Here is a 110,719-nt window from a genome sequence, read left to right as displayed (position 1 = left end):
CGTCACCCGTTCGTGGCGAAATCTCCAAAAATGCGGGCAGTCCGTGAATGATGCTCACCGGGGCTCGGGTCGCCAGTAGCCGACCGCGAGCGCGGCGACGAGCAGCACCGCGCCGCCCCACGCGAACGCGCTCAGCCGTTCGTGCAGGAAAACGACCGAAAGCACGGACGCGGTAAGCGGTTCGAGCAGCGCGGACAGCGCGCCCAGCACCGGGTGGGCACCGCCGAGGCCGCGGAAGTACGCGGCATACGCGACGGCTGTCGGGACCGCGCCGAAATACACGGCCAGCAGGAGCACGTCGGCGCTGGCGGGCAGGCCCATGCCGAGCCACAGCGCGGCGGGCGTCAGCAGCAAACCGCCGGTCAGGCAGCCGAAGGCCGTGGTAGCCAACGGATCGAGGCCGTCGACAGGCTTCGCCGTGACGAGCGTGAGCACGGCGAACCCGGTCGCCGCGAGCAATGCGAAGCCGAGGCCGCCGACCAATCGGACGGGTGACGTCGCGCTTTCCGGCGACCAGCGCAACAGCACCAGCCCCGCGACCGCGCCGCCGACGGACACCAGCGTCCACAACCGGGGTGCGCGGCGGTGCCGAACGGCGGAAAACACAGTGAGCACAACGGGTGCAGCACCGATCGTGGTCATCGTCGCCGTGCTGACCGAACTGAGTGCGACAGCGGCGAAGTAGCTGGCTTGAAAGAGGGCGAAGAGTGCGCCGATGAGGACGAGACGGCGCCAGTTTTGCTTGGTGGGAAGGCGAAGTCCGCCGGTGAGACCGACATAGACCGCGCTCGCGGCACCGCCGATGAGCAGGCGGTAGGTGGCGACGGCCAGCGGGTGCAGGCCGGCTTTCTGGGCGAGCAGCGAGCCGGACAGGCCGCCGGTTCCCCAGAGCACACCGGCTACGACGAGGGCGGCCGACGAGCGGGCGCGCGAAGGTACGAGAACAGACATTCGGAAGTGGGCTCCTGCGTCGAAGGAATCGGAAATCGACGACGCGGGGCAGCGTGCGTAGGCCGGTTCAGGACGTCATCCGGTGGCCGCGGGCCCGGTTTCGGGCGCACGCGGCGAAAACTGCCCCGCTCAGGAGGCTGGTGGTGGGATGACGACGAGAAGCCACTGCACGGACGGGAGCTTAACCAGAGGCAGCGGAGACGATCAACGGGTTTGCGGCGTGCGGCGCCAGCGGATTTCGCCGTCCTGCCACTCGTCAGTGGCGGTGAGCCCGATCGCGGCGGCCACGGCGGCGGAGGCCCGGTTTTCCGGGTGGATGTGCGCGACGATCGCGTCCACCGGCTGCTGGACCAGCCAGCCGACCAGAGCTCGCGCGGCTTCGGTGGCGATGCCCCGGCCCTGCCACGGAGTTCCCACCACCCAGGCGATTTCGGCGACAGAACCGTCGATCGTCGCCTGGACAGTGCCCGCCAGGCCGGAATCGCGCAGCTGAATCACCCAGTTCAGCCAGGACACCGCCGGATCGGGCGAGCCCGCGGTCATCCGCCGGTAGCGCGAGCGGAGAGCTGCCAACGAGTCTGGAGCGCCGCCGATGTACGTGTGCAGGACCGGGTCGGACAGCACCGACGCCATCTCTTCGGCATGCGAGACGGACAGCGGCAGCAGGTCCAACCGGGCGGTTTTGATGAACTGAGCGGTAACCATGTGTGATAGACACCCGGGCCGGCGCGCGAAGCACCGGCCCGGGAAAGCAGTCTCAGTCCAGCTGCGCCAGCTGCTCGCGCAACGTGTCCAGCCCCATGCCGCCCATCTGCAGGGCCTTGGTGTGGAACTGCTTGATGTCGAACGCCGAACCCTGCCGCGCGCGGGCGTCGTCGCGGGCCGCGAGCCACAGGCGTTCGCCGAGCTTGTACGCGGGGGCCTGGCCCGGCCAGCCGAGGTAGCGGTCGATCTCGTCGTGGATGTGCGCGTGGTCGGTGATCGTGCGGGTCAGCATGAACTCCAGGCCCAGGTCGGGCGTCCAGCGCTCGCCCTCGTGGAATCCGGTGCCCGCCGGGATTTCCAGCTCCAGGTGCATGCCGAGGTCGACCACGACGCGGGCGGCGCGGAACATCTGCTCGGACAGCATGCCCAGCAGGTTGCCGTCGTCCGAGAGGTAGCCCAGCTCTTCCATCAGGCGTTCCGCGTACAGCGCCCAGCCTTCGCCGTGCGCCGAGATGAACGTCATGAGCCGCTGGTACTTCGTGAGCGTCTCGGCCTGGTTGACCGCGGTCGCGATCTGCAGGTGGTGGCCGGGGACGCCCTCGTGGTAGACCGTCGAAACCTCGCGCCACGTCGTGAATTCGTTGCGGTCCGCGGGAAGCGACCACCACATCCGGCCGGGGCGGCTGAAGTCCTCGCTGGGTCCGGTGTAGTACGCGCCGACGCCGCCGCCGGGCGGGGCGATCTTGCACTCCAGCGCCATCAGCCGGTCCGGGATGTCGAAGTGCTTGCCGCGCAACGACTTCAGCGCGTCGTCGGACAGCTGCTGCATCCACGCCTCGAACTGCGGGCGGCCCTGGACGCGGTAGCGCGGGTCGGCGTCGAGCACCGCGGCGGCCTCCGCGGGCGTCGCGCCGGGCTTGATGCGGTTCGCGACCGCGCGCATTTCCGTTTCCAGCCGCGAGAATTCGTGCCAGCCCCACTCGTACGCCTCGCGCAGGTCCAGCTCCGCGCCGATGAAGTAGCGCGACCACAGCCGGTAGGTGTCCTCGCCGACGGCGTCCTTGACCGGGGCCTTCGGGGCGAGCTCGGCGCGCAGGAATCCGGCGAACTCCGCGAACGCCTCGTCCGCGGCCCGCGCGCCCGCGGCCAGTTCGGACTTGAGCGAATCGACCCCCGCGCCGGCGACCATGCTGGCGAAGAACCCGGGTCCGTCCTTGAGCCCGGCCCACGTCTCGCACTGCTCGGCGACCTTCGAGACCTGCCGCAGCGCCGAAACCCGCCCCTTGTCGGCGGAGGCCAGCAGCGACGCGCGGACGCCGGCGAGCGCCTCGGGCACCTTCGGCAGCCGGGCCGCGACGTTCGCCCAGTCGTCCGGGGTGTCGGTCGGCATCAGGTCGAAGACCATCCGCAGGCCCTGCACCGGGCTCTCGATCACGTTGAGCGAAGCGGCGTCGAGACCCGCGTCGTGGATCTCCAGCTCGAGGCCGATCCGCTCGCTGAAGACGGCCTTCGCGACCCGCTCCCCCGCGTCCGCCGGTTCCGCGGCGGTCACCGCGGCCAGCGCGCGCCGCGCCAGGTCCGCGCGGGCGTCGTGGCCCGCGGGCGAATAGTCGGTCAGCTGGTCGTCGTAGCCCGCGACGCCGAGCATAGTGGCCGCGACCGGGTCCACGGCCACGTAATCGTCGACGTACCGGTCGCAGATCTCCGGAACGCTCTGTTCGGTGGAAGCCATGTCCGGCACGCTACCGGCCTGGCGCGTCCCGAGCCCACGGAGTTACGCGCGGGCGGGCACCAGTCCGAGCCGGGTGACCACCTCGCGCGTCGCCTTGGACCGGTTGAAGGTGTAGAAGTGCAGGTCGGGCACGCCTTCGGCGATCAGTTTCTCGCACAGTTCGGTGACCCAGTCGAGGCCGGCCGCGCGGAACGCCTTGGGGTCGCCGGAGAACGGTTCGAGCCGGTCGAGCAGCCGCTGCGACGCCGGGGCCCCGGAGAGTTTGATCGTGGTGTGCAGCGTCCGCAGCGTGGTCAGCGGCATGATGCCGGGCAGCACGAGCGCGTCGCAGCCCGCGGCGGCGACCCGGTCGCGCAGCCGCAGGAAGTCCTCGGCCTCGAAAAACAGCTGCGCGATCGCGAAATCGGCTCCCGCGCGGAACTTGCGGACCAGGTGCTTCGTGTCCGTTTCCAGGTCCGCCGAACGCGGGTGGCCGTACGGGAACGCCGAGACGCCGACGCAGAAATCGCCGAGCGAGCGGACCAGCTCGACCAGTTCCTCGGCGTAGGCAAGGCCCTCGGGGTGCGGCACCCAGTCGCCGTAGACGTCGCCGGGCGGGTCGCCGCGCAGCGCGAGGATGTTGCGCACGCCGACCGCCGCGTACCAGCCGATCACGTTCCGCAGTTCGGACACCGAATGGTCGACCGCCGTCAGGTGGGCCATCGGGCAGAGCGTGGTTTCGGTGGCGACGCGGGCGATGCTGCGGATGGTGCCGTCGCGGCTCGAACCGCCCGCGCCGTAGGTGATCGACATGTACGCCGGGTCCAGCGGTTCCAGCTCGCGGATCGCCTTCCACAGGACGGCCTCGTCGGCCTCGTCGCGGGGCGGGAAGAACTCGACGGAGAACGCGGGCCCGTCCCCCCGCAGCCTTTCGATCACCGACGTCATGGGGTGAAATGGTAGTGGCTCGCCTCGACCCGCGGCAGAGCTGACGGGTGGGCTTGGCCACGCGGCGTACCGTCAGGGGCGAACCCTCCGGGGAGGCGAGCCCATGAGCAGTGAAGACGATCTGGCCTGGGACGAAGACGTGCGCGTGGCCGTCTACCGCGCGTTCGCTTCCCGCGGCCGCCCGCCCACCGCGCCCGAACTGGCCGACGCCGCGCACGGGTCGCTCGCGGTGGCGAAACAGGCGCTGCACCGGATGGCCGACCCGAGATGGCTGTGGCTCGACGAATGCGAGCACGTGGCGCTGGCCGCGCCGTTCGCGGCGGTCCCGCTCGGGTTCGCGGTGATGGGCGAGCACACCATGTGGTCGGGCGGGTGCGCCTGGGATTCGTTCGCGATCCCGCACCTCGTCTCCGGCGAGCCCGAGGTGCTGGTGGCGACGCGCTGTCCGGGCTGCGGCGAGCCGTCCGCGCTGGTCGTGCGGCGGGACCGGCCGCCTGAGGGCGCGCAGGTCGCGTACTTCCCGGCCTCGCCCGACCAGCTGGCGGGCGATCGGGGGAAGCAGCGGCTGTACTGCGCCGAGTCCTGTGTGGACAGTCCGGGCGAGGTGCTCGGGCTCGACGCGCTGTGGCATCTCGCGAAGGACTGGTACGCGGGCTGCCTCGAACCCGGCTACCGGCCGCGCGGACCGATAGAGGCGGCGGAGTACTTCGCGGCGAGCGGGCGTCCTGACGCGTTCCGGAGCGGCTGAGCGCGTCTGGTGCGCCACATCCGAGGGCACCCGGCGTGACCGCGGCCGCCCTCGTCGCGGAGGATGAAGGCATGGACGCGCCCGGATTCGACGCCGATCTCCCCCTGCACGTGGAGCGTGCGCTGGCCGATTTCCTCGGCCGGGCGGGGACCGAGATCCTGCGCACCGAGCCGAGCGTCGCGGCCGGGATCGAGGCGCTGTCCGGTTTCGTGCTGGGCGGCGGCAAGCGGATCCGCCCGACGTTCGCCTGGTGGGGCTGGCGCGGCGCGGGCGGCGCGGCCTCCGGTCCGCTCGCCGAGGGCGCGCTGCAGGCGGTGGCCAGCCTGGAGCTGATCCAGGCGTGCGCGCTGATCCACGACGACCTCATCGACTCCTCCGACTCGCGCCGCGGCAGGCCGACCGTGCACGTGGCCGCCGAGAAACTGCACGCCGACCGCGGCTGGCTCGGTTCGCCTTCGGTGTTCGGGCTGGCCAGCGCGGTGCTGGTGGGCGACCTGGCGCTGGCCTGGGCCGACGACATGTTCGCCGAGGCCCCGCTGCCCGCGGCCACGATCGCGGCGGCTCGGCCGGCCTGGCGCGCGATGCGCACCGAGGTCCTCGCCGGGCAGTACCTCGACGTCCGCACGCAGGCGGTGGGCGACGCTTCGCCCGAGGCCGCGCTGCGGATCGACCGGCTCAAGACCGCCGCGTACACCGTCCAGCGGCCCCTGCACCTCGGCGCGTCGCTCGCCGGGGCGGACGACCGGCTGATCGCCACGCTGCTGGAGTTCGGCGGCGACGTGGGCGTGGCCTTCCAGCTGCGCGACGACCTGCTCGGCGTGTTCGGCGACCCGTCGGTGACCGGCAAGCCCGCCGGCGACGACCTGCGCGAGGGCAAGCGCACCCTGCTCGTAGCGCTGGGCCTGCAGCTGGCCGCGGAGCGGGGCGACCACGCCGCGGCCAAGGTGATCGCCGACGCGATCGGGGCCGCGGATCTGACCAACGGCACCGTGGACCAGGTCCGCGAGGCGCTGACCTCAGTCGGCGCGGTCGCCGCGGTGGAACGCCAGATCGACGAGCTGACTGCCTCCGCGAACGCCGCGCTGGAACGCGCGCACCTGGCCGAGCCCGCCCCGTCGGCGCTCGCCGGGCTGATCCGGCTGGCTACCCAGCGGAACTTCTGATGCGGACGGTGAACGGGCACGCCGACCACGTGGTGGTCGTCGGCGCGGGGCTGGCCGGGCTGTCGGCGACGCTGCACCTGCTCGGGGCGGGACGCCGGGTGACGCTGCTGGAGCAGCAGAAGACGCCCGGCGGACGGGCCGGGCAGCAGGACTTCGGCGCGAACGCGGTCGACACCGGGGCCAGCGTGCTGACCATGCCGGAGCTGGTGGACGAAGCCCTGCACGCGGTCGGCGAATCGCTGGCCGACACTGTGCCGCTGACCAGGCTCGATCCGGCGTACCGGGCTCGCTTCGCCGACGGCAGCTCGCTCGCGGTGCACACCGACGGCGACGCGATGGAAGCCGAGATCCGGTCATTCGCCGGTCCGGCCGAGGCGGACGGCTACCGGCGGCTGCGGCGGTGGCTCACCGAGCTGTACGCGGCACAGAAGGACCACTTCATCGGCGCGAACTTCGATTCGCCGCTGGACCTTGTCCGTCCGGAACTGGTGAAGCTCGCCGCGCTGGGCGGCTTCGGCCGGTTAGGGCCGCGCGTCGCCAGCTTCTTACGCGACGAGCGCGTACGGCGGCTCTTCTCCTTTCAGGCGCTGTACGCAGGTCTCGACCCGACGCGCGCGCTCGGCGCGTACGGCGTGATCGCGTACATGGACACTGTCGGCGGCGTCTACTACCCGCGCGGTGGCATGGGCGCGATCGCCCGCGCGATGTCCGACGCCGCGACGCGCGCTGGAGCCGAGCTGCGGTTTGGTACGGAAGCTGCGTGGCTTGAGCGGGTGTCGTCGCGCGTACGCGCTGTACGCACCCGTTCGGGCGAGCGTATTGAGTGTGACGCCGTGGTGCTCGCGACAGAGCTTTCGGCGGCGTACCGGCTGATCGGCGCGCGTCCGCGGCGTGTGCTGCCGTTGAAGTACTCGCCGTCGGCCTTCGTGCTGCACGGGCACGCGGACCGTTCGTGGCCGGAACTGGACCACCACACGATCTTCTTCGGCCAGGCGTGGGAACGGACCTTCGCCGAGATTGTCCGCGAGGGCAAGCTGATGAGCGATCCGTCGCTGCTGGTCACGCGCCCGACCGCGACGGAGCCGTCGCTCGCTGGGGACGGCGGCGAGATCGTCTCCGTGCTCGCTCCGGCCCCGAACCTGAAGACCGGCCCGATCGACTGGTCGCGCGTCGGCCCGGCTTATCGCGAAGAACTGCTGCGTACGCTGGAATCGCGCGGGCTCACCGGGTTCCGCGAAGAGTTCATTGTGGACGAACAGCTCACTCCGGCCGATTGGGCGGCGCGCGGGTTGGCTGCCGGGACGCCGTTCTCGCTCGCGCACACCTTCAGCCAGACCGGCCCGTTCCGGCCCGCGAACCTGGTGCGGGCGGCGGAAAACGTGGTGCTCGCCGGATGCGGAACGACGCCCGGCGTCGGCATTCCGCCGGTGCTGATCTCCGGACGGCTCGCCGCGAAAAGGATCACCGGCCGGTGAGCGAACTCGACGCGGCCGGCATCGCCGAACCCGCGCTGCGTGCTGCTTATGCGGAATGCCGGCGCATCAACGCCTACCACGGCCGCACGTTTTTCCTTGCCACGCGGCTGCTTCCGGCGCGGGCTCGGCCGGCCGCGCACGCGCTGTACGGCTTCGCGCGGATGGCCGACGAACTGGTCGACAACCCCGAGCCCGGCACCGATCCGGCGGTCGCGCTGGACAAGGTCGCCGGGCTCGTCGACGAGGTTTACGACGGGAGCGTCCCGGCCGATCCGGTGCTGGCGGCGCTCGCGGACACGGTGTCCCGCTACGACATCCGGCGTGCTTTGGTGGATGCGTTTCTGCATTCCATGCGGATGGATTTGACGGTTTCCGAGTACGCGACTTACGCTGATCTTGGCGAGTACATCTACGGTTCGGCTTGTGTGATCGGGCTGCAGATGCTGCCGGTGTTCGGGACTGTCGTGCCGCTGGAGGAGGCTTCGCCTAGCGCGGCGGCGTTGGGGGAAGCGTTTCAGCTGACCAATTTCCTGCGCGATGTCGGCGAGGATCTCGACCGTGGGCGGTTGTATTTGCCGACGGAGGAGCTAGCTGCGTTCGGGGTGGATCGGGCGAGGTTGCTGGACGCTCGGCGGAGCGGGCGGCTGGACCCTCGGGTGCGGGCAGCGCTTGCAGTGGCGGTTTCGCGGACTCGGGCGGTGTATCGGCGGGCTGAGGCGGGGATTCCGTTGCTGCGGCCGGAATCTCGGCCTTGTGTGCGGACGGCTATCACGTTGTACGAGGGCATTCTGGACGAGATCGAGGCGATGGACTACGCCGTGCTGAACCGGCGCGCGGTCGTCGGCAAGGGGCGGCGAGTTGCGGTCGCGGCGGCTGCGTTGGTGCGGCGGACAGCTACTTCCAGGTCTCGATAACGCGGGCTGGTTCGGCGCTGGCGTCGTAGGAACGCAGCCACTCCGGAGTCAGCCGGATGAGGGCGAAGGCCTCGTCAAGCGCGCGGGAGCCAGGAAACTGGTCCAGGTAGATCTGGCCGGCCTCGCGACGGGCAACGCCGGATTCGATGACCGCCAGGCCCTCCGCCTGGACCGAAATCGACCCGGTACAGCCGATTACCGCGGCGGCGCGCGGGTTGGCGCGGAGGTTGGCGACCTTGCGGGTGCTGAGGTTGGCGTTGAACAGCAGCGACCCGTCCTCGGTGACGGCGAAGCTGACCAGCGCTGCTTCAGGATGGCCGTTTGCGGCGGTGGTGGCGACGACGCCTAGCGGGTTGGCGCGGACGAAGCTGGTGAATGCCGCCACGGAAAGGGTTTCCATGGTGGTCAGGTTAGCCGGGCGCGATGGGCGGCGACGCGTTCCCTTGTGGCGCAACGAGAAGAACAATAGCGGCGCGGGCTTCCCCCGCCTAGGTGCGCGAAGGGTTTTCCGCACGACGGCGACGCGCACAGGCCGCCGGGGACGCTTTGGCGGTCGGCCAGCAGAGTGGCCAGGGCCAGCGCCGAGGACGTGATCAGCCAGGCTCCCCACGGGCCGTCGTCGGACGAGTCGACGTGCAGGTGCCAGCCGAAGTCGTCGTCGTGCGCGGTCAGGCGCGGAGGTCCGGCGTAGGCGGCGAACAGGGCGTTCAGCACCTCGGCGGCCGAAGCGGCGTCCGGGGCGGCGAAGACCTCCCGCAGTTCCAGTGCGGCGGCGCGTAACTCAGCGACCTCGCGCGCGGACAACTGAGGCCGCGGTTCGCCGTGCTCGACCAGTACTGCGGCTACCGAATCCGGCGACGGGTCCGCCGTCAGCAGCACATCGAGCAGCGCTACGGCACGGCGGACAGCGTCCCGGGCGGAGCGGCCCGCGAAATCCTGCTGCGTTCCAGGCATGCGCCACTGTAACATCTCGTCGGTGACAAGCCGTTACAGATTCGCGGCATATCTCATCGGGGCGACGGCTGCGCGCACTGGTGACGAGTTGTCCGGTCCGGCAGTGCTGCTGCTCGGCGTGGGCGCTTCGGGGGCGGTCGCGGGGTCGACGCTGCTGGCCGGGCTCACTGTCGCGGCGGCGGTGGGCGGGCCGGTGCTGGGTGCGCTCCTGGACCGGTCACGCGCGCCGGGCCGGATCCTCGCGGTGGGGCTGATCGGGTACGCGGCGGGGTTGGCCGCGATCACCGCACTGTTCGGGGTGGTGCCGTTTGCGCTGGTGGTGGCGGTTGCCGTGGTGACCGGGTTGCTGGCACCGGCGATCGGGGGCGGGTGGACGGCACAGGTCCCCGCGTTGGTACCCGCGCCGAAGCTCGGAAGGGCGAGCACGCTCGACGCGATGACGTTCACGGCGGCGGCACTCGTCGGGCCGGGGCTCGCGGGAGTGCTCGCTACAGCCGCGGGGGCTCCGGTTGCGATGGCCGTGGCCGGAGTGCTGACGTTGATCGCGGTGCCGTTCGCGTGGCGGCTCCCCCGCAACTGTGAAGAGCAGCGGCCGAAATTCTTTGAAGCGGCAACGGTTCTGGTCCGCAATCCTGCGTTGCGACAGTCGACTGCGACCTCGACGTTGTCATGTATCGGGATCGGGATGGCGTTCGTCTGTTATCCATTGATCGGCGAGCAGCGGCTTGGCAGCGCGGGATACGGGACGTTATTGCTCGTCGGCTTGTCAGTCGCGTCGTTGCTGGCGAACGCGGTTCTCTCGCGACGGTCGTATTCGCCGGATCGTGCGGTGCAACTGAGCACTGTCGCCATTGGACTTGGGTTAGCGGGGGCGGCGGTGGCACCGAACGCACCTCTATTGGTGCTTGCGGTGGCGCTCACGGGAATCGGCGAAGGGCCGCAACTGGCGTCGTTGTTCGCGGTTCGGCATCGGGAAGCGCCGCCGGAACTGCGGGCTCAGGTGTTCACCACCGCGGCCAGCATCAAGATCGCCGGGATAGCGCTGGGAAACGCCGTCGCCGGGCCGTTAGCCGCCTGCTCCCCCACCGTCGGGCTGGTTGCGGCGGCGGGGACGCAGGTGGTCGCGGCGGTCGCGCATCCGTTGTGGACGGTCAGAAAGCAGCTAGTCCGTTAGGGGTTCCATTACCGGTCGGGCCGTCGTATCCCGGGACGCCGGTGCAGAGATAGTCGCCGCATTCCTCGAATACGACATTGTCTCCGCCGACGACGTCGTTGAGTTTCCCCGCGTACAGCCGCGAAGCATCCGGATACTGATCATGGTGTCCGGCCAAAGCGATGACTCCGGCGATGAACGGGGCAGAAGCGCTGGTGCCGCCGACTACCGTCCAGCCGTGGAGGACTGTGGTCTCGTACACGGCGGGTCCGGTGGCGGGATCGGCTACCGCGGCGACATCGGCGACGGTTCGGCCGGGGCAGTTCGGGTCCTTCTGCCAGGCCGGTTTCGGGACCCAGGCCGAACATCCGCTCGACGCGCCCTTCCACACCGATTCGGTCCAGCCGCGCGCATTGTCTGCTTTGGACAGTGACGTGCCGCCGACTGCGACGACGCTTGAGTACACCGCGGGCGCGCTCGGTGCCGCGAATCCGCCGTCCCCGCTCGACGCGACGATCGCCACGCCGGGATGCTGGTAGTGGGCGGCGAAATCGCCGGACCAATGGCTTTCCGGTGCGCCGTAGCTGTTCGACACAATCGTCGCGCCGAGCTTCACGGCCGTGTCCACCGCGGTGCCGAGCGCGTCGAAGGACGCGTCGTCGCCTTCTACCAGCAGAATTTTGCACTGGGCGCAGGCGGCGGAGGCCATGTCCAGGTCCAGCGCGGCCTCCACTGGCCAGTCGCCCTGCCGCGGCGGGAGCGGAGCAGCCTCGCCGTGCTGGTTGACTTTGCGGAAGCAGCCGTTCGCGGTGGTGCACGCCGGGAGGCCGTAGGTTTGTCGATATACCGCCAGGTCTGCTTCGGCGGTCGGGGCGTCGCCAGCGTCGACGATGGCGATCGTTTCTCCCGCGCCGCCGGTGTCGGGCAGGCGGTAGGCCGAACGCAGGTCGGCGGGGCTGTATCCGGTGGCGCGCAAGGCAACACGACTGTCCATTTTGGCGTAACAGCGAGCGAATCCGGGAGCGGCGGGACCGCAGACGTCTCGCGGGGCGGCGGACGTGACGGACGGGATGAGCGCGCCGAGGAGAAGCAGCACAGCCAGGATGCGTTTCATCGCTCGGCCTTCCCGACGGTGTAGGCATTGCTGATCGTCTGCGTGATCGCGTTGCCCGCCAGATCCCGCGCAGTCACCTTCAGTGACGGCGACGTCCCGGCTGGCGGATTCCGCCACATCGCGACGTATTCGCCGAACAGTCCGAAAACCTGCGCGGGCTGCCAGGTGGCACCGTTGTCGGCAGATATCGAAACTGTTGCCGAGGCGATCGGCGAATGCGAACCGGCACCGCTGTACGCGGCGTGGCCGACGTGCAGTTCGAGCACCTGCAGCGGCGAGGACGACGTCGTGGAAAGGTCGGAATCGAGCCGGTAATCGACAGTCAGCGCACCGAGGATTCGGCACGGCTGCGTCGGATCGCTTGCCTGGCAACGATGCGGCGGAGGGAGTGCGGCATCAGCCGCGGCCGGGTCGTATTGCAAGGTCAGTTCGGTGCGCAGTTTTCCGGCCTGGCCGACGCCGGGTATCGCGGTCCGGTCGACGTCCAGCACGCCACGGAAGGTCGCCGGCGTCTTCGGCACATCGACCGACGCGCCGTAGGCACCGTCCTGGTCGAAGACCTGCTGATCGTTGCGGTACAAGGAGAAATGCAGCCGCGGCGCGTAGAACAACGGGATCGCGGTGTGGTCCGGTTCGCTGTCGCGCAATTCCGGGATGGCGACCGAAACTGTGCCGCCGGAATAACACGCCTCGCACAGCCGGTCTCGCCGCCACTGCCCGAGACCGGCGGTCAACGGCCCGCGCGACCAGTCGACGGTCGTGGTGCTGCCCGGCCGATAAGTGCGAGGATCGGCGGTCATCAGCGTGTACGACGAGCCTTTTTGCTCGTACTGCACCCATTGCCTGGTGTGCGTGGTGCCGAGGTAGTCAGTCAGCACGCCCGGGGCGTGGATGAAGAAACCGCTCGCGCCGAGGCCGTGCCGCAGGATCACCGGGTCCACCGGACCGCTGTCGATCGCGACCGGCATGGTGTCGGCGGGATCGGCGTACATCCGGTCCCGGACTGTCGCGAGCTCACTGTCCTTTGTGGAAAACGACTGGTCCTCGCCGATGCCCTCGGTGGAGAACGAAAGATCGACGCGGTACCGGTCCTCGGGCTTGGGCGCTTTGCCCGCCCACTGCACGACGTAATGCAGCACGCCCTGAGCCGGCTTCGGCACCGGCCGCACGTACTGCTTGGTCGTGCTGCCCGAGATGCCGATGGCGAATCCCCGGCCGGTCGCGTCCTCGCGGAAGAAGTTGGTGGTGAGCAGTTCCTGGGTCGTCGACTTCGACGGGGCCACCTTGACCTCGGCGGTCGCGTGCTTCTCCTCCACGGTGAGGGTCTGTGCGTCCGGCGAATCGCCGACGGCGAACCCCTCGACCCACGAGGTCCGCGTGGCGATCACGCTCCCGGTGCTGTCGAAATCGGAGAAGGTCGCGGAGGCGGCGTAATGCCCCTCGGGAACCGCGATCCGGGTGACGCCGTCGACCTCGACGTGCCGCAACAGCTTGGCCGCGGAATCGGTGTTGATCAGCGAAACGATGCCGTTGACCGAGCGGCCCTGCAGATCGAGGAGGCGGAGTTCGACGATCTTCATCGGGTACCGCGGCTGCTGTTCGCGGGGCGCTCCGGCCAGCCGGATCGTCGCGGGCAGCGCACTGCTGCCCGCCGGGCGTCCGGCGGCCGCGTCCTCCGCGAGGCGTCGGCGCAGGTCAGCGGTGAATTCGGCGGGCGAAGCGAGATAGCCGGTCGCAGTGTTCCCGGCGGACGGGGCGAGCGTGATCCCCGGCAACGCCGCCGGGGTCGCGCCGGCCGGGAAAGTGATCTCCAGGGGTGTCGCCCCCGCCGGCATCCGAGCCAGCGCGGTGACGTCGAACAGCGATTTGTCCAGCCGTCCGAGAAACGGAACGGCCTCGCCCGGAATGACGTAACGGTCGCCGCCGTCGGTTTGATACGACTGAAAAGTGGTGCTCGGCGGCGACGAAAAAGCGTAATTCGTACCGCCGTTCGGCCCCGGGAAAACCGTCAGCCGGTCCCCCGTCGGCAAAGCCACTTCCCGCGCTTGCGGCGCCGCCGCCGCGAAGGGCGCGGCCGCCGCGGCTGGTGCCGCCACCGCGAAACTGCCCAGCACCAGCGCGATCGACGCGATCGCGCGGCGTCTTCCGGAAACCCGTCCTCCCATGCCCGATGCTCCTCTCCAGCATGCGGCAGAGCAGGATTTTCAGGACGGTTTCCGAGGATGGACTGGACCAATTGACCGCGTCAACGAAAAACGCGGTTTCTGTCCGGGAGGGCGATTGTTGTCAGCCCTGCCGGAGCAACACGGGAAGGGCCTAGAACGCCATCGCCTGCGCGCGCCGCTTGACCTCGGTCCCGTGGCTGGTGCGCAGCGCGTTGATCGGCGTGCTGCCCGGGAGCGTGTCGTCGGCGGTGAAGAGCCAGCGGAGCATCTCGGTGCGGCTGAACCCGGAGTCGGCGAGCACGGTGATCGTGCCGCCCAGCCCCTTGACGATGCCGTCCTTCACGAAGAAGGCGGCGGGCACGCAGAGTTCGCCCTTGCGCCGGACAGCGATCAGCTCGCCGTCCCGCAGCATCTGGCGGACCTTGTTGGCCGACACCCCCAACGCGGCCGCCACCTCCGGCAACGGCTTGACCGCGACCTCGGTGTCGAGGATGTCGTCGGCGACAGGAATCCCACTCACAGGTGACACTGTGCCACATTCCCCCGTCCGGCCCACTGCTACGCACGGGTGACCCGCCCCGCCGCGCGCGCCCTTCCGTACGATTGCCCACCGTGACGCGCACCCAGCCCAGCCTCGTCGGCACCCTGCTCGAACGCCGGTACCGCGTTGACCAGCTGCTGGCCAGGGGCGGGATGTCGGCCGTCTACCGGGGCCTCGACACCCGCCTCGACCGGGCGGTGGCGATCAAGATCATGGATCCGCGCTTCGCCGACGACCGGTCGTTCGTCGACCGGTTCGTGCGCGAAGCGCGTTCGGCCGCCCAGCTGCACCACCCGAACGTGGTCGCCGTGCACGACCAGGGCTTCGACACCCCGGCCGGCCAGGACACCGGCCTCGCCTTCCTGGTGATGGAGCTGGTCAACGGCGGCACCCTGCGCGACCTGCTGGACGAGCAGGGCCAGCTGGACGTCTCGCTCGCGCTGAGCGTCGCGGAGCCGGTGCTGGCCGCGCTGGCCGCCGCGCACGCCGCCGGGCTGGTCCACCGCGACGTCAAGCCCGAGAACGTGCTCATCGGCCGCAGCGGGCAGCTCGCGGGCGGCGTGGTGAAGGTCGGCGACTTCGGCCTGGTCCGCGCGGTCGCCAGCGCGGGCACCACGAGCTCGAGCGTCATCCTCGGCACCGTGGGCTACCTGGCCCCCGAACAGGTCGCCACCGGCGACACCACGGCCCGCAGCGACGTCTATTCGGCGGGCATCCTGCTGTACGAGATGCTCACCGGCCGGCTGCCCTACACCGGCGACACCGCGATCTCGGTCGCCTACCGGCACGTGAACGACGACGTGCCCCGCCCGAGCGAACTGCGCCCGGACCTGCCGCCGGTGCTCGACGACCTGATCCTGCGCGCCACCCGCCGCGACCCGGAGCAGCGCCCGGCGGACGCCGGCGAGTTCCTGGCGCAGCTGCAGGCCGCGCGCGCCGAGCTGGGGCTGCAGCCGGTCGCGGTGCCGGTGCCCCCGCCGCCGGACGGCGACCGGGTGTCGGACGTCGAACGCACGCTCCCGAACATCCCGGCGGTCCAGCAGAACGTTCCGCTGGGCCAGCAGACCATGCCGGTCTCCGGGCCTCGCGGCACGCGCGCCATGACCCGCGCCGTGCCCGCCGCGCCTCCCCCGGCCGGTCCGCCGCACGCCGGGCCGCCCGCCCCCGCGCCGGACGAACCGCGGAAACCGCGCGACAAGCGCAAGCTGATCGCGCTGGCGATCGCCGGGGTGCTGGTGCTCGGCGGGCTGATCGGCGCGTTCGCGTTCATCCTCAGCGATTCCAAGGTCACGACCACGACCGTGCCGAAGCTCGCCGGGCTGACCCAGGCCGAGGCGGGCGACCAGCTGCGCGCGGCGAAGCTGAACCCGCGCTACAGCCAGGAGTTCGACAACACCGTCGACGCCAACAAGGTGATCAAGGTGGACCCGGCTCCGGGCACCACGCTCAACCAGGACGCGACGGTGTCCGTGGTGGTGTCGAAGGGCAAGCCGAAGGTGCCGAACATCCAGGTCGGCACCGCGCTCGACACCGCGACGAAGGCGATCCAGGAGCAGAAGCTCACCGTCGTCCAGGGCACGCCGGAGTACAACGACACCGCGCCGCAGGGCACCGTCGTGAGCGTGAGCCCGGCGGCGGGCACCCCGGTGGACATCGGCGGCCAGGTGACGCTGGTGCTGTCCAAGGGCCCGGAGCCGCTTCCGCCGGTCCCGGACGTCACCGGGCGGTCCAAGGCCGAGGCGTTCCAGATCCTCCAGCAGGCCGGATTCCAGCCGCAGGACGGCGGCGACGAGTTCTCGCAGAGCGTGCCCGCGGGCGCGGTCACCCGCACCGACCCCGGCGCGGGCTCGGCGGGGACCAAGAAGGTCAAGGTCTACGTCTCCAACGCGGTGCAGGTCCCGGACGTCCGGTACCGCACCTTCGACCAGGCCGCGGACCTGCTCAAGCAGGCCGGGCTCGACGTCGACCGCAAGGGCGGCGACGGCAACGGCCACGGGCACGGCGGCGGCTTCAACTTCGTCCTCGAACAGGACCCGGCCCCCGGCTCGTTCGTGCCCAAGGGCACCAAGGTCAAGATCCGGGGGATCGGCGGATGATCGGCAGCCGCGGCCGGGTCACCGGCACCGTCGGGCCCGGGCTGATCGGCGAGGTGCTGCTCAGCGTCCGCGGCGGCACCGAGGCCTTCTACGCCTATCCGGCCGAGCCGGACACCACCTTCGCCGTCGGAACACCCGTTCTGGTGGTCGATTTCGAGCCTCCGCGCACGGTCTACGTGGAAAGGTGGCAACCGTTGCGCGCTTGACCGCGTCGCAGTGCTGACGGCGCCTGAGCGCCGTGCCAGCTGAATACGGAAAGTGCGGCGAGGGCTATGGAAATCTGGGTCATCGTGGTGATCGCGGTCGTGGCCGTGATCCTGCTGTTCGGGCTCCTGCGGATCCTGTACAAGGTGGCGGAGCCGAACGAGGCGCTCATCATCTCCGGCTGGGGCGTCCGGGTCGAGCGCACCGAAACGGCCGACAGCCTCGGGTTCAAGATCATCACCGGCCGCGGCGTGAACGTGCTGCCGGGCTTCCAGACCGCGCGCAGGCTGTCGCTGGACACCCGAGGGGTGAACCTGCAGGTCTCGTGCGTGACGAAACAGGGTCTTCCGGTCACCGTGCGCGCGGTCGTGATCTACAAGGTCGGCGACGATTTCGCCTCGATCGCGAACGCCGCCCGCCGGTTCCTCGACCAGCAGAAGGGCATGAACGACACCATCCACGAGCTGTTCTCCGGGCATCTGCGCTCGATCGTGGGCGGGCTGACCATCGAGGAGATGATCCACAACCGCGACGCGCTGACCGGCGAGGTCCGCCAGTCGTCGGCGACCGAGATGATCAAGCTCGGGCTGATCGTGGACTCGCTGCAGATCCAGGAGATCGACGACGAGTCCGGCTACATCGTCAACCTCGGCAAGCCGCACGCGGCCGCGATCGCCGCCGCCGCGCGCATCGCCGAGGCGCAGCGCGACCAGGAGGCCACCGAGGCCGAGCAGGTCTCCGCCGCGCGCAAGGCGGGCGCGATCCGGGAAAGCCAGATCCAGCAGGCCGGGTACCAGGCCGAGGTGGACCAGGCCAAGGCGAAGGCGAGCCAGTCCGGCCCGCTGGCCGAGGCGACCGCGCGCCAGGAGGTCGTGGTCCAGGAGACCAGGGCGGCCGAGCTGGAAGCGGCGCTGTCCGAGCAGCGGCTGCAGTCGCAGGTCCGCAAACCGGCCGACGCGAAGGCGTACGAAACGCGCACCACGGCGGACGCGGAACGCGACGCGCAAATCGCCCGCGCGCAGGCACAGGCGAAGGAAACCGAGCTGCGGGCGGGCGCGGACGCGACGCGGGTCAAGACCGCGGCGGACGCTGAAGCGCAGGCGACGAAGGCCCGTGCGGAAGCCAGCGCGAGTGCGACGAAGGCCACCGGTGAGGCCGAAGCGGCGGCGGCCAAGGCGAAGGGGCTCGCGGACGCGGACGCGGCGAAAGCCAAGGGTCTGGCCGAAGCCGAAGCGGCGAAAGCGAAGGGGCTCGCCGAGGCCGAGGCGATCAAGGCGCGCGCGGCCGCACTGGCGGAGAACCAGGAGGCTGTGGTAGCACAACAGCTGGCCGAGCGCTGGCCGGAGATCGTCGAAGCCGGCGCGCAGGCCTTCAGCAATGTCGACCACATGGTGGTCCTGAACGGCGCGGACGGGATGTCGGACATGTTCACCAAGGCGCTCTCCCTCGGCGGCACGGGCCTCGGCCTGGCCCGCCAGCTGATGGACGCCATGGGCACCAAGCAGTCCGGTTCCGACGGCGGCCTCGCCCCTCGCGAGGACTGATGAGCTTCTTCACGGACGGTCCTCGCGAGCGACCCCTGTTCCCGGTCCGGGAGCAGGAGCTGTTCGGCTACGAGGGCCGTCCGTGGACGGGCCCGCCCGCCGACCACATCGTGCCGGCGCTGGTGCCCTGGGCGACACCGCTGGGCCGGTCCGAGCGCACCATCGTGGCGCTGCGCGCGGTCGAGGTGTGGCCGGAGGCGATGACGCTGCGGATCGCGGTGTATTCGCGCGACCGCATGGACGGCGCTCCGCTGATCGGCCACCGGCGCATCCCGGACTACAACTCGCTGCTGGTCGGCGTGCTGTTCCCGGACGGCGGCCGGGCCAGCTCCGAAACCGTTTCGGTGCCCAGCGCGGGCGAGCCGCACGAGCCGGTGCTGCGCGTCGAGGACGGCAGCGGGTCGGAGTTCCACTACGAGCACCCGGTCTTCGTGTGGCCGCTGCCCAGCGCCGGTCCGGTGAAGCTGATCGTGCAGTGGCTCGACCGCGAGATCGCGGAAACGCACACCAAACTCGACGGCGGACGGCTGCGCGCGGCGGCGCGCGAAGCGAGCGAACTGTGGCCGGGGCTGCCGAAGCGGCCGGGCAACGGCGTCGCGATGCGCCAGATCGCCGCCGAGGTCACCGACTCCGCCGGACCCGGCCTGCCGCAGCGGCAGCCGCGGCGTGCCCCGGGCGAGTGAAATCCGCGGGAATTAGCGTCCCCGAAACATAACGGCCGTCCGCCGGTCATACCCGAGTAGTGTCGTGACATTCGCCCTCGACATTCGCACTCGACGCCGGACGTTGGAAGGTGGACCATGGCACCTGCCCCGCTCAGCTCGCTCGATGTCGCTTTTCTTTGCCTCTCCAGGGAAACCGCGCCGATGCAGATGGGAGTGGCGCTGGTTTTCGCGCCGGAGGAGCCGGTCGATCCGGACCGGTTGGCCGGGCTGCTCGCCCGCCGGGCGGCGGAGATTCCGCCGCTGCGCCGGAAAATCCGCGCCGGGCTGTTCCCGCCCGGCTCCGCGACCTGGGTGGACGACCCGGATTTCCAGGCAGTGAAACACATTCACCATCACCGGCTGACCACGCTGTACGACCCGGACCCGCTCCCGGAGTTCGCGGCGAGGTGGATCGCCGAACCGCTCGACCCGCACCGTCCGTTGTGGGAACTCACCGTGGTGACAGGTTTTCCGGACGGAACCTTCGCGATCTTGCTAAAACTCCACCACGCGCTCACCGACGGCGCGGGCGCGTACGCCGTCACAGTAGGACTCCTGGACGGATTGCCGCTCCCGGAGCCCGCGGCGGCGATTCCGCAGCCGCGCACGCCGATGGACGCGGTGCGGGATACGTTGGAGACAGCGGGAATCGCGTCGTCGGTGGTCCGGGCGGCCCGGCCGCCGTGCCTCCCGCTGGCCGCACCCGCGACCGCCGAACGGCGCCTCGGTTTCGCCCGGCTGGCCTCGGCCGATCTTCGCCGGATCCGCCGGACACACGGCGGTACCACGAATGACGTCGTGCTCGCGGTCTTGTCGGGGGCCTTGCGCGAATGGCTGATCAATCGCGGCATTCGCGCGGCGGGACGTTCCGTGCGCGCGCTGATTCCCGTGAGCGTGCGCGGGAGAGCGGCCGAGCAATGGGGCGGGAACAAGCTTTCCGGCTATTTGTGCGATCTGCCGATCGGAATGGACGATCCGGTGCGGCGGCTGGCCGAAGTGCGCGCCGAGATGACCCGCAACAAAGCTGCCGGACCTTCGCGCGGAGCCGGGGCTTTCCCGCTGCTGGCCGACCGGATGCCCGCCGCGCTGCACTGGCTGGGAACCCGGACCGCCGGGCTGGCCGCGCCGCTGCTGTTCGACCTGGTGGTGACGACCGTGCCGGTGCCGCCTGCCCGGCACGCGCTGGCCGGAGCGCCGCTGACGGAGGTCTACCCGTTCGTGCCGCTGGCCCCGCGCCAGGCGGTGGGCATCGCGGTGGCGCCTTATCGCGACAGTGTCCACATCGGACTGCAGGCGAACGCGGACGCGGTGGCCGATCTCGGCTCGCTGCGCGACGCGGTCGCCAAGTCGGCGGCGGAACTGCTGGACGCCTCGTGAACGGTGCTCTGCGGCTTCGGGTTGTGCGCGGTCTTGCGCCCCAATGTGGCATTGGGTGCGTTCAACGCACCGAACGCCACATTGGGTGCGTCTGACGCACCCAATGCCACATTGGGGTTGTTTCATCGTGGTTTGTGCTGGTGGGGTTGGGTTGTGGGGGTGTGGTAGTGCTCAGGTCGGGCTGGTTTGGGCGTGGTCGCGGGTGTGTTGTTCGTGGTGGGTGAGGACGAGCAGGGCGCGCAGCAGGGTGGTGGCGTGGCGGGTGTCGAGGCGGAGTTTGTCGAGGACGCGCCAGTTTTTGAGGGCGGCGAAGCCGCCCTCGACCGCGCAGCGCATCGCGGCGAACGCCGCGTTCGCCTGTTTCTGTCCTGTGGTGAGGGGCCGGTTGGTTTCGGCTTTGTAGGGGGTGAGCACGATCTGCTCGCAGGCCCCGCCGCAGTCGGGGCAGTCGCGGGCGGTGCGGATGTCTTTGTGCCAGCCGTGGAAGCCTTTGTCTCCGGCCGGGGTCAGGCCGTGGGCGTGGAGGCGTTCGCGGATGCGGAGCCGGCGGGCGGCGGTGATGTCGGCGGTGCGGCCCGGCAGGGCCGCGGAGATCCACAGCAGCCGGCCCGTCTCGTCGGTCAGGGCGAGCACGACCAGGCCGTGCTGTTTGTGCTTGCCGCTGTAGTGGGCCCGGTTGGCGCGTCCGGTGCGGCGCCGGGTGCGGATCAGGGTGCCGTCCACCAGCACCGCTGACGCGCCGCGCGCGGCCTGCCGTCGCAGGACCCGGTCCAGCCTCCGGGCGCGGGCGGCGAGCAGGGCGATGACTTCCAGCACCCAGCGGCGCACCGTGGAGGCCGAGACTCCGTGGCCGCCGCCGATGTCGGCCAGCCGCGGGTCGTGGCGCAGCACCGCCAGCACCACCAGCGCCTGCCCGGCAGGCGTCGCTTTGCGCCAGCGTGACCGCAACCGCCGGCGACGCCCGCGGATCAGCCCGGCGACCAGCTGCAGGGTCTGCCGAGAAACAGGAAGAACGACCTGGTAGGAAAGAGGACCGAAGCCCTCGGCGGATGGTTGACTCACATCTCGATCCTGCCGAGGGCTTCACCCATGCCCACGCCGCCACGCCGGTCCCGCACCAACCCCGGCCACCACAGCCAAAACACACCCGCTCAACCACACCCCCCAGCAACAACCACGATGAAACAACCCCATTGGGGTTTCTCAGCAGTGCTGTGTGCGGCGGGTCTGTTGCGGCGGCGCTGGCCAGAGGATGCGGAGCACCGGCTGGCCGATGGGCCGCGCGGTGCCGTTGCCGCGAAGGTACGTGAGGGGAACCCTGAGGGAATCAGAGTCCCTCAGGGTTCCCCTCACGTACCTCGGCATCGCGTGCCGGGCCCGGTGTCCGCTCTGACCGGGATCAGCACTCTCGGGCGGGTGGTCAGCCGCGCAGCATCTCCGCGACCAGGAAGGCCAGCTCCAGCGACTGCTGGGTGTTGAGCCGGGGGTCGCAGGCGGTCTCGTAGCGGCCGGAGAGGTCGACGTCGGAGATTTCCTGTGCCCCGCCGAGGCATTCGGTGACGTCCTCGCCGGTCAGCTCGACGTGGATGCCGCCGGGGTAGGTGCCGAGCTTGTGGTGCACCTCGAAGAAGCCCTGGACCTCGTCGACGATGCGGTCGAAGTGCCGGGTCTTGTAGCCGGTGGACGATTCGTGCGTGTTGCCGTGCATCGGGTCGCACTGCCAGATGACCTTGTGCCCGGACGATTCGACCTTCTCCACGATCGCCGGCAGCACCTCGCGGACCTTGCCGTTGCCCATCCGGGAGATCAGCGTGAGGCGGCCCGGTTCGTTGCGCGGGTCGAGCCGCTCGACGTACTCCAGCGCCTGCTCGGGCGTGGTCGTCGGGCCGATCTTGAGCCCGATCGGGTTCGACAGCAGCTCGGCGAACGCGATGTGCGCGCCGTCGAGCTGCCGGGTGCGCTCGCCGATCCACAGGAAGTGCGAGGACAGGTTGTACAGCTTCGGGTTCGCCGCGTCGGCCTGGTCCAGCCGCAGCATCGCGCGCTCGTAGTCGAGCAGGAGCGCCTCGTGGCTGGCGAAGATCTCGGTGTACTGCAGCGAAGTGTCGGTGACGCCGCAGGCGTTCATGAACCGCAGGCCGCGGTCGATCTCGGCGGCGAGCGCCTCGTACCGCTCCCCCGCCGGCGAGGAGGACACGAAGTCCTTGTTCCAGTCGTGCACCTGGTGCAGGTCGGCCATGCCGGCCCCGGTGAGCGCGCGGACCAGGTTCATCGCCGCGCCGGCGTTCGCGTAGGCGCGGATCATCCGGCCCGGGTCCGGCACCCGCAGCTCCGGCTTGGCGACGAGCGAGTTGATGATGTCGCCGCGGTAGACGGGCAGCCCGAGCGCGTCGGTGCCGGACGAGCGCGGCTTCGCGTACTGGCCCGCGATCCGCCCGACCTTCACCACCGGCAGGCTGGCCCCGTAGGTGAGCACGACGGCCATCTGCAGCAGCGTGCGCAGATTCGCCCGGATGTGCGGTTCGGTGTTGGACTCGAACGTCTCCGCGCAGTCGCCGCCCTGCAGCAGGAAGGCCTCCCCGCGAGCCACCATGGCGAGCCGGCTCTTCAACCGGTCGATCTCGGCGGGCACGGTGATCGGCGGCACGCTCTCCAGCACGCCGCGCACCCGCTTGGCCAGCGCGGCGTCCGGCCACTCCGGCTGCTGCGCGGCAGGCAGCGACAAGGCGGTGTCGAGGCGGTCCCGCAGCTCAGGAGGCAGGGGCGGCAGCTCGGGAAGAGTGTCTACGGGAACGTCGACTGTCCAGTTCACGCGTCTCAGGATAGGGTCTGCCGCGTTTGTCCGGGGCGGTGGGCGTCGAGGGTCACGCGTCCGGGGCGTCTTGGCGGTAGAGGGTGCCGAATCGGTCGGCTACGTCCAGCAGACCTGCTAATTCGTCAGTATCAAGGGCTGGGACGATGACGGACCAGTGGTCGAGGGCCGCGGCTTCGGCGAGGATCCGGCGGCGTTCGTCCGGCGGGGCGGCGGCGGAGACGTCGACCAGGAGCCGGGCGCGGTCTTCGGCGGATTCCACGAGGCGGGTCCGGGCCAGCGCGCGGGGCAGGTCGTGTTTGGCGAGTTCCGGAAGGAACGCCAGGACGAGCCGCTCCTGCTCCGGCTCGGCTTCGACGGTCTCGATGACGGCTTCGGCTTGGTCGAGGTGTCCGGCCGCGGCCAAGCCCCGGACTAGAACCCGCCGAGCACCGGCCAGGTCGCGCTCGCCGAGGTACCCGCACAGCTCGAGGGCCGCGGCGACCTCTCCCCGTGCCGCCAGGTCCGCCATCGCGTCCTCGATCGCCAAGCCGAGGGCAGTCTCCGGGTTGGCGGCGACCAACTCCACGACCTCGGCGGGTTCGCCCGCCGCGGCCAGCATCGCGATCGCGGCGTGCACGTCGTTCCAGGCGAACTGTGCGAACACGGGCGGCTCCTTCGCCCGGCTACGGACATGCGCCGCGATCCGGGCCAGCGCATCGTGGTCGTCGGCCGCTCGAAGCCGACGGGCCAGCGAGGTCACGGGTTCTCGCATCACCGACCAGTATTCGACGCCGCAGATCAGCTTCTCGGCGATCCGCAGATCTCCCTTTGCGGCGAGAAGGCTCGCCAGCTCCTTGATTTCAGTCAGCCCTTGCCATTCCGGCGCCATCAGAGGAGCGAGCAGCTCGGCTCGGCGCACATCCCCGGCCGCCACGACTGTTTTGGTCAGCGCGCTGATCGCCGCTGCCGCGCGCAAGTCGTGCGCCGGACGGCGGGTGAGCGCTTCGGCCTGCTCCGCTGCCTGGCGCGCACGGGTGCGCTCCCCCGCGGACAGCAGCGCATCCGCCAGCACCGCGAACCGATGGGCGTCGGCTTGCAGTTCGAAGGCCGACCGGCGGGTGGAGAGGTAGCGGCCGGTCCAATGGAAGGCTTGGTCGGCCTCGCCCGCGGCCACGAGTGCCTGAACGAACCGGATCGTCGCCTCGCCCCGCGCGAAGGGGTTGGTCATCGAACCCAGCACCGCCGGAACCTCGGACAGCCTGCCCGCCGTGGCCAGGAACTCGACCAGAACGGGCACGAACCGGTACTCGCGTTCCACGTCGTCGAATCTCGCGCCGACAGCTCCGGCCGAGTCGTGCGCCGCCGCCAATTCGGCGGTGACATCGAGGTGGAACAGCACTCCGGCAGCGCCGTGCTCCTGCGCGAACCTGCGAGCCCGATCCGCGTCACCGCGCTGGACGAGCCGCCGGGCCAGCTCCGCGAACAGCTCCTGGCGGCGCAGCTCGTGAGTCACGGCGGCGGCCAGTCCGGCCGCCGCGTCCGCGTCGTCGACCGCCAGCACGGCCAGTTCGCCGAGCGTTCCGTCCCGGAGCTCCTCCCCCGAGATCTCCCTCGCCAACAGCCCAGCCCTGGAGAAGCCCAGGTCGCGAACGGCGGCGGTCATCGCGGCGATCCGCCGGCGCTGATCCGCGCTGACGCGGTCGGCGACCCGCGCGGCCGCCGCGTGCTTTCCGCTGTGTACCAATGCCACGGCGGTTTCCGCGAGCAAGGTGTCGCGCAGATCCGGGTCGTGCTCGTCGTCGGCCAGTCGCTCAGCCCGTTCGGACTGCCCGGCGCGGGCCAGCTCCCGGGACAGATCGAGCAGCGCCCGCGTGCGCGGCCCGGGCTCGGTCATGGACTGTGCCAAAGCGACGGCGTGATCGACCTGTCCCAGCGCGGCCCACACCGCGGGCAAGCGCACCGGCGTGATCTTGTTGCGCTCGCGGAAGTTGTCCCGATAGGTGTCGAGCGTGATCAGCCGGACCAGGTCGGGTTCGCCGGACGCGAGCAGCGCCGCGCGGGCAGTGTCCAGCTCCCCCATCGCGGCAAGGTCGCCGCCCGAAACGTCCAGCAGGCGTTCGTGCCGAGCCGGGTCTCCGGCGAGATCGACCAGGGCGGCTACGTCGCCGCTCTCCTGGACGAGCCGGAAGTAGCCGCGCAGCAGGAATTGGGGAGTGTCCGGCGGCCAGCCCGCCGAGCGATACCCGGCGGCCCATTCGTCGATCGCCTCGCGATACCGGGACAGCTCGGCACCGAACGCTTCGACCGCCTCGCGTTGCAGATTCTCGTGCCCCAGAAGGAAAACCGCCGCGGCCTCGCTTGGGCGCCAATGCGCAGGGCGACGGGTGAACGAGCGGCTTGCCACGCTGTTCAGGACCCGTTCGACGTCCCGGGGGCGGCGCTGAGTCAGCTGCGCCAGGTCGTCGCCGCTGAGGCCGCCGCGGGCCGCGACCAGGAAACCCAGCAGGTCCTTTTGGTCTTGGAGCAGCGCGTCAAGTTCGCGCTCCATATCGGCCTTCGCCGCGACGGCCGCGGGCGAAGGCACCAGGGAACGCTCGATGCCGGGCGCGCGCAAGGGATGGTCAGCGCGCACATCCGGTGGGACGTCGGGGTTGAGGCGGCTCGCGACGATCACGCGGAGACCGTGTTCGGGAAACGGCAGAAGTGCGGCGATGCTGTGGCCGCCGGAGCTGGCGCCGCGATCCTCGTCCAGGCCGTCGACGACCAGCACCAAGCGCTCGCCGCGGTTTCGGCAGTGTGCGGCGGCTTCGGCGAAGACCGCGTTGAGGTTTCGGGCCTCGGGGTCCTTTGCCGCTCCCAGGACTTCGGCCAATTGCTCCTGGACGACATCCACGAACGCCTCGCGGGTGTCGTCGCCGAGGGAACGCGCCGTGACGAAGAACGAGACCACCCGCACTCCTTCGGGCGGCGAGAGCACGAACGAGGCCATCAGGGCCGACTTGCCCGTCCAGGGAGCCGCGCGCCACCACCCGTAGGCGGGGGCATCCTCCGGAGCCGTGCAGAACCGGGCCAGTTCGGCCAATTCCGTTTCGCGGCCGATGAGCCGTTCCGGCGCGACCTGGCGGACCCATTGCCGATAGCGGGAGCGGGCGGGCGGGGCTCCGGCGTAGGTGACCGAATCGGCGTGGCCCACCTGCACGACCTTGCCCGTGACCGGACCCAGGACCTGGTTCGTGATCCGCTCGTCCACCTGGGATCCCCCTCCGACGGCTCAGCTTCCCACGAACTGTGTCGGCCGGGTCACATCAGCTGGAAGTTGACATCGGTGTCAACGAATAGCGTCGGTTTCGGACAGACCGAGACGCGGGAGGAACCAGCAGATGAGCACAGCCTTGGGATATCGGGCGTTCGGCGCGGCCGACGTCCAGGAGTTCTTCGACCGGCCGGATCCGACGCCCGGGCCCGCGGAAGTTCTGGTCCGGGTCGCGGCCGCCGGGGTGAATCCGCTCGATCATCTGCTGCGGTCGGGGCATGTCCCTGACCTCAATGGGAACCTGCCGTTTCCGCAGGTCATCGGGATGGAAGCAGCGGGGACGGTGCTCAAAACCGGGAAAGACGTGACCGGACTCGAGATCGGCGACCGGGTCACTGGGTTCGCGTTGACCGGGGCGGGCACGTACGCGGAAACCACGCTGCTCCTCGGCGAGTCCACCGCCCGGATCCCCGACTCGCTGCCGTGGGCCTGGGCGGCGACCATCCCCGTCGCGGGCACCACCGCGCTCGACGTGCTCGATCAGCTCGACCTGCCGACGGGCGCGTCGCTGCTGGTGAACGGGATCGGCGGCGGTGTCGGGATCGCGGTGGCGCAGCTCGCGCGGGATCGCGGGCTCGTCGTGACGGGGACGGGCAGCCCGGCCAAGCGGGAGCTCGCGACGAAGTACGGCGCGGCATTCGTCGACTACACGGCGGGCAGCGTCGTGGGCCAGTTCGACGCTGTGGTCGACACCGTTGGCGGCCAGTCCCTGCGCGCCGTCGCGCCGTTGACGGAGAAGCTCATCGCGGTCGGAGACCAGTCGGTGACCGAACTCGGCGGCGAGTTCGTCCGGCGCCGTCTCGATCGGGCGGGTCTGGAAAGGGTCGCCGAGCTGATGGACGAAGGGCGGCTCGATCCGCACATCACCGGTACCTATCCGCTCGCGCGGGCGCAGGAGGCGTTGGCGTTGGTCGAATCCCGGCACGCTTCGGGCAAGCTAGTCATCAGCATCTAGCACGAACTCCCCGCGCCCTGCCGGTACCGAGTGTTCGCCTCGATCAGCACGTCCAGCGCGTCCCGGGCCTCGGCGAGGCGGGCCATGTCGGCGGTCAGCCGGTCGCGTTCGGCAACCATTGTGGTGAAAGCATCCTCGATGACTTTCGAGTCGTCGCTGTGCACGCAGGGCAACAGCCGCGCGATTACCTTGCTGTGCAAGCCCGCGTCGAACAGCCGGCGGATGAGTTCGATCCGCTCGACCTCGGTCGCCGGGTAGTGCCGCTGTCCGCCCGCTGACCGGGTGCTCTGCACCAGGCCCTGCTGCTCGTAGTACCGCAGCGAGCGGGCGCTGACTCCCGTCTTCCGGGCTAATTCGCCGATCCGCACAGCATCCAGCTTAAAGAAACGGGCCCCGGCGCGCCGTTGCGCCGGGGCCCGAGCCATGGACCGATCACACCACCGCGAGCGGCAATGCGGTCGGGTGCACGGGGGCGGGCAGGTCCGAAGCGCCCGTCAGGAAGGTGTCCACGGCGGCGGCCACGGAGCGGCCTTCCGCGATGGCCCACACGACCAGCGACGCGCCGCGGTGGGCGTCGCCGCAGACGAAGACTCCGGGAGTCTCCGTTTGCCAGTCCGAGCCGCACGACAGGGTGCCGCGGCGGGTCAGGGTCAGGTCCAGGCCTTCCAGCAGCGGCATTTCCTCGACGCCTTCGAAGCCGATCGCCAGCAGGACCAGGTCCGCGGGCAGCGTTTCGACCTCGTCGTTCACCGGGAGCACCTCGCGGCGGCCGGTTTCCGGGTCCTTCTGCACGCGGACTTCCTGCAGTTCCACGGCTTTCACGCGACCGTTGCCGTCGTCGACGAACCGCTTGACCGCCACGGCGAACTTCCGCTCGCCCGCTTCCTCGTGCGCCGGGTAGGTGCGCAGGATGTACGGCCAGGTCGGCCACGGGGAGCGTTCGTCGTCGCGGGTCTGCGGCGGCGTCGGGTACTGGTCGAGCTGGGTGACCGACAGCGCGCCCTGGCGGGTGGCGGTGCCGTAGGAGTCCGCGCCGGTGTCGCCGCCGCCGATGATCACGACGTGCTTGCCGCATCCGTCGACCGGGGACGGGCCGTCGCCTTCCACGAACTTGTTGGCCGGCACCAGGTGTTCCATCGCCAGGTGGATCCCGTCGAGCGAACGGCCCGGCGTGGTGCGGTCGTCACGGCCGCGCAGGGCGCCGACGGCGAGGACCACCGCGTCGTACTGCGCGCGCAGGTCTTCCACCGTCAGATCGACGCCGACCTCGCAGCCGGTGACGAACTTCGTGCCCTCCTTGCGCAGCTGCGCCAGGCGCCGGTCGAGGACCTTCTTCTCCATTTTGAACTCGGGAATGCCGTACCGCAGCAGGCCGCCGAGCCGGTCGTCCCGCTCGAACACGGTGACCTCGTGGCCCGCGCGGGTCAGCTGCTGCGCCGCGGCGAGCCCGGCGGGACCCGAGCCGACGACGGCCACCTTGCGGCCCGAGGACACCTCAGCCACCTGCGGCTGCACGTATCCGGCTTCCCACGACTGCGTCGCGATCGTCTCTTCGACGCGCTTGATCGCGACCGGCCCGCCGGACAGCGGCGAGATCGACAGCACGCAGCCCGCCTCGCACGGCGCGGGACACAGCTTCCCGGTGAATTCCGGGAAATTGTTGGTGGCGTGCAAGCGATCGCTGGCCGCCGCCCAGTCGCCGCGGCGGACGAGGTCGTTCCATTCCGGAATCAAGTTGCCCAGCGGACAGCCGGAACCGCCGGAATGGCAGAACGGGATTCCGCAGTCCATGCACCGCGACGCCTGCGTACGCACCTGCTCGTTGCGCTCTTCCGGCGCGACGTCCGCATAGACCTCGCCCCACGAGGAAAGCCGTTCCTCGTAAGACTTTTTCTTCGGTTCTTGCCGTTCGTGCTTCAGAAAACCGGTGGGGTCAGCCACGAGCCGCCTCCATGATCGCTTCGTCGACATCGCGGCCAGCAGCGCGAGCTGCCTTCGCCGCATCGATGACCCGCTGGTAGTCGCGCGGCATCACCTTGGTGAACGCCGCCGCGCGCCGGGTCCAGTCGCCCAGGAGCGACGCGGCCACGGCCGAGCGGGTGAGGTCGTGGTGCTGCTGCACGATCTGCTTGAGCCAGGCCAGATCCTCCGGCGAGGGCGGAAGCAGGTCCACCATGTCCTGGTTGACCTTCGCGCGGTCCAGGTCGAGCACGTACGCGCTGCCGCCGGACATCCCGGCCGCCAGGTTCCGCCCGGTCGGGCCGAGCACCACCGCGCGGCCGCCGGTCATGTACTCGAAAGCGTGGTCTCCCACGCCCTCGGCCACGACCGTCGCGCCGGAGTTGCGGACGCAGAACCGTTCGCCGACCTGCCCGCGCAGGAACAGCTCGCCGGACGTCGCGCCGTAGGCCAGCGTGTTGCCCGCGATCGTCTGCTGTTCGGCGGCGAAGCTCGCGTCCGGATGCGGGCGGACCACGATCCGGCCGCCGGACAGGCCCTTGCCGACGTAGTCGTTGGCGTCGCCGACCATTTCCAGCGTGATGCCGCGCGGCAGGAACGCGCCAAGCGACTGCCCGGCCGAACCGGTGAGCAGCACGTGGATCGTGCCGTCCGGCAGGCCCTCGCCGCCGTAGCGGCGGGTGATCTCCGAGCCCAGCAGCGTGCCGACGGTGCGGTTCACGTTGCGCACCGGCAGCTCCAGGCGCACCGGATGCGCGTCCTCCAGCGCCGCCTCGGCGAGCTGGATGAGCGTGCGGTCGAGCGCGTGCGCCAGGCCGTGGTCCTGCTCGCGCACGCGCCGCTTCGAGCCGCCGTACGGCGTTTCCGCGGGCATGTCGAAGACCGGGCCGAGGTCGAGACCGGAGGCCTTCCAGTGCTGCACGGCCTCGTCGGTGTCGAGCATCTCGGCGTGCCCGATCGCCTCGTCGAGCGTGCGGAAACCCAGCTGTGCCAGGGTTTCCCGCACTTCTTCGGCGACGAACTCGAAGTACCGCACCACGTGGTCGGCCTGTCCGGTGTAGCGCTTGCGCAGCTCCGGGCTCTGCGTCGCGACGCCGACCGGACACGTGTCGAGGTGACAGACGCGCATCATGATGCAGCCCGCCACCACCAGCGGAGCCGTCGCGAAACCGTATTCCTCGGCGCCGAGCAGCGCCGCGATCACGACGTCGCGGCCGGTCTTCATCGCACCGTCCACCTGCACCGTGATCCGGTCGCGCAAACCGTTGAGCAGCAACGTCTGCTGCGTTTCGGCGAGCCCGATCTCCCACGGCGTCCCGGCGTGCTTGAGCGAGTTCATCGGCGACGCGCCGGTGCCGCCGTCGTGCCCGGAAATCAGCACGACGTCCGCGTGCGCCTTGGACACGCCGGCCGCGACCGTGCCGACGCCCAGCGAGGACACCAGCTTCACGTGGATGCGGGCCTTCTCGTTGGCGTTCTTGAGGTCGTGGATCAGCTGCGCCAAGTCCTCAATGGAGTAAATGTCGTGGTGCGGCGGCGGGGAAATCAGCCCGACGCCCGGCGTCGAATGCCGCGTGCGCGCGATCCACGGGTACACCTTGTTCGGCGGCAGCTGCCCGCCCTCGCCCGGCTTCGCGCCCTGCGCCATCTTGATCTGGATGTCGTCCGCGTTCACCAGATATTCGCTGGTGACCCCGAACCGGCCCGACGCGACCTGCTTGATCGCGCTGCGCCGCTGCGGGTCGTACAGCCGCTCCGGGTCCTCGCCGCCCTCGCCGGTGTTGGACCGGCCGCCGATGCGGTTCATCGCGATGGCGAGAGTTTCGTGCGCCTCGGCCGAAATCGAGCCGTACGACATCGCCCCGGTGTTGAACCGGCGCAGGATCGCCGACGCGGGCTCGACCTCGTCCAGCGGAATCGGCTCGCGCGCGCCGTCGCGGAACTTGAACAGCCCGCGCAGCGTGCCGCCCTCGCGGTAGAGCCGGTGCACCTCTTCGGTGTACTCGCGGTACACCTCGTCGCGGCCGGTCTTCGACGCGTGCTGCAGCAGGAAAACCGTCTCCGGCGTGAACAGGTGCAGCTCGCCCTCGCGGCGGTACGCGTACTCGCCGCCGGTCTCGAGTCCGCGGTGGACCCGATCGGTCGGGTTGTCCGGGTACGCCCGGCGATGCCGCACCGCGACCTCCTCGGCGAGCACCTCCATCCCGACGCCGCCGAGCTTCGACGACGTTCCGGTGAAGTACTCGTCGAGCAGTTCCTGGCTCAGGCCAAGGGATTCGAAGACCTGCGCCGCGGTGTACGCGCCGACCGTGGAGATGCCCATTTTGGACATGATCTTCAGGACGCCCTTGACGAGCGCCTGCACGTAGCTGCGGACGGCCTTCGCCGGTTCGATGCCGGTGATCGCGCCCTGGCTGATCATGTCTTCGATGGTTTCGAAGGCCAGATACGGGTTCACCGCCGCCGCGCCGTAGCCCAGCAGCAGCGCGATGTGGTGCACCTCGCGGGCGTCGCCGGTCTCCACGACCAGCGCGACGCGCAGCCGTTCCTTGGTGCGCACCAGATGGTGGTGCACCGCGGAAACCAGCAGCAGTGACGGGATCGGCGCCATCCGGTGGTCGGAATCGCGGTCGGACAGCACGAGCGTGCGCGCGCCCGCCGCGATCGCCTCGGACGCGTCGCGCCGCACCCGCTCGATCGCCGCCGCCAGCGCGTCCGCCCCGCCGTCCACTTCGTACAGTCCGGAAAGGACACTGCAGGCGAAACCGGGAAGGTCGCCGTCGTCGTTGATGTGGATGAGCTTGGCCAGCTCGTCGTTGTCGATCACCGGGTACGGCAGGTTGAGGTGCCGGCAGGAGGCGGGCCCGGGAGCGAGCAGATTGCGCTCCGGCCCCATGATCCGGCTCATCGACGTGACGAGCTCTTCGCGGATCGCGTCCAGCGGCGGGTTGGTCACCTGCGCGAAGTTCTGCTTGAAATAGTCGTACAGCAGCCGGGACCGCTTGGACAGCACGGCGACCGGGGTGTCCGAACCCATCGACCCGATCGGCTCGGCCCCGTTGGCGGCCATCGGCGCGAGCAGGATCTTCAGTTCTTCTTCGGTGTAGCCGAAAGCGAGCTGGCGGCGCAGCACCGAATCGTGGCTCTGCACCACGTGGTCGCGGTCGGGCAGCTCGGCGATCTTGAGCAGCCCGGCGTGCAGCCAGTCGGTGTACTGCTGCTTGCGCGCCAGCGCGGACTTGACCTCTTCGTCGTCCACGATCCGGCCCGCCGCGGTGTCCACGAGGAACATCCGGCCCGGCTGCAGCCGGCCCTTCGCGACGACGTTTTCCGGGGCCACGTCAAGGACTCCGGCCTCGCTGGCCAGCACGACGCGGCCGTCGGCGGTGTGCCACCAGCGCGCCGGGCGCAGTCCGTTGCGGTCGAGGACCGCGCCGACGAGCGTGCCGTCGGTGAAGGTGACGCACGCCGGGCCGTCCCACGGCTCCATCAGGCTGGCGTGGAACTGGTAGAAAGCCCGCCGTTCCGGATCCATCGAGGTGTGGTTCTCCCACGCCTCCGGAATCATCATCAGCACCGCGTGCGGCAGCGAACGGCCCGCGAGGTGGAGCAGCTCCAGCACCTCGTCGAAGGACGCCGAGTCCGACGCGTCGGCCGAGCAGATCGGGTACAGCCGCGAAAGATCGCCGGGAAGCAGGTCCGATTCGAGCAGTGCCTCGCGGGCGCGCATGCGGTTGCGGTTGCCGCGGATCGTGTTGATCTCGCCGTTGTGCGCCACGAACCGGAACGGGTGCGCGAGCGGCCACGACGGGAAAGTGTTGGTGGAAAACCGGGAGTGCACGAGCGCGATCGCGCTGGCGAGCCGGGAATCGCGCAGATCCGGGAAGAACCGGGGCAGCTGCTCGGGCGTGAGCATGCCTTTGTAGACGATCGTGCGCGCGGACAGCGACGGGAAGTAGGTGCCGCAGCCGGAAGCGAGGCTTTCGTGCTCGACGCGCTTGCGCAGGCAGAAGGCCAGCCGGTCCAGCTCCAGGCCGGTTTCGCCGTGCGGGGACGACACGAACAGCATCGCGAAGTGCGGCATCACCGAACGCGCGGTGGGGCCGATCTCCGCGCCGTCGGTGTCCACCGGAACCTCGCGCCAGCCAAGGACGGCGAGCCCTTCTTCGGCCGCGATCCGTTCGGTGAGCCCGATCGCCTTGCGGCGCTGCTCGTCCTCGGCGGGAAGGAACGCGATCCCGGCGGCGTATCCGCCGTCGGCGGGCAACGGGAATCCCGCCTCGGCGCGCAGCAGTTCGTCGGGCAGCTGCAGCAGAATCCCGGCGCCGTCGCCGCTCGTCGGCTCGGCACCCGCGGCGCCGCGGTGGTCGAGATTCGTGAGCGCGGCGAGACCGTCGGTGACGATCCCGTGCGTACGGCGGCCCTGGACGTCGGCGACCATGGCGACGCCGCAGGAATCCTGCTCGGTGTCCGGGTCGTACAGACCCTGCTTGCCGGGGATGGCGGAGAAGATCATGGAAAAGGGACCTCCTTCGTCGTTTCGTGCGGTGGCCGGCGAACCGGCCGCGGGGAGCGCACGGGACGACGATGGCCCGCTTGTTAGCGCGACTTTAACACCTGGGAAACACCCCAGCAGCGCCTCGGAGCTCCCCGAACGGGGAAGAACGGTAACGATCCGGCAGCGCGGAACGACATAGTTCCGGATGGGTTCCCGATGCTTCGGTCCGCGAAGCATAAGCCCCGAAGCGGCGTCGCGCACCTGTCACGTGACGAAGTCGATGCGTCCGCTTCGTCCCCTTCGTCCGGTCCTCCCAGGTAATCGCACAAATTTCCGGGAACCGCCCACACTCGGTGATCGTCGGTTGCCATAGTGTTCGGCAACCGAATAGCTCACGGGGAGGGCGGTTTCTTTCATGTCCGGCATAGAAGTCGACGTCGAGACGATGAACCAGTACGCCGAGGTGCTCGACAGCCTCCACGAGAAGATCAGCAAGATCAACGACTACATGCGCTCCACCGCGTGCGACACGTCCGGTTTCACCGGCCTGTTCGTGGTGCTGCAGCCGGTGGTGCAGCTGGTCGGGAACCTCTACGGCGGCACGCTCGATTTCGGCCACTCACGGCTGACCTCGCTGTCCGACGGGGTCAAGCAGGCGGCGCAGGCCTACGCGCACCACGACGCGAATTCCGCGCAGCTGCTCCAGAAGTTCATCGACCAGTTCGACGGCATCGACTCCGGCCGCGGCGCGGCCTGATGCGCATCCGCACCACACGGTTCTGACGAGGGGGACAAGACATGGCACGGCACGGCGGCGGGCACGGCGGCGGCCACCACCCCGGGGGAACGGGGACGACGCATCCGCCGTCCCGCCCCGGCGGCACCCAACCGCACCCCGGGGGCAACCAGCCGCATCCCGGCAATCAGCCGCCTCCCGGCGGGAATCAGCCCGGCCATCCTGGCGGGAATCAGCCCGGCCATCCTGGCGGGAACCATCCCGACGGCACCGGTCCGGACGGGCGCCGTCCGTCCGGCGGGGACGACCAGACGCATCCGAGCGGCACCGGGGGAAACTCCGGCGACGACAACGGCAATGGCAGGCACCGCGGCCAGTCCAATGACGACGGCAACGGCCGGGACGGTCGCGACGGCCGTGATGGCCGGGATGGTCGTGATGGCCGGGACGGTCGCGACGGCCAGGACAGCGGCGAAGAAGGCGGCGACGGCCGAGGTCGCGATCGCGGCAACGAGGGCGGCGACGAAGGCGGCGGCCGGGGCGGCGACGAGGGCGGCTCCGGCAGCGAAGGCGGTGAAGGGGGCGGCGAAGGCGGCTCCGGCAGCGAGGGCGGCGAAGGCGGCGGCAACGGCGGCGAGGGCAACACCGGGGGTTCGGGCGGAGACCCAGGCGGGGTCCCCGGCGGCACCGGCGACTTCGACCGCGGCGATTCGATCGTCGAACTGCTGCAGCCGCCGGAAGACACCTCCGGCGAGGACGTCCAGGCGCTGGTGAAGGACGCCGGCGTCGAGGTGATGGCCGTCGAGTGGGTGTATCAGAAGTTCACCGGCACGACGCTGACCCAGCAGTTCATCGAACCGCTCACCGGCGACTTCTCGAAGATGTCGGCCGACGCCGAGGCGTGGCGCAACATCTCCGAGGCGATGAAGGCGTTCTCCGAGGTGATGGTCGCCAACGAGAAGACCGTCAGCGATTCCTGGCACGGCATGGCTTCCCTGGAGCACAAGGCCTACGTGCAGGCCGGGTGGCGGGCCGGGCTCGCCGCCGAGGCCGGGATCGCGTCGCTGATCGCCAAGGGCTTCGACCTGCTGTCGGACACGTCGAAGAAGCTCGCGGCCAAGGCGCTGGACCTGCTGAAGAGCCTGATCGACCGGCTGCTGGTGATGGCCGCCGAGGCGTGCGTCCCGATCGCGGGCTGGATCGCCGACGCGATCACCGCGCTGTCGGAACTGCTGCCGCTGATCAACGCGCTGATCTCGATCATCGAGATGATCCAGGACATCATCACGAAGGTCCAGGACATCTGGAACTCGATCAAGGACATCGGGTCGCAGCTGCAGAAGATCAAGGACGTCGGCAGCATCGGCGACCTCGTCGACATCGCGAAGAACATCGGCGGGGACGTCGGCGACATCAAGGACAACGCCAAGGGCATCGGCCAGGACGCGAAAGACGCCGTGCAGGCGGGCAAGGACGGCGTCAACGAGTCGCGCGAGGCGCACGCGGAGAACCGGCGCTCGCGCGAAGGCGGCGACTCCGGGGACGGGGAAGGCGACCGTCCCTCCGGGGAAGGCGGCGACCGGCGCTCCGGGGACGACCGCTCCGGCAACGACGGGGACCGGTCGCAGGGCTCGGGCGACCGGGGGCAGGACCAGCGGTCCCAACCGGACGGTCCGCAGCACCAGCCCCCGCAGAACCAGCAGAACCACCAGCCTCCGCAGCAGCCGAATCACCCGCCGTCGCAACCGAATCACCCGCCCGCGAACCACCCGCCGTCCCATCCGCCCCGCCGCTCGGCGAGCGGGCGGATCCACGGCCGCATCGACTAAGGAGGAACTGCCGAGATGTCGCAACCCGCGACCGCGGACGATTCGTGGAAGACGCCTGAGCTGCGGGAGGCCGAGGCCGCGCTCGACCGGACCGTGCGCAAGTCCCAGCAATTGCTGAAGGACCTGGAGAAGATCAAGCTCCGCCCGCTGCCGAAAACCGACACCCCGGAACGGATCGAGGCGATCAAGAAGGCCGCCTCGCGTCCCGACGCCCCCGCTCAGCTGCGGCTGATCAAGCGGAAGGTGGACGCGGGCGAATTCTCCTGGGAGGACGTCGCCGCGGGCCGGGCCTTCGCCGACCCCGAGGTCCGCGCTCTCGCCGACGAGAAGCTCAGCGAGGCCAAGGACATCCTCGAGGAATTGGAGGAGGGCCAGACTCCCGAAGAAATCCTCGAGGCGCGCACCGGCGGCGCCGGGAATCCGCTGTCGGACACCGGACGCACGACGTATCCGGACGCGCCGGACAAGCCCGCCGGGTTCTCCGCCGCGGACCCGCTGGCCAGCAGCGGCCGTCCGCAGCCCCCGGCCCCGCCCGCGCCGGGACCGGCCGAGTACTCGAACGAGAATCCGCTCGCCGACCGGACTCCGCCGCCTCCTCCGGCTCCGTCTCCGGCTCCGGAGAAGGAAGAGCCGCCCGCGCCGCCGGCTCCTCCTGCGCCGCCGAGGCATCGCGCCCCGGAACCGGAGCCGGAGGACGACTTCGCCGATCCCCTCGCCGACCGCGGCGACCGGCCGAAGCGCGCCGCGCCTCAGCCGCCGCCGTCGTCGGGCCGCCGCCGTCGTCAGGACTCCGGCGATGACGACGACTACTTCGGCGGCTCATTCCTCGGCTGAACCCGCTCCGCTCTCGCAGAAGTTCGTGAGGGGAACCCTCAGGGACTCTGAGTCCCTCAGGGTTCCCCTCACGGACCTCGGCCGACCACGCGAAAAGAGGTCCCCGCCCAACTCGGGCGGGGACCTCTTTTCGGCGCAGCGCCTAAGGCTTCTCGGACTTGCCGTTCTCCCCGGAGGAAGATCCGGCGTCCACAGTGTCTTCCGCGGTGGTGTCCTTTTCGGTCGGTTCCGGCTTCGGCTCCGGGGCGTCCGAAGTGGACTCGACGGCGGCGTCTTGCTCGTCTCCCTTGCTGCGCAACGTCTCCGGGGCTTCGCGCGGGCCGCGTTTGGCCGCGACGACGAAGTACGCCATCGCGCCGATGAACAGCAGGATCGACGTCCACACGTTGACCCGCAGGCCGAGGATGTGGTTGGCGGTGTCGGTGCGCATCAGCTCGATCCAGCAGCGGCCGACGGTGTAGCCCGCGACGTAGAGCGCGAACGCGCGGCCGTGGCCGAGCTTGAACTTGCGGTCCGCCCACACCACGAGCAGCGCGATGAGCAGGTTCCAGACCAGCTCGTACAGGAACGTCGGGTGCACCGGGCTGTCCGGCAGCGGGATGTGCCCGGTCGCGACGCCGCCAAGGGCGTCCGGGGCTCCGGTGGCCGGGTTGAAGCGCTGGTAGATCTCCAGGCCCCACGGCAGGTCCGTGTGCGCGCCGTACAGCTCCTGGTTGAAGTAGTTGCCGAGCCGCCCGATCGCCTGCGCGACGATGATGCCGGGCGCGATCGCGTCGGCCATCGCGGGCAGCGGGATCCCCCGGCGCCGGCAGGCGATCAGCGCGCCGACGGCGCCGAGCGCGACCGCGCCCCAGATGCCGAGGCCGCCGTCCCAGATGGCGAAGGCGTTCCAAGGGTTCTTGCCCTCGGTGAAGTACAGCTCAGGGTCGGTGATGACGTGATACAACCTGCCGCCGACCAGGCCGAACGGCACCGCGAACACCGCGATGTCGAGCACGGTGCCCTTCGTGCCGCCCCGGGCCTCCCAGCGCCGCTCGCCCCACCAGATCGCGACGATGATGCCGGCGATGATGCAGAGCGCGTACGCCCGGATCGGGATCGGGCCCAGGTGCCAGACGCCTTGGTCGGGGCTCGGGATCGTGGCCAGGAACGCTGCGGAGTACACGCGGCCACCGTAGCGCGTCGGGCTCCGGTCGTGGTCCGGGAGCCGCGGAACCCTTAGTCAAGACCCGGTCACAGCCCGGTCACGGCCGTCCGGGGTCACACTGCGTACTCCTGGTCGGAGGCCGCGGCCAGGTATCCGGCCAGCAGCGCGTCCGCGACCTGGCCGACCGCGGCGTCCTCGGGCAGGAACGTTTCGCCGTGCAGGCTGGGCGCGCCCGCGGTCTCGCCGAGGCCGACGAACAGCATCAGGCCGCGGATTCCGTCGCCGCAGTAATGCGCGAAATCGTCCGCGCCGAACGACCGGAAATCGACGTCGACGTCCACGCCCGCGCGTTCGAGCCAGATCCGCGCGGCCGCGGCCAGCGCCGGATCGTTGACCAGGACGGGCTCGCACGGGCTGATCCGCAGGTCCGCGGTGCATCCGTAGGCGCGCGCGGTGGCGTGCACGACCTCGTCGAGCGCCTCCAGCGCTCGTTCGCGATCGCTCGCGCGCATCAGCCGCAGCGAACCAAACGCCGACGCCGTATTCGGCACGACGTTCGCCGCCGTGCCCGCGCTGAGCCGGCCGATCGTGCAGACAGCTCCGTGCATCGGGTCGATCCGGCGGCTCGCGACCTGCTGCAGGCTCACCACCAGTTGGCTGAGCGCCAGCACCGGGTCGCGCAGCAGGTGCGGATATCCGGCGTGGCCGCCCTGACCGTGCACCACGACCTCGAACTCGTCGGTGGACGCGTTCACCGGCCCGGGCGCGGCCGAGACGACGCCGTACGGCAGCCGCGGCTGGACGTGCGCGCCGATCACCGTGTCGATGCCGCGCTCTTCCAGAATGCCCGATTCGACCAGGTCGAGCGCCCCGGAGGGAGACGTTTCCTCGCGCGGCTGCAGGATCGCGAACAGCGGACGCGGGAGCTCGACGCGCCGCGCCGCCCGGCAGACCGCGGTCAGGGCGGCGAGGTGGACGTCGTGGCCGCAGGCGTGCATCAGGCCGGTGTTCGCGGCCCATTCGACGCCGGTGCGCTCGACGACCGGCAGAGCGTCCAGTTCGGCGCGCAGGGCTACAGCCGGGCCTGGGTGCGGTGCGGAGATTTCGATGAGCCGCCCAGTTTTCGCGACCCGTTCGCCCTCTCCCAACGCAGCAGCCACGGTCCGGGCGGTGTCGTCTTCGTCGCCGGAGACGCGCGGATCGGCGTGAATCCGGTGCCGCAATTCCACCGCGGCGGGCAATTCCTCCGCCACCGCCGCGCGCCAGGCCTCGACCAGGTCGTTCATGTCCGCTCCAGCCGGTAGATCCTGGCCGCGTTCTCGTGCCCGGCCAAGCGAGCCAGCCGGATCGCGTCCACTTCGGACAGTGCGTCCGCGGCGAGCGCGGTGCGCAGGAAGTCGGACAGGCCTTGCCGGAACAGCGCGGTGCCCAGGTGATACAGCTCGGCCAGGCCGAACGCGTCGGTGGAGAACAGCAGCTTCCCGAACGGCGCCAGCTCCAGCGTCTCGGCCAGGATGGCGGGCGCGCGGAAGCCCGCGTTGTGCGTGACGAGGCCGACGTCGACGAAGACGTGCTCGAAGACCTGCGCGAGGTAGGCGGCGTTGCGGTGGAACGGATAATTGTGCAACAGCAGGACCGGGACGCCCGCGTCGCGGGTCGCGCGCAGCAAACCGGTGAGCCGCAAGGGATCGCAGCGGTGGAGGTCGACGTCGGAATCGCCGTAGCCGACGTGGAATTGCACCGGGAGCCGCCGGTCGATTCCGGCCCAGATCAGGTGGCGGTGCAGGACCTCGTCGGCCAGCCGGACCGGTTCGCCCGCTTCGATCCGGGCCAGCCAGCGTCCGGCGGCGGCTTCGACCTCGGCCGGGGCCGGGCGTTCGCCGGACAGCTCCAGCCCGACCCGGTACGCGGCGATCGACTTCACGCCCGCCGCGTTCCTCGTGCGGCGGTCGAGTTCAGCGGCGAAGTCCTCGGCGAAGCTGGCGGCACTGGTCTCGCGGATGACGTCTTCGGCGACCTGTTCCAGCCGGACGATGTCGTGCGCGCGAGCGTCGGCCAGTTCGGCGAAGTCCTTCGTGGTGGTGAGGGATTCGGGCAGGAAACCGCCGTCCAGCAAGTAATCCGTGCTGCCGGTGCCGCGCAGGAACCGCCGGTTGACCTCCGCCGCGCCCAGTTCGCCGCGCCGCGCGAGATAGTCGTCGGCCGGGGCGTGTTTCGGCAGGTCGAGGATCGGCGCGCAGCGTTCGCGCACGGACAGGCCGATCAGCGAGTCGAACAGCGACGTCCCCAGCGGCGACACGGTGTCCGCCTCGGTCAGCATCCGCTCGAACCCGTCGCGGTCGACGCCGCCGGTGCGCACGCCGTGGCAGTGATGGTCGACCAGCGGCAGGTCCGCGACGAAATCGAGCAGTCCGGTCATGCCTCTCCTTCAGCGAGCCTCTCCCCCACCCTACGGGCGAATCGAGGCGCTGAGGCGACCACGACGACAGCCAGCACGAGCACCCCGGCCGCCACGACCGGGAACCACCGCGCCGGGCCGTCGGTCGGATACGGCACGACGTTGACGTACACGGTGTAGCCGAGCAGAACCAACGCGCCGACCGGGAACGCCAAGTGCCACCACGGCACGCGCATCCGCCGTCGCACGAACAGCAGCAGGATCGCGCCGAGCGTGGTGAGCAGATAGATCACCAACAGGATCAAGGTGCCGATGGATCCCGCCCAGGCGAAGGTGTCGTCCGCGGTGGCGCCGAAGAACACCGCGCACACCAAGATGATCAGCGCCGCCGCGAGCGCGACCGCGGTCACGGCGACGGCGGGAGTGCCCTTGGCGGAGATCCGGCCGATGCCGCGTCCGTCGAACGCGTCGCGGCCGAGGGCGAAGAGCAGCCGCGAGCCGCCGACGACACAGGCGAGGCAACAACCGAACGCGCTGATCGCGGCGCCCGCGCTGATGACATCGCCGACCCACGGTCCGACGAAGCGGCTGCCGAGGTCGCCCAGCAGTGACGGGGAATTGTGGAACGCCGTGGCGTCGCCGCCGAAGGCCATCATCTCGACGGCAGTCACGAGCACGAAGTAGGCACCGCCGAAGATGGCCGTGCCGAGGATCGCGCGCGGGATGTTGCGGCGCGGGTCGCGGGTTTCCTCGCCGAGCGTCGCTGCGGCCTCGAAACCGGCGAACGACAGGAAACCGAACACCGCGCCGAGGAAAATGCCGGAGACTCCGGTGTCCGGTACGAAAACCCGCAGCGTGAACTGTCCGCTGGGAGCGTCTCCGGCGATCAGCCGGACCAGGATGACCACGGTGACCAGCAGGATGAGCGCGATGGTCGCGCCCTCGACGGCGAGCAACGTGCTGGTGCCGCGACGAGCCGGCGCGACCGCGAGCAGCCAGCTGCCGATCAGCGCGACGGCGGTCAGCACGAACGGCCCCCACGACGGCGGGTGCGGCCAGATCCCGACCTGTGTCAAGAACGCGGTGCCGAGCACACCCGCGGCGGAACTGGTGACTACCGCGTAGAAGGTGTAGGTGCCGAGCAGCCCGATTCCGGACACGACGCCCGCGCGCGGGCCGAGGGTCGCGCCGACGAACGCGTAGACCGACCCCGCGTGCTGGTAATGGCGGCAGAGCTGGACGAAGCCGTACGCGACCAGCAGCACCCCCGCCGCCGAGAGCAGGAAGGCCAGCGGAACCGCGCGCCCGGCGGCCGTCGCTGTTTGCTGTGGATTGATGTTCGCGGCCATGCTGGGTGCCATGAGCGCGACGGACAGCCCGACGGCCTGCCAGACCGACAGGGTGCGCCGCAATTCGGGACGGTCTCCGGACACGGATGCGCTCCTTTCCCGAGGAGTACACAGTGAACCGTCCGAGCGGTGCGGAGAGCGAGCGCCGACCGGCTGAACTCTCTCGTGCGGTGTGGAGGGAGCGCCTCGTTCGCCGCCACACTCGACCGCGAGCGGCTAAAACGGTCGTCGCTTCCGTCCAACCTCGACCGGCTGAACCTCCCATCCAGCGTTGAAGGAGAAACCCTTGTCGTCCCCTTTCTCGCCCTCCGCCGGACTCGACCGCGACCGGCTCGCTGAACTCGGCGCGGCGGCAGCCAGCCGGATGGAGCAGGCGGGCGTCGAGCTCGTCGCGCTGAGTTTCGTCGACAATTCCGGGATTTCGCGGGTCAAGGCGGTTCCGGTGGCGAGGCTGGCGACGGTCGCGGCGTGGGGCGTCGGCGCGTCGAATTCGTTCGACTTCTTCCTCGGTACCGACAGCATCGCGAACGGCGAGCATTCCCTCGGCCCGGTCGGCGACCTCCGGCTGCACCCTGACCTCGACGCGCTCACCGTCCTCGCCGCCCAGCCCGGCTGGGCATGGGCCCCGGCGTGGCGGTACGACCAGGACGGGCACCAGCACCCGCAGGACACCCGGGGTCTCGCCGCGGCCGCCGTGGCACAGCTCGCCGACCGCGGCCTGACCGCGCGGATGGCCTTCGAACTGGAGTGGGTCGCGACCGACACGGACGGGATCCCGCTGCCGGGCCCGGCCTACGGATACTCCCGGTTGAGCGCGAACCACGAGTACCTCCGCGCGATTGTGTCCACTTTGGACAGTTGCGGCGTGCAGGCGGAACAGATCCACCCGGAATACGCGGCGGGCCAGTTCGAGCTGTCGATCGCCGCGACGGATCCAGTACGCGCAGCCGATTTAGCTGTGTTGACCAAGGAAACCGTCCGGACGGTGACCGCCGCGCACGGAATGCGGGCGTCGTTCACGCCGAAGTTCGAGCCAGGCGGTGTGGGCAATGGCGGGCATGTGCACCTGAGCCTCTGGGACGGCGAACGGAACCTGTGCGCGGGCGGGACTGGCGCGTTCGGACTGAGCTCGACCGCGGAATCCTTTGGTGCGGGCATTTTCCGCCGGTTGCCCGCGCTGCTGGCGGTCGGCGCGCCGTCGGTGGTCAGCTATCTGCGGCTGGAACCGCACCACTGGGCAGGCGTGTTTACCGCGTGGGGACTGGAAAACCGCGAAGCACCGCTACGGCTGATCCGCGGCGCGGCCGGACAGCGCGACACCGCGGCGAACCTGGAGGTTAAGTGCTTCGACCTCACCGCGAACCCGTATCTGGTGGTGGCGGGGCTGCTTTTCGCCGGACAGGCGGGCATCGACGCTGCGGCGCGCTTGCCGGAACCAGTCAGTGTGGACCCGGGTTCGCTTTCCCCCGAGGACGCTGCGGCAGCTGGAGTCTCGCGGCTGCCGCAGTCGCTGTCGGAGGCGATCGCCGCGTTCGAGGCCGACGACGTGCTGCCGGGCGCGTTCGGACCCCAGCTGGCCACGACGCTGGCGGACGTCCGTCGTGCTGAAGTGGCCGAGCTGGGGTCGCTGGAACCGAAGGAGTTGTGCCAGGTGATGCGTTTCCTGCACTGACCCGGTTCAACGAAGCAAGGCCGCCACCCGGGACTGCAGTTCGGGCAGCATCGCGTACAGCTTGTCGCCCGGGCAGTCGGTGTTGTAGAAGTCGCGGTGTCCCTTGATTTCCTTCACTGGGATGCCGTACTGGCGGCACACGTACGCCACGAACACCACGAGCGAATCGAACTGCGCCTTCGGCGGGGCGACCTGCATGTAGGTGCCCTCGTTCTCGATGCCGATCGCGTTGTCGTTCTGCCCGGGGCAGTGCGCCGCGCGGACGATCTTTTTGCCGCTGCGCAACGCGTCCAGGCTGCCGTGCCGTCCTTCGAGGCGGTAGCCGCCGCGAGAGACGGTGAAGTGCTGGCCGGTGTCGGACCAGCCGTTGTTGTCGATGTGGTCGGCCTGGTCGTTGCGCGCGACCTGGAACGCGTGCTCGAGCGAGTAGTCGGTGCTGTTGGGGCAGTCGATGTGGTGGATGAGCACGCGATTGGCCGGATGGTCGAGCGTGGTGAGCGGATCCGCGGGCGGGCGCGCACCCCATTCCGCACAGCTGTAGATGCGCGGCGCCGCCGCGGCGTGCGCGAGGCCGGGCAGCACGAGCCCCGCCGCCGCGGCAGCGCTCACGCCGGCCGCCCCGCGCAGGAACGTCCTCCGGGGAACCTGTCCGATGTCGAAAGCCATGCGCCGCACTGTGCGCGGACGGCGTACACGATGCGTACAACCGGCCGCTCAGGCGCGCAGATCCAGCTCTGCGGGGAACGGTTCGGCCAGCATGAGCACCCCGCCCTCGCTCTTCGCGTGCGGCAGGTACTCGCCGTCGGAAAGCGCGTACACGGTGGCGGCCTCCTGCTCCGGGTCGACGAGCAGGTAGTACGGGATGAGCGCTTCGGCGTAGAGGGCTTTCTTGAAGATCCGGTCCTGCACCCTGGTGGACGGCGATTCGATCTCGGCGACGAGCAGCACTTGCTTCTCAGTCAGGCTGACCCCTTCGAGGCCGGGCACCGTGGTGACGACGAGATCGGGGATCAGCAACCGGTCGTTCCGGTTGCCCAGCACGAGATTCGCTCCGGGCAGCACCTCGAAGCGGGGTGCGGCTCCCGGGCTCAGCCGACCCCACAACCGGCCGACCAGCCGCTGGTGCTCGAGCCTCGCCAGCGGGCTCACGTGCAGCACCCCGTCGACGAGTTCGACAACGTTGCGCGCTCGTTCTTCGTCGGGCAGCTCGAGAACGCTTTCCACCGTCCAGCCACCGGGCGGAGCGGTGACGCGGAACTCAAGGCCCGTCGGTGTTGCCAACACAGGTCACCTCCGCCTGCGCTCGGTCTTTCGTGCCGGGTCCAGTCTGCCATGATCTCCGTTCTCCCTCTCGGTTCTTTTGCATACCGAGAGAGTACGAACGACCACCGACAGTTTCCGGCGATCGACCCGGGATCAGGCCGGAGCGACCGCCTCGCGCACGCCCTGCGCCAGCTCCGAAGCCAGCTTCGCCACCCCATCGGGACCGTCCGCCGCGGCCGTGACCAGCGCGGATCCGACGATCACCGCGTCCGCGAACCCGGCCACCTGCGCGGCCTGCTCCCGCGAACGGACCCCGAGGCCCACCCCGATCGGCAGCTCGGTGTGTTCCCGAGTCCGCCGCACCAGGTCCTCAGCGTGCACACCGACCGCGTCGCGGGCGCCGGTCACGCCCATCACTGCGGTCGCGTACACGAAGCCCGACGAGGCCGCCGTGGTCTTCGCCAGGCGCTCCTCCGACGACGACGGCGCGACCAGGAAAATCCGGTCCAAGCCATGAGCGGCGGACGCGGCCATCCACTCGTCGGCCTCGTCCGGGATCAAATCCGGCGTGATCAAGCCCAGGCCGCCGGCGGACGCCAGGTCGCGCGCGAACGCGTCGACCCCATACCGGTGCACAGGGTTCCAGTAGGTCATCACCACAGCCCGACCGCCGCGCGCGGACACCGATTCCACGACCTCGAACAGCTGCTTCAGCCGGAATCCGCTCGCCAGCGCCGCCTCGGCGGCCGCCTGGATGGTGGGGCCGTCCATGACCGGGTCGGAGTACGGGACGCCGACCTCGACCAGGTCCGCGCCGCCGTCGATGGTCGCGGCCAGCAGGTCCTTCGAGCCGTCGACAGACGGGAATCCGGCGGGCAGGTAGCCGACCAGCGCGGCCCGCTGTTCCGCCCGCGTCGCCGCGAACAGCTCGTCGAGGCCGCTCACTTGTCCTCCCCGTCCACGAGCCCGAACCACTGGGCCGCGGTGTCCATGTCCTTGTCGCCCCGGCCCGACAGGTTGACCACGATCAAGCCGTCCGGGCCCAGCTCGCGGCCCAGTTCCAGGGCGCCGGCGAGCGCGTGCGCCGATTCGATCGCCGGGATGATGCCCTCGGTGCGCGACAGCAGCCGGAAGGCGTCCATCGCGGCGGCGTCGGTGACCGGGCGGTACTCGGCGCGGCCGGAGTCCTTGAGCCACGCGTGTTCCGGGCCGACGCCCGGGTAGTCGAGCCCGGCGGAGATCGAATGCGACTCGACCGTCTGGCCGTCCTCGTCCTGAAGCAGGTACGACATCGCGCCGTGCAGGTTGCCGGGGGTGCCCTTGGTGAGCGTCGCCCCGTGCCGGTTGCCCTCGATGCCCTCGCCGCCCGGCTCCAGGCCGACCAGCCGCACCGACGGGTCGTCGTAGAAGCCGGAGAAGATGCCGATGGCGTTGGACCCGCCGCCGACGCACGCCGCGACGACGTCCGGCAGCCGGCCCGCCTTCTCCAGGATCTGCGCCCGCGCCTCTTCGCCGATGACGTGGTGGAAATTGCGCACCATCATCGGGAACGGGTACGGGCCCGCGGCGGTGCCGAAGAGGTAGTGCGTGGTGTCCGCGTTGGTGACCCAGTCCCGCAGGGCCTCGTTGATCGCGTCCTTCAGCGTGCGCGACCCGGTTTTCACCGGCACGACCTCGGCGCCGAGCAGCTTCATCCGCGCGACGTTCAGCGACTGCCGCTCGGTGTCGACCTCGCCCATGTACACGACGCAGTCGAGGCCGAGCAGCGCGCACGCGGTGGCCGTGGCGACGCCGTGCTGGCCCGCGCCGGTCTCCGCGATGACGCGCTTCTTGCCCATCCGCACGGTGAGCAGCGCCTGGCCCAGCACGTTGTTGATCTTGTGCGAACCGGTGTGGTTGAGGTCCTCGCGCTTGAGGAACACCCGCGCGCCGCCGGCGTGCTCGCCGAACCGCTTGGCCTCGGTGAGCAGCGACGGACGGCCCGCGTACTCGGTGAGCAGCCGGTTCAGTTCCCCGGTGAACGCGGGGTCGTGGCGGGCCTTCTCGTACTCCGCCGCGACCTCGTCGACCACGCCGATCAGCGCTTCCGGCATGAACCGGCCGCCGTACGGTCCGTAGTAGCCGCGCTCGTCCGGGTCGTGCTTGCCGCGTTCGGTCACCGCGAGGGCCTCGGGCAGGCGGGGTGCGAACCGGCGGTGACGAGCTTGACGACCGCGCCCTTCGGGTCGCCGGAGGCCACCAGGCCCTCGCCGACGAGCACCGCGTCCGCGCCGTGGCCGGCGTACGACATCAGGTCGCCCGGGCCGCGGACGCCGGACTCGGCGACCTTGAACACGTCCATCGGCAGGCCGGGCGCGAGGCGGGAGAACACGTCGCGGTCCACTTCGAGGGTGTGCAGGTTGCGCGCGTTGACGCCGATGACCTTCGCGCCGGCTTCGAGCGCGCGGTCGGCCTCCTCGGCGTTGTGGATCTCCACGAGCGCGGTCATGCCGAGCGATTCGACGCGGTCGAGCAGCGCGGCGAGCGCGTTCTGCTCCAGCGCGGCGACGATCAGCAGGACCATGTCCGCGCCGTGCAGCCGGGCCTCGTGCACCTGGTACGGGCTGACGATGAAGTCCTTGCGCAGCACGGGAATGTCGACCGCGGCGCGCACCGCGTCGAGGTCGGCGAGCGATCCGCCGAAGCGGCGCTGCTCGGTCAGCACGCTGATCACGCGCGCGCCGGCGTCCTCGTAGTCCCGCGCCAGCGCGGCCGGGTCGGGAATCGTGGCCAGCTCGCCCTTGGACGGGCTGCGCCGCTTCACCTCGGCGATGACGCCGATGCCGGATTCGCGCAGCGCCGCCATCACGTCACGCGGCGGGACGGCCTTGGCCGCCCTGGCCTTCAGTTCGTCGAACGGCAGCGCGGATTCCCGCTGCGCGAGATCCTCGCGCACGCCGGCGACGATGTCTTCGAGCACGCTCATCGGACGCCCCTACCCGCTGCCGCACTCCTGGGTCCACTCGCAAGCTCGCTCACAAAAACCTTCCCCTTCCCGCCGAAACGATGCTAACCCCCGCTCGAGGACCGGCCGGTTCCGGGTTGCTCAGCGCCGCGGATCGCCGCCGTCGGTCGGGTCGTCCCCCTCCGACAGCGCCTCCCACAGCTCGGTGTCCGGATCCTTCCGCGCCGCCTTGGCTCCCGGTGCGGCGTAACGGGCGCCGAGCTTGCGCGCGGCTCCCGCCCACTTGATCGCTGCCAACCCGCCGAGTGCGACAAGAATTCCGCCGAGCACCGCGATCAGGTGGCCGAGCACGATTTCCGTGCCGGGCAGCCCGGGCGCGAAACCGCCGAATTCGATCCCGTCGACGCCGCTCCAGACGCCCGCCGCACCGGCCAGCACCAGCACGATCCCGAGCGCGCGGCGCAGCCAGCCGCCGGTCGCGATGGCGCCGGCGACGCCCGCGAGCGCGAGGATCGCGAGCGGCACGAGCGCGGTGGAGCGCTGTTCGCCGGGTTCGGTGTACAGCACGGTCCCGCGCACGCCCTCGTCGCGGAATTCGGCGAACCACACCATCCGGGAGGCTCCCCAGAGGGCCAGCGCGCCGAGCAGGAGGGCGAGGATGATCGTCCACAGTGGACGGCGGGCCGACGCGGCGGCGGACTGGGCTTCCGGCTGCGATTTCACGTTGCAAGCGACTTCTCCGGCAGCGGTTTTCCCCGCACCAGACGATTTTTCACCGACATCCGCCGGTTCGACCGCATCGCGCGCCGCAGCAGTCTCGCGCGCCTCGCCGCGCCGTGGTTCCGCCTCCCCCGCCCGCTCAGACACCGGCCGAGTCCTCAGCCGGGTCCAGCTCCCCCGCCGGGATCATCGTGCCCGCCGCGGCGATCGCGGACAGCACGGTGCGGGCCTTGTTGAGCGATTCGGTGTCCTCGTAATCCGGGACCGAGTCCGCGACCACGCCGCCGCCCGCCTGGACGTACGCGGTCCCGTCGCGCATCAGCGCGGTGCGGATGGCGATCGCCGTGTCCGCGTCGCCGGCGAAGTCCAGGTAGCCGACGACGCCGCCGTACAGCGCGCGGCGCACCGGTTCCAGCTCCTCGATCAGCTGCATCGCACGCACCTTCGGCGCGCCGGACAGCGTGCCCGCCGGGAAGCAGGCGGTGACCGCGTCGAAGGCCGTGGCGTCGTCCTTCAGCTCGCCGGTCACCGTGGACACGATGTGCATGACGTGGCTGTAGCGCTCGATCTGGAAGAAGTCGACCACGTGCACGGTGCCCGGTTTGCAGACCTTGCCGAGGTCGTTGCGGCCGAGGTCGACGAGCATCAGGTGCTCGGCGCGTTCCTTCTCGTCCGCGAGCAGGTCCTTGCCCAGCTGCGCGTCCTCCTCCGGATCCGCGCCGCGCCAGCGGGTGCCCGCGATGGGATGCGTAGTGGCGCGCCCGTCGCGGACGGTCACCAGCGATTCCGGGCTGGAGCCGACGATGTCGAAGCCCTCCAGCCGCAGCAGGTACATGTACGGGCTCGGGTTGGAGGTGCGGAGGACGCGGTACACGTCGAGCGCGTCGGCCCCGGTTTCGATCTCGAACCGTTGCGACGGCACGACCTGGAACGCTTCGCCTGCCTTGATCGCCTCGACCGCCTTGTCGACGGCCGCGTGGAAGTCTTCCTTCGTGCGGTGGCGGCGGAATTCCGGCGCGGGACGGTCGAAGGTCGCGACCGTCGGCGGCGCGGGCACCCGCAGCTGCTCGGTCATCGCGGACAGCCGGGCCAGCGCGTCGTCGTACGCGGCGTCCACGCGCTCGGCCGAGTCGTCCCAGTTGACCGCGTTGGCGATCAGCGTGACGGTGCCTTCGTGGTGGTCGAACGCGGCCAGGTCGGTGGCGAGCAGCATGGTCAGCTCGGGGATGTCGAGGTCCCGTTCGGCCAGCTCGGGCAGCTTTTCCAGCCAGCGCACGGAGTCGTAGCCGAGGTAGCCGACCATTCCGCCGGTCAGCGGGGGCAGGCCGGGCAGCGGTTCGGTGTGCAGCGCCTCGACGGTCGCGCGCAGCACCTGCAGCGGGTCGCCCTCGGTGGGCAGGTTGTCCGGCGGGGTGCCGGTCCAGACCGCTTTGCCGTCGCGCACGGTGAGCGCGGCCGGGCTGCGCACTCCGACGAACGACCAGCGCGACCACGATTTCCCGTTCTCGGCCGATTCGAAGAGGAAGGTGCCGGGCCGGTCGGCGGCGAGTTTGCGGTAAATCCCCAGCGGGGTCTCGCCGTCGGCGAGCACCCGGCGCACCACGGGGATCACGCGGCGGCTCTCGGCCAGCGCGCGGAAGTCGTCTCGGGACGGGCTGACCGGGCCGGGCCCGGCCGTGGACGTGGCTGCTGAGCTGACCATGCCTCTCATTGTGCCGCTACGGCCGCGTCCGCCGGTCAGCGGGCTCTCAATTCAATGACTGTTGAATTCGAGGCGGCGACCGGTCAAGATGGTCCGGTGAGCACCGAAGACACTACCGCGCGCCGCCGCGGCCGCCGCCCCGCTGGTCAGGACACCCGCGCGGTGCTGCTGGAAGCCGCCCGCACGGTGTTCGCCGAGAACGGCTACGAACGCGCGACGGTCCGTTCCATCGCCGCGCGCGCCGGCGTCGACGCGGCGATGGTCAACCACTGGTTCGGCGGCAAGGAAGGCCTGTTCGCCCAAGCGGTGCTGAAACTGCCGTTCGAACCGGCGGAACTGGTCACGGTCCTGCACGACGGCCCGATCGACGAACTGGGCGCCCGGATCGTGCACACGTTCCTGACCCGCTGGGACGGCGTCGGCGGCGACACGTTCCAGGCGCTGATCCGCAGCATCGCCAGCCACGAGGCGGCGAGCACCGTGCTGCGCGAGTTCTTCTCGCAGTTTTTCACCGGGCTGATCAGCGACCTCGGCGGCGACCGGCGGGAGCTGCGGGTGGCGTTGTGCGCCTCGCAGCTGGTGGGGATGGGGTTGATCCGGTACGTGGCGCGGTTCTCGCCGATGGTGGAGGCGGAGGTCGACACGTTGGTCGCGGCGGTGGCGCCTACGTTGCAGCGTTATCTGACCGGGGATATCGACTGAGACTCAGCGCGACAGCAGCAAAAAGAGCAGCGCGAGCCCGCCCGGCAGCACCTGCACGAACAGGATCCGCTTCGACGACGTCGCGGCCCCGTAGAGACCGGCCACGATCACGCACGCCAAGCCGTACAGCTTCAGCTGGAAGCCCGCCGGGTCGGCCGCGATCAGGCCCCAGATCAGCGCGGCGGCGAGGAAACCGTTGTACAGCCCCTGGTTCGCCGCCAGCGTCTTGCTCTCCCTGGCGAATTCCTCGGTGGTGCCGAACGCCGCGCGCGCCCGCGGCGTGGTCCACAGAGCCATCTCCAGCACGACGATGTACAGGTGGATCAGGGCGACGAGCCCGATCAGCACGTTCGCGACGACGGTCATCACGCGCTCTCGTCCGCGAGCAGCAGCCGTTCCTCGGTGTCGAAACACGTGTGCGTACCGGTGTGGCAAGCCGGACCGGTCTGGTCCACCCGCAGCAGCACCGTGTCGCCGTCGCAGTCGATGCGGACCTCTCGCACGTGCTGGACGTGCCCCGAGGTCTCGCCCTTCACCCACAGCTCCTGGCGGCTGCGCGACCAGTACGTCCCGCGCCGCGTCGTGAGCGTGGATTCCAGCGCGTCGTCGTTCATCCACGCCATCATCAGCACGTCCGACGTCGCGTGGTCCACCACGACCGCGGCGATCAGGCCGTCCGCGTTCCGCTTCAGCCGGGCGGAAAGTTCCGGCGAGAGGCTCATCGCACGACCACCCCGCCGGTGCGCAGCGCGCCCTTCACGTCGCCGATCGTCAACTGTCCGAAGTGGAATACGCTCGCCGCCAGCACCGCGTCGGCACCGGCTTCCACGGCGGGCAGGAAGTGTTCGGTCGCGCCCGCGCCGCCGCTGGCGATCACCGGGACTCGCACCGCTTTGCGGACCAGCTCGATCAGTTCGAGGTCGAAGCCGGTTTTGGTGCCGTCCGCGTCCATCGAGTTGAGCAGGATCTCGCCGACGCCGAGTTCCTCGCCGCGCGCGGCCCATTCCACCGCGTCGATTCCGGTGCCACGACGACCGCCGTGCGTGGTGACCTCGAAGCCGGACGCCGTCGGTTCGCTGCCTTCGGGCACTCGCCGCGCGTCGACGGACAGCACGACACACTGCGCCCCGAACCGGCGCGAGGCCTCGCGCAGCAGCTCCGGGCGCGCGATCGCGGCCGTGTTGATGCTGACCTTGTCCGCGCCGGTGCGCAGCAGCCGGTTGACGTCCTCGGTGGAGCGCACGCCGCCGCCGACAGTGAGCGGGATGAAGACCTGCTCGGCGGTGCGGCGGACCACGTCGAAGGTGGTTTCGCGATCGCCGGAGGACGCGGTGACGTCGAGGAAGGTCAGCTCGTCCGCGCCCTCGGCGTCGTACCGGCGCGCGAGCTCCACCGGGTCGCCCGCGTCGCGCAGGTCGGCGAAGTTGACGCCCTTCACGACCCGGCCTGCGTCGACGTCGAGACAGGGAATCACCCGAACCGCCACAGCCATGCGGTCCAGCCTAGTCGGCCGCTCGGTCGAGCCCGCCGCGACGGCTTCGTCACTAATTCGCGGATCCGATGCATCAAAACCGCACCCTCGCGCGTCTCATGATCGTGACCACCGGTTTCGACGATTTCGTGGCGGAACGCCTCGACGGGCTGCTGCGCTACGCGACCGTCCTCGCCGACGACCCGCATCTGGCGCAGGACATCGTCCAAGACGTGCTGCTGCGCGCCCAGCAGCGCTGGTCGAAGATCGAATCGCCGCCCACCTACGTCCGCCGGATGATCACCAACGAGTACCTCTCGTGGCGCCGCCGCGCCGCCCGCCGCGTGGTCCCGTCGAACCATTCGGTGCTCGACGCGCTCGGGCCGCCGACCGCCGATCCCAGCACCGCCTACGACGAACGCGACGAAATGCTCGCTTTGCTGGCCACCCTGCCGCGGAAACAACGCGCCGCGGTCGTGCTCCGCTACTACGAGAACTACACCGACTCCGAAATCGCCGATTTCCTCCGCTGCGGCGTCTCGACCGTCCGCAGCCAAATCTCGCGCGCGCTGGCGACACTGCGCGCCGGCATGCCCTCGTTGCCGCCCGTCCTCACCACCGGAGCAGGAGAATGACCCCGTCGAACGAGACCGAGACGCTGGTGCGCGACAGCCTCGAACGGCTCGCGGAGCAGGCACCGGACGGCAACGAGGTGCTCAACGCGCTCGCTCGCGCCCGGCAACGCCAGCACCGCCGCCGTCCCCGCCTCGCGCTCGCCGCCGTGGCCGCCGCGGTGATCGCGGTCGCCGCCGGGGTGCCGCTGGTGGTCACCACCGTCGCCGAAGCGCCCGCGCAGCTCACGCCCGCCGCCGGACGCCCGGTGCTCGCGTACACGCCGGGCTGGCTGCCGGACGGCTTCACCGAGCAGTACCGCTCGGGCGGGCCGGGGAACACCGCGCAGGTCCGGCAATGGCAGTCCGGAGCGAGCCGGGTGGAAGTCGCAGCGCACTCCACGGCCGATCCGGAATGGGCGCAGACCGCGCTGCGGATCTCGGCGTTGAAGGACCCGGTCGTGGTGCACGGACGGGTCGCCATGGTGACCGGCCCGAGCGACACCATCGCCACGCTGACCTGGATGCCGGACGACCGCCACGTGCTGACCGCGAAGGTGGAAGGCGTCCCGGACGCGCGCACAGTGGCTGAGCAGGTGGCCGATTCGGTAACCCAGGAGCCCGTGCTGGTCCGCGGTGAGGCGAGGTTCGGACCGCTGCCCACGGGAATGCGCGAAGAAGCCACGACAGTGCGCGGCAGCGACTCGGACAACGCGACGACCATGCTCGACGCGAGCGGTCCGAGCGGCAAGGTGCGCGTGACGATCGGTAGCGGATCCCCGGCTCTCGGCGGGTCCGGGCCGGTGCAGGTGCGCGGTCTGTCCGGGGCTTTCGTGCCCGCCTCCGGACCTGCCGACGCGCAGGTCACCGTGCGTCTTTCGTCCGGACGCTGGCTGACGGCTTCCGGCCGGTTGCCGCGCGAACAGCTCGTCGCGGTGGCGGACGGGATCGTGCTCGATTCGGCACCGGATTACGCCTGGCTCGGCACCCGCTGACCGCTACCGTGAACCCATGTCCGACTTGGGGGAGTCTCGGAGCACGTTCTCGCGGATAGCGACCGCCGTCGGCATCGGCGCCGCGATCATCGCCGTTCTGGTGGCCTGGTGCGTCGGCGCCAACTACCTCGCCCAGCTCACCGCGGGCGAGCAGCTGACCTGCCGGTTGCGCAATCTCGTGCCGTGGTCGGGGTTGGGCGTGACGCTGTGGCAGGTCAGTTCTCTCGTGCTGTTCCTGCTCGCCGGGGCCGGGATCTCAGCGCTTCTCGGACGCCTCGGGGTGCGAAAAGCGGCTCTCGGCCTTTGCGCGGCACTGGTCGTCCTGCTCACCTGGGGCTACGTGGAGGCGACCCATGTGGTGATGCACAAGGTGGCCGACCACGGCACCTCGGTCGCCGTGCCGACGGCGCCCGGCGGTCAGCAGCCTGCCGACCGCTGCCAAGGACTGTGACGCCGTCTACCGTGGGGCTATGTCCGAACTGGAGCGTCTCGGCGCCGAGAAGTACGTCGTGCTGACCACTTTCCGCCGCGACGGCCGCGCGGTCCCGACCCCGGTGTGGGCCTCCCGCGACGGCGACGAGCTGGTGCTGTTCTCCGAACGCACCGCGGGCAAGGTCAAGCGGATCCGCAACAACGGCGAGGTACGGCTGCAGGCGTGCGACGTCCGCGGCCGCCGGGTGCACGGCGCCGAAGTGCACGGGACGGCCCGGCTGCTCGACGCCGCCGACAGCGACCGCATCCGCGGCGTCATCGCCCGGGATTACGGCGTCGTCGGGCGAGTGACGATGTTCTTCAGCCGCCTCCGGGGCGGGCCGGAGCGGACGATCGGGATCGCGATCAAACTCGCCGAGTGAGCTACCGGGCCTCCGCGCGGAGCCGGGCGCCCATCGCGGCCGAATCGTGGTCCGGTCCGCAGCCCTCGACCAGGATCACCTCGCCCACCAGATGGTCGGTGCGCAGGCGGAGGATCTTGCGGTAGTCCGCCGACTCGTACCACGCCTCGGCAGCGGCGAAATCCGGGAATTCGAGCACCACAGTCCCGCCCGGCCAGACGCCTTCCAGCACGCGGGTGCGTCCGCCGTGGACCAGGAACCGGCCCTCGAACGGGTCGAGCGTCGCCTGGATCAGCTCCATGTACTCGTAGACCTCGGGGTCCACGGTTCCGGGCTGGCGCAGCTGGGCGATGGCGTAGGCGGTCATGTCGGCTCCTCGGGTCGATTTCGTTGCCTGCCAACCAATCCTGTCCGCTCCCGGGCATGGAGTCGATTACCTCGCGGGTAATCGTTCAGCTGCCATAGCGGGCCGTCAGCTCGCGGCCGATGCGGGCGAGTTCGGCGCGGACCGGCTCCGGTTCCACCACCTCGACCAGGTCTCCCCAACCCGCCAGCTGTTCCGCGATCGAGCGCGCCCAATGCGCCGCCACCTTCACCTCGACCCGGCCGTCCCGCTCCCCGACCACCTCGCAGTGCCGCCCGAAATGCGACCGCAGCACGGACAAGTGCCGCGCGTCGACCAGCACCGTGGCCGACACGAGCGAACGCCGCTGCTCCATCTCCGCCACGACCCGCGCCCACTGTTCCCGGAGATCGAAGTCGTCCGGCAGCTGCGAAGGCAGGTCCGTGGTCTCCGCAGCCGAGATCCGGTCGACGCGGAAAGTCCGTTGCCCCGCAACAGTTCCGGCGATGAGATACCAAACGCCGTCCTTGTCGGCGAGGCCATAAGGATCGACTAGCCGTTCTTTGCCGCTGTAGTCGAACCGCACCTTGCGCCGCCGCACGACCGCCTGCTGCAGCGACTGGACGAGCGCGGGCGGCTCGCGATCCTGCTCGCCCCACCCCGCCGGATCGGACACGACGGCCCGCGCGGCGGCTTCGGCGTCGGCCCGGAACGTGGCAGGCAGCGCGCGGACGAGCTTGCGCAACGCGGACGACAATTCCGGACCGCCGGACGCCGCCGGGCCCAGCATCAGGAACAACGCCTGGGATTCGGCCGCGGTCAGCCCGCTGAGATCGGTGCGCGCCCCGCCGACGAGCGACCATCCGCCGCCGCGTCCGGGCTGCGGATAGACCGGGATCCCGGCCGCCGACAACGCTTCCAGGTCGCGGCGGGCGGTCGCCACGGAGATCTCCAGGTCGTCGGCCAGCTCGGCAGCGGTCACCCGGCCGCGGGCCTGCAGCAGCAGGACGGCGGCGACAAGACGGTCGGCTCGCATGGTTTTGATTCTCTCCCTAAAAGTGCTCAGAAGATGAGCACTTTGAAGGAGAAGCTAGTCCCGCAACCGAGCAGACAAGGAATCAGACATGCTTCGAGGACTCAGCACCGTCACCTTCTACTCCCCCGACTTCGAGGCGGCGAAGCGCTGGTACACCGACCTTTTCGGCATCGCGCCGTACCTGGACACGCCCGCGTACATGGAGTGGCGCATCGGCGACTACCAGCACGAATTCGGCATCGTGCACAGCTCGTACGCCACCAGCGAACTCTCCCGGACCGCCGACCTCGCCACCGTCGGCCAGCCCGCGGGCGCGGTCGTTTTCTGGCACGTCGAGGACGTCCCCGCGACCCTGGAACGAGTCGTCGCGATGGGCGCGAAGGTCCACGACGCCCCGCGCGACCGCGGCACCGGATTCATCACCGCGTCGGTGATCGACCCGTGGGGCAACGTCCTCGGGCTGATGTACAACCCGCACTACGTCTCGGTCCGGGAAACGCTGGTGCGGACATGATGATCTTCAGCCTTGGTCACCGCGAAATCTCGCCCGGCCGAACCGCTCCGACAGGAAGGCCGGACCCGCCGGGCGGCTCGCGCTCGACCGGGCCGAGTGATTTCCGTTGCCCCGCAGCAACTCCCGCCGTCAGCGAACCGCGGCGAGAGCCTCCGGCAGCGTGAAAGCGCCCGCGTACAGCGCCTTCCCGACGATCGAGCCCTCGACACCGTCCGACGCCAGCCCGGCCAGCGCGCGCAGATCGTCCACACTGGACACTCCGCCGGAGGCGATGACCGGCGCGTCGGTGCGGGCGGCGACCTCGCGCAGCAGCTCCAGGTTCGGGCCGCGCAGCGTGCCGTCCTTGCTCACGTCGGTGACGACGTACCGGCTGGCCCCGTCGCGGTCGAGCCGCTCCAGGACCTCCCACAGGTCGCCGCCGTCGGACGTCCAGCCGCGCGCGGACAGCCGATGCCCGGCCTCGGTGATCCGCACGTCGAGCCCGATCGCGACGCGGTCGCCGTATTCGGAAACGACCTTCGCCGTCCAGTCCGGGTCCTCCAGCGCCGCGGTGCCGAGGTTGACCCGGCGCGCGCCGGTGGCGAGCGCGGCCTCGAGCGAAGCGTCGTCGCGGATGCCGCCGGACAGCTCCACCTGCACGTCGAGCCGCTTGACGACGTCGGCGAGCAGCTCGCGGTTGCTGCCCTTGCCGAACGCCGCGTCGAGGTCCACCAGATGGATCCACTCGGCGCCGTCGCGCTGCCACTGCAGAGCCGCTTCGAGCGGACTGCCGTAGGAAGTCTCGGTGCCCGCCTCGCCCTGGACGAGTCGGACCGCCTGGCCGTCGGCAACATCAACTGCGGGAAGGAGCGTGAAAGTCACGCGCACAGACTATGCGGCGGGGCCGGGCGCACCGTCCGGGGGATATCCGCTGAGCCGGACGGCCCCGGGAACGCAGCGGTTCGCCAGTGCCCAGAGCGTGAGCAGCAGCACATTCTCCTGCGGCGGCAGAGGTCCCGGCCCGCTCAAGCCAGCGTGCCGAGCCAGTTGCGCAGCAGCCGGGCCCCCGCGTCGCCGGACTTCTCCGGGTGGAACTGGGTGGCCCACAGCGGCCCGTTCTCCACCGCCGCGACGAAATCCTCGCCGTGGTTGGCCCACGTCACCTTGGGCTGCTGGCCGGCGAGGCCGGAGTCCAGCTCCCACTTCCGCGCGGCGTAGGAGTGCACGAAATAGAACCGTTCCTCGGGGTCGATCCCGGCGAACAGCTGCGAATCGGCGGGCGGGCGCACGGTGTTCCAGCCCATGTGCGGGAGCACGTCGGCGTGCAGGCGCTCGACCGTGCCCGGCCATTCGCCGGTGCCCTCGGTCTCCTCGCCGTGCTCGACGCCGCGCGAGAACAGGATCTGCATGCCGACGCAGATGCCGAGCACCGGACGTCCGCCGGCCAGCCGTTTGCCGATGATCCGGTGCCCGTGCACGCCCAGCAGCCCGCTCATGCACGCGGAGAACGCGCCGACGCCGGGCACCACGAGGCCGTCGGCTTCGAGCGCGGCGTGCGGGTCCGCGGTGACCTCCACCTCGGCGCCCGCGCGCTCGACGGCGCGCTCGGCGGAGCGGAGATTTCCGGAACCGTAATCGAGGATCACCACACGAGACACAGCCCGAGCCTAGTCCCCGAGAGAATTTCGTTCCGAGGCCGTTTCGTTCTCGCCCCGATCGGGTACCCACCAGGCTACGTGTGGCGCCGCCGGCGCCCGGACCCGGAAAAGAGGCCGAGATGTCCGAGTCCGACCTGCTGTGCCGAATGTTCCAAGCATGGCGGGACGACATCGACAGCGTGCCGTTCCCGCAGTTCAGGGAACTGACGATCCCGCTGCAGAAGACCCGCGCGGAGATCGACCTGGCGCGCCGGTCGGCCGCGCGCACGGCGACCCCCGTGCGGCGCGTCGACGGCGGCTGGTGACCGCGGGCGGTTGCCCGCTGCCGGAATCCCGCCTTATCCGGTGAAAAATTCCTTGAGGGACAACGCGATCGAACCCGCGTCGAGCCCGTGCACGAGATCGTGGTCGGCGAGCGTGCCGTAGATCCGCACCTCGGCGTCCCGGCGGGTGCCGAGGTTCAGCAGCCGGTGCGGCCGGTCGGCCAGCGCGTCGGCGACGCAATGCGCGGACGTTCCCTTGAGGTACGGCTCCACCAGCGCCACATCGGCGACGTCCGGCACCGCGGCGCGCAGTCCTTCGGCGTCGAACGGGCGCACGGTCGAGGTGTAGAGCACCGTCACGTCCATGCCCTCGGTCGCTTCCAGCACCCGGTCCAGCATCGGGCCGACCGCGACGACCACGCCGCGCGTGCCCGTGCGGATCGTCTGCAGCCCGACGCCGAGGTGCGGCGCCGAATTCTCCTGCGCGGACAGGCGCAGATACGTCCGGCTGTCCCCGGGCACCGAATCGAGCAGCAGCCGCCGCGCCTCCTCGGGATGGCCGGGAACGTGCACGTACCAGCCGGGCAGGGAATCGATCAGCGCGACGTCGCCGGGAGCCTGATGCGTGCGGCCCTCCATCGGCATGTCGTAGGAGGCGCCGTAGGACACCAGCACCGCGCCGAGTTCCTGGTGGCTGAGATCCAATTTGATCTGTTCGAACGCGCGCTCCACGAGGAACGCGTTGAAGGTGTGGACGATCGGCCGCAACCCGGCGAGCGCGAGGCCGGCGCCGGTGCTCACGAGAAGCTGCTCGCGGATCCCGACGTTGATCACCCGGTCCGGATGCCGTCGCGCGGTCTCGGCGAGCGACGCGACCGAGATGTCGGCGAGCACGACCGCCACGTCCGGGTCGGTGTTGACGATTTCTTCCGCGGTGGACAGGAAGGTGTCCCGCATGTTCGGCATCAGTGCCCGCCTTTCGGTTCCACGACGGCGACGACCGCGAGCGGCCGTCCGGGATGAGGGGTGGTGAACGCGTCGTACAGTGCTTCGTGGTCGCGGCCGGACACGGTGCGCACGGCCCAGCCCTCGGTTTCGAAGCGGCGCGCGATGCCGCCCGGCCAGCCGTGGCTCGAGGACTGGTTGTCCACGACCACCGCGGTCAGCTTGTCGAGCCCGAGCCGCGCGGCGACGACGATCGCCTCGTGGTTGGAGCCTTCGTCGAGTTCGGCGTCGCCGATCAGCGTGACGATGCGCGAGCTGAACCGGCGGGCGCGCAGGCCGAGCGCGGTGCCGATGGCGATCGGCAGGCCGTGGCCGAGCGAGCCGCTGGAGATCTCGACGCCCGGCGCGCGGACGCGGTCGGGATGGTGGCCAAGCCGCGAGCGCGCCGAACTCCAGTCGGCCAATTCGTCCTCGTCCAGCCAGCCTTTCGCGACGAGCACCGCGTAGTACGCCATCGGACCGTGCCCCTTGGACAGCAGGAACCGGTCGCGTCCAGGCTGGCGGGCGGTCTCCGGGCCGAGGCGGAGGACGCGGTCGAACAGCACCCACAGGACGTCCACTGTGGACTCCGCGGCCGCGTGGTGTTTGTCGTCGCCGGTCATCAGGGAGATCAGCCGGGGCAGGTCCGCGTAGCCCGGCTCGGATGTCGTCGTGGTCATGTCCCGACCATGCAACCTCGACCAAACTGAAGGTCAAGCGCTAACCTGAAGCAATGACGAGGTTGGCGGACAAGCTGAGCATCGGGCAGGTCGCGGAACGCAGCGGAGTCCCGCACACGGCGCTGCGGTTCTACGAGGAGCGCGGCCTGATCACGTCCGAGCGCTCGGCGGGCAACCAGCGCCGCTACTCGCGCTCGGTGCTGCGGCGGATCGCGTTCATCCGCGCCGCGCAGCGGGTCGGGCTGTCGCTGGAAGACATCAGCGCGGCACTGGAGACGCTCCCCGCGGACCACGCGCCCACGAAGGCGGACTGGGCCCGGCTGTCGCGCGAATGGCAGACCGAACTCGACGCCCGGATCGACGCGCTGCAACGGCTGCGGGACCGGCTGACCGGCTGCGTCGGCTGCGGATGCCTGTCGCTGCGCAGCTGCGGCCTGTACAACGCGGACGACGAACTCGCCCGGTTCGGCCCCGGCGCCAGCAAGCTCCGCCCGGTCCTGGAGGGCGGCATCTGAATTCCGTTGCGCGCCAGGGCGTCGGTGTGGGTTACTGCGGGTCGAAATGAACGAGAAACATCGAACCCGGGTATCGAAACGGCTTTCCCGGCATTTGCGCCACGATCCCGCGGGCCTCGGCCTGACTCTCGCCCCCGGCGGCTGGGTCCCGGTCGCCGAACTGCTCGCGGCGCTGGCCCGGCACCGCTTCCCGGTGAGCCGCGCGGAGCTGGACGAGGTCGTCGCGAACTGCGCGAAACAGCGGTTCGCCTTTGATGAGACAGGGACGCTGATCCGCGCCAGTCAAGGGCACAGCGTCAGCGTCGACCTGGAACTGTCCGACGCTGTGCCGCCCGAAATCCTCTTTCACGGCACGGCGACGCGGTTCCTGCCCTCGATCTGGGCGGAGGGGCTGCGGCCGATGAAACGGCACGCGGTGCATTTGTCGGCGACCCGCGAAACGGCGTGGAAAGTCGGTTCGCGGCACGGGAAACCTGTGGTGTTGACGGTCGCGGCCGGAGAGATGGCCGCGCGCGGGCACGCGTTTCAGGTGAGCGACAACGGGGTGTGGCTTACTTCGGCGGTTCCGGCGGAGTTTCTGGCTGAGTAGCGCATACTGAGTCCGTCGAGACGGAGGAGGTGGCTATGGCTGATTACACGATCGTCCAGTGCAGCGAAGGCCACTATTTCTCCACGATCTGGCTCCCGCTCGTGTCGTTCAAGGCAATCCGGCTCGGCGACCGGCGGCTGCAGCGCTGCCCGGTGTGCCGCCGTTTCCGCTCCGTCGTCCGGGTTTCTACGGATCAGTTGAGCGCCGAGGAACTGCGTGCGGCCGAAGCGCTGAAGGACTCCCGGCTGCCGTAATCCGCCGCGTTTCAGCCGGTTTCGGCCACGCGGCACAGGATTTCCCCGTGCGGGATCGAGAACCAGCCGTCCGGATCCGCCGCCCACGCGCGCCACGCGTCGGAGATCTCGAGGAGGTCTTCGGCGGACGCGTACCCGCCTGCCACGGCCTGCTCGGCGATCTTGGAATCCAGGATCCGGTCCGCCCACATGCCGCCCCACCACGCCCGTTCCTCCGGCGTGGAATGACACCAGATGGAGGCGCTCGGCCGGACGTCGTGAGCGCCCGCGGAGTGCGCCCAGGCCAGCAACCGCCGTCCGGCGTCCGGCTCGGAACCGTTGCCGTGCGCAACCGCGCGATAGACCTCCAGCCAGCGGTCCAGCCGCGAGTCCGCGGGCCACCAGAACGCGGCGGCGTAGTCGGTGTCGCGGGCGGCGACGACACCGCCGGGCTTGGCCAGCGCCAGCATGTGCCGCAACGCTGCCACCGGTTCGGTCAGATGCAGCAGCACCTGGTGGGCGTGCACGATGTCGAACCGGCCGACCGCCGGCGCCGCCGTGATGTCGGCGCGCTCGAACCGGACGTTGGAGACGCCTTCGCGCTGCGCGTGCGCCCGCGCTTGCTCAAGAACGGCTTCCGACAAATCGATGCCGAGCACCTCGCCAGGGGCCACTCGGCGGGCGATGTCCACCGTGATCGTCCCGGGGCCGCAGCCGACGTCCAGCACGCTCCGCCCGGGAAGCAGTTCTGGTGCGAGGTAGGCCGCCGAATTGTCGACGGTGCGCCAATGCTGGGAACGTACAACGCTTTCCGCGTGCCCCTGCCCGTAGCTGCTTTCCGAAGGCATGCTTCGAGATTAGGAGCGTGTTCCCAAATACTGCAACATCGTTCTCAGCATTCGAGAACTCCGGAGGCGTTCAGCAGACCCGGCGGCGCGGCCTGCCGAGCAGCCGCCTGCCCACCCGGACCAATTCCCGGCGCAGGGTTTCGTCGTCCACCTCGGCCAGGTCCGGCGCCCCGCCCGCCATCGCGATGCCGGTGAACGCCACGATCGCCGTCACGCGGGCGGTCACGTCCAGCTCCGGCCCGCCGGCCACGATCGAGATCAGCGCCTGCTTGAACCCTTCGACGCCGTGCACCGATTTCGCCAGCGCCGCGTCGATGCCGGGGTCGCTGGAGAACAGCGCGACCAGCACCCGGTGCCGCACCACGAGATCGACGAAACCGTCCACCAGATGGTCCACCCGCGCGCCGTGCCGCGGATGCTTCGCGGCCTCGACGACGAGGTGGTCCAGCTCCCGGATGCCCGGCTCCGCGACCGCCTCGGTGATCTCCGACTTCGTCTTGAAGTGGTAGTACACCGCGGCCTTGGTGACACCCAGCTCGTCGGCGATCATCTGCAGCGACGTGCCCTCCACGCCGTGCTCGGAGAACAGCCGCAGTGCGGTGGCGAGCAGCCTGGTGCGGGTGTCCGCGACCGGTTCGACGGTCGTCATCGCGCCCTCCTCCTCAAGCGGAGTGCGCGGCTCCGCAGCACATCATGATACTTGCCGAGCGACTAGTCCGAAACTTGCCGTGCGGCTAGTCACATCCTAGCCGATCGGCTTGGCAGCTCCTTGCCGAACGGCTAGCTTCGAAAGGGCGATTCCAGTGCGGAGAGCCCGCTTCGGGCGCGAACGGAGACGACTCGTGGCACCCTTCCTGTACCGGCTCGGCAGGCTGTCGTTCCGCCGCCGGGCCCTCGTGACGGCGGTCTGGGCGCTTGTCCTCGCGGCGTTGGGCGCGGGCGCGCTCACGCTGTCGGGCAAGCTGTCGGATTCGGTGACCATTCCCGGCACCGAATCGCAGCAGGCGATCGACCGGCTCGCCGAGAACTTCCCGCAGGCCGCGGCCGGCGACGGCACCGCGCGCGTCGCGATCGCCGCGCCGGACGGGCAGAAGATCACCGACCCGGCGGGCCAGGCGGCCGTCGAGGGCGTGGTGGGCAAGCTGAAGTCCGCGCCGAAGGTGGCCGGGGTCGTCGACCCGTTCCAGGCGAAGTCGGTCTCCCCTGACGGCCGGGTCGCGCTCGCGCAGGTGAGCTACCACGCCAAGGGCTTCGAGCTCAGCGACGCCGACCGCCAGGCACTGCTCGCCACCGGCGATCACGCGAAGCAGCTGGGATATCAGGTCGAATACGGCGGCGACGCGGTGCAGGGCATTCCGGCGACCGGGGCGACCGAGGGGCTCGGTGTCGCGGTCGCGGCGGTCGTCCTGATCATTACTTTCGGCTCGCTGCTCGCCGCCGGGATTCCGTTGCTCACCGCGTTGATCGGGGTCGGCGTCGGGATGGCGGGCATCATGCTGGCCTCCGGTTCGATGGAGCTGAACTCCAACACCCCGGTGCTGGCGTTGATGATCGGGCTCGCGGTCGGCATCGACTACGCGCTCTTCATCGTCTCCCGGTATCGACATGAACTGGCCGAGGGCCGCGAACCCGAGGAAGCCGCCGGGCGAGCTGTCGGCACCGCCGGTTCCGCTGTGGTGTTCGCCGGGCTCACCGTGATCATCGCGCTGGCCGGGCTGACTGTGGTCGGCATTCCGTTCCTTGGCCAGATGGGCGTGGCCGCCGCGGCGACCGTCGTGGTCGCCGTGCTCATCGCGTTGACGCTGCTGCCCGCTGTGCTCGGCTTCGCCGGCGCTCGCGTCGGCAGCAACAAGATCCGCGTGCGCCGCCGCACCGAAGGCCCGACGCACGGCGAACGCTGGGCGCGTTTCGTTGCGCGGCACCGGGTTCCGGTCCTGCTGGCCGCGCTCGTCGGGCTGGCCGTGGTCGCGATTCCCGCGCTGAGCATGCAGCTCGGCCTGCCCAACGACTCGACTGCTGCGCCGGACACCACCCAGCGCAAGGCGTACGACTTGGTCAGCAAGGGCTTCGGCGAGGGCGCGAACGGACCGCTGCTGGTCGTCGTCGACACCGGCCCGAACCACAATCCCGAGTCGCTGAAGCAGGCCACCGCGGACATCGGCAAGCTGCCGGACGTCGCCGCGGTGACGCCGCCGAAGGTCAATCCCGCTGGGGACACCGCGGTGCTCACGGTGATCCCGAAGAGCGGCCCGAGCAGCACCCAGACCGAGGACCTCGTGTCGGCGATCCGCGCGCAATCCGGTCCACTGCAGGAAAACACCGGCGGCAGCCTCGCGGTGACCGGCCAGACCGCGGCCAACATCGACGTCTCGCAGAAACTGTCCGACGCGATGCTGCCCTACCTCGCGCTGATCGTCGGGCTGGCGTTCCTGTTGCTGATGCTGGTGTTCCGGTCCGTCGTGGTGCCGCTGAAGGCGACGCTCGGGTTCCTGGGCTCGGTGGTCGCGACGTTCGGCGCGGTCGTCGCGGTGTTCCAGTGGGGCTGGCTCACCGACCTGCTCGGCGTCGCCTCGACCGGGCCGATCATGAGCATGCTGCCGATCCTGCTGATCGGCGTCCTGTTCGGGCTCGCGATGGACTACCAGGTGTTCCTGGTGACCCGGATGCGCGAGGAGCACGTGCACGGAGCCGAGCCGCAGGAAGCGATGGTGACCGGATTCCGGCACGGAGCGCGGGTCGTCGTGGCGGCGGCGCTGATCATGATCTCGGTGTTCGCCGGGTTCGTGCTGGCCGAGTCGACGCTGATCCAGTCGATCGGGTTCGCGCTGGCCTTCGGCGTGCTGGTGGACGCGTTCGTGATCCGGATGACCATCGTGCCCGCGGTGATGTCCCTGCTCGGGCGCGGTGCGTGGTGGCTGCCGAAGTGGCTGGACCGGATCCTGCCGAACGTCGACGTCGAAGGCGAAGGCCTGGTCCGCGAACTCGGCGCGCCCGGCGACGACGAACGCGAGCTGACGCGGGTCTGACCTTTTGCCGGATTTTTGTCGGTGGTGGTTCGTACCCTGGTTTCATGATCGAAGACACGGTGCGGACTTGGGTAGCGGGATGGGCGTTGTCGCGGCAGACACCACCGCCCGTCGAGAAGCCATGGGGGCTTTTCGTCGAGGTCCCGGACAATCCCGCGGAGGTCGGCAGGCACGTCCTGCCGGAAGCTGAGGAATCGCTGGTCCGTGCCGCCGCGGGCGCGGTCAGCGCACCTCGGACGTGGCTGAAAACGCCCGCCGAACCCGAGACGCTCGAGCCGTGGATGCCGGAGGGCTGGATCGTCGCCTGGCAGGACACCGGCCATCTGATGGCGACGGATCTGCTGGCGACGAACCCGGTCGCGCCGGAGGGCTACACCGTGACGGCGGAGACCAGCGGAGCCGTCACGTTCCTCCGGGTGCTGGACGCGTCGGGCGAGCAGGCGGCGAAGGGCCAGATGGCGAAGGTCGGCGACGCGGTGATCGTGGACCGGGTGGCGACCGAGGAGGCCCACCAGCGACGCGGACTGGGCGGTTTCGTGATGCGCACACTGGCCGATCGCGCGGTGGCGGACGGAGCGGTGCTTGGCGTTCTCGGGGCCACCGATGCCGGGCGGGCGTTGTACGAGACGTTGGGGTGGAAGAAGCACGCGACGTTGGCGGAGTGCATTTATCAGCCGTTGGAATCGTAGGTCGGTGGAGGGTTCGCGGTCGTTAGGGGGAAGCTGGGGTTGGTTCGCAGGGAGGGTGCGTTAGCGGCGGCGAAGGCCCGAGTCACGTGCGGAGAGGCACGGGTTCATCGCAAGGCAAGCGCCGTGTCACGTGCGGAGAGGCACGCGTTCATCGCAAGGCAGGCGCCGTGTCACATGCGGAGAGGCACGCGTTCATCGCAAGGTGGGCCTCGCGTTAGACGCGGAGAGACACGCGTTCATCGCAAGACAGGCCCCGCGTTAGACGCGGAAAGGCACGCGTTTGTTGCGTGCGGGGCCTGTGTCACGTGCGCACAGCCGCACGTCGTCGCGGGGTCCGCGTCAGGAGAGGAGAGCCGCACGTTCGCGGCGTGTGCGGGGCCTGCGTCAGAGGCGGAGAGTCGCACGTTCGCGGCGGGAAGAACCCACAGCAGGTGCGAAGACGCGCATTAGTCGCGGGAAGGCCCGCATGAGGTGCAGGGGGTGTGCGTTAGTCGCGGGGAGGCGAGCGTCAGATGCGGAGCCGTCCGCGTCAGTCGCCGGAGAAGCGCGGGGCAGCTGCGAGAAGGTCCGGGCCAGTCAGCTGACGAGCCAGGCGATGGCCCCGCCGATCGCCAGCACCGCCGCGATGCCCAGCACCACGGCGAAGAACTTCGCGGTCTTCCACAGCGAGTAGACCCCGCCGGCCAGGAAGCCGCCGAGGGCCAGCAGCAGGACCGCGATCAGCTCTTTGCTCACAGGGGTTAGCGTGCCACATGGCCTTCACCGTGACGGTACTGGGCAGTGCGACACCGTACCCCCGCCCGGACGCTCCGTGTTCCGGGTACCTGGTGCGCCACGAGGACACCGCGATCTGGCTCGACGCCGGCCCCGGCACCCTCGCTGCCCTGCAGGAACACGTCTCGCCGGCGGAGCTGGACGCGATCTGGATCTCGCATCTGCACGCGGACCACGTCGCGGATCTGTTACCGGCGGTGTACGCGCTGTTGTTCGCCGATCTGCGGCTGCGACGCCCGATCCCGCTGTACGGCCCGCCGGGGACCGCGGCGCGGATCTCCGCGTTTCTCAGCAACACCGGCCGCGCGCCGATCGAGGAGGCGTTCGCTGTGCGGGAGCTGCACGACGGGCGCCGGACCCGGGTCGGCGGCCTGCAGTTGGAGACGGTGGCCGTATCGCACGGGTTCCCGGCGTTCGGGGTGCGGATCACTGACGGGGAGCGGACTTTCGCGTACTCCGGGGATACCGGACCGTGCGAGGCGCTTTCGACGTTAGCCGAGGGGACGGATCTGTTCCTGTGCGAAGCGGACAGCATCGAGCCGTCCGCGGAACACCTGACTCCGGCGGAAGCAGGCCGCGCGGCTGCCGGAGCCGCACGACTGGTGCTCACGCATCTCGGCCACACGATCACCCCACGCGACGCGGTTCGTCTTGCCGCCGAACACTTTCCCGGTCCGGTCGCCTACGCCGCGCCGCGCACGGTGTTCCGCGTGTGAACTGACAGGCACATTGGTGGACCGAGTCCCGCCCGCAGATCGATCCGTCGCTGCCCGCAACGCACTCGCGACAGCTTCGCGCTCGCCAGAAACTCAGGCGCAAGACCCGCACACCTCGATCACGCTCGCCGCGCGCGACACAGGTCGTCCTGCGGCCAAACACTTACCCGGTCCGGTCGCCTACGCCGCACCGCGCACGGTGTTCCGCGTGTGAGCCGTTAAAGCACGCCCTTCGTGGACGGAATCCCGCCCGCCCGCGGGTCCGGCTCCGTAGCCGCCCGCAACGCGCGTGCCACCGCCTTGTACTCCGCTTCCGCGATGTGGTGCGGGTCGCGGCCGTGGATCACCCGCACGTGCAGGGCGATCTGCGCGTGGAACGCCAGCGAGTCGAACACGTGCCGGGTCAGGACGAAGGGGTAGTTGTTGCCGATGGTGAACGTGTTGTACTCCTCCGGCTCCCCCACGTGCACGCAGTACGGGCGGCCGGAGACGTCGATCGCGGCGTGGGCGAGCGTTTCGTCCATCGGGATCCACGCGTCGCCGAAGCGGCGGATTCCGCTTTTGTCGCCCAGGGCCTGGCGCAGTGCCTGGCCGAGCACGATCGCGGTGTCTTCGACGGTGTGGTGGGCGTCGATGTGGACGTCGCCGGTCGCTTCGATCTTCAGGTCCAGCGAGCCGTGCACGCCGAACGCGGTGAGCATGTGGTCGTAGAACGGCACGCCGGTGGCGATGTCCACCTGGCCGGTCCCGTCGAGGTCCAGCTGGACCAGGATGGACGATTCCTTGGTGGTGCGCTCGATCTTTCCGACGCGGCTCATCGCTTGATTTCCTTACTCGCCTCGAGGAAGGCGTCGTTCTCCTCCGGGGTGCCGACGGTCACCCGCAGGTGGCCTTCGATGCCCACGTCCCGGATCAGCACGCCGTGGTCCAAATAGGACTGCCAGCTGGCCGTCGCGTCGCTGAACTGTCCGAAAAGGACGAAGTTGGCGTCGCTCGGCACCGGGGTGAAACCCAAGCCCAGCAAGGCTTCCACGACGCGGTCGCGTTCGGCGGAGAGCCGGTGCACCGACGCGAGGGTGGCGTCGGCGTGCCGGAGGGCGGCTCGGGCGGCCGCCTGGGTGACCTTGGAAAGGTGGTACGGCAGGCGGACCAGCTGCAGGGCGTCCACCATGGCCGGCGCGGCGGCGAGGTAGCCGAGGCGGCCGCCGGCGAAGGCGAACGCCTTGCTCATCGTGCGCGACACGATCAGCTTGGCCGGGTACTCCGAGATCAGCTCGATCGCGCTGGCCTGCGAGGAAAACTCCGCGTACGCCTCGTCCACCACGACGATCCCGGGAGCCGCGTCGAGCACGCCGCGCAGCTGGTCCAGCGGGATCGACCCGCCGGTCGGGTTGTTCGGGCTGGTCACGAAGACGATGTCCGGCTTGCGTTCGGCGACCGCCTTGGCGGCCTGCTCGGTGTCGAGCGAGAAGTCCGCGCGGCGCGGCACCGGCAGCCAGTCCGTGCGCGTGCCGGTCGCGATGATCGGGTGCATCGAGTACGACGGCTCGAAGCCCAGCGCGGTGCGGCCGGGACCGCCGAAGGCCTGCAGGATCTGCTGCAGGATCTCGTTCGACCCGTTCGCCGCCCACACGTTGGATTCGGACAGCACCACTCGCGTGGACACCGTCAGGTAGTCCGCCAGATCAGTGCGCAGCGCCACCGCGTCGCGGTCCGGGTACCGGTGCAGCGAAGCGGCTTCGGCGCGGACGGCCTCGGCGACGTCGTCGACCAGCTCGGGCGGCGGCGGGTACGGGTTTTCGTTGGTGTTGAGCCGGATCGGGACGTCCAGCTGCGGCGCGCCGTACGGGGTGCGGCCCCGCAGGTCGTCGCGCAGCGGGAGTTCGGCGAGGGTGACCTCGCCGCCGGGGATGGCTTCGTTCATCGGCCGTCTCCTTCGAAACGTGCGGTGACGGCTTCGCCGTGGGCGGGCAGGTCTTCGGCGTCGGCGAGGGCGACGACGCGGGGGGCGACCTCGCGCAGGGCGTCCTCGGAGTAGTCCACGACGTGGATTCCCTTCAGGAAGCTCTGCACTGACAGGCCCGAGGAGTGCCGCGCGAACCCGCCGGTGGGCAGCACGTGGTTCGAGCCCGCGCAGTAGTCGCCCAGCGAAACCGGGGCGTACGCGCCGACGAAGATCGCGCCGGCGTTGCGCACCCGGGCGGCGACTTCGCGCGCGTTCGCGGTCTGGATTTCCAGGTGCTCGGCGGCATACGCGTCCACCACGCGCAGGCCATCGTCCACAGTGGACACCAGGATGATGCCGGACTGCTTGCCGCCCAGCGCCTGTCCGACGCGCTCGGAGTGCTTCGTCGCGGCGACGCGGGTGACGAGTTCGCGGTCGACCGCGTCGGCCAGCTCCTCCGAGGTGGTCACCAGGACGCTCGCGGCCAGCGGGTCGTGCTCGGCCTGGCTGATCAGGTCGGCGGCGACGTGCGCCGGGTCGGCCGTCTCGTCGGCGAGGATCGCGATCTCGGTGGGACCGGCCTCGGAGTCGATGCCGATCACGCCGCGGACCAAGCGCTTGGCCGCGGTGAGGTAGATGTTGCCCGGCCCGGTCACGATGTCGACCGGGGCCAGCTCGGCGCCGTCGGTGTCGACGCCGCCGTACGCGACCAGCGCGACCGCCTGCGCGCCGCCGACCGCCCAGACCTCGTCCACGCCGAGCAGCGCGGCCGCGGCCAGGATCGTCGGGTGCGGCCGTCCGCCGAACGCGGCCTGCGGCGGCGAGCACACGACCAGCGAGCGCACGCCGGCCAGCTGCGCCGGGACGACGTTCATCACCACGGTCGACGGGTACACCGCCAGCCCGCCCGGCGCGTACAGGCCGACGCGGTCGACCGGCACCCAGCGCTCGGTGACCGTGCCTCCGGGGACGACCTGCGTCGTGACGTCCTGGCGGCGCTGGTCCGAGTGCACCTTCCGGGCGCGCTTGATGGACTCCTCCAGCGCGGCGCGGACCTGCGGGTCCAGCTCGGACAGTGCCTTGGCCAGCTCCTCGGCGGGCACCCGGACCGTCTCCGGGCGCACCTTGTCGAACCGCTCGGTGAACTCGAGAACCGCCTCGACCCCGCGATCCCGCACGGCCTCGACCACCGGCCGGACATGATGCAGCGCCGCGTCCACGTCGTACTCGGCGCGCGGAAGCGCGGCACGGAGCTCGGCAGCGGAGGGGACCTGCCCGCGCAGGTCGGTGCGGTTCAACATGGACACCAGGGTACGAGGTGGCCCGCGCGCTCCCGGCAGGGATACTCGGTGTCGACCCGCTGTCCCCGGACCAGGGAGGCTCGTGTGCCCCGGATCGCGTTGTGCCAGCTCAACTCGGGCGACGACCCGGAAGAAAACCTGAAAACGGTTCGCTCCGGCGTGGAGGGCGCCGCTGCCGCCGGAGCGCGCGTGGTGGTGTTCCCGGAGGCGACGATGGCCCGCTTCGGCCGCCCGCTGGCTCCGGTGGCGCAGCCGCTGGACGGTCCGTGGGCGTCGGCGGTGGCTTCGATCGCGGCGGAGCACGACGTGCTGGTGATCGCGGGGATGTTCACGCCCGCCGACAACGGCCGGGTGCGGAACACGCTGCTGGTCACCGGGCTGGGGCAGCATCTCGGGTACGACAAGATCCACCTGTACGACGCGTTCGGATTCGCGGAATCGGACACTGTCGCGCCGGGGTCGGAGGTCGTGACGTTCTCCGCGGAGGGGACCGTGTTCGGCGTCGCTACCTGCTATGACCTGCGGTTCCCGGAGCTGTTCCGGCGGCTGGCCGACGACGGGGCGGACGTGGTGGCGGTTCCGGCTTCGTGGGGCGCGGGCGCCGGGAAGCGGGAGCAGTGGGAAGTGCTGGTGCGCGCGCGGGCGCTGGATTCCGGGTGCTGGGTGGCGGCTTGCGGGCAGGCTGATCCTTCGGTGACCGGGGTGGAGGTCAATCCGAAGGCGCCGACCGGGATCGGGTACTCGCTGGTAGCGGACGGTTTCGGCCGGGTGGAGGCGCAGGCTGGGGCCGGGGTGGAGATGCTGGTGGCGGATGTGGAGCCGGAGGTGACGGGGAAGGCCCGGACGGCTACTGGGGCGTTGGCGAACCGGCGGCTGTGACCCGGGTTCCTTTGCGCCCCAATGCGGCGTTCGGTGCACGCGACGCACCCAATGTGGCATTCGGTGCGTCAGACGCACCCAATGTGGCATTGGGGTTTCCTATCAGCGCGGTGTGCGGCGGGTTCGCTGCCGCGATGCCTGCCGGGCCGGCGCGAAGCACCGGCGGGCACGCTCTGCGTGCAAGAAGACGGGCCGCGCGTGGCTCCGCCGAGCGCACCGGTCGAGGAAAAGCCCAGGGGCGAGCGAAACCTCAGCGCAGCAACCCTTCCCGGATCGCCACCCGCACGAACCCCGCCCGGCGCCGCTCCCCCGTCTTGTCCCGGATCCGGTCCAGATAAGACCGGACCGTCCGGACGCTGATGTCCAGGATCTCCGCCACGTCGACGTCCCGCTCCCCCGCCGCCACCAGGCGCAGGACCTGCTTTTCCCGCTCCGACAGCACGATCTTCGGTCCCGCGTGCCGTTCGTCGCTGTCCTGGATGATCATCCCGGCCAGCGTCGGCGAGACGTAGGCGTTGTCCTCCGCGATGGTCCGGATCGCGCGCAGCAGCTCGTCCCCGTCGACGTCCTTCGACAGGAATCCCTTGGCGCCGGCCTGCATCGCGCCGAGGACTTCCGGCTGTTCCGCGTGCGCGGACACCACGAGCACCTTGTGCCCCATCTGCCCCACCTCGAGCACCGCGGCCGCGTCCTGGACGCCGCGCAGTTTCAGGTCGAGCACGACCACGCTGCCCGGCGGCTGGTCCTGTACCGCGAACCGCGCCACGGAGTCGGCTACCGCGACCAGTTCGATGTCCGGGGCCTCGTTCAGCACGCGTGCGACCGCGTCCCGGTACAGCGGGTGGTCTTCGATCACCCCGACCTGGATGGGTCCGCTCCGGCGCCGCCCCTCGTCGGCTTTCACCTCAGTGTTTCCTTCCCCACCAGCCCGCGGCGGATGGCTTCTTTCACGAGGCCGGGGCGCCGCCGTTCGCCGGTCTTGTCGCGGATCCGGTCGAGATAGCCGCGCACGGTGCGGACGCCGATGTCGAGGATCCGCGCGATGTCGACGTCCCGTTCCCCCGCCGCGACGAGCCGCAGCACCTGCACTTCGCGCGGCGACAGCTCCATTTCCGGCCGGGTGACCGGGCGGTCGGTGTTGTCCTTGATGATCATTCCGGCGACGACTGCCGACACGTACGCGCCGCCGCCCGCGACCGCGCGGATGGCGATGAGCAGCTCGTCGACGTCGACGTCCTTCGACAGGAATCCCTTGGCGCCGGCGGCGATCGCGGCCAGCACCGTCTCCGGTTCGGCTTGCGCGGACACCACCAGCACGTGATGGCCCAGCTCCGCCACTTCGAGCACCGCGGCCGCACCGGCGACGCCGGGCAGGCCGAGATCGAGGAGGACGACGCTCCCGGCCGGCTGGCGCGCGACGTGGAAGCGGGCCACCGAGTCGACCACCGCGCCCAGTTCGACGTCCGGCGCTTCGATGAGGACGCGCTCCACCGAACGGCGGTACAGCGGATGGTCTTCGATCACGGCCACCTGGACGGCGCCGGGAGCCAACGGTTCCGGTTCCGGCTCCCCTACGTCACTGGGTCGCTGCGCTGTCGTGGTCACCGGCTCGCTCACCCCGTTCCCGCAGGCTGCCCGGCCGCGGCGGGATCGAGCGCGGGACCGGTCGGCATCAGCGCGAGAAGCCCGCCCGCGACCGGATGCCCGGACCCAGAACCGTAGCCCAGCGACGTGAGCGCCGTCCCGTTCGCCACCGGATATTTTCGTCCTGTGTCCGTGACGAGATAAATCGTGCCGGACCCGGCGTCCGTCGCGACCGCGCCGCGCGAGGGCGGAACGTAGACGACATCCGCGACCCGCGCGTCGGTCCGGCTCTGCACCGGCAGCGCGCGGGCGCCTGCCGGGACCGGCAGATCCGCCGAGACCGTCACGCGGCCGTTCTGCGCGCACAGGGTCACCGCGCTGCCGGTGATCGGCGCCTTGCCGGGGATCCGGTCCGGATAGGCCGCCGGATCCGCGCCGCCGGAACGGGGTTCGCTCACCTTCTTCACCGCCGCGACGTCCGCCGCGCGCACCCGCGCCGGTTCCGGGCGGCCCGAGTACGCCGATTCGTTCGCCGGGGTCGTGACGAGCAGCGCGGCCTGGGTCTGGCCGACGGGTTCGAGACCGTCCGGGCGGACGAGGTAGTAGGTCGAGGCGGTGGCCGCCCCGGCCATCGGGTCGACGACCGACAGCACCTGGCCGACGCGCGTCTCCTGCGTGCCGACGCGCGGGCCGCGGTTTCCGGCGCCGTCGACCGGGATCTCGCCGAGGTCCCGTCCGGCGGGCACGGTGTCGATCCAGCGCGCGGACACGGTGATCGTCGGATAGCTGTCGAATTGCAGCGCCGCCGCGGCTTCGTCGCTCAGCCGGTAGCGGTGGCCGCCCGCGAGGAGGAACCGGCCGCCCTGTGGGACGCGGACGATCACGCCCGAATCGCGCGGCAGTTCGACCCCGGACGCCGCCGCTTCCAGCAGCACGGCGACGAGCGGTTCGGCCGAGGCGGGCGCGTCCTGGGTGGTGCGGCTGCAGCTGGTCCACGGGGTGGTGATCAGCGTGCTGGGCAACGAATCCGGCGCGCCGACGATCCCGATCTGCGTCCCGCGCGGGGCGGTGCCGAGCTTTTCGGCGGGCACCGTGACGGTCTCATGGCCGTTGCCGCCGGCCAGCAGCCGCGCGGACGCGTAGTTGAGCACCGGGTGCACCGCGCCGTCCGCGCCGAGCACGAATCTCGCCCCGCTGTCCGCTTCCACGATCACTTTGCCGCCGGCCAGCCAGTCCTTCCCGCCGGACGGGCTGACCAGGCCGATCACCCCGAACACCGCGGTCACGAGCAGGGCCGCGCCGACGCCGAGCACCGTGCCGAGCACGAGCCGGCGGCTGGGCGACACCGGATGGTTGGCGTCCGCGGCGACGAGCGCGGACACGAGACGGCGGCGCAGGAACTGGTACGCCTGGATCTGGTCCCGCTGCGTCCACACGCTGTCCCGGCCCCCTGGAGATCACATCCGCTTCTCGCGCAGGCTAGACAGCTCCGCCGGGCGCGCACGAGGGTAATTTTTACGCCCACGCGCCCGCGCGGGGACGCTAGCGTTCGCGGGGCCGGGTCGCTGCCCGGGGAAGAGGGGAATGCGTTGTCCGTGTCCGCGCCGCCTGCCCCGGCTCCTGCCCGCGCTCCCGGGACCGCCGGGATTTCGGGCACCGCGCCGTGGCCGTGGCTGCTGCCGATCCGCCCGCTGCAGGCGGCCGGGTGGGAGATCGCCGCGCTGGCGCTGCTGCTCGCGTTCACCGTGCACGGCCTGGCCGAGCCGGTGCGGATCACCGTCGCCGCGCTGGCCGGGCTGCTGGTGGTGACGACGTCGGTGCGGGTCGCCGGACGGCATTTCGCCGGGTGGGCGTGGACGTGGCTCGCGCATCGCCTGCGCCGGCACGACAGCCGCCGCGACAGCCCGGACGCTTTGCTGCGCATCGCCGGTCCGGTGAAGGTCCGCCAGCACGTCGACCGCGCGGGCAACCGCTTCGGCGTCGCCGAGGTCGACGGCGACTGGAGCGCGATCGTCCGGCTCACCCCGGGAGCCGGGGAACCGTCGACGGACGAACTGCTGGCGATCCTCCGCACGACGTTCCAGAACACGGACATCCCGCTGGCCGCCGCGCAGCTGCTGACTTGGGCGGTGCCAAGGGATTCGCGGGTGTACCGGGTGCGCTGGCTCGCGGTGCGCTACCGGCCGGAGGACGCGCCGATCGCCGCCCTCGCGCGCGGCGGCGGCGAGCTGGGGGCGTTGCGGAGTACCGCGAGCGCGGCGTTGAGTTTGATGGTGGCGCTGGCGGAGTCGGGGTATCCGTCGACGGTGCTGGAGGCCGGTGAGCTGACCAACGAGCTTCGGGTGGCGTTGGGGGTTTCGACCGGCGATCCGGAGTCGGACGGGGATTTGTGGCGCGCTTGGAAATGGGGCGGGCTTACGCAGACGTGCTATTCGCCTCGGTCCGCGCGGGGTCTCGCCCGGACGCTCGGGGTGGCGGTGCCGGGAGCGGCGTTCACCGCCACGTCCGCGACGCTGCGGCGGACGCCGGGTGGGCGGGAGAAGCTGGAGCTGACCATCCGAGTCGGGGCTCGGGCGGCGGAAGTACCGGCGCCGCAGGGGGTTTCGGTGGTTCCGCTGCACGGCGGGCACGGGGCCGCGGTGCGGCGGACGTTGCCGCTCGCGCTGACCTGAGCACTGCGGTCACGCGGTCTTCGTACGAAACGACCGCAGCCCCCACGCGTAACCGGCACCGGCGATAACCACGCACCACGCCAGCGCGAACAGCACGTCGCTGCCGGCCGGAACGCCGGTCAGCAACGCCCGGACGCTGTTGACCACCGGAGTGAACGGCTGGAATCCGGCGAACCAGCGAATACCGGCCGCCATCGACTCCGTCGGCACGAACGCGCTGGACAGGAACGGCAGCACCGTCGAGATGATCTGGGTCAGGCTGTTGGCCCCGGTGGGAGTCTTGGCCGCCAAGCCGATCGCGACCGCCAGCCAGGTCAGCGCGAACGCGAAGGCGAGCACGATCCCGGCCGCGGCGAGCCAGCCGAGCGGGCCGCCGCCGGGGCGGAATCCGACGAGCAGCGCGACCAGGGTGAGCAGGACAGCCGCGAGCGCGGTGCGGACGACGCCGCCGACGACGTGTCCGGTGAGGACCGCGCCGCGGGCGATGGGCATGGTGCGGAAGCGGTCGATGATGCCTTCGGACATGTCGGTGGACACGCTGACGGCGGACGGCAGAGCCCCGGCGGCGACGGTCATGACGAGGATGCCGGGCGTGAGGAAGTCGACGTAGCTGAGCGCGCTGCCGGACCCGCGCAGGCCCGCTCCGACGTAGCCGCCGAACACGTAGACGAACAACACGAACATGAGCACCGGCAAGGCGACCGAAGCGGCCACGAACAGCGGGTAGCGGACGAGATGCCGCAGCTCCCGGCCGACCATCGCGGACGAGTCGGCGATCGTCATCGGGTCCTCCCGAGGTCTGCGGCGGTCGTGGTGAAGGCGAAGAACACGTCGTCGAGGTCGGGCGTGTGCACCGTGACGTCCTCGACGTCGACGCGGTCGGGAATCCGGTCGAGGACTCGTTTGATCGCTCCGCCGCCGTCGGTCATCGGCACGCGCAGGGTGAGCGCGTCTTCGTCGGAAGTGCTGCCGGCGAGCGCCAGCGCCGCGGTGCGGAGATCGGCGGACGTCGCGAACCGAAGGGTCAGGTGCGCGCCGGGAACGCGTTGTTTCAGCTCGGCGGGGGTGCCCTCCGCGACGATGCGGCCGTGGTCGAGCACGGCGACGCGCTCGGCGAGTTCGTCGGCCTCTTGGAGGTACTGCGTGGTGAGGAAGACCGTCACGCCCTCGGCGACGAGTTCGCGGACGATCTGCCACATCGTGTGCCTGCTGCGCGGGTCGAGCCCGGTGGTCGGCTCGTCGAGGAAGATCAGGGCCGGGTCGCCCATCAGCGTCATCGCGATGTCGAGCCTGCGGCGCATCCCGCCGGAATACGCCGAAGGAGGGCGGGCGGCCGCGTCGGCGAGGTCGAACCGGTCCAGCAAGCGACGAGCGCGCGCACGTCCCTCGGTGCGGGACAGATGGCCGAGTTTCGCCATCAACAGCAGGTTTTCCTCGCCGGTGAGCATGCTGTCGACGGCCGCGAACTGACCGGTCACGCCGATCCCGGCCCGCACTTCGGCGGGTGCCGTGCGCAGGTCGTGCCCCAGCACCCGCGCGCTCCCGGAATCGGGAAGCCGGAGTGTGGACAGCAGCTGCACCAGCGTTGTCTTGCCGGAACCGTTCGGACCGAGGAGCGCGAACACCGTTCCGCGCGGCGCGGCGAACGAAACCCCGTCCAGCGCGACGGTTTTCCCGAAGGTCTTGCGCAGCCCGGTCGCGACGATCGCGTCGGTCACGACTCGCGTCCCGCGCGAAGGAGCCGTTCCAGCTCGGTCTCGGCGTCGCTGCTTCCCGCGTCGGACAGCCGCTGAAGCTCGAGCAGGTCGCGGTTCGCCACCGCTCGACGGGTCAGCAGGCGTCCGGCGTACTCGCTGCCCTCGTCGAGCAGTTCGGACAGCTGCACCAGGTCGCCGCGGCTGTCGGCGAGGTCGGCGAGGCGGTCCAGTGCGGTCTCGTTGCCCTCGTCGGCGAGCGCGCGCAGGGTGTCGTAATCAGCCATGCCGCCAGCTTCCAACCTTGTCCCAGGGACAAGGTCAAGAGCGATACTGGGGCATGCTCACCATCGGCCAGCTCGCCCGCCAAGCCGGGGTTTCGGCCAAGGCAGTCCGCGTCTATCACGCCAAGGGGCTCCTCCCCGAGCCCGAGCGCGACGCCTCCGGGTATCGCCGTTACGACGCGCAGGCGGTCATCGACCTGGCCCGCATCGTCACGCTCGCCCAGGCCGGCGTCCCGCTGGCGCGCATTCCCCAGGTGCTCAACGCCGACGAGACCGCGATTGAGCAGATCGACGCCGAATTGCGCGACCGGATCCGGCAGCTTCAGCGACGTCGCGTCCGGTTGCGGGATCTCGATCGGCCCGATCGGCTCTGTCTCCCGCCGGAAGCCGTCGCGTTCATGGAGCGGCTGCGGCCGATCGGGCTGTCCGAACGCCACGAGAACGCGATCCGCGACGGCTGGATCCTCGCCTGCGCCCTGGCCCCGGACGTCAGCAGCGCGATCCTCGCCAGCCGGACCGCGTTGCTGGACGATCCGGAATACGTCGCGGTCCTCCGCGATTACGACGAGGCGATCGACTGGAGTCCCGACGATCCCCGGCTCGAAGCGATCGCCGGAACCGCGGCGGCGCTCGCGCGGCGGATGCCGTTGCCGTCTGATCTGCCGGACTTCCGGAAGGTGCCCCGCCAAGTCGTCGAGCTGCTCTCCGGGCACCGCGGCAGCCCCGCGTGGAAACGTCTCGACCAGCTCGTCACGCGACGGCTCAGCGAAGCGAAGAACGCGATGTCGGAGCCAAGCGGAGCCGCTGCACCTGATCGGTCGTAGGCAACCCGCGCTCGAAAGCCCGCAGCGCGGCCAGGTCAGGGAAAACCCAGACTCCCACCCGGACGTTCTCTCCTTCCCGCACCGGCAGGGCGCGGAAGGTGTTCTCCGCTGGTTCGGTGACGAAGGACGCGAACGGCTCGGGGAAGTCGGCAGAAGCCGGGCCGATCAGCACCAGGATTCGTGATGACGCAGCATCAACTGGCCGGGGCAACGGCGGGAAGTCCACTTCGGGGCGGAGCAACAGGACGTCGTCGCTGTCGAGCATGGTGGCGTTGGCGGCGTCGCGGTGTTTCCGCCAGGCCTCGCCTTCGAGGTAGAACGCGGTCAGCGCGGCGTGCCGGGCCGTCATGTCCGCGAAGGAACGGAACCACACGAAGCGGTCCGGATCGTCCTCGTCCCGGAATTGGCCGACGACCGTGCAGCCTGCCGCTTCCTGCGGTTCCAGCAGCTCACGGTCGAAAAGATCGATCAGGACGTCCCGCTGTCCAGGACGGAGGGTGTACTGGCGGAGTTCCACGACGGTCACCGCAGCGAATCTGCCACCGCGCCGACGCCGGCACGAGTGGCAGGACTGACTCCTTCCGCATAATTCCTGCCGTATCCTCGATACCATGCGAACCGTCGGGGTCGCGCTGGTCGACGACATGCCGCTGTTCGAGCTGGCCATCGCGGCGGAGGTGTTCGGGCCGTCCCGGACCGACCTCGCCGACCCCTGGTACGAGCTGCGGTTCTGCGCGGCGAAGCCGGAAACCCGCACCGAGTTCGGCTTCCGGCACCACGCCGGCCACAGTCTCGACGCGCTCAAGGACGCCGATACCGTGCTGGTGCCCGCTTTGCCGTATGCGTGTGTCCAAACTGGACAGCCCATCCCGGCGAATCTGGTCAGCGCGATCCGAGAGGCCGCGGATGCGGGCGCAAGGATCGTTTCGCTGTGCACCGGTGCATTCGCGCTCGCGGCGGCAGGGTTGCTGGACGGCCGGCGCGCGGCGACGCATTGGATGTACGCCGCCACGCTCGCCATGCTGCACCCGCAGGTCCAGGTGGACGCGTCGGTGCTCTACGTGGACGACGGGCAGGTGCTCACCAGCGCCGGACGCAGTGCGGGGATCGACCTTTGCCTGCACGTCGTGCGCAACGACCTCGGCGCGCACGTCGCCAACGAGGTCGCGCGCCGGATGGTGCTGCCCGCGCATCGCGGCGGCGGGCAGGCGCAGTACGTTTCCGCCACCGTGCCGGAGACCGACGACGCCGGGCTCGGTCCGGTGCTGCACTGGGCGACGCGACACCTCGACCAGCCGTTGACTGTCGAGCAGTTGGCCCGCCAGGCCGGAGTCAGCCCGCGCACGTTCGTCCGCCGGTTCCACGAAGCCACCGGGACGACGCCGTTGCAATGGCTGCTCGACCAGCGCGTTTTGCACGCCCGCAGCCTGCTGGAATCCACTGACCTGCCGATCGGCCTGATCGGCGAACGCAGCGGCCTCGGCTCGGCGGCCAACCTCCGCCGCCACTTCACACTCCGGCTGGGGACGGCTCCGACGGACTATCGGCGCGCGTTTCGCGAGTGAGCCCGATCGCGGTCAGCCCGGCCGCGACGGTCAGGCCGACGGCCGTCCAGCACGCGACCTTTACCTCGGTGGCGAGGAAAACCGTGGTCAGCACAGCGACTCCGACAGTTCCGCCGAGTTGCTGTACCGCGTTCAGCAGGCCCGCCGCCGAACCCGTCTCCGAGGGGCGGACGAGGGCCAATGCCGCAGTGAAGAAGGGCACGGTGAACCACCCGGTTCCCGTTCCCGCGATCGCCAGCGAGAGCAGCAGCGGCCAGCCCAAAGCGATCCCGGCGATCCCCATGGCCAGGAATCCCGCGCCGGCAAAGAGAATCCGGGTGCCGAACCGCGGGACCAGCCAGCGTCCGGCCGCAAAGGACGATACCGCCAGCCCGCACGACCACGGCAGCAACGAGAGTCCGGCGGTCCGGGCGTCGGCGTGCTGGGTCAACTGCAGGAACAGGACGACGACCTGGGTCAGGCCGGTCATCACGGCGAAGAACAGCACTGACGTCAGCAGCCCTGACGGGAAGCCCAGGCCGCGGAAGAGGCTGCGCTCGATCAGGCCGCCGCGAAACCGTTGCTGCAGAGCGAAAGCAACGAGCACGACAATCCCTGCGGCGACGAGGTAACCATTCCACTGAGTGAGGAGCGGGTACACCACGAGCCCGGCGCCCACGACGACCAGCCCGGTCCCCAGCAGGTCGAGCCGCGGCCGGGCGGCGGACCGGTCTTCGGTGAGCAGGCCGGATGCGGCGAGCACAGCGAGTCCGAGCGGGACGTTCACCAGGAACACCGACCGCCACGTCCAGGCGTCGGTCAGCAGGCCGCCGAGGACCGGGCCGCTCACCGCGGCCAGTCCCATCACCGGGCCGATCATGCCGAGCGCCCGCGCCCGGGCCGCGCCGTCGAACAGGACACGGATCAGCCCGATCGTCTGCGGGATCACCAGGGCCGCCGAAGCTCCTTGCAGCGCCCGGAAAACGAGCAGGAACCCCGGCGTGGTCGCGGCCGCGCACAGGGCCGAGGCGAGGACGAAACCGGCCATGCCGAACTGGAAAGTGCGGCGTCGGCCGAGAATGTCGCCGAGGCGTCCGCCGGTGATCAGCAGAAGCGCGAAAGGCAGCGTGTATCCGACGGTGTAGAAGGAGATCGCACCGCCCAGTTCGGCGTGCACCGCGGGCGCGGCGACCTGGACGATGGTGGTGTCGAGGAGGTTCATCGCTTCCGCGACGAGCAGGACCGCCAGCGCGGTCCAGCGGCGTGAATCGTTCATGCCGCCAGCCTGGGCAACGGCCCGGCGAGGTTCCAGCCACCGGCGCGAACGAGCAGAAATCTTCCACTCAGGACAGTGTGGTGCAGAATCAAGCCATGCTCGACGACCTCGACCACGCCCTCGTCCACGCGCTCCAGATCGACGGCCGCGCCCCGTTCGCGCGGATCGGCACCGTCCTGGGCGTCTCGACGCAGACTGTCGCCCGCCGCTACCGGCGGCTGCGCGCCGAAGCCGGACTGCGCGTCGTCGGGCTGGCCGCGCCGCATCGCGCCGGGCAGACGCAGTGGCTCGTACGGCTCACCGTCGTGCCAGCGGTCGCACAGCGGGTCGCCGACGCGCTCGTCCGGCGCACCGACACGACCTGGGTCAAGCTCGCCGGAGGCGGCACGGAAATCTGCGTCATCGTCAATAGCGCCAACGAGTCCGGGCACGGGCTGCTGCTGCACGACATCCCGCGCACGACCGGGATCACCGCCGTCTCCGCGCACCAGCTGCTGCACCTGTACCACGGCGGGCCGGCCGCTTGGCTGGGCCGTGCCGAGGTCCTGACCGACGCCCAACGCCGTCAATTGGAACCGGAAACCCGCGCCACGCCTGCCGAAGCAATCGCAACCGACGCGCCCCTGCTCACCGCTTTGCAACGCGACGGCCGCCTCGGCCAGACCGAATTGGCGGCCATTACGGGGTGGTCCGCCGCCACCGTCGCCCGCCGGATCGCCGATCTGCGCGCAGCGGAAACCCTTTATTTCGACGTGGAGATCGACGCCCGGCTCTTCGGCGCAACGACGCAAGCTCTGCTGTGGATGGCTGTGGCCCCCGCCGACCTCGACGCCGTCGCGACCGAACTCGCCACCCACCGCGAGCTAGCCGTCGTCGCCGCGACCACCGGACCGACAAACCTGCTCGCGCACGCCCTCTGCGCCGATCCCCCGGCGCTGCACCGCTACCTCACCCACCGGCTCGGCGCGCTGCCCGGCATCCGTTCCTGCGAAACCGCGCCGGTCCTGCGCACACTGAAGGCCGCGAGTCCGCTCAGCCGCTGACCGCCTCGTACACCCCGGCGATCAACGCCACGAACGGCACCAGCGACAACAGCACCAGGAATTCCGAGATGTCCAGCAACCGCGACCAGTACGGCGACCGCACCCCGCGCGCGACCCGCGTCGCGTAGAACAGCGACACCACCGCGGCCAGCACCAACGCCAGCCCGACCGCGAGCAGCGCGATCCGCTGATTAGTCGCGATCAGCCAGAAACCCGCCGTCAGCAAGGCGATGAGGCCGAAGCCGACCAGCACCAGCCGCTGCGTGCGGCCCGCGTACGAGCGCGATCGCTGGATCCACGCCGTCCCCACGAGCGCGGCCAGCCCGGCTTCCCACGGCCCGCCGGTGGCGAGCACGATCGACGAGCCGATCACCACCAGTCCGAGCGCCACCAGCAGGCTCGTGAGCAGTGCCTGCGCATACGTGGTCCGTCCGGCCATTTCCACACCGAGCGACGGCTGTTCGTTGGCACGGAAGGATTCCATGTCGTCCGGCACGCGCGGAAGCGGCATCCGGCCCAGTCTCAGCGCGAGCATCGGCGCGACAGCCGCCAACGCCGTCGCCAGCACGGCCGCGACAGCCGCAGCGGCGACCGGCTTCGCGCCAGTCAGCAGCACCACGCCGGTCGCGATCGCGCCAATCCCGGCCGAACCGACGACCGCCACGAAGAACGGCAACCGGTCAGCCACCGAAACCGCGGCCAGCACCCCGTAAACCGTCACCGCCGCGAGCCCCGCGGCAAGCGGTCCGGCAGAAAGCGAAAACATCGAATGCGGTGGCAGCAAAGACATTCCGGCCAGGAACGCCACGCCGACCCCAGCCAGCGCACCAGCCGCGCCCGCGCCCGAATCGCCGTACGCCCGGCTCAACGCGCCGCCGCCGAGCAGCAGCACGATCGCGAGCAGCCCGGTGCCGATCGGCGCGAGCACGCTGCCCGCCAGCGAGGCCTGGATCAGCAGCCCGCCCGTGAACAACAGCACCGCGGCCGCCGTGATCCCGGCTCGGCGAGCGACCTTCGGCCCCCATGTGGTCGACGCGGATTCCCCGACGCTCGCGATCGAGTCCACCACGTCGTCGAACAGCAACGGACCCCGCGGACGTTCACGCGGGGTCAGGTGCAGCACTTCTCCGTCGCGCACCTGCGCGGCGGCCACGGTGAGCCCGAGCGCGAGCGGCGCACCGCCGAGCCGCGACAGCACCCAGCCCGGATGCTCGGCCGACGCCTGCCCGGCCGCCCCGGCGAGCCGGACCAGCTGCGGCACCAGTTCGGCGAACGTGCTCTGCTGCGGCAGCGCGACGTCCACCCTGGCGCGCGGGGTGACGATCGTGACGCGCCGGGTCGACCCGGCGACGGCCGGCGCGCTCACAGCTGGGACCTGGACGCCTCGATCACCGGGGCGAACTTCGCGCTGCTCGCCTCGGCGAGCTTCTGCAGGCCGGCGTTCACCGCTTCGAGGACGATCTCCGACAGCGTGCGCGCGTCGTACTCGCGGATCGCGCGCTGGTCGATGTCGACCGAGGTGAACCGGCCGTCGCCGCGCAGAGTCACGGTCACCTCGTTCTGCCGCGAGGCCGCCTTGACCTCCATCGCCTCGACCGTGCGCTGGATCCGCTGCACCTCTTCGGTCTGCTTGCGGACCTGCGCGAGCAGGTCGTCCATGTCCGGCACGGCATACGGTTCAGTCACCGTCGTTCTCCTTCTCCTGCGGGGTTTCCCGGCGGACGTGCACGCTGGCGACGAACTTCCGGAAGTCGGGGACGAGCGTGCGCGCGTCCTGCGGATCGGCCGTGCAGACCAGTTCCAGCACCACGCGCCCGGCCGGACCGGGCACGGTCAGGAACACCTGGATCTGCAGCAGATCCTGGCCTTCGCCGGTGCGCATCCGCAAGGTCTGGGTGCAGCCGGGCGCGGCGGGGCTGCCGACCTCCTGGCGGTCGAGGACGTCCAGCAGCGCCATCGTCCGGCCGAGCCGCTCGACGGCTTCGTCGGCGATGTCCTTCATCGGCACGGAATCCTCGCGCTGCTGGATGCCGAGCGTGATGTTCGGCGTGAAGTCCGCGACCGGGTTCGGGTGCACCGCGACGAAAACCAGTCCGGGCGCGATCGGGGGCACCGGCGTCCAGCCCTCGGGGACGTCGAAGCCCAGCGGGAGCGTCACCAGATCGGCCATGGCGCTCACCAGGAACCCACATACTGCGCCGCGTCGTCCCAAGCCCCGCCAAGAGCGTTGGCCGCCTCGCTCGCCGCGTCGCCGACCGCGTCGACCGCCGCGCCGCCGTATTCGCTGACCACCGCGCCGACCTTCGGCAGGTCGATGTCGATCTTCGCGCCGAGCCCGGCACCGAGCCCCAACGCGGCACCGGCCTTGAAGTTCATCTTCAGATGCCCGTTGTCATACACGAACTGCCCGTCGAGCTGAGCGCCGATTCCATATTGGACACTCCCGCTCGCGCCGACGCCGACCCCGGCGACATCCGCCGCGACCTGGCCTTCCAGCTTGCCGCCCGCGAAAGCGTTGGCGTGCACGCCAAGCCCGTGGATCCCCAGCTGTCCCGAAGCGCTGACCTCGCCGCCCGCGAACGCGGAACCGCGAGCGCTGCCGTGCGCGACACCGTAGCTTCCGCTGGTCCCGATGTCCTCCCGGAACCCGAGCTCAGCGTGGCCGGAAGCCTTCGCGTCCCAGCCCTGCGAGGAGATTTTCCCGTCGTACTCCGGAATGAAGCCGTCTTGCTCGTGCGCGGTCTTGTAGTAGGTGATCTCGGTAGCGCGGGCGATCTCGCTCTTCAGCTTCGGCTGTCCGAACGGCGTGTCGGCCTTCTTCGGCGCGCGAGTGCCTTCCAAACCGTTCCAGGTCAGCTTCTTCCAGCCGGAATTGCCGAACCACGACGGTGCCGACCGCGGCCGCTTGCGTCCGTCGAGCGTGTCGCCGTTGACCCAGGACAGCGGGCCGTAGTTGCGTTTGCCCAGCTTGCCCGGCTTGCTCATCGGCCCGGCCCACGGCGCGGGGAACAACTCCGCCAGCGCGTCGGACAGCTCGTCGGCGACCTGCCCGGCCGCCGCGACCGCCTGCTCGCCCAAATCCCTTGCGGCGGCGATGAAAGCGCCCACCGCGTTCGGATCCGCCGAACGCGCTTGGTTGATCAGCTGCGTGCCGTACTGCTCGAACTGGGAGACAACCGAATCGACCCCAGAGCGCGCCCATCGCAACAGCTGTCCGGCCATCGACAACCGCTTGCCCTGGTCGGCCAGCTTCGTGCCGTCCTCGGTCAGCGCGTGCGCGACATCGGACGCTGCTGTCGCGTAGGCGGTGTACGCAGCGCCGTCCCAGTCAGCGTGCAATGCCGTGGCAGCGTCCGCGACTTCGGTGGCTTTGCCGGTAATCGTGGACGCGTTGGTGCCACAGCGGTTCGCCGCCGCTTCGAGCGCCGCCGGGTCGCCGGTGACCCGGCGCTGGTATTCGACCAGCACCTGCCGGTAGTTCGACAGCACCGAGCTGACGACTCCGGACGCGTCCACGGCCACCGGCTACGCGCCCTTCGCGTCGATGTCGACGTGCTGCTGGAAGTGCTTGCCCTGGTAGGTGACGTCGACATCGATGTCCACGTCCTGCCCGGCCGGAGCTTCGACCGTCGACTGCCCGGTGTTCAGGTCGGTGTGGATCACGACCTCGTGCGCACCGGTCGACTGCCCCGGCACCGAAGGCGCGGGGGACGGAGCCGGGGCCGGATCCACGGGGATCCAGCTGTTCCCCGGGTTGGCCCCGGTCCCGGCGCCTCCGCCGGACGGCCAACCGCCAGTGCCAATACCACTGCCCGAAGGCCAGCCGCCGTTGGACAACGCGGGCGGGGTGTAGTTCGTGAACGACGGGTTGCCTCCGGGCACTCCCCCGCCGCTGCCGCCGATGGCCGCCTGCCCGGACGCGCTCGCGACCGGCGCGGGCATCTGCGGCGCGGTGACCGGAGTACCCGAGACCGCCGCGTTGCCCGCCGCGCCGTTGGCGTCGGAAGAACCGTGGTGGAACAGCTTTTCGATGTCGCCGATGATCGTCGCGACCTGGGTGATCTGGTTCGCGAGGTCGCCCGCACCGAGCGCCTTCAGCAGACCGCCGACCGCGGTGATGAATCCGCGCAGCGTGGCGCTGGTGGCAGTGGAAAGCGCGACCGCTGCCCCGTAGGTCCACCAGTTCGACATCAGCGACGCGACGGTCGGGTTCACCGCGGCGACCACCGACCGGTACGCCTCCTGCGCCGCCTTCACCAGCGTGCCCGAGACACCGAGCAGTTCAGCGCCCTTCTCGATCACGTTGATGATCTTGGTGAGCTGCTCGAGCGAGTGGGAGATCTTCTGCAGCGCCGATTCCGACGCCCCGCCGGACCAGACCTTGCCGAGCTGGTCGGCGGCCTTGCTGAGCTCGGTGTAGAGCGAGGTCAGCTCGGCGGCCTTGTGCAGCAGGTCGAGGACGTGCTTGGCGATCTGCTCGGGCTGGCCGGTGACGATCTGCGGCAGCACGGTGATCGGGCCGCCGCTGGTCGCGGTGGCGTCCATCGCGCTGGAGTTCGGGAAGAACATCGGCTTCGGACCTCACTTGGTCGGGGGTTCGGGGTCAGACGGAGGCGGGCCGGTAAACGCTGACCTTGGCCAGTCCGCCGAGGCCCGGATCGACAGGGCCGTGGTTGTAGAGGGCGCCGCCGTCCCCGGCGACGCCGATCACCGGGTGGTGTTCGGGCAGCAGAAGCGGCTCCACCACGACGACGTCGCCGCTGTGCACGCCGCCGGGCACGTCGCCGAAGGTGCGCGCGGTGCCCGAATACACCTCGATCAGGCCGACGCGCGCCTGGTTGTCGGCGTCGCCGGCGAGCCAGTCGTTGAAGTCCGCGACGCCGTGGAACCGGGCGTCGGTCAGCGGATGCTCGGCGAGCCTGCCGAGGTCCGCGTCGCCGAGGTAGCGCAGCACGTTGCCGACCGAGGACGGTTCGCCGTGCGCGCCGGCGCTGTCGGTGATCGCCGCCGCGGCGAGGTGCGCGGCGTGCGGGGCTCCCCAGATCGAGGTCAGCGGCGAGGAAGACGGTGCACGGCCGCCGCCTCCGTAGCCGTCGGAAACGGCTTCGTCGGCGCTTTGGTAAGCGTCGGCGCTGTGCTTGACCAGGCCGTTGACCTCCTGCAGCAGCTGCAGCAGCGAACGCACCGCCGTCACCTGCTGCGAGTGCAACGCCTCGTTCGCCGCCGCGACGACGCTGCCGAAACTGGCGAACGTCGTCGGCTGCAGGACGAGTTTTTCCAGGTCTGCGACGGCGTTGATGCCGTGGGCGATGACCGCGCCCACGTTGCCGACGGTGGAGCGCATGGCCTCCGGCTCGGCCCGGTACTCGCCGGTCGTGCCCATGGCTCTCCCTCCCGCTCCGTGCGTACGACGCACCGGTGCGGGGCGTCTGCGCAGAGCGTAAGTTCGCGCCGCCGGGCGAGCGGACGGCAAAAGTACCCACCGCGACCGGACAACAGGCGGCCAAAATACGGGGCATGAGTTCCACCCGCGACCGCCTCGGCCTGCTCGGCGAGCAGCCTGGGGAGATCATGCTGCAGTCCCCGCCGATGCTGCCCAAGAGCGGCTCCGGCGGCGTGATGCAGCTCATGATGTTCCTGCCGATGATGCTCGGCATGGGCGCGATGTCGTTCGTCTACATCGGACGCGACGGCGGGGTGATGACCTGGATCTTCGGCGCGCTGTTCGTCACCGCGATGGGCGGCATGATCGTGATGTCGCTCGGCCGCGGCGGCATGGCGAAGAAGGCGCAGATCAACGAGGAACGCCGCGACTACCAGCGGTATCTCGCCGGTCTTCGCACGCGCGTGCGCGCGGTCGCCGACTCCCAGCGGGCCACGCTGATCGCGCAGCAGCCGGATCCGGCGGACCTGTGGGCGTACGTCGAAACCGACCAGCACTGGGACCGCCGCCGCGCCGACCGCTCGTTCGCGATGGTGCGCGCGGCCACCGGCCCGCAGCCGCTCGCGACGCCGTTGCGCGCGCCGCAGATCGCGCCGCTGGAAGAGCTGGACCCGGTTTCCTCCACCAACCTCAAGCACTTCATCCAGACTTTCTCGACCGTCGAAGGCCTGCCGGTTTCGGTTTCGCTGCGCTCGTACGCGGCCGCGACACTGTCCGGCCGGCGGTTCGACGTGCTCGGGATGACGCGCGCGGTGCTGGCTCAGCTGGTCACTTTCCACTCACCGACCGATTTGCGGGTGGCGTTCTGCGTCGCCCCGGACCGTTCGCACGACTGGGATTGGGCGAAGTGGCTGCCGCACGCCACCGCGCCGGTGCTCGCCGACGCGACCGGCCCGCGGCGGCTGTTCGCCGACAGCGCCGCGGAACTGGCGCGGTTGCTCGGCCCGGATCTCGGCGACCGCCCCGCGTTCTCGCGCCGCGGCGTCTCGGCCGACCTGCCGCACATCGTGCTCGTCGTCGACGGCGGCGACTCCCACGGCGAACCGCGGTTGCTGGCCGAAGAAGGCCGTCTGGGCGTCACAGTGCTGGAAGTCGGCGGCGACCAGCCGCGCGCGACGTCGACCGATCGCTTGCTGAGCCTGCACGTCGCGCCGGATCAGCTCGGCATGGTGGTCCTCGACGGCACCGAAGCGCGGCTCGGCTTCCTCGGCATGCCGGACCGGCTCGACCACGGCGCGGCCGAAGCCCTGGCCCGGATGCTGACGCCGCTGCACCACGGCGGCGCGGTGGTCAGCGAACAACCGATGTCCTCGACCTTCGGCTTGGCCGGTCTTCTCGGCATCGGCGATCCGCGCGACACTGACACGACGGTCACCTGGGCTCCCCGCGCGGCACGCGACCGGCTGCGGATCCCGCTGGGCGTGAACCCCGACGGCCGCCCGGTCGACCTGGACCTCAAGGAATCCGCCGAGGGCGGCATGGGCCCGCACGGCCTGGTGATCGGCGCGACCGGGTCCGGCAAGAGCGAACTGCTGCGCACGCTGGTCACCGCGCTGGCCGTCACGCATTCGTCGGAAAAGCTGAACCTCGCGCTGATCGACTTCAAGGGCGGCGCGACGTTCGCCGGGATGACCAACCTGCCGCACACCTGCGCGGTGATCACGAACCTGTCCGACGACCTCGCGCTCGTCGACCGCATGGCAGACGCGCTGAACGGCGAACTGCTGCGGCGGCAGGAACTTCTCCACGCGGCGGGCAACTACGCCTCGGTGCGCGACTACGAAAAGGCGCGCGCCGACGGTACTCCGCTGCAGCCGTTGCCGTCGCTGCTGGTGATCATCGACGAGTTCTCCGAGCTGCTGTCTTCTCGGCCAGAGTTCATCGACCTGTTCGTCGCTATCGGACGGCTCGGCCGGTCTCTGGGAATCCACCTGCTTCTGGCGTCGCAGCGGCTCGAAGAGGGCCGACTGCGCGGGCTCGACTCGCACCTGTCTTACCGGATCGGCCTGCGGACGTTCTCCGCCGCGGAAAGCCGTGCGGTGCTCGGTGTCGCGGACGCCTACCAGCTGCCGCCGGTGCCTGGTTCGGCGTACCTGAAGTCCGACAATGACACCCTGATCCGGCTCAAGGCCGCGTATGTCTCCGGCGAACTCCCGCCGCGCAGCCGCATTGTGCGTTCAGACGGACAACAACTGGGCGTCCTGCCGTTCACTCTGGGACCGGTTGAAGTACCAGTCGCCGAACAACCCGCCGCCGAGGCTCCGGCAAAGGGAACCGGCGAAACCATCATCGGCGCGATGCTGTCCCGTTTGGAGGGACGCGGCCCGGCCGCCCACCAGATCTGGCTGCCGCCTTTGGCGGAACCGCCCACCTTGGACCAGCTGCTGCCCCCGATCGGCGAAGACCCCCGCCGCGGTTTGTGTCCCCTCGGCTGGGGCGGCAACGGTAAGCTGACCATCCCGGTCGCGTTGGTGGACAAGCCTTTCGAACAGCGTCGCGACATGCTGTGGGCGGATTTCTCCGGCGCGGCGGGCAACGCGGTGATCGTCGGCGCACCGCAAAGCGGCAAGTCGACATTGATGAAGGACATCGCGGCGATGCTCGCGCTGACCCACACTCCCGCCGAGGTGCAGTTCTTCATCCTGGACATGGGCGGCGGCGCGCTGGCCCCGATCGCCGGCCTCCCGCACGTCTCGGGCTACGCCACCCGCCGGGACCCGCAACGCTGCCGCCGAGTCGTCGCGGAACTCGTGACATTGCTGGAACAACGGGAAGAATTCTTCGCCGCGCACGGGATCGAATCGATGGCCGCCTTCCGCAGCCGCCGCGGCGAGTTCACCGAAAGCAGCGACGACCGCGAGTTCGGCGACGTGTTCCTCTTCGTGGACAACTGGACCACGATTCGTTCGGAGTACGAACGCCTGGAAGAACAAATCACCGCGCTGGCGCAACGGGGTCTGGGTTTCGGCATCCACGTCCTGGTCTCGCTGAACCAGTGGATCGGCGCCCGCGCTCAGCTGCGCGACGCCATCAGCACCCGCTTCGAACTGCGCCTGGGCGACCCGGCGGACTCGTCGATCGACCGCAAGGTAGCCCAAAACGTCCCCGCCGACCGCCCCGGCCGCGGCCTCACCGCGGACAAACTGCACTTCCTCGCGGCCCTCCCGCGCATCGACGCGGACCAACGCCCGGAAACCGTCGGCGCCGGCGGCCTGGACCTGGTCCGGCGCGTCTCCGCGGCGTGGACCGGCCCGCGCGCTCCCCAGGTCCGCCTTCTGCCGCCGGAAGTCCCGCTGGACTCCTTCCCCGCCGCTCCCCGCGGCCGGATCACCCTGGGCCTGGCGGAATCGACCCTGCGCCCCGTCCACCTGGACTTCCGGACGGACCCGCATTTCCTGGCCTTCGGCGACGTCGAATCGGGCAAGAGCTCGTTGCTGCGCGCCCTCGTCACCGGCATCTGCGCGACCAACACCCCCGACGAAGCCCTGATCCTGGTCGGCGACTATCGGCGGGGCCTGCTAGGCGTGGTGGACCAACCGCACCTGCTCGGCTATGCCGGTGCGGAGAACACGCTGACGGACCTGGTGAACCAATGCGCGACCGCGATGCGCAACCGCCTCCCCGGTCCGGATGTCACCCCGGACCAACTGCGCAACCGCTCGTGGTGGCGGGGACCGGACCTCTACGTAGTCATCGACGACTACGAACTCGTCGCGACCGCGGGCCGGAACCCCGTGCTGCCGTTGCTGGAATTCCTCCCGCAGGCCAGGGACATCGGCCTGCACCTGATCCTGGCCCGCTCCTCCGGCGGCGCCGGGCGGGGTATGTACGAGGCAGTGATCCAGCGGGTGCGGGAGCTGGGGTCGCCCGGTCTGGTCATGTCCGGCGGCAAGGAGGAGGGCGCGCTGATGGGCGATGTGAAGCCTTCGCCGCAGCCTGCCGGCCGCGGGACGTTGGTTTCGCGACGGCATGGGACGGAACTGGTGCAGGTGGCTTGGACTAAGCCGGTGGAGGACTGAGCGGGGTCAGTCGAGGAAGGTCTCCAGGTTGGTCAGATGGCTCAGGTAGGAGACGTCCCAGTCCGCAGGTACTTCACTGCGGACCCGCCGGACAAGTTCCCAGCCCCGCTCGTCGAAACGCCGCCCCGCTTCTGCCGAGGGGAACGCGGGCGCCGGGTCGGCGTGGTTCAGGGTGGCGTCCCATTCGTCCTGCCACTCCGTCAGGTCGCGAGCCAGCTCCGCGCTCAGCCCCAGTTCCGGCGACGCGGGGTCGGTCGGATTGGTCACCGGGCGCGTATCGGAATCGTAGAACCACACCGCCTCGGCGCCCCACTCCGCCATGATCTTGATCGACCGCAACGGGCTGCTCAGCCGTCGCGCGGGGAGCGACTTACGGCGAGCAGGCCAGGCGAACATGTCCGAGATCCGGTGGAAGTCCCAGGCGCGAAAAACTCTTCTACCTCGTCCGCCTGCTCCGCCGCCCGCGCGGCGACCACCTTCTCCGCCTGATACGGCCAGGCGAGGTTCGGCCCAGGGCCTCCGTTGCGGGCCAGCCATGCTTCGAATCCGCGGAAGTACCCGAGTTCGGCCGCCGCGTTAAACCCGCCGAAGAAGGCGAGGGCTTGCTCCAGGCGGTAAATCCCGTACACGCCGGGACGGTTCAGCACGTCGGCCATGCGTTCGTGCTGGCTCAGCATTTCGGCCTTTCTCAGGGCAATCGCGGATACAGCGGTTCCCAGCGCAGCACGACTGCGCGCATCTCCGGATCGACGAGGTGGTCCCGCATCTCTCCGGCAATCTTGATGAGCTGCTTGACCCGATGCAGCCGGGCGATCTCCGGCGTCGACAACTTCGTCCACCCAGGGCTCAGCCGCTCGCACTCGTCGATCCGCTCGGGCGTGAGCACCGCCATGATCCGCCGGATGGCGTCCTCTGGAGTATACCCCTTGCCAGTAAAGGAAAACTCGGATTTGGCAAGCCCGGTCGACAACATCAACTGCCGGTTCAGCAGTTCGTCCTCCTCGATCAGCCCGTGTTCCTCCACGTAGGAGAGCACGTCACAGGCCGCGCGCAGATACCGGTCCTTCTCCGCCTCCGACCACGCCTGCCCCTCGTTGATCTCTCTCCACAACCCGCTGAACAACAGACTGAGCAACTCGCTCCAGCCCCGCGGATGGGTTCCGTCCGGCAGCCGTCCCCCGCCGATCCACCACTCGAACCGCTCCCGCAACGACAACCTGACCAACCGCGGGATCTCCGGCCACGCCATCAGCTCGGGATGTTCCGCATCGAATCCCGGCACCGAGCCACATCCGGCGGCACGTCTTCGACCGGAATACCGGACCGTTCCAGCAGAACCAGGCATACCCCGAGAAACCCGCGCGCCAATTCCCGGTACACCTGATGAGTCATCACGGAACTGTCGAGCACCGTCCGCACGAACACGGCAAGCTTCGCCGGATCCACGTAATAGAAATCGGCGGCCATCGGGCTCAGCCCGGCGTCGCTGATGTCCAGGTCGAAGTTGTGCGCCAGCGTCACACCCATGTTCGCGAACAACCGGCCGACCCGAAGTGCCGGACTCCACACGTCCTCGTCGTCGACAGTAGTGAAAATGTAGCTCACTCAGCCGCCCCCCCACCTTCACAGCTCAAGGCTCACGTAATTGTACGGAACCACGTCCCACAACGACTTCGCCGTCCGCCGCACCGCCGTTACCTCCGGCCACGCGACCTCGTCGCTCACCGCGAGCGTCACGATCGCGTCGGCGCCGGCGACACGACCCGGCTCGTCACCCGGCGACAACCTCAGGATCATCTCCAAGTGCGCCTCTGAAATCAGCGGCGCGACCACGGAAAACTCAAGCTGACAGCCCACCTCCGCGGACACCCGGCCGTCGCCGTCGCGGCGATCCTCTACCGGCAACGCCGCAGTCAGCGCGTCGAACCCGGCAGCAGCACTCAACCCGCCGGTCCGGCAGTACAACTGGATCTCCCGCGCAACCGGACCGCGGACGGAGAAGCCTTCCGCCGCCGCCAGCCGTCGCAGCGCCGCACGCACCCCAGGCCAGGGAGAACTCCGATCCGGACAACTCCCCGCGAACCAACGCCTCCATCGCGGCAAGCTCCCGCGCCACACCGGAATCAGCGGGCACCTCGCTTCGCTTGGCCCACACCGGCGTCAGCACCGAGTACTCCGCCGCGATGCCCGGCAGCTCCGGCTACCGTCCCGCCAGCGGCCGGGAGCATCCCCAATGTCGCCGGTCACAACGCGTCCAGATCCACTGCGAAACCGGAGCCGTCGTCGTAAGGAACCACATCCCACAACGACTTCGCCGAACGCCACACCGCCGACACCACCGACCACTCGACCTCGCCGCTCAGCGTGAGCGTCGCTATCGCATCCGCGGCGCTGACCCGGCCCGACTCGTCGCTAGGTGCCAGTTCCGCGATCATCGCGGCCACCACCGGGGTACCCGCGGAAAACTCAAGCCGGCAGCCGTCGCCCACCTCCGCGGACACCCATCCTTCACCGCTATGCCGATCCTCGACCGACACAGCACCCGCGGTCAGGGCATCGAACCCCGCGACGGCACCCACCCCGCCAGTCCTGCAGTACAGGTGGATCTCATACGCCATCCGCACACACCGCCGTCAGGGAGCGTTCCTCACCAAGCTGACAATGAGCTTGCAGACAGGCCTTCACGGAAGACCCAGTACGGGAAATTCTTCCTCGACCGCCGCCAACGCAGCCACAACAGCCGCCACCTGCGCGTACTCAATCCCCTCAAGACGGAACAACAACCGGTTCCCGCTCGAATGATCGGCGACCGCGACACCCTCCGCCTCGACCCGTCCGTCCGCGACGGTCACCGTCAGGTCCAGCCAGTCCTCCAGCGACGTCAGCCGCGCGCTGCCGCCGGACTTCGTGCAGGCCGCCAGCTCCTGCCGGAACTCCTGCAGTTCATTGGCCCGCAACCCGGCGTCCAGCCGCGCGGTGAACCCGCCGGACACGATCTCGATCGGGCTGACCAGCCAGTTCCCGTCCCAGAAATCGTCCGCGCCGGGATGCATCCGCCCGCGCACGGCGATCACCAGCCGATCTCCGCGCGCCGCGCCGAACGTTACTGTCTGCATTCCACTCCCCGGTATCTCTCGCTCTGCCAGCATATGCAGTCCACGAGCGAGGGAGCCCCGATGCCCGGCCTGGTCGAACTGGCCTACACCACCGGCGGAGGCGTCGTCGGCGCCGCGCTGACGAACTATTTCACGAAGATCCAGGAACGCCGCCAGCTCCGCGCCGAGGTGTACCGGCGGCTCGAAGCGACCCGCGCGATCTCCGGCGGTGTGCACGAAATCCGGATCGGTTTGCCCCCGAACACCTTGACCAGCCGCAAAACTCTCGCCAACGCACTCGGAATCGCCGCTGTCCTCGAAGACGGCACGGACGCGCACCGCGCCCTCCACGAAGCCCTGTCCGAACTGCTCACCGCGGTCCTGGTCGCCGGAATCCCCCGCCGAGTAGCCGATTTCGCCGCCGGCGCGCACGAACGCGTCCTGGAATGCGCCGTAATAGCGGCGGTCGACCGACGCCTAGGCGGTATCACAGACACCGACCAGCTCACCCAAGCCGCCCAGACCTACCGCGCCGAAACCACCAGCCTCCTGCTCGCCGTCCTCTGGCACCCGTGGCGAGCCCGGCTCCGCACCCGGAGCCGGATCCGCGATCTCCGCGTCGCCGTACACGCGCTGCACCTTCAGCAGGAAACAGCCGTCGCCGCGCTCACCCGTCCGGAGCAAGCCGAAGCCCTCCACCGGCGTCTTGACCCGGACGGCACGCTCCGCGAAACGTGGATCGAAGACCGACTTCCGTAGGTTACCGGATTTCCACATGCCGCCTACGGTCGGGAAATCACCACCGAGGCGGAGGGATTTTCCATGCGTTACGCGAAAGCGGCGGCCGTCGTCGCAGGGGCAGCGATGGCGTTCGGAGTCGGGGCGGCACTCCCGGCGAGCGCCGACACGCACATCATCGGCGGCGGCACCGTGAAGTCGGCCCCGTGGGGCGCCCAGATCTTCTGGGACGACGTCACCGACTACGGCGGCTTCGAATGCTCCGGCACGATCATCGCCTCGCAGTGGGTGCTCACCGCGCAGCACTGCCTGAACAAGGGCGGCATGCACGTCAAGGTCGGCGACGTCTCGCTGGGCAAGGGCACCGAAGCGGCGGTCGACGAGCAGAAGGCCTCGCCCAACGGCGACATCGCGCTGCTGCACCTTAAGTCCGCAGTGGACACCACGTTCATGAAGCTGGCCGACAAGGACCCGGAAAACGGGGCCACCAACCAGATCTACGGCTGGGGCCGCACGAAGGACCAGAGCCCGCCCTCGGACACGCTCAAGACCGCGGACGTCCAGGTGACCGGCGAAAGCACGGACGCCTTCAACGGCAAGGCAATCGCGAGCAAGGGCGTCACCGGCTCGTCGTGGCACGGAGACTCCGGCGGCCCGCAGCTGGCCGACGGCGTCCAGGTCGGCGTCTGCTCGACCGGCGAAAACTCCGGCAGCGACGAACACGGCACCCAGAACTATGCCAGCGTCGCCAACAGCCGAGACTGGATCAAGCAAACCGCAGGCGTGTAACCCAAAGCCGTGAAGGGCTCCTTGAGGGAATTTGTTTCCCTCAAGGAGCCCTTCACGGCTTTTGCGGTACGCGAGGGCGGCCGACAACCAGCTTCCGCAACGCCCCCTTGTCCGGTTTGCCGGACGCAGCAACCGCAACCTCGTCCATCACAGTGAAAGAAACCGGTACGGCAGCATCCCCCAGCTCAGCAGCGACAACCGCCCGCAACTCCCCCTCGTCCACCACACCCCCGGGCGCGGCGACGACAAACGCATGCGCCGCCTCCCCAGTCCGCTCATCCGGAACCGCGACGACATATGCCTGGTCCACGGCGGAATGCGCGGCGATCGCACGCTCGATCGGCCCGGTGTAATGAATCACCGCGTTCACGATCACCACATCCCGGGCGCGACCGGTCAAATACAGAAAGCCGTGCTCGTCGAGTCGCCCGATGTCCTGAGTGCGGACCCAGCCGTCGGCCAGCACCGTCGCGCTCAGCACGGGATCGCGCCAGTACCCCGCGAAAGCCCTTGCGGTACGGGCGAAAACCTCCCCCGTCTGCCCCGCCGGAACCGCACGGCCCGAAGCATCCCGCACCTCCAGCGAGACCCCTTCGACCGGCAATCCGACCGAAGCGATCGCCTCCGGACGCGCAGACACGTCCGCCGTGTCCAGCACCGTCAATTTCCCGGTCTCAGTCTGCCCGTACCCTTGCCGCAACGCGGGTCCGATTCGCGCAAACCCTTCAGCCAGCAGCCCGGGTTCCACCGGAGACCCGGCGACAGTCAGCATCCGCAGCCCGGAAAGCTCGATTTCCTCTTCGCGCAGCACGTCCAGCATCCGATACAACCGGGGAACCGTCACCAGCGCCGCGGTGATGTCCAGCCGCGGCAGAATCCAGGGAAAGTCCGGCAGCCCCTCCGGAATCACCGCGGTGCCGCCAGCGAGCAAACAAGCCTGCAAATGCAACACCATCACCGCGCTGCTCAAAGTCCCGAACAGCAGAAACCGCCGATAGTCCTCGGCCGAATCCCCCGCCCGCTGTTCAAGACCGAACTCCGCCAACGCGTCGAAACGGTACGCGACCCCCTTCGGCACCCCGGTGCTCCCGCTGGTGAATACCACCCAGCCGACGTCTGACGGTTTCCCGCACGGCACCGGTTCTTCATACGCGGCAAGGAGTTCCGGGCCGATCGGAAGCGTCCGCGCTCCCGCCGGAGCCGGCAGTTCGGCGTCGGTCACCACCGCGGCCACCCCGTCCAGCACCGCGTCGAGATGCGCCGCGGGCAGCCCGGACCGCACCCCCACCGCCCGCGCCCCCAGCGTCTGCACCGCGATCTGCGCGGCCCAGCCCTCCGGCGTCACCCCCGTAGCGATCCCGACCCCGTCGCCGGCCCGCACCCCGGCCGCCCGCAACCCGGCCACGAACCGCCCGACGAGATCGAGCACCTCCCCCCGGCGAACCCGCCGCTCCCCGTGCTCGAACGCGACGTCCTCCGGCGCGCGCCGCAGCGAATCCAGCAGCTCCTGGGGAAATGCCATGACACCGTCCTCCCGTCGGGCCAGCCACCAGCGACTGGCCCGGCCAGAAGTACCGAACAGATCTCAGAATCCCCTCAACGCATGCCGTTCACCGGGAAGCACCGAAGGCCGCGCCGTCCGCACTGACAACAACGCGCCAAGCGCCACCACCGCGACCAACCCGGCAGTCGCAGCGAGCGTCCACACATCCGGCCGCACAATCGACTGCCCCCGCATCGCCTGCCACGCGGTAATCACCACGACCCCCGCGTACCCGACGGCCCCAGTCCACACCAGCCGACGCCGCACAAGCTCGCTGGACAGCACCGGATACCGCCGGGACAACGCCACCAACGCGAGCGCCAGCAGCGGCAACGCCTGAATCGCGTGGATCCCCACGAAATGCGTGATCCGCATGTCCCCGCCGACCGTGCTCCAGCCCAGCAGCGGCAACCCCGGCCCGCCGTCCTCGAGACCGACCGTGTGCCCGCCGATCATCGACGGCTTCCCGCCGCCGTCCAGCACCCGCTGCTGCGCCGGGCTGGCCGAGAACATCATGAGCGCCAATCCCATCCCGCCCGCCGCGAGTGCGGTCCCCCACCGCAGCGCGGACGTCAGCGCGCGGTCCGGCAGCTTTTGGAACAGCAGCAGGACGACCACCGCCGCGGTCGCGCCCCACGCGGCGAACGCGCCGGTGGCCAGGAAGTTGCCGATCGTCGAGTCGGCCGGCGTCGCGTGGTTGAAGTGCAGCGGACGGTCCCGGACGAGCACCTGCCACACCAGCAGCGCCATGTCCGCGCCCATCGCGACCGCGAACACGGTGCCCATCCACCAGCCGGCCCGGCGGCCGCGTTTCACGAGCGACAGCAGCCACGCCAGCGTCGGCGCGTACAACGCCACCGAAACCGCGAATTTGAACGGTTTGGCCCACAGCGGCGCGTTGACGAGCGTGCGATCATCCAGCAGCAGCCCGAACACGCACGCGATCAGCAGCAGCACCATCGCCCCGGCCAGCACCCCCAGCGGGCGGTGCAGCCGGAACAGTCGTAATCCCCAGGAAGTCATGCGATCAGCCTGGCCGCCAGCGGGGGGCCGGGCACTGGCGTCGTCCCCCGTCTCGGGGGTAGGGCGCACCCCACCTGTGGGTAATAGTGCCGTCAAAGCGACCGGCAGTTGTGCCGTTTGACCGGACCCGCTCTTTTTCTAGCGTGACATTCACACCGCGCGGCCCGCCGCGCACCGGGATTTTCCACGAGAGGGAAGGAGGTGGCCCGTCAGATGTCCAGTCCGGGATTCCAGGCAGATTCAGCTGCCATGACGCGCGCCGTCCAGGGCTTCGAGGAGACCGCGTCGAGCGCGAAGACGACGATGGCCAGCTTGGAGTCCGAGCTGACCGAGACGCTGCGGAACTACAAGGGCGACCAGGCCGTCGCGTTCTGGGACCTGCAGCGCAGGCTCCAGGAGAAGATGACCGCCGCCGTCCGCGAGCTCGACACGATGTCGCAGCTGGTGCACACCAGCCACGCGAACTACAACTCGGGCGACTCCGACGTGCACCAGAGCTTCCAGAGCGTCAGCCACACCGTCGAGGGCAACGTGATCCCTCGCCTCAACCCCTGAGAGAGGACAAGACACCATGGCTGACGTCGTAGAAATCAGCTTCGGGGCCCTGCAGCACAGCTCCGCGTCGCTCGCCGCCAAGGCGAAGGCGCTGACCTCCCAGCTGGAGCAGCTGCACCAGAACCTGCAGCCGATCACCCAGACCTGGTACGCCTCGGGCAGCTCCGCCGGTGAAGCGGCGCGCGCGTCCGAGACCCGGCTCCGCCAGGCGACCGCCGACATCGTCGCGATCATCGCGCAGTTCGGCACCAAGGTCGGCGACGCCCACGATCTCCAGCACCAGCTGGAGAACCGAAACCAGGGCCTGTTCGCCTGATCCGGCCCCGACGCCGGCCGTCCGGGGCGGGACCACCCCCCGCCCGCTCCGGACGGCCGGCTTTCCCGCGTCCTGCCGCACGAGAGGTCACCGGCCGATGCCCGACCAGTCGTACTACGTCCACCTGGAATCGCTGAGCGACTTCGTCCGGGAGCTGGAAACCCAGATCCACGCGATGTCCCGGCCGAACGACTTCCTGCGCACCCTCGGCGAGCATCCGCTGCTGTTCGGGGAGTTCGGGGAAGCCGCTTCGCTCGCCGACGCCCACCACGCCGCGGTCGCCGAAATGCAGGGCCTGCTGGAGCAGGTCCGCGGGGCGATCACGTTCGCTCAGGACGTCACCACCACCGTCGCCGACGGTTACGCCCAGGCCGACCAGTCGGTCGCGGGCGATCTGCACCAATCGGGTCAGCAGACCGGTCTGCTGGACCCGCTTTTCTCGTTGCTGGGCCTTGATTCCTCAGGGGGTAAGAAGGCATGAGCGGCCCTCGCACCAATTTCGCCGGCTACACCCATCAGCAGCTCTACGCGATGCTGCAGGCGGGCGATCCGACCACCGCGCGCGCCGCGGCCGAACAGTGGGGTTCGGCCTCGCGCGGGCTGTACGACCAGGCGGAGAACCTGTCCGATCAGCTCACCGATTTCTCCAGCTCGTGGACCGGCGGCGCGGCCGATCAGTACCGGACCATGATGACCGACCTGGTCGGCGGCATCCGCAAGGTCGCGGTCACCGCGCAGGGCATGCGCGACATGCTGGAGGACGCCGCGGACGCGCTGGTCAAGGCGAAAACCGAGATGCCGCCGCCGGTCGCGGTGCCGGACGTCTCCCCCGCCGACGTCGCGCTGGCGGTCAATCCGCCGCTGCTCCCGCCGGACACCCCGCCCGCCACGATCGTCGCCGCGACGCAGCAGCGGCAGCAGGCGATCGCCAACGTCGAAGCGCAGCAACAGGCCGCCAACGCCGCCGGCTCCGCGCACGCGAAGGCGATCGTCGTGATGAACAACCTCGCGACGAATTACGACACCGCCGAGGACGCGATCCCGGTTTCGCCGAACGCGGCCGCTCCGCCGCCCAAGCCGGTTCCCGGCGGCGGCGCTTCGACCGGGGGCGCCACCGGCCCGATCGGCAACAGCCCGGACGGCGGGACCGCGGTCGGCGCTCCGATCGACTCGCATCCGCTGCCCACCGACGGCACGCAGGTTCCCGGCTCCCAGCCGGGACACCCGGCACAGACGCCGGGCAGCCCGCTGTTCGGCGACATGTTCACCGCCGGTCTCGCGGCCGCGTCCGCCGCCGCGTTCGGCCGCTTCGGGTCGATCATGCCGAAGGTTCCGCCGTGGGCCTCGGGCAAGGACAAAGACAAGAACGACAAGGACAAAGAGCAGGACACTCCGCCGGGCATCAAGCTCGGCGGCGGCGCCGGTCCCGAGGGCGGGGGCGGCGGCGGGATCCCGGTCGGCGGCGGAGGCGCGCCGTCGATCGACGGCGGCGGCATTCCGTCCGGCGGCGGCCTCAGCGGCGCCGGGGAAGCTCCGGCCGCGCACTCCGGGCTCGCCGGTAACGCGCAGTCGAACGTCCTCAGCGGGCTCGCGGGCGGCGCCGCCGGTGCGGCCGGCGCGGCGGCCAAGAGCGCGATGCCGATGATGCCCATGATGCCGATGGGCGGCATGGGCGCGGGCGGCGACATGGGCTCCGGCAGGCGGATTCCCGCGTGGCTCGTCGAAACCGAGAACGTGTGGGGCCAGCAGGCTCCGGTCGCGCCCTCGGTCATCGGCGAAGAGCCGATCGACCAGCCGTGACCGACGGATACCGGGTAGCCCCGGCGAAACTCGCCGGCGCGGCGTCCGAATTGGACGCTCGCGCCGGCGCGCTCCGGACCGCGCAGCAGGCTGTGGCGGGCGAACGAGTGCCCGCCACAGCCTTCGGCCAGGTGTCCGCGTCGGCCGGATGTGCCGCCGGGCTGGCGAAAACTCTCGGCGCACTCGCCGGGGACGTCGATCAGCGCGTCGTTCGCATCCAGGTTCTTCGCGACGGCCTCACCGCTTCCTCGGCGGGATACCGGCGCGCCGACGAGCAGGTCGCGGCGATGTACCGCTCGCTGCTGCCCGAAGAAGCCGTTCCCTCCGCTGGAAAATCCGCCAGCAGCGGCGGCTGGGCCGGGACTATCGCGGCCAATCGCATGAAGGTTTCCGACGCGCTCGCCGCCGAACGGACCCGTCTCGCCGGACTGTCCGATCCGGACGACATCGCCCGCTCGCAGCGGCGAATCGCGCTGTACCAAAGCATTCTCGACGACCACCGGCAGATCCTGCGGTTCGACCCGTCCGGCAACGGCCGGATCGCCGAACTCGTCGGGACGATCCAGCCGGGCACGCGCAACGTCGGGCTGTTCGTGCCCGGTGTGCACACCCGGATGGACACCTTCCAGTCCTACGCCGACCTCGGCCGCAGCCTCGTCGCCGCCGACCCGAGCGGCCGGACCGCGATGGTCGTGTGGGCCGACGGCGTGTTCCCGCAGAACGTCACCACCGAGGGCGCCGAAGCCAGCTACGCCCAGACGATGGCCCCGAACCTCAAGGCGTTCGGCGACGAACTGCGCGGCCAGGTCGACACCCAGACCGGCGGAGCCGCCACGATCACCGCGATCGGCCACAGCTACGGCGGCGCCACCGTCGGGCTCGCTGACCAGCAAGGCTTGCCAGTGGACCGGGTACTGCACGTAGAGTCGGCGGGCATGGGACACGGCGTATGGAGCCCAGCAGACCTGCCGCCGAGCCAAGCCGGCGTGCAGCGGTACTCGATGACCGCCCCGCTGGACCCGATCATCCTCGCCCAGGGCAACGCCGGGGCACTGGAATGGACCGGCATCGGCCATGGAGCCGACCCGGACACTTTCCCCGGCGTCACCGAACTCACCACCGGCCGCGACGCGGCCGGAAACGTGCAGTGGGGCTTGTCCTCGCACAGCGGCGTGCTCAAACCGGGTTCGGATTCGTGGGAGAACATCTACGGCGTGCTCACCGGCGGCCACGTCACTGAAGCGCCCGTGCCGGTTCCGGCGGTGCTGCCGTGATCACGCGCGAATTGACGGATCTGGCTGCCGAACTGACGAACGTCATCGACAGTGTCGCGGAGGCATTCGGCTCTCGCGCAGTGCCCACAGTGGACGGTGAGCTGGACTGCGATCCCGCGCAGCCGGGGCATTTGGTGTGCTGGCAGTACGGGGTCCGGCTGGAGGACAGCCCGGGTGCGTTGCGGGTGCTGACCGAAGCGGTGCGGCCGACGTTGGAAGCGGCGGGCTGGGAATCCTACGATCGCAGCACTTATCGTGAGGTGATCGGACGGTTTTCGCGTGAGGGCGCGGATTTCAGCGTGCACATCGCGCGCGACGGACGCGGAGTGGCCATCATCGGCTCGACGCGGCTCGTGAGTGTTGATCCCGGTTAGAACCGGCCGCAACACTCACGACACCCGCCGCCGAAGCAGCGCCGCCAACCTTCGCACGCGACAAACTCGGGGTGCCCGCCGTCAGCTCCCTCCGTCTCGTGAGTGCTAACGCCCGTTAGAACCGGCATTGCCACTCACGAGGCCCTCAGGCCCGAAACCGCGACGGCCGCCATCCGCGCCGCCGCCCCCGCCGGAACGCCGCCACCCCGATCCCCGCCGCAGCAGCCGCCGCGACCCCGCCCACCGCAACAACTCCCGCCGCGACATCAGACGTCGGCCGCGCCTCCGCGGCCGCCGGAACCACCGCGGGCAACTGAGACCGCACCGCAGCCGCACTCGGGCCGGGCGCGTTGGCGGGCAACGTCGACGACACCGCGGCGTAAGCGTCGAGCATTCCCCAGCCCCGGCGCGGATCGTGCGCCCCGGACGGCGGCCGGGAAGCGGTGAGCGTCAACCGGTTCACCACCTGCTCGCCCTTCAGCTCCGGATGCGCCGAACGAACGAGCGCCGCCACCCCGGCGACATACGCCGCGGCCAGGCTCGGGTCGGTGATCGGCCACCGATGCGCCACCGCGCCCCCGCCGCCTGCCGACGTGCTCACCAGATTCGCGCCAGGCGCGGCGATTCCGAGGTAATCCCCGGCTTCGGTCTGCACCGGCGCGCCGGATTCGTCGGTCGAGCCGACCGCGAGCACATCCTTCGACGCGGTCGGATACGTATGCGCCCCTTGCTGAGTGGCCGCCGCGGCCGAAATCACCACGGCACCACGAGACTTCGCGTGCTCGAGCGCCGCACCGAGCGCCGGGCTGTCCGAACCCGCCGGGACCGCCACGAGAATCACGCCCGCGCCGCGGTCGACCGCCGTCTCGATTGCCCCGGCCAGCGCGCCCGGATCACCGCCGCCGTCCGAGGAGGAACCGTTGCTTTCGGTGTAGCGCAAGGGAAGCAGCTTCACTCCGGGCGCGACGCCGGTGAAGGTGGTCTCGTTCGCCTGCTGCGCGCCGACGATGCCCGCGGCGATCGTGCCGCGGCCGTCGCAGTCGGAATCCGCGGTGCCCGCGCCGCCGAGCACTTGTCCCGGCCCGAATTGCGCGTTCTGCTTGTCGACGCCGGTGCCGATCACCGCGACGGTCTGTCCCTCGCCCCTGGTCAGCGCCCACAGCCGCGGCGGATTCACCAGCCGCTGCCCCCAGGACACCGCGCCGGTGTACGGGCCGGACGGATTCGCGCACGCGGCCGCGCGGGCCGAGGCCGCCGCGCTGGGCAGGCCGAGCACCACGAGCGCGGCCACCGCTCCGGCGGCAATTCCCCGCACCGCGGCCCCCTCCCCTTGTCGGACAAGGAGATTCTAGTGGAGAGCGGGCCGCGGCGACAGGGTTATCGCAGGTCCATCCCGAGATCGAGCGCGGGCGAGGAATGCGTGAGCCCGCCGACGGAGAGATAGTCCACACCGGACTCGGCGTACGGTCGCGCACGATCTAGCGTCAGCCCGCCGGACGACTCCAGCCGCGTCTTCGGCGACACCTCGTCCCGCCGCGCGACCGCCTTCACGCACTCCTCCGGCGTGAAGTTGTCCAGCAGCACCTCGTCCGCCTCGGCGGCCAGCGCCTCGTCCAGCTGAGCCAGGTCATCCACCTCGACCTCGCACGGCAGCTGCGGCGCGTGTTCCCGCGCCGCCGCCAGCGCCGCGGTGACCGAACCGGCCGCGACCACGTGGTTGTCCTTGATCAGCACCGCGTCGCCGAGACCCATCCGGTGGTTCACGCCGCCGCCGCACCGCACCGCGTACTTCTGCAGCAACCGCAGCCCCGGCGTCGTCTTGCGCGAATCCCTTACCGCAGCACCGGTTCCGTCGATCGCGGACACCCACGCCGCGGTCGCCGTCGCCACTCCGGACAGCAGGCACAGCAGATTCAGCGCCGTGCGCTCCGCGGTCAGCAATCCGCGCACCGGACCGCGCAGCACGAGCACCGGCTCCCCCGGGACGGCGGGCGAACCGTCCTCGCGGATCGAGACCACCTCGTAGTCGTCGCCGAGCACCTGGTCGAAAACCGCCAGCGCCAACGGAATCCCGGCCACGACACCGGCGACGCGCGGCGTCAGCTCCGCCACCGCACGGGCGTCCGCCGGGACTGTGGACGCCGTCGTGGCGTCCGGCCCGTACCGCAAATCCTCTTCCAGCGCGGTAGTCACGACCCGCCGCACGTCCGCGACGTCCAGCCCGTCCACCACCAGCGACCGCACGACCGCTTCGGAGAATTCCCCGCTCATGCCACCCCTTCCAACGACGTCGCCTCGACCAGCACCGGCTGTCCCGACGGGCTCAGCCGGATCAGCTGACTCCGCCGCAGCCCCTCGTCCCGCTCGGGGAAGTCCGTCCGCACATGACATCCCCGCGATTCCGTCCGTCGCTCCGCCGCCGCGAGCAACGCCTGCGCCGCCACGGTGAGCGCCGCGTCCTCGACCGCTCGGTGCGTCCACAACGGACTGTCCGTTGTCGACAAATCGAGCGCCGAACCCGCCGCGGCGAGCCCGTCCGCGTCCCGGCCGATCGCCGCATACCGGCTCATCACCCGTTGCAGCACATCACGTTCCGCCGCCGGCGCGACCGTCCTTTCCGGAATCCGGCCTCGCGCCGGATCCGGCAGCAATCCGGCGGCCAGATCCGCGGCGACCGCCTCCGCGGTCCGCTGTCCGACGACCAGCCCTTCGAGAAGACTGTTGGACGCCAGCCGATTCGCCCCGTGCAACCCGGTCCTTGCGACCTCGCCCGCCGCGTACAACCCGCGCACGCTCGACCGTCCGTCCACAGTGGCCACCACGCCGCCGCACGCGAAGTGCGCCGCGGGCGTCACCGGAATCGCGTCCACCGCCGGGTCGATGCCGAGCACCGCGCACGCCGCGTGCACCGTCGGGAACCGCTTGGCGAAGCCGGGAATGCCAGTGGCGTCAAGGAAAACATGATCGTCGATGCCGCCGGGAGCCAACAGCTGCCGCCGGGTGATCGCCGCCGCCACGACGTCGCGCGGGGCCAGATCGCCGAGTGGATGCACCCCGGCCATCACCGACGCGCCCGCGCCGTCCACAAGCGTCGCGCCCTCGCCGCGCACCGCCTCCGTCACCAGCGGACACCGCCCGCGCGCACCCGGCGTATACAGCACCGTCGGGTGGAACTGCACGAACTCGATGTCGGCGGCCGTCGCCCCGGCACGCAAAGCAAGCGCCAGCCCGTCACCGGTCGCGATCTCCGGATTGGACGTCGCCTGGTACAACTGCCCGAACCCGCCGCTGGCCAGCACCACCGCGGACGCGCGCACCACACCCGGCACGCCGTTGCGGTCGAGCACCGTCACTCCGGCCACCTCGCCCGCCGGCGTGCGCAGCGCGTCGACCGCGATGTGGTGCTCCAGCACCGGAATCCGCCGCTCGCCCGCTTGCGCCACAAGCGCGCGCTCGACCTCCGCCCCGGTGGCGTCGCCGCCCGCGTGGATCACCCGGAACGCACTGTGCCCGCCCTCGCGCGCCCGCGACAGCCCGCTCGAGCTGTGGTCGAACACCGCGCCGTTCTGCCGCAACTCGGTGACCGCCGCCGGACCGCCACCGACGATCGACCGCACCGCGGCCTCGTCGCAGATCCCGGCTCCGGCCGTGAGCGTGTCCGCCGTGTGCTTCTCGACCGTGTCGCCCTCGTCGCGCTCGCCGTCGAGCACCACGGCCACGCCGCCCTGCGCCCACCGCGTGTTGCCGTCGGCGACCGCCGCCTTCGTCACGACCAGCACGTGCAGCCCGAGTTCGCGAGCCCGCAGCGCCGCCGAAAGCCCGGCCACGCCGCTACCGATCACCACCACATCGGCCCGGGCTTCCCAGCGCGGATCCGGTGAGGTTTTCGCCTCATCGGCGTTAACTAGGCCGCTCATTCCCCACCGCCAGGCTGCCCGATTTCGATCATCCGCTGCACCGAGGCACGCGCCCGCGAAGCCGTTTCCGGGTCGACGTGGACCTCGTCCGCGCCCTCGGTGAGGCTCCGCAGCAGCGCGGCCGGGGTAATCATCTTCATGTACCGGCACGAGGCCCGGTCGTTCACCGCGCGGAAGTCGATCTCCGGCGCGGCCTTGCGCAGCTGGTGGATCATGCCGATCTCGGTGGCCACGAGGACCGAGGTCGCCTTGGTGTCGCGCGCCGCGTGCACCATGTCGCCGGTGGACAGGATCTTGACCCGCTCCGGAGCCACCGCGCCCTCGCCTGCCAGGTAAAGCGCCGAGGTCGCGCAGCCGCATTCGGGGTGGATGAACAGGTCGGCGTCCGGGTTCTCCTCGGCGCGCGCGGCCAGCTCGGCCCCGTTGATCCCGGCGTGCACGTGGCACTCCCCGGCCCAGATGTGCATGTTCTCGCGCCCGGTCACGCGCTTGACGTGCGCGCCGAGGAACTGGTCCGGAAGGAAGAGAACTTCCTGGTCAGCGGGGATGGAAGCGACGACGTCGACCGCGTTCGACGACGTGCAGCAGATGTCCGTCTCGGCCTTGACCTCGGCCGTCGTGTTCACATACGAGACGACCACCGCGCCCGGGTGCTCGGCCTTCCACTCGCGCAGCTGGGCGCCGGTGATGGAGTCGGCGAGCGAGCAGCCGGCCCGCGCGTCCGGGATCAGCACCGTCTTCTCCGGAGCCAGGATCTTCGCCGTCTCGGCCATGAAGTGCACGCCGCAGAAGACGATCGTCGACGCGTCGCTGCTGGCCGCGATGCGGCTGAGCGCCAGAGAGTCGCCGGTGAAGTCCGCGATGTCCTGGATCTCCGGGACCTGGTAGTTGTGCGCGAGCAGCACCGCGTCGCGCTTGCGGGCGAGCTCCCGCACGCGGGCGGCCCAGTCGGCGTCCGCCTCGACCCCGCCGTAAGGGGTCAGATCCTGGTCAAGCGTGGTGGTCATGTCTTCGGCCCTCTCGACTTTCGCCGGCCTAGGAACCGGATCGACCCCGGTTCCTCCCCATCCCGGTTTTCGCCTTATAATCGAAAACCGTGCGAAGCCATCTTAACACCCGAGCCCCCCTCGCCCACGAGGTTCTGGCGGCAGTCCTTCAAGTGCGCTCCGACACACTGCGCGTCCTCTTGTGGCGCCGAGCACTAGATCCGCACCTAGGCCGCTGGTCGCTCCCCGGCGGCCGGCTCCGCCCCGATGAGGACGTCGAAACCTCCATCCGCCGCCAACTCGCGGAGAAGGTCGACGTCCGCCAGCTGAAGCACGTCGAGCAGCTTTCCGTCTTCAGCGCCCCGGACCGCGTCCCCGGCCCACGCGTCGTAGCGACCGCGTTCCTGGGTCTAGTCCCCTCCGATGTCGACCCAGCAGTCCCCGAAGACACCGAGTGGCACGACGTGAACGCCCTGCCGCGCACCGCGTTCGACCACGAGGCCATCGTGCTGCGCGCCCGCGACCGCCTGCGGTCGAAACTGAGCTACACCAATCTGGGTTTCGCGCTGGCCCCAGAGGAATTCACCATCTCCGCATTGCGCGGCCTGTACTCCGCCGCACTCGGCTACAAGGTGTCCGCGACGAACCTGCAGCGCGTGCTCCAACGGCGCGGTCTGCTGGTCCCCACCGGACACACCGCACCCCCCGGCCGGACCGGCGGACGACCTGCGGCGCTGTTTTCTTTTGCCGCGAAAGACATGCACATCACCGACCCTTTCGCGGTCCTGAAGCCCCCGCCGCGGCGGTAAACACGAACTGCGCCAGCGCTCCGCAGCCCGTACCGTGGACCGCGTGACCGAGCCAGAGCAGTGCCCCAGCGGGACGGCGACCCTGCCGTTGTTCCCGTTGCAGACAGTGCTGCTCCCCGGTACGCACCTGCCGCTGCACATCTTCGAACCGCGCTACCGGCAGCTCACCGCGGACCTGGTCACCGGCAACGTCCCGGAGCACGAGTTCGGCGTGGTCGCCCTGCGCGCCCCGCTCGTCCGCGAGGTCAGTGGTTTGGACCACGTGTACGGCGTCGGCTGCAGCACGATCCTGCGCGAAGCAAAACGCCTCCCAGACGGCCGCTACGACGTAGTCACCCGCGCCGCGCGCCGCTTCCGCCTGCGCGAACTGCACCGAGCGTCCGCGCCGTACCTGATGGCTGTCGTGGACTGGCTCCCCGACGACCCAGTCCCCGCCACAGCGGAATCGACGGCCCGCCAACTGGCCAAGGTAGCCCGAGCCGCCCACCAGCGTTACTGCGAAGCCGCCTGGCACGCGGACGACTGGCACCCGCCCCACGACGACGCCGACCTGGGCGAACTCGCCTACCAACTAGCCGCGGACTGCCTGTTGCCACTGGAGGACCGTCAGCTGCTGCTGGAGGAAACCCACCCCCTGCGCCGGCTGCGCATAGTCTGCCGCCTGCTCACCAGGGAAGCCGGATTCCTGGAAACCCTGGGCGCGGTCCCGCTTCCGCCGACCGAACTGGCGACCTTCACCAAGCCCGCCGACCTGAACTAGCTCGGGCGAGTGCCGTGAGGGCCACCTTCACGGACTCTGATTCCCTCAGGGTTCCCCTCACGTCCCCAAAACCGCACCAGCGCACCCAACTCGAGGTGCACCCAGCCCCTCCCCCGCACCCCGATACGAAGCGTCCCTGCGGTCTGGGGGTGGGGTTGAAAGCAAGAATTACGCCCTGGAAAAAACCCCCCCA

112 protein-coding genes are annotated in these 110,719 nt (G+C 70.2%); 44 read left to right on the top strand and 68 right to left on the bottom strand.

All coding sequences use genetic code 11. The features are described from left to right. Nucleotides 1-54: 54 nt before the first annotated feature. The 4 genes from ACFXI3_RS12960 to ACFXI3_RS12945 form a co-directional block, all read right to left on the bottom strand. Entirely contained in the window at nt 55-951 is an 897-nt protein-coding gene (locus tag ACFXI3_RS12960; protein ID WP_378399645.1) for a DMT family transporter, read from the bottom strand. A 204-nt stretch (nt 952-1,155) separates the two neighbouring features. Further along, nucleotides 1,156-1,656: a GNAT family N-acetyltransferase gene (locus ACFXI3_RS12955; RefSeq protein ID WP_378399644.1), complete on the bottom strand. Its 501-nt coding sequence runs from the start codon at nt 1,654-1,656 to the stop codon at nt 1,156-1,158. Nucleotides 1,657-1,708: 52 nt separating this feature from the next. Beyond that, nucleotides 1,709-3,388: a DUF885 domain-containing protein gene (locus tag ACFXI3_RS12950; protein WP_378399643.1), complete on the bottom strand. Its 1,680-nt coding sequence runs from the start codon at nt 3,386-3,388 to the stop codon at nt 1,709-1,711. 42 nt (nt 3,389-3,430) lie between these two features. Continuing rightward, nucleotides 3,431-4,315, bottom strand: a complete 885-nt coding sequence (locus ACFXI3_RS12945) for a methylenetetrahydrofolate reductase (RefSeq protein WP_344268051.1) — start codon at nt 4,313-4,315, stop codon at nt 3,431-3,433. A 103-nt stretch (nt 4,316-4,418) separates the two neighbouring features. On the opposite strand from ACFXI3_RS12945, the gene ACFXI3_RS12940 reads away from it, so the two are divergent. From ACFXI3_RS12940 to ACFXI3_RS12925, 4 genes are all read left to right on the top strand, one after another. Next, a complete protein-coding gene (locus tag ACFXI3_RS12940) occupies nt 4,419-5,063 on the top strand; it encodes a hypothetical protein (protein WP_378399642.1) in 645 nt (214 codons plus the stop codon). Between the two features lie 71 nt (nt 5,064-5,134). Then, nucleotides 5,135-6,226, top strand: coding sequence for a polyprenyl synthetase family protein (locus tag ACFXI3_RS12935; RefSeq protein WP_378399641.1), 1,092 nt, complete (start codon nt 5,135-5,137; stop codon nt 6,224-6,226). Then, nucleotides 6,226-7,701, top strand: a complete 1,476-nt coding sequence (gene crtI, locus ACFXI3_RS12930; RefSeq protein WP_378399640.1) for a phytoene desaturase family protein — start codon at nt 6,226-6,228, stop codon at nt 7,699-7,701. The genes ACFXI3_RS12935 and crtI overlap by 1 nt, the downstream gene beginning before the upstream one ends. Next, the gene (locus ACFXI3_RS12925) at nt 7,698-8,615 is read left to right on the top strand and encodes a phytoene/squalene synthase family protein (protein ID WP_378399639.1); all 918 of its coding nucleotides are present in this window, start codon (nt 7,698-7,700) and stop codon (nt 8,613-8,615) included. The genes crtI and ACFXI3_RS12925 overlap by 4 nt, the downstream gene beginning before the upstream one ends. On the opposite strand, the gene ACFXI3_RS12920 is transcribed toward ACFXI3_RS12925, so the two are convergent. After that, complete coding sequence (locus ACFXI3_RS12920) at nt 8,596-9,015, bottom strand: pyridoxamine 5'-phosphate oxidase family protein (RefSeq protein WP_378399638.1); 420 nt, start codon at nt 9,013-9,015, stop codon at nt 8,596-8,598. The two genes, ACFXI3_RS12925 and ACFXI3_RS12920, sit on opposite strands and share 20 nt — an antisense overlap. A 5-nt stretch (nt 9,016-9,020) precedes the next feature. Then, nucleotides 9,021-9,569, bottom strand: a complete 549-nt coding sequence (locus ACFXI3_RS12915; protein ID WP_378399637.1) for a CGNR zinc finger domain-containing protein — start codon at nt 9,567-9,569, stop codon at nt 9,021-9,023. A gap of 22 nt (nt 9,570-9,591) precedes the next feature. Between ACFXI3_RS12915 and ACFXI3_RS12910 the strand changes: the two genes are divergently transcribed. Next, nucleotides 9,592-10,743 carry an MFS transporter gene (locus ACFXI3_RS12910; protein WP_378399636.1) on the top strand — a complete coding sequence of 384 codons (1,152 nt, stop codon included), beginning with the start codon at nt 9,592-9,594 and terminating at the stop codon, nt 10,741-10,743. On the opposite strand, the gene ACFXI3_RS12905 is transcribed toward ACFXI3_RS12910, so the two are convergent. The 3 genes from ACFXI3_RS12905 to ACFXI3_RS12895 form a co-directional block, all read right to left on the bottom strand. Beyond that, nucleotides 10,721-11,836 (bottom strand): S8 family serine peptidase, encoded by a 1,116-nt coding sequence (locus ACFXI3_RS12905; protein WP_378399635.1) that lies wholly within the window; start codon nt 11,834-11,836, stop codon nt 10,721-10,723. The two genes, ACFXI3_RS12910 and ACFXI3_RS12905, sit on opposite strands and share 23 nt — an antisense overlap. Next, the gene (locus ACFXI3_RS12900; protein WP_378399634.1) at nt 11,833-14,001 is read right to left on the bottom strand and encodes a hypothetical protein; all 2,169 of its coding nucleotides are present in this window, start codon (nt 13,999-14,001) and stop codon (nt 11,833-11,835) included. Before ACFXI3_RS12900 ends, ACFXI3_RS12905 begins: the two co-directional genes overlap by 4 nt. 151 nt (nt 14,002-14,152) lie before the next feature. Beyond that, nucleotides 14,153-14,521 (bottom strand): Rv2175c family DNA-binding protein, encoded by a 369-nt coding sequence (locus ACFXI3_RS12895; protein WP_344268071.1) that lies wholly within the window; start codon nt 14,519-14,521, stop codon nt 14,153-14,155. 92 nt (nt 14,522-14,613) lie between these two features. Between ACFXI3_RS12895 and pknB the strand changes: the two genes are divergently transcribed. The 5 genes from pknB to ACFXI3_RS12870 all read left to right on the top strand — a co-directional run bounded on the left by pknB (nt 14,614) and on the right by ACFXI3_RS12870 (nt 20,467). Next, the gene (gene pknB, locus ACFXI3_RS12890) at nt 14,614-16,638 is read left to right on the top strand and encodes a Stk1 family PASTA domain-containing Ser/Thr kinase (protein WP_378399633.1); all 2,025 of its coding nucleotides are present in this window, start codon (nt 14,614-14,616) and stop codon (nt 16,636-16,638) included. Then, nucleotides 16,635-16,844, top strand: a complete 210-nt coding sequence (locus ACFXI3_RS12885) for a hypothetical protein (RefSeq protein WP_037809693.1) — start codon at nt 16,635-16,637, stop codon at nt 16,842-16,844. The genes pknB and ACFXI3_RS12885 overlap by 4 nt, the downstream gene beginning before the upstream one ends. 66 nt (nt 16,845-16,910) lie before the next feature. Next, entirely contained in the window at nt 16,911-18,386 is a 1,476-nt protein-coding gene (locus tag ACFXI3_RS12880; protein WP_344268075.1) for an SPFH domain-containing protein, read from the top strand. Further along, on the top strand, nt 18,386-19,069 hold the full coding sequence (locus ACFXI3_RS12875) for a hypothetical protein (protein WP_378399632.1): 684 nt from the start codon (nt 18,386-18,388) through the stop codon (nt 19,067-19,069). The genes ACFXI3_RS12880 and ACFXI3_RS12875 overlap by 1 nt, the downstream gene beginning before the upstream one ends. A 117-nt stretch (nt 19,070-19,186) precedes the next feature. Beyond that, nucleotides 19,187-20,467 (top strand): wax ester/triacylglycerol synthase family O-acyltransferase, encoded by a 1,281-nt coding sequence (locus tag ACFXI3_RS12870; RefSeq protein WP_378399631.1) that lies wholly within the window; start codon nt 19,187-19,189, stop codon nt 20,465-20,467. A 171-nt stretch (nt 20,468-20,638) separates the two neighbouring features. Here the strand turns inward: ACFXI3_RS12870 and ACFXI3_RS12865 are convergent, their stop codons facing one another. The 3 genes from ACFXI3_RS12865 to ACFXI3_RS12855 form a co-directional block, all read right to left on the bottom strand. Further along, on the bottom strand, nt 20,639-21,529 hold the full coding sequence (locus ACFXI3_RS12865; RefSeq protein WP_378399630.1) for a transposase family protein: 891 nt from the start codon (nt 21,527-21,529) through the stop codon (nt 20,639-20,641). A gap of 358 nt (nt 21,530-21,887) precedes the next feature. Beyond that, the gene (locus tag ACFXI3_RS12860) at nt 21,888-23,279 is read right to left on the bottom strand and encodes a class II 3-deoxy-7-phosphoheptulonate synthase (protein WP_037809686.1); all 1,392 of its coding nucleotides are present in this window, start codon (nt 23,277-23,279) and stop codon (nt 21,888-21,890) included. Nucleotides 23,280-23,331: 52 nt separating this feature from the next. After that, a complete protein-coding gene (locus ACFXI3_RS12855; protein WP_378399629.1) occupies nt 23,332-26,511 on the bottom strand; it encodes a hypothetical protein in 3,180 nt (1,059 codons plus the stop codon). Nucleotides 26,512-26,641: 130 nt separating this feature from the next. Between ACFXI3_RS12855 and ACFXI3_RS12850 the strand changes: the two genes are divergently transcribed. Further along, a complete protein-coding gene (locus tag ACFXI3_RS12850; protein ID WP_378399628.1) occupies nt 26,642-27,529 on the top strand; it encodes an NADP-dependent oxidoreductase in 888 nt (295 codons plus the stop codon). On the opposite strand, the gene ACFXI3_RS12845 is transcribed toward ACFXI3_RS12850, so the two are convergent. The 3 genes from ACFXI3_RS12845 to gltB all read right to left on the bottom strand — a co-directional run bounded on the left by ACFXI3_RS12845 (nt 27,526) and on the right by gltB (nt 34,004). After that, a complete protein-coding gene (locus tag ACFXI3_RS12845; RefSeq protein ID WP_378399627.1) occupies nt 27,526-27,897 on the bottom strand; it encodes a MerR family transcriptional regulator in 372 nt (123 codons plus the stop codon). The two genes, ACFXI3_RS12850 and ACFXI3_RS12845, sit on opposite strands and share 4 nt — an antisense overlap. A gap of 64 nt (nt 27,898-27,961) precedes the next feature. Continuing rightward, nucleotides 27,962-29,470, bottom strand: a complete 1,509-nt coding sequence (locus ACFXI3_RS12840; protein ID WP_378399626.1) for a glutamate synthase subunit beta — start codon at nt 29,468-29,470, stop codon at nt 27,962-27,964. Continuing rightward, nucleotides 29,463-34,004 carry a glutamate synthase large subunit gene (gltB, locus tag ACFXI3_RS12835; protein WP_378399625.1) on the bottom strand — a complete coding sequence of 1,514 codons (4,542 nt, stop codon included), beginning with the start codon at nt 34,002-34,004 and terminating at the stop codon, nt 29,463-29,465. Before gltB ends, ACFXI3_RS12840 begins: the two co-directional genes overlap by 8 nt. Before the next feature lie 397 nt (nt 34,005-34,401). On the opposite strand from gltB, the gene ACFXI3_RS12830 reads away from it, so the two are divergent. The 3 genes from ACFXI3_RS12830 to ACFXI3_RS12820 are packed head-to-tail and all read left to right on the top strand — an operon-like array spanning nt 34,402 to nt 37,385. Next, a complete protein-coding gene (locus ACFXI3_RS12830) occupies nt 34,402-34,743 on the top strand; it encodes a hypothetical protein (protein ID WP_344268093.1) in 342 nt (113 codons plus the stop codon). Nucleotides 34,744-34,784: 41 nt separating this feature from the next. Next, nucleotides 34,785-36,551 (top strand): hypothetical protein, encoded by a 1,767-nt coding sequence (locus ACFXI3_RS12825; protein WP_378399624.1) that lies wholly within the window; start codon nt 34,785-34,787, stop codon nt 36,549-36,551. 15 nt (nt 36,552-36,566) lie between these two features. Next, nucleotides 36,567-37,385, top strand: a complete 819-nt coding sequence (locus ACFXI3_RS12820; RefSeq protein ID WP_378399623.1) for a hypothetical protein — start codon at nt 36,567-36,569, stop codon at nt 37,383-37,385. Between the two features lie 142 nt (nt 37,386-37,527). On the opposite strand, the gene lgt is transcribed toward ACFXI3_RS12820, so the two are convergent. The 4 genes from lgt to ACFXI3_RS12800 all read right to left on the bottom strand — a co-directional run bounded on the left by lgt (nt 37,528) and on the right by ACFXI3_RS12800 (nt 42,363). Continuing rightward, entirely contained in the window at nt 37,528-38,550 is a 1,023-nt protein-coding gene (lgt, locus tag ACFXI3_RS12815) for a prolipoprotein diacylglyceryl transferase (protein ID WP_378399622.1), read from the bottom strand. A gap of 95 nt (nt 38,551-38,645) precedes the next feature. Next, entirely contained in the window at nt 38,646-39,818 is a 1,173-nt protein-coding gene (locus ACFXI3_RS12810) for a M20 family metallopeptidase (protein ID WP_378399621.1), read from the bottom strand. Beyond that, the gene (locus tag ACFXI3_RS12805) at nt 39,815-40,951 is read right to left on the bottom strand and encodes an amidohydrolase family protein (RefSeq protein ID WP_378399620.1); all 1,137 of its coding nucleotides are present in this window, start codon (nt 40,949-40,951) and stop codon (nt 39,815-39,817) included. Before ACFXI3_RS12805 ends, ACFXI3_RS12810 begins: the two co-directional genes overlap by 4 nt. After that, on the bottom strand, nt 40,948-42,363 hold the full coding sequence (locus ACFXI3_RS12800; protein ID WP_378399619.1) for an APC family permease: 1,416 nt from the start codon (nt 42,361-42,363) through the stop codon (nt 40,948-40,950). Before ACFXI3_RS12800 ends, ACFXI3_RS12805 begins: the two co-directional genes overlap by 4 nt. Nucleotides 42,364-42,643: 280 nt before the next feature. On the opposite strand from ACFXI3_RS12800, the gene ACFXI3_RS12795 reads away from it, so the two are divergent. Beyond that, nucleotides 42,644-43,951, top strand: a complete 1,308-nt coding sequence (locus ACFXI3_RS12795) for a glutamine synthetase (RefSeq protein ID WP_378399660.1) — start codon at nt 42,644-42,646, stop codon at nt 43,949-43,951. A 6-nt stretch (nt 43,952-43,957) separates the two neighbouring features. Here ACFXI3_RS12795 and ACFXI3_RS12790 read toward each other — a convergent pair whose 3' ends face one another. The 7 genes from ACFXI3_RS12790 to ACFXI3_RS12760 form a co-directional block, all read right to left on the bottom strand. Continuing rightward, nucleotides 43,958-44,617, bottom strand: a complete 660-nt coding sequence (locus tag ACFXI3_RS12790; RefSeq protein WP_344268106.1) for a peptidoglycan recognition family protein — start codon at nt 44,615-44,617, stop codon at nt 43,958-43,960. A gap of 48 nt (nt 44,618-44,665) precedes the next feature. Beyond that, complete coding sequence (locus ACFXI3_RS12785; protein ID WP_378399618.1) at nt 44,666-45,232, bottom strand: Uma2 family endonuclease; 567 nt, start codon at nt 45,230-45,232, stop codon at nt 44,666-44,668. A 135-nt stretch (nt 45,233-45,367) separates the two neighbouring features. Beyond that, the gene (gene trpA, locus ACFXI3_RS12780; protein WP_344268110.1) at nt 45,368-46,159 is read right to left on the bottom strand and encodes a tryptophan synthase subunit alpha; all 792 of its coding nucleotides are present in this window, start codon (nt 46,157-46,159) and stop codon (nt 45,368-45,370) included. Continuing rightward, nucleotides 46,156-47,373, bottom strand: coding sequence for a tryptophan synthase subunit beta (trpB, locus tag ACFXI3_RS12775; RefSeq protein WP_377925986.1), 1,218 nt, complete (start codon nt 47,371-47,373; stop codon nt 46,156-46,158). Before trpB ends, trpA begins: the two co-directional genes overlap by 4 nt. Continuing rightward, complete coding sequence (trpC, locus tag ACFXI3_RS12770; RefSeq protein ID WP_009074973.1) at nt 47,370-48,179, bottom strand: indole-3-glycerol phosphate synthase TrpC; 810 nt, start codon at nt 48,177-48,179, stop codon at nt 47,370-47,372. The genes trpB and trpC overlap by 4 nt, the downstream gene beginning before the upstream one ends. A 120-nt stretch (nt 48,180-48,299) precedes the next feature. Next, nucleotides 48,300-48,881, bottom strand: coding sequence for a Trp biosynthesis-associated membrane protein (locus tag ACFXI3_RS12765; RefSeq protein WP_344268112.1), 582 nt, complete (start codon nt 48,879-48,881; stop codon nt 48,300-48,302). A gap of 136 nt (nt 48,882-49,017) precedes the next feature. Then, a complete protein-coding gene (locus ACFXI3_RS12760) occupies nt 49,018-50,580 on the bottom strand; it encodes an anthranilate synthase component I (RefSeq protein WP_344268114.1) in 1,563 nt (520 codons plus the stop codon). Between the two features lie 96 nt (nt 50,581-50,676). Between ACFXI3_RS12760 and ACFXI3_RS12755 the strand changes: the two genes are divergently transcribed. Beyond that, entirely contained in the window at nt 50,677-51,282 is a 606-nt protein-coding gene (locus ACFXI3_RS12755; protein WP_378399617.1) for a TetR family transcriptional regulator, read from the top strand. Nucleotides 51,283-51,285: 3 nt separating this feature from the next. Here the strand turns inward: ACFXI3_RS12755 and ACFXI3_RS12750 are convergent, their stop codons facing one another. From ACFXI3_RS12750 to hisF, 3 genes are read right to left on the bottom strand one after another with little or no spacing between them, the layout of a single operon-like run. Continuing rightward, a complete protein-coding gene (locus ACFXI3_RS12750; protein WP_378399616.1) occupies nt 51,286-51,648 on the bottom strand; it encodes a DUF1304 domain-containing protein in 363 nt (120 codons plus the stop codon). Continuing rightward, nucleotides 51,648-52,004, bottom strand: coding sequence for a phosphoribosyl-AMP cyclohydrolase (hisI, locus tag ACFXI3_RS12745; protein WP_378399615.1), 357 nt, complete (start codon nt 52,002-52,004; stop codon nt 51,648-51,650). The genes ACFXI3_RS12750 and hisI overlap by 1 nt, the downstream gene beginning before the upstream one ends. Next, nucleotides 52,001-52,774 (bottom strand): imidazole glycerol phosphate synthase subunit HisF, encoded by a 774-nt coding sequence (gene hisF / locus ACFXI3_RS12740; RefSeq protein WP_344268121.1) that lies wholly within the window; start codon nt 52,772-52,774, stop codon nt 52,001-52,003. Before hisF ends, hisI begins: the two co-directional genes overlap by 4 nt. A gap of 98 nt (nt 52,775-52,872) precedes the next feature. On the opposite strand from hisF, the gene ACFXI3_RS12735 reads away from it, so the two are divergent. From ACFXI3_RS12735 to ACFXI3_RS12720, 4 genes are read left to right on the top strand one after another with little or no spacing between them, the layout of a single operon-like run. Beyond that, nucleotides 52,873-53,388 (top strand): SigE family RNA polymerase sigma factor, encoded by a 516-nt coding sequence (locus ACFXI3_RS12735; protein WP_378399614.1) that lies wholly within the window; start codon nt 52,873-52,875, stop codon nt 53,386-53,388. After that, the gene (locus tag ACFXI3_RS12730) at nt 53,385-54,359 is read left to right on the top strand and encodes a hypothetical protein (protein WP_378399613.1); all 975 of its coding nucleotides are present in this window, start codon (nt 53,385-53,387) and stop codon (nt 54,357-54,359) included. Before ACFXI3_RS12735 ends, ACFXI3_RS12730 begins: the two co-directional genes overlap by 4 nt. A gap of 16 nt (nt 54,360-54,375) precedes the next feature. After that, on the top strand, nt 54,376-54,810 hold the full coding sequence (locus tag ACFXI3_RS12725) for a hypothetical protein (RefSeq protein ID WP_378399612.1): 435 nt from the start codon (nt 54,376-54,378) through the stop codon (nt 54,808-54,810). Nucleotides 54,811-54,829: 19 nt separating this feature from the next. Further along, nucleotides 54,830-55,213 carry a PPOX class F420-dependent oxidoreductase gene (locus ACFXI3_RS12720; RefSeq protein WP_378399611.1) on the top strand — a complete coding sequence of 128 codons (384 nt, stop codon included), beginning with the start codon at nt 54,830-54,832 and terminating at the stop codon, nt 55,211-55,213. A 1-nt stretch (nt 55,214) separates the two neighbouring features. Here ACFXI3_RS12720 and ACFXI3_RS12715 read toward each other — a convergent pair whose 3' ends face one another. Beyond that, on the bottom strand, nt 55,215-55,559 hold the full coding sequence (locus tag ACFXI3_RS12715) for a DUF1330 domain-containing protein (protein ID WP_344268131.1): 345 nt from the start codon (nt 55,557-55,559) through the stop codon (nt 55,215-55,217). A gap of 85 nt (nt 55,560-55,644) precedes the next feature. After that, the gene (locus ACFXI3_RS12710; RefSeq protein ID WP_344268133.1) at nt 55,645-56,571 is read right to left on the bottom strand and encodes a YafY family protein; all 927 of its coding nucleotides are present in this window, start codon (nt 56,569-56,571) and stop codon (nt 55,645-55,647) included. An 88-nt stretch (nt 56,572-56,659) separates the two neighbouring features. Here ACFXI3_RS12710 and ACFXI3_RS12705 point away from each other — a divergent pair, with 88 nt between their 5' ends. Beyond that, complete coding sequence (locus ACFXI3_RS12705; protein WP_378399610.1) at nt 56,660-57,085, top strand: VOC family protein; 426 nt, start codon at nt 56,660-56,662, stop codon at nt 57,083-57,085. Nucleotides 57,086-57,214: 129 nt separating this feature from the next. Here the strand turns inward: ACFXI3_RS12705 and priA are convergent, their stop codons facing one another. Continuing rightward, on the bottom strand, nt 57,215-57,946 hold the full coding sequence (priA, locus tag ACFXI3_RS12700; protein WP_344268137.1) for a bifunctional 1-(5-phosphoribosyl)-5-((5-phosphoribosylamino)methylideneamino)imidazole-4-carboxamide isomerase/phosphoribosylanthranilate isomerase PriA: 732 nt from the start codon (nt 57,944-57,946) through the stop codon (nt 57,215-57,217). Between the two features lie 143 nt (nt 57,947-58,089). After that, nucleotides 58,090-58,713 carry an imidazole glycerol phosphate synthase subunit HisH gene (gene hisH, locus ACFXI3_RS12695; RefSeq protein WP_344268567.1) on the bottom strand — a complete coding sequence of 208 codons (624 nt, stop codon included), beginning with the start codon at nt 58,711-58,713 and terminating at the stop codon, nt 58,090-58,092. Nucleotides 58,714-58,841: 128 nt separating this feature from the next. On the opposite strand from hisH, the gene ACFXI3_RS12690 reads away from it, so the two are divergent. Continuing rightward, nucleotides 58,842-59,027, top strand: coding sequence for a hypothetical protein (locus tag ACFXI3_RS12690; RefSeq protein ID WP_344268139.1), 186 nt, complete (start codon nt 58,842-58,844; stop codon nt 59,025-59,027). 33 nt (nt 59,028-59,060) lie between these two features. Here ACFXI3_RS12690 and ACFXI3_RS12685 read toward each other — a convergent pair whose 3' ends face one another. Further along, a complete protein-coding gene (locus tag ACFXI3_RS12685; RefSeq protein WP_378399609.1) occupies nt 59,061-59,951 on the bottom strand; it encodes a transketolase family protein in 891 nt (296 codons plus the stop codon). After that, entirely contained in the window at nt 59,951-60,649 is a 699-nt protein-coding gene (locus ACFXI3_RS12680; RefSeq protein WP_344268143.1) for a thiamine pyrophosphate-dependent enzyme, read from the bottom strand. Before ACFXI3_RS12680 ends, ACFXI3_RS12685 begins: the two co-directional genes overlap by 1 nt. 53 nt (nt 60,650-60,702) lie before the next feature. Here ACFXI3_RS12680 and soxR point away from each other — a divergent pair, with 53 nt between their 5' ends. Genes soxR through ACFXI3_RS12665 form a run of 3 tightly spaced genes read left to right on the top strand, consistent with a single transcriptional unit; the run spans nt 60,703 to nt 62,007 of the window. Next, nucleotides 60,703-61,164, top strand: coding sequence for a redox-sensitive transcriptional activator SoxR (soxR, locus tag ACFXI3_RS12675; RefSeq protein WP_344268145.1), 462 nt, complete (start codon nt 60,703-60,705; stop codon nt 61,162-61,164). Between the two features lie 46 nt (nt 61,165-61,210). Continuing rightward, entirely contained in the window at nt 61,211-61,753 is a 543-nt protein-coding gene (locus tag ACFXI3_RS12670; RefSeq protein WP_378399608.1) for an RNA 2'-phosphotransferase, read from the top strand. Between the two features lie 35 nt (nt 61,754-61,788). After that, a complete protein-coding gene (locus ACFXI3_RS12665; protein ID WP_378399607.1) occupies nt 61,789-62,007 on the top strand; it encodes a hypothetical protein in 219 nt (72 codons plus the stop codon). A gap of 11 nt (nt 62,008-62,018) precedes the next feature. On the opposite strand, the gene ACFXI3_RS12660 is transcribed toward ACFXI3_RS12665, so the two are convergent. Together ACFXI3_RS12660 and ACFXI3_RS12655 are read right to left on the bottom strand one after the other, a co-directional pair. Further along, nucleotides 62,019-62,834 (bottom strand): class I SAM-dependent methyltransferase, encoded by an 816-nt coding sequence (locus ACFXI3_RS12660; RefSeq protein WP_378399606.1) that lies wholly within the window; start codon nt 62,832-62,834, stop codon nt 62,019-62,021. A gap of 70 nt (nt 62,835-62,904) precedes the next feature. After that, nucleotides 62,905-63,483 (bottom strand): TetR/AcrR family transcriptional regulator, encoded by a 579-nt coding sequence (locus tag ACFXI3_RS12655; protein WP_344268153.1) that lies wholly within the window; start codon nt 63,481-63,483, stop codon nt 62,905-62,907. Nucleotides 63,484-63,676: 193 nt separating this feature from the next. Between ACFXI3_RS12655 and ACFXI3_RS12650 the strand changes: the two genes are divergently transcribed. After that, a complete protein-coding gene (locus ACFXI3_RS12650) occupies nt 63,677-65,860 on the top strand; it encodes an MMPL family transporter (RefSeq protein ID WP_378399605.1) in 2,184 nt (727 codons plus the stop codon). Nucleotides 65,861-65,904: 44 nt separating this feature from the next. Next, nucleotides 65,905-66,549, top strand: a complete 645-nt coding sequence (locus ACFXI3_RS12645; RefSeq protein ID WP_378399604.1) for a GNAT family N-acetyltransferase — start codon at nt 65,905-65,907, stop codon at nt 66,547-66,549. A gap of 576 nt (nt 66,550-67,125) precedes the next feature. Here the strand turns inward: ACFXI3_RS12645 and ACFXI3_RS12640 are convergent. Next, nucleotides 67,126-67,284 carry a hypothetical protein gene (locus tag ACFXI3_RS12640; RefSeq protein WP_162836028.1) on the bottom strand — a complete coding sequence of 53 codons (159 nt, stop codon included), beginning with the start codon at nt 67,282-67,284 and terminating at the stop codon, nt 67,126-67,128. A 17-nt stretch (nt 67,285-67,301) separates the two neighbouring features. Here ACFXI3_RS12640 and ACFXI3_RS12635 point away from each other — a divergent pair, with 17 nt between their 5' ends. Then, a complete protein-coding gene (locus tag ACFXI3_RS12635; RefSeq protein ID WP_344268162.1) occupies nt 67,302-68,039 on the top strand; it encodes an MBL fold metallo-hydrolase in 738 nt (245 codons plus the stop codon). Nucleotides 68,040-68,257: 218 nt separating this feature from the next. On the opposite strand, the gene hisB is transcribed toward ACFXI3_RS12635, so the two are convergent. The 3 genes from hisB to hisD are packed head-to-tail and all read right to left on the bottom strand — an operon-like array spanning nt 68,258 to nt 71,285. Then, complete coding sequence (gene hisB / locus ACFXI3_RS12630; RefSeq protein ID WP_378399603.1) at nt 68,258-68,857, bottom strand: imidazoleglycerol-phosphate dehydratase HisB; 600 nt, start codon at nt 68,855-68,857, stop codon at nt 68,258-68,260. Next, a complete protein-coding gene (locus ACFXI3_RS12625; protein WP_378399602.1) occupies nt 68,854-69,963 on the bottom strand; it encodes a histidinol-phosphate transaminase in 1,110 nt (369 codons plus the stop codon). Before ACFXI3_RS12625 ends, hisB begins: the two co-directional genes overlap by 4 nt. Next, nucleotides 69,960-71,285 (bottom strand): histidinol dehydrogenase, encoded by a 1,326-nt coding sequence (gene hisD / locus ACFXI3_RS12620; RefSeq protein ID WP_344268171.1) that lies wholly within the window; start codon nt 71,283-71,285, stop codon nt 69,960-69,962. The genes ACFXI3_RS12625 and hisD overlap by 4 nt, the downstream gene beginning before the upstream one ends. Before the next feature lie 84 nt (nt 71,286-71,369). Here hisD and ACFXI3_RS12615 point away from each other — a divergent pair, with 84 nt between their 5' ends. Then, complete coding sequence (locus tag ACFXI3_RS12615; RefSeq protein ID WP_378399601.1) at nt 71,370-72,164, top strand: carbon-nitrogen hydrolase family protein; 795 nt, start codon at nt 71,370-71,372, stop codon at nt 72,162-72,164. 250 nt (nt 72,165-72,414) lie between these two features. On the opposite strand, the gene ACFXI3_RS12610 is transcribed toward ACFXI3_RS12615, so the two are convergent. The 3 genes from ACFXI3_RS12610 to eccB all read right to left on the bottom strand — a co-directional run bounded on the left by ACFXI3_RS12610 (nt 72,415) and on the right by eccB (nt 75,184). Continuing rightward, nucleotides 72,415-73,068 (bottom strand): response regulator transcription factor, encoded by a 654-nt coding sequence (locus ACFXI3_RS12610; protein WP_116202251.1) that lies wholly within the window; start codon nt 73,066-73,068, stop codon nt 72,415-72,417. Continuing rightward, a complete protein-coding gene (locus ACFXI3_RS12605) occupies nt 73,065-73,715 on the bottom strand; it encodes a response regulator (RefSeq protein WP_378399659.1) in 651 nt (216 codons plus the stop codon). The genes ACFXI3_RS12610 and ACFXI3_RS12605 overlap by 4 nt, the downstream gene beginning before the upstream one ends. Nucleotides 73,716-73,777: 62 nt before the next feature. Then, on the bottom strand, nt 73,778-75,184 hold the full coding sequence (gene eccB, locus ACFXI3_RS12600) for a type VII secretion protein EccB (RefSeq protein WP_378399600.1): 1,407 nt from the start codon (nt 75,182-75,184) through the stop codon (nt 73,778-73,780). Nucleotides 75,185-75,337: 153 nt separating this feature from the next. Between eccB and ACFXI3_RS12595 the strand changes: the two genes are divergently transcribed. Next, nucleotides 75,338-76,420: a type VII secretion protein EccE gene (locus ACFXI3_RS12595; RefSeq protein ID WP_378399599.1), complete on the top strand. Its 1,083-nt coding sequence runs from the start codon at nt 75,338-75,340 to the stop codon at nt 76,418-76,420. Nucleotides 76,421-76,429: 9 nt separating this feature from the next. Here the strand turns inward: ACFXI3_RS12595 and ACFXI3_RS12590 are convergent, their stop codons facing one another. From ACFXI3_RS12590 to ACFXI3_RS12580, 3 genes are read right to left on the bottom strand one after another with little or no spacing between them, the layout of a single operon-like run. After that, nucleotides 76,430-77,203 (bottom strand): ABC transporter permease, encoded by a 774-nt coding sequence (locus tag ACFXI3_RS12590; RefSeq protein ID WP_378399598.1) that lies wholly within the window; start codon nt 77,201-77,203, stop codon nt 76,430-76,432. Then, nucleotides 77,200-78,138, bottom strand: a complete 939-nt coding sequence (locus ACFXI3_RS12585; protein WP_378399597.1) for an ATP-binding cassette domain-containing protein — start codon at nt 78,136-78,138, stop codon at nt 77,200-77,202. Before ACFXI3_RS12585 ends, ACFXI3_RS12590 begins: the two co-directional genes overlap by 4 nt. Continuing rightward, the gene (locus ACFXI3_RS12580; protein WP_378399596.1) at nt 78,135-78,401 is read right to left on the bottom strand and encodes a hypothetical protein; all 267 of its coding nucleotides are present in this window, start codon (nt 78,399-78,401) and stop codon (nt 78,135-78,137) included. The genes ACFXI3_RS12585 and ACFXI3_RS12580 overlap by 4 nt, the downstream gene beginning before the upstream one ends. Before the next feature lie 53 nt (nt 78,402-78,454). On the opposite strand from ACFXI3_RS12580, the gene ACFXI3_RS12575 reads away from it, so the two are divergent. After that, entirely contained in the window at nt 78,455-79,222 is a 768-nt protein-coding gene (locus ACFXI3_RS12575; protein WP_378399595.1) for a MerR family transcriptional regulator, read from the top strand. Here the strand turns inward: ACFXI3_RS12575 and ACFXI3_RS12570 are convergent. Then, nucleotides 79,161-79,748, bottom strand: coding sequence for a putative quinol monooxygenase (locus tag ACFXI3_RS12570; RefSeq protein ID WP_378399594.1), 588 nt, complete (start codon nt 79,746-79,748; stop codon nt 79,161-79,163). The genes ACFXI3_RS12575 and ACFXI3_RS12570 overlap by 62 nt on opposite strands. An 85-nt stretch (nt 79,749-79,833) precedes the next feature. On the opposite strand from ACFXI3_RS12570, the gene ACFXI3_RS12565 reads away from it, so the two are divergent. Beyond that, nucleotides 79,834-80,787 (top strand): helix-turn-helix domain-containing protein, encoded by a 954-nt coding sequence (locus ACFXI3_RS12565; RefSeq protein ID WP_344268203.1) that lies wholly within the window; start codon nt 79,834-79,836, stop codon nt 80,785-80,787. Here the strand turns inward: ACFXI3_RS12565 and ACFXI3_RS12560 are convergent. Further along, on the bottom strand, nt 80,732-82,042 hold the full coding sequence (locus ACFXI3_RS12560) for an MFS transporter (RefSeq protein WP_378399593.1): 1,311 nt from the start codon (nt 82,040-82,042) through the stop codon (nt 80,732-80,734). The two genes, ACFXI3_RS12565 and ACFXI3_RS12560, sit on opposite strands and share 56 nt — an antisense overlap. Nucleotides 82,043-82,137: 95 nt before the next feature. On the opposite strand from ACFXI3_RS12560, the gene ACFXI3_RS12555 reads away from it, so the two are divergent. Continuing rightward, entirely contained in the window at nt 82,138-83,085 is a 948-nt protein-coding gene (locus ACFXI3_RS12555) for an Lrp/AsnC family transcriptional regulator (protein WP_378399592.1), read from the top strand. Here ACFXI3_RS12555 and eccD read toward each other — a convergent pair. Genes eccD through ACFXI3_RS12525 form a run of 6 tightly spaced genes read right to left on the bottom strand, consistent with a single transcriptional unit; the run spans nt 83,075 to nt 88,468 of the window. Then, nucleotides 83,075-84,451, bottom strand: coding sequence for a type VII secretion integral membrane protein EccD (gene eccD / locus ACFXI3_RS12550; RefSeq protein WP_344268211.1), 1,377 nt, complete (start codon nt 84,449-84,451; stop codon nt 83,075-83,077). The genes ACFXI3_RS12555 and eccD overlap by 11 nt on opposite strands. After that, nucleotides 84,448-84,771 carry a YbaB/EbfC family nucleoid-associated protein gene (locus ACFXI3_RS12545; protein WP_116202260.1) on the bottom strand — a complete coding sequence of 108 codons (324 nt, stop codon included), beginning with the start codon at nt 84,769-84,771 and terminating at the stop codon, nt 84,448-84,450. The genes eccD and ACFXI3_RS12545 overlap by 4 nt, the downstream gene beginning before the upstream one ends. Then, nucleotides 84,764-85,255, bottom strand: coding sequence for a hypothetical protein (locus tag ACFXI3_RS12540; protein ID WP_378399591.1), 492 nt, complete (start codon nt 85,253-85,255; stop codon nt 84,764-84,766). The genes ACFXI3_RS12545 and ACFXI3_RS12540 overlap by 8 nt, the downstream gene beginning before the upstream one ends. Before the next feature lie 5 nt (nt 85,256-85,260). Continuing rightward, nucleotides 85,261-86,607: a WXG100 family type VII secretion target gene (locus ACFXI3_RS12535; RefSeq protein WP_378399590.1), complete on the bottom strand. Its 1,347-nt coding sequence runs from the start codon at nt 86,605-86,607 to the stop codon at nt 85,261-85,263. A 3-nt stretch (nt 86,608-86,610) separates the two neighbouring features. Beyond that, nucleotides 86,611-87,654, bottom strand: a complete 1,044-nt coding sequence (locus ACFXI3_RS12530; protein ID WP_378399589.1) for a WXG100 family type VII secretion target — start codon at nt 87,652-87,654, stop codon at nt 86,611-86,613. A 34-nt stretch (nt 87,655-87,688) separates the two neighbouring features. Beyond that, the gene (locus tag ACFXI3_RS12525) at nt 87,689-88,468 is read right to left on the bottom strand and encodes a WXG100 family type VII secretion target (protein ID WP_378399588.1); all 780 of its coding nucleotides are present in this window, start codon (nt 88,466-88,468) and stop codon (nt 87,689-87,691) included. 134 nt (nt 88,469-88,602) lie between these two features. Here ACFXI3_RS12525 and eccCa point away from each other — a divergent pair, with 134 nt between their 5' ends. Beyond that, complete coding sequence (gene eccCa, locus ACFXI3_RS12520) at nt 88,603-92,547, top strand: type VII secretion protein EccCa (RefSeq protein ID WP_378399587.1); 3,945 nt, start codon at nt 88,603-88,605, stop codon at nt 92,545-92,547. Nucleotides 92,548-92,553: 6 nt separating this feature from the next. On the opposite strand, the gene ACFXI3_RS12515 is transcribed toward eccCa, so the two are convergent. From ACFXI3_RS12515 to ACFXI3_RS12485, 7 genes are all read right to left on the bottom strand, one after another. Further along, on the bottom strand, nt 92,554-92,943 hold the full coding sequence (locus ACFXI3_RS12515) for a hypothetical protein (protein ID WP_378399586.1): 390 nt from the start codon (nt 92,941-92,943) through the stop codon (nt 92,554-92,556). After that, nucleotides 92,895-93,224 (bottom strand): hypothetical protein, encoded by a 330-nt coding sequence (locus ACFXI3_RS12510; protein ID WP_378399585.1) that lies wholly within the window; start codon nt 93,222-93,224, stop codon nt 92,895-92,897. The genes ACFXI3_RS12515 and ACFXI3_RS12510 overlap by 49 nt, the downstream gene beginning before the upstream one ends. 11 nt (nt 93,225-93,235) lie before the next feature. Then, nucleotides 93,236-93,829: a hypothetical protein gene (locus ACFXI3_RS12505; RefSeq protein WP_378399584.1), complete on the bottom strand. Its 594-nt coding sequence runs from the start codon at nt 93,827-93,829 to the stop codon at nt 93,236-93,238. Beyond that, entirely contained in the window at nt 93,796-94,152 is a 357-nt protein-coding gene (locus ACFXI3_RS12500) for a DUF6086 family protein (RefSeq protein ID WP_378399583.1), read from the bottom strand. Before ACFXI3_RS12500 ends, ACFXI3_RS12505 begins: the two co-directional genes overlap by 34 nt. Before the next feature lie 18 nt (nt 94,153-94,170). Next, the gene (locus ACFXI3_RS12495) at nt 94,171-94,587 is read right to left on the bottom strand and encodes a hypothetical protein (protein ID WP_378399582.1); all 417 of its coding nucleotides are present in this window, start codon (nt 94,585-94,587) and stop codon (nt 94,171-94,173) included. A 203-nt stretch (nt 94,588-94,790) separates the two neighbouring features. Beyond that, complete coding sequence (locus tag ACFXI3_RS12490) at nt 94,791-95,048, bottom strand: hypothetical protein (RefSeq protein ID WP_378399581.1); 258 nt, start codon at nt 95,046-95,048, stop codon at nt 94,791-94,793. Between the two features lie 180 nt (nt 95,049-95,228). After that, entirely contained in the window at nt 95,229-95,663 is a 435-nt protein-coding gene (locus ACFXI3_RS12485; protein WP_378399580.1) for a hypothetical protein, read from the bottom strand. Nucleotides 95,664-95,723: 60 nt separating this feature from the next. Between ACFXI3_RS12485 and ACFXI3_RS12480 the strand changes: the two genes are divergently transcribed. Together ACFXI3_RS12480 and ACFXI3_RS12475 are read left to right on the top strand one after the other, a co-directional pair. Further along, complete coding sequence (locus tag ACFXI3_RS12480; RefSeq protein ID WP_378399579.1) at nt 95,724-96,401, top strand: hypothetical protein; 678 nt, start codon at nt 95,724-95,726, stop codon at nt 96,399-96,401. 63 nt (nt 96,402-96,464) lie between these two features. Further along, nucleotides 96,465-97,169 carry a trypsin-like serine protease gene (locus ACFXI3_RS12475; protein WP_370939217.1) on the top strand — a complete coding sequence of 235 codons (705 nt, stop codon included), beginning with the start codon at nt 96,465-96,467 and terminating at the stop codon, nt 97,167-97,169. A gap of 52 nt (nt 97,170-97,221) precedes the next feature. On the opposite strand, the gene ACFXI3_RS12470 is transcribed toward ACFXI3_RS12475, so the two are convergent. Together ACFXI3_RS12470 and ACFXI3_RS12465 are read right to left on the bottom strand one after the other, a co-directional pair. Beyond that, on the bottom strand, nt 97,222-98,691 hold the full coding sequence (locus tag ACFXI3_RS12470; protein WP_378399578.1) for a class I adenylate-forming enzyme family protein: 1,470 nt from the start codon (nt 98,689-98,691) through the stop codon (nt 97,222-97,224). A 63-nt stretch (nt 98,692-98,754) separates the two neighbouring features. After that, on the bottom strand, nt 98,755-99,735 hold the full coding sequence (locus ACFXI3_RS12465; protein WP_378399577.1) for a hypothetical protein: 981 nt from the start codon (nt 99,733-99,735) through the stop codon (nt 98,755-98,757). Nucleotides 99,736-99,948: 213 nt separating this feature from the next. Between ACFXI3_RS12465 and ACFXI3_RS12460 the strand changes: the two genes are divergently transcribed. From ACFXI3_RS12460 to ACFXI3_RS12435, 6 genes are all read left to right on the top strand, one after another. Continuing rightward, complete coding sequence (locus ACFXI3_RS12460) at nt 99,949-100,290, top strand: WXG100 family type VII secretion target (protein WP_093576046.1); 342 nt, start codon at nt 99,949-99,951, stop codon at nt 100,288-100,290. Nucleotides 100,291-100,306: 16 nt separating this feature from the next. Beyond that, nucleotides 100,307-100,606, top strand: a complete 300-nt coding sequence (locus ACFXI3_RS12455; protein ID WP_037809581.1) for a hypothetical protein — start codon at nt 100,307-100,309, stop codon at nt 100,604-100,606. 97 nt (nt 100,607-100,703) lie between these two features. Then, a complete protein-coding gene (locus ACFXI3_RS12450; RefSeq protein WP_344268260.1) occupies nt 100,704-101,087 on the top strand; it encodes a hypothetical protein in 384 nt (127 codons plus the stop codon). Next, entirely contained in the window at nt 101,084-102,406 is a 1,323-nt protein-coding gene (locus ACFXI3_RS12445; RefSeq protein ID WP_378399576.1) for a WXG100 family type VII secretion target, read from the top strand. The genes ACFXI3_RS12450 and ACFXI3_RS12445 overlap by 4 nt, the downstream gene beginning before the upstream one ends. After that, nucleotides 102,403-103,680 (top strand): alpha/beta hydrolase, encoded by a 1,278-nt coding sequence (locus ACFXI3_RS12440; protein WP_378399575.1) that lies wholly within the window; start codon nt 102,403-102,405, stop codon nt 103,678-103,680. Before ACFXI3_RS12445 ends, ACFXI3_RS12440 begins: the two co-directional genes overlap by 4 nt. Continuing rightward, nucleotides 103,677-104,054: a hypothetical protein gene (locus tag ACFXI3_RS12435; protein WP_354737736.1), complete on the top strand. Its 378-nt coding sequence runs from the start codon at nt 103,677-103,679 to the stop codon at nt 104,052-104,054. The genes ACFXI3_RS12440 and ACFXI3_RS12435 overlap by 4 nt, the downstream gene beginning before the upstream one ends. A gap of 145 nt (nt 104,055-104,199) precedes the next feature. On the opposite strand, the gene ACFXI3_RS12430 is transcribed toward ACFXI3_RS12435, so the two are convergent. From ACFXI3_RS12430 to nadA, 4 genes are all read right to left on the bottom strand, one after another. Then, the gene (locus ACFXI3_RS12430) at nt 104,200-105,369 is read right to left on the bottom strand and encodes a S8 family serine peptidase (RefSeq protein ID WP_378399574.1); all 1,170 of its coding nucleotides are present in this window, start codon (nt 105,367-105,369) and stop codon (nt 104,200-104,202) included. Between the two features lie 62 nt (nt 105,370-105,431). Then, nucleotides 105,432-106,325, bottom strand: coding sequence for a carboxylating nicotinate-nucleotide diphosphorylase (gene nadC, locus ACFXI3_RS12425; protein WP_378399573.1), 894 nt, complete (start codon nt 106,323-106,325; stop codon nt 105,432-105,434). Next, complete coding sequence (locus tag ACFXI3_RS12420; protein WP_378399572.1) at nt 106,322-107,971, bottom strand: L-aspartate oxidase; 1,650 nt, start codon at nt 107,969-107,971, stop codon at nt 106,322-106,324. The genes nadC and ACFXI3_RS12420 overlap by 4 nt, the downstream gene beginning before the upstream one ends. Continuing rightward, nucleotides 107,968-108,978 (bottom strand): quinolinate synthase NadA, encoded by a 1,011-nt coding sequence (gene nadA, locus ACFXI3_RS12415; RefSeq protein WP_116205755.1) that lies wholly within the window; start codon nt 108,976-108,978, stop codon nt 107,968-107,970. Before nadA ends, ACFXI3_RS12420 begins: the two co-directional genes overlap by 4 nt. A gap of 134 nt (nt 108,979-109,112) precedes the next feature. Here nadA and ACFXI3_RS12410 point away from each other — a divergent pair, with 134 nt between their 5' ends. Next, nucleotides 109,113-109,766, top strand: a complete 654-nt coding sequence (locus ACFXI3_RS12410; RefSeq protein ID WP_344268574.1) for an NUDIX domain-containing protein — start codon at nt 109,113-109,115, stop codon at nt 109,764-109,766. Nucleotides 109,767-109,809: 43 nt separating this feature from the next. Further along, nucleotides 109,810-110,526 carry an LON peptidase substrate-binding domain-containing protein gene (locus tag ACFXI3_RS12405; RefSeq protein ID WP_378399571.1) on the top strand — a complete coding sequence of 239 codons (717 nt, stop codon included), beginning with the start codon at nt 109,810-109,812 and terminating at the stop codon, nt 110,524-110,526. Nucleotides 110,527-110,719 lie beyond the last annotated feature (193 nt).

The sequence above is a fragment of the Amycolatopsis sp. NPDC059235 genome (assembly GCF_042754125.1).
In the GTDB taxonomy this organism is placed as follows: Bacteria; Actinomycetota; Actinomycetes; order Mycobacteriales; family Pseudonocardiaceae; genus Amycolatopsis; species Amycolatopsis albidoflava.
The sequence above is the reverse complement of the archived record's forward strand: the minus strand, read 5'-3'. Positions and strand labels throughout refer to the sequence as shown.

What these genes read in the sequence shown, in the direction of transcription:
- ACFXI3_RS12590 (WP_378399598.1), bottom strand. Translation starts at nt 77,203, where the DNA reads ATGACGATCGCCGACTCGTCCGCGATGGTCGGCCGGGAGCTGCGGCAT.
- ACFXI3_RS12820 (WP_378399623.1), top strand. Translation starts at nt 36,567, where the DNA reads ATGTCGCAACCCGCGACCGCGGACGATTCGTGGAAGACGCCTGAGCTG.
- ACFXI3_RS12880 (WP_344268075.1), top strand. Translation starts at nt 16,911, where the DNA reads ATGGAAATCTGGGTCATCGTGGTGATCGCGGTCGTGGCCGTGATCCTG.
- ACFXI3_RS12790 (WP_344268106.1), bottom strand. Translation starts at nt 44,617, where the DNA reads ATGGCTTTCGACATCGGACAGGTTCCCCGGAGGACGTTCCTGCGCGGG.
- ACFXI3_RS12690 (WP_344268139.1), top strand. Translation starts at nt 58,842, where the DNA reads ATGTCCGAGTCCGACCTGCTGTGCCGAATGTTCCAAGCATGGCGGGAC.
- ACFXI3_RS12885 (WP_037809693.1), top strand. Translation starts at nt 16,635, where the DNA reads ATGATCGGCAGCCGCGGCCGGGTCACCGGCACCGTCGGGCCCGGGCTG.
- ACFXI3_RS12920 (WP_378399638.1), bottom strand. Translation starts at nt 9,015, where the DNA reads ATGGAAACCCTTTCCGTGGCGGCATTCACCAGCTTCGTCCGCGCCAAC.
- ACFXI3_RS12645 (WP_378399604.1), top strand. Translation starts at nt 65,905, where the DNA reads ATGATCGAAGACACGGTGCGGACTTGGGTAGCGGGATGGGCGTTGTCG.
- gltB (WP_378399625.1), bottom strand. Translation starts at nt 34,004, where the DNA reads ATGATCTTCTCCGCCATCCCCGGCAAGCAGGGTCTGTACGACCCGGAC.
- ACFXI3_RS12515 (WP_378399586.1), bottom strand. Translation starts at nt 92,943, where the DNA reads ATGTTCGCCTGGCCTGCTCGCCGTAAGTCGCTCCCCGCGCGACGGCTG.
- ACFXI3_RS12900 (WP_378399634.1), bottom strand. Translation starts at nt 14,001, where the DNA reads ATGGGAGGACGGGTTTCCGGAAGACGCCGCGCGATCGCGTCGATCGCG.
- ACFXI3_RS12960 (WP_378399645.1), bottom strand. Translation starts at nt 951, where the DNA reads ATGTCTGTTCTCGTACCTTCGCGCGCCCGCTCGTCGGCCGCCCTCGTC.
- ACFXI3_RS12480 (WP_378399579.1), top strand. Translation starts at nt 95,724, where the DNA reads ATGCCCGGCCTGGTCGAACTGGCCTACACCACCGGCGGAGGCGTCGTC.
- ACFXI3_RS12475 (WP_370939217.1), top strand. Translation starts at nt 96,465, where the DNA reads ATGCGTTACGCGAAAGCGGCGGCCGTCGTCGCAGGGGCAGCGATGGCG.
- ACFXI3_RS12455 (WP_037809581.1), top strand. Translation starts at nt 100,307, where the DNA reads ATGGCTGACGTCGTAGAAATCAGCTTCGGGGCCCTGCAGCACAGCTCC.
- ACFXI3_RS12810 (WP_378399621.1), bottom strand. Translation starts at nt 39,818, where the DNA reads ATGAACGACCTGGTCGAGGCCTGGCGCGCGGCGGTGGCGGAGGAATTG.
- ACFXI3_RS12525 (WP_378399588.1), bottom strand. Translation starts at nt 88,468, where the DNA reads ATGGGCACGACCGGCGAGTACCGGGCCGAGCCGGAGGCCATGCGCTCC.
- trpC (WP_009074973.1), bottom strand. Translation starts at nt 48,179, where the DNA reads ATGAGCGTGCTCGAAGACATCGTCGCCGGCGTGCGCGAGGATCTCGCG.
- ACFXI3_RS12485 (WP_378399580.1), bottom strand. Translation starts at nt 95,663, where the DNA reads ATGCAGACAGTAACGTTCGGCGCGGCGCGCGGAGATCGGCTGGTGATC.
- hisD (WP_344268171.1), bottom strand. Translation starts at nt 71,285, where the DNA reads ATGTTGAACCGCACCGACCTGCGCGGGCAGGTCCCCTCCGCTGCCGAG.
- ACFXI3_RS12850 (WP_378399628.1), top strand. Translation starts at nt 26,642, where the DNA reads ATGAGCACAGCCTTGGGATATCGGGCGTTCGGCGCGGCCGACGTCCAG.
- ACFXI3_RS12735 (WP_378399614.1), top strand. Translation starts at nt 52,873, where the DNA reads ATGATCGTGACCACCGGTTTCGACGATTTCGTGGCGGAACGCCTCGAC.
- ACFXI3_RS12710 (WP_344268133.1), bottom strand. Translation starts at nt 56,571, where the DNA reads ATGCGAGCCGACCGTCTTGTCGCCGCCGTCCTGCTGCTGCAGGCCCGC.
- ACFXI3_RS12945 (WP_344268051.1), bottom strand. Translation starts at nt 4,315, where the DNA reads ATGACGTCGGTGATCGAAAGGCTGCGGGGGGACGGGCCCGCGTTCTCC.
- ACFXI3_RS12940 (WP_378399642.1), top strand. Translation starts at nt 4,419, where the DNA reads ATGAGCAGTGAAGACGATCTGGCCTGGGACGAAGACGTGCGCGTGGCC.
- ACFXI3_RS12465 (WP_378399577.1), bottom strand. Translation starts at nt 99,735, where the DNA reads ATGACTTCCTGGGGATTACGACTGTTCCGGCTGCACCGCCCGCTGGGG.
- ACFXI3_RS12725 (WP_378399612.1), top strand. Translation starts at nt 54,376, where the DNA reads ATGTCCGACTTGGGGGAGTCTCGGAGCACGTTCTCGCGGATAGCGACC.
- ACFXI3_RS12715 (WP_344268131.1), bottom strand. Translation starts at nt 55,559, where the DNA reads ATGACCGCCTACGCCATCGCCCAGCTGCGCCAGCCCGGAACCGTGGAC.
- ACFXI3_RS12795 (WP_378399660.1), top strand. Translation starts at nt 42,644, where the DNA reads ATGGAGCAGGCGGGCGTCGAGCTCGTCGCGCTGAGTTTCGTCGACAAT.
- ACFXI3_RS12670 (WP_378399608.1), top strand. Translation starts at nt 61,211, where the DNA reads ATGAACGAGAAACATCGAACCCGGGTATCGAAACGGCTTTCCCGGCAT.
- ACFXI3_RS12540 (WP_378399591.1), bottom strand. Translation starts at nt 85,255, where the DNA reads ATGGCCGATCTGGTGACGCTCCCGCTGGGCTTCGACGTCCCCGAGGGC.
- ACFXI3_RS12905 (WP_378399635.1), bottom strand. Translation starts at nt 11,836, where the DNA reads ATGAAACGCATCCTGGCTGTGCTGCTTCTCCTCGGCGCGCTCATCCCG.
- ACFXI3_RS12565 (WP_344268203.1), top strand. Translation starts at nt 79,834, where the DNA reads ATGCGAACCGTCGGGGTCGCGCTGGTCGACGACATGCCGCTGTTCGAG.
- ACFXI3_RS12445 (WP_378399576.1), top strand. Translation starts at nt 101,084, where the DNA reads ATGAGCGGCCCTCGCACCAATTTCGCCGGCTACACCCATCAGCAGCTC.
- ACFXI3_RS12955 (WP_378399644.1), bottom strand. Translation starts at nt 1,656, where the DNA reads ATGGTTACCGCTCAGTTCATCAAAACCGCCCGGTTGGACCTGCTGCCG.
- ACFXI3_RS12470 (WP_378399578.1), bottom strand. Translation starts at nt 98,691, where the DNA reads ATGGCATTTCCCCAGGAGCTGCTGGATTCGCTGCGGCGCGCGCCGGAG.
- ACFXI3_RS12530 (WP_378399589.1), bottom strand. Translation starts at nt 87,654, where the DNA reads ATGTTCTTCCCGAACTCCAGCGCGATGGACGCCACCGCGACCAGCGGC.
- hisB (WP_378399603.1), bottom strand. Translation starts at nt 68,857, where the DNA reads ATGAGCCGCGTCGGAAAGATCGAGCGCACCACCAAGGAATCGTCCATC.
- ACFXI3_RS12635 (WP_344268162.1), top strand. Translation starts at nt 67,302, where the DNA reads ATGGCCTTCACCGTGACGGTACTGGGCAGTGCGACACCGTACCCCCGC.
- ACFXI3_RS12950 (WP_378399643.1), bottom strand. Translation starts at nt 3,388, where the DNA reads ATGGCTTCCACCGAACAGAGCGTTCCGGAGATCTGCGACCGGTACGTC.
- ACFXI3_RS12915 (WP_378399637.1), bottom strand. Translation starts at nt 9,569, where the DNA reads ATGCCTGGAACGCAGCAGGATTTCGCGGGCCGCTCCGCCCGGGACGCT.
- ACFXI3_RS12450 (WP_344268260.1), top strand. Translation starts at nt 100,704, where the DNA reads ATGCCCGACCAGTCGTACTACGTCCACCTGGAATCGCTGAGCGACTTC.
- ACFXI3_RS12750 (WP_378399616.1), bottom strand. Translation starts at nt 51,648, where the DNA reads ATGACCGTCGTCGCGAACGTGCTGATCGGGCTCGTCGCCCTGATCCAC.
- ACFXI3_RS12655 (WP_344268153.1), bottom strand. Translation starts at nt 63,483, where the DNA reads ATGACGACCGTCGAACCGGTCGCGGACACCCGCACCAGGCTGCTCGCC.
- ACFXI3_RS12720 (WP_378399611.1), top strand. Translation starts at nt 54,830, where the DNA reads ATGTCCGAACTGGAGCGTCTCGGCGCCGAGAAGTACGTCGTGCTGACC.
- ACFXI3_RS12420 (WP_378399572.1), bottom strand. Translation starts at nt 107,971, where the DNA reads ATGAGCGGCCTAGTTAACGCCGATGAGGCGAAAACCTCACCGGATCCG.
- ACFXI3_RS12575 (WP_378399595.1), top strand. Translation starts at nt 78,455, where the DNA reads ATGCTCACCATCGGCCAGCTCGCCCGCCAAGCCGGGGTTTCGGCCAAG.
- ACFXI3_RS12935 (WP_378399641.1), top strand. Translation starts at nt 5,135, where the DNA reads ATGGACGCGCCCGGATTCGACGCCGATCTCCCCCTGCACGTGGAGCGT.
- ACFXI3_RS12580 (WP_378399596.1), bottom strand. Translation starts at nt 78,401, where the DNA reads ATGGCTGATTACGACACCCTGCGCGCGCTCGCCGACGAGGGCAACGAG.
- ACFXI3_RS12660 (WP_378399606.1), bottom strand. Translation starts at nt 62,834, where the DNA reads ATGCCTTCGGAAAGCAGCTACGGGCAGGGGCACGCGGAAAGCGTTGTA.
- nadA (WP_116205755.1), bottom strand. Translation starts at nt 108,978, where the DNA reads ATGACCACCACGCTTGACCAGGATCTGACCCCTTACGGCGGGGTCGAG.
- ACFXI3_RS12805 (WP_378399620.1), bottom strand. Translation starts at nt 40,951, where the DNA reads ATGACCGGACTGCTCGATTTCGTCGCGGACCTGCCGCTGGTCGACCAT.
- ACFXI3_RS12665 (WP_378399607.1), top strand. Translation starts at nt 61,789, where the DNA reads ATGGCTGATTACACGATCGTCCAGTGCAGCGAAGGCCACTATTTCTCC.
- ACFXI3_RS12830 (WP_344268093.1), top strand. Translation starts at nt 34,402, where the DNA reads ATGTCCGGCATAGAAGTCGACGTCGAGACGATGAACCAGTACGCCGAG.
- ACFXI3_RS12680 (WP_344268143.1), bottom strand. Translation starts at nt 60,649, where the DNA reads ATGACCACGACGACATCCGAGCCGGGCTACGCGGACCTGCCCCGGCTG.
- ACFXI3_RS12705 (WP_378399610.1), top strand. Translation starts at nt 56,660, where the DNA reads ATGCTTCGAGGACTCAGCACCGTCACCTTCTACTCCCCCGACTTCGAG.
- hisF (WP_344268121.1), bottom strand. Translation starts at nt 52,774, where the DNA reads ATGGCTGTGGCGGTTCGGGTGATTCCCTGTCTCGACGTCGACGCAGGC.
- ACFXI3_RS12510 (WP_378399585.1), bottom strand. Translation starts at nt 93,224, where the DNA reads ATGCTGAGCCAGCACGAACGCATGGCCGACGTGCTGAACCGTCCCGGC.
- ACFXI3_RS12685 (WP_378399609.1), bottom strand. Translation starts at nt 59,951, where the DNA reads ATGCCGAACATGCGGGACACCTTCCTGTCCACCGCGGAAGAAATCGTC.
- crtI (WP_378399640.1), top strand. Translation starts at nt 6,226, where the DNA reads ATGCGGACGGTGAACGGGCACGCCGACCACGTGGTGGTCGTCGGCGCG.
- ACFXI3_RS12730 (WP_378399613.1), top strand. Translation starts at nt 53,385, where the DNA reads ATGACCCCGTCGAACGAGACCGAGACGCTGGTGCGCGACAGCCTCGAA.
- eccCa (WP_378399587.1), top strand. Translation starts at nt 88,603, where the DNA reads ATGAGTTCCACCCGCGACCGCCTCGGCCTGCTCGGCGAGCAGCCTGGG.
- soxR (WP_344268145.1), top strand. Translation starts at nt 60,703, where the DNA reads ATGACGAGGTTGGCGGACAAGCTGAGCATCGGGCAGGTCGCGGAACGC.
- ACFXI3_RS12760 (WP_344268114.1), bottom strand. Translation starts at nt 50,580, where the DNA reads ATGGTCAGCTCAGCAGCCACGTCCACGGCCGGGCCCGGCCCGGTCAGC.
- ACFXI3_RS12825 (WP_378399624.1), top strand. Translation starts at nt 34,785, where the DNA reads ATGGCACGGCACGGCGGCGGGCACGGCGGCGGCCACCACCCCGGGGGA.
- hisI (WP_378399615.1), bottom strand. Translation starts at nt 52,004, where the DNA reads ATGAGCCTCTCGCCGGAACTTTCCGCCCGGCTGAAGCGGAACGCGGAC.
- ACFXI3_RS12625 (WP_378399602.1), bottom strand. Translation starts at nt 69,963, where the DNA reads ATGAACGAAGCCATCCCCGGCGGCGAGGTCACCCTCGCCGAACTCCCG.
- ACFXI3_RS12460 (WP_093576046.1), top strand. Translation starts at nt 99,949, where the DNA reads ATGTCCAGTCCGGGATTCCAGGCAGATTCAGCTGCCATGACGCGCGCC.
- ACFXI3_RS12555 (WP_378399592.1), top strand. Translation starts at nt 82,138, where the DNA reads ATGCTCGACGACCTCGACCACGCCCTCGTCCACGCGCTCCAGATCGAC.
- ACFXI3_RS12560 (WP_378399593.1), bottom strand. Translation starts at nt 82,042, where the DNA reads ATGAACGATTCACGCCGCTGGACCGCGCTGGCGGTCCTGCTCGTCGCG.
- ACFXI3_RS12870 (WP_378399631.1), top strand. Translation starts at nt 19,187, where the DNA reads ATGGCACCTGCCCCGCTCAGCTCGCTCGATGTCGCTTTTCTTTGCCTC.
- nadC (WP_378399573.1), bottom strand. Translation starts at nt 106,325, where the DNA reads ATGAGCGGGGAATTCTCCGAAGCGGTCGTGCGGTCGCTGGTGGTGGAC.
- ACFXI3_RS12875 (WP_378399632.1), top strand. Translation starts at nt 18,386, where the DNA reads ATGAGCTTCTTCACGGACGGTCCTCGCGAGCGACCCCTGTTCCCGGTC.